95 protein-coding genes, 3 tRNA genes and 2 pseudogenes are annotated in these 112,508 nt (G+C 61.2%); 62 read left to right on the top strand and 38 right to left on the bottom strand.

The features are described from left to right. Both MTX36_RS19385 and MTX36_RS19380 read right to left on the bottom strand, forming a co-directional pair. Nucleotides 1–3,031: isopeptide-forming domain-containing fimbrial protein (locus MTX36_RS19385; protein ID WP_243621309.1), on the bottom strand; the 3,031-nt coding region annotated here is incomplete at its 3' end. Between the two features lie 707 nt (nt 3,032–3,738). After that, complete coding sequence (locus tag MTX36_RS19380; protein ID WP_243621308.1) at nt 3,739–5,076, bottom strand: glycogen debranching protein; 1,338 nt, start codon at nt 5,074–5,076, stop codon at nt 3,739–3,741. 200 nt (nt 5,077–5,276) lie between these two features. On the opposite strand from MTX36_RS19380, the gene MTX36_RS19375 reads away from it, so the two are divergent. The 3 genes from MTX36_RS19375 (at nt 5,277) to MTX36_RS19365 (ending at nt 7,588) form a co-directional block, all read left to right on the top strand. Further along, complete coding sequence (locus MTX36_RS19375) at nt 5,277–5,588, top strand: cation transporter (protein ID WP_243621307.1); 312 nt, start codon at nt 5,277–5,279, stop codon at nt 5,586–5,588. An 82-nt stretch (nt 5,589–5,670) separates the two neighbouring features. After that, nucleotides 5,671–6,105, top strand: coding sequence for a hypothetical protein (locus MTX36_RS19370; RefSeq protein WP_243621306.1), 435 nt, complete (start codon nt 5,671–5,673; stop codon nt 6,103–6,105). Between the two features lie 121 nt (nt 6,106–6,226). Further along, nucleotides 6,227–7,588 (top strand): HNH endonuclease signature motif containing protein, encoded by a 1,362-nt coding sequence (locus MTX36_RS19365; RefSeq protein WP_243621305.1) that lies wholly within the window; start codon nt 6,227–6,229, stop codon nt 7,586–7,588. Between the two features lie 246 nt (nt 7,589–7,834). On the opposite strand, the gene MTX36_RS19360 is transcribed toward MTX36_RS19365, so the two are convergent. Then, on the bottom strand, nt 7,835–8,836 hold the full coding sequence (locus MTX36_RS19360) for a PHP domain-containing protein (RefSeq protein ID WP_243621304.1): 1,002 nt from the start codon (nt 8,834–8,836) through the stop codon (nt 7,835–7,837). 60 nt (nt 8,837–8,896) lie between these two features. Between MTX36_RS19360 and MTX36_RS19355 the strand changes: the two are divergent. The 5 genes and pseudogenes from MTX36_RS19355 to MTX36_RS19335 form a co-directional block, all read left to right on the top strand. Then, a pseudogene (locus MTX36_RS19355) lies at nt 8,897–9,301 on the top strand (TIGR03668 family PPOX class F420-dependent oxidoreductase); the annotation flags it as partial. A gap of 12 nt (nt 9,302–9,313) precedes the next feature. Further along, entirely contained in the window at nt 9,314–10,021 is a 708-nt protein-coding gene (locus MTX36_RS19350; protein ID WP_374230503.1) for a cyclase family protein, read from the top strand. A gap of 26 nt (nt 10,022–10,047) precedes the next feature. Continuing rightward, nucleotides 10,048–10,728, top strand: a complete 681-nt coding sequence (locus MTX36_RS19345) for an SDR family oxidoreductase (RefSeq protein ID WP_243621303.1) — start codon at nt 10,048–10,050, stop codon at nt 10,726–10,728. Beyond that, nucleotides 10,725–11,612, top strand: coding sequence for a TIGR04222 domain-containing membrane protein (locus MTX36_RS19340; RefSeq protein ID WP_243621302.1), 888 nt, complete (start codon nt 10,725–10,727; stop codon nt 11,610–11,612). The genes MTX36_RS19345 and MTX36_RS19340 overlap by 4 nt, the downstream gene beginning before the upstream one ends. Then, on the top strand, nt 11,609–12,433 hold the full coding sequence (locus MTX36_RS19335; protein WP_243621301.1) for a DUF692 domain-containing protein: 825 nt from the start codon (nt 11,609–11,611) through the stop codon (nt 12,431–12,433). Before MTX36_RS19340 ends, MTX36_RS19335 begins: the two co-directional genes overlap by 4 nt. A 164-nt stretch (nt 12,434–12,597) precedes the next feature. On the opposite strand, the gene MTX36_RS19330 is transcribed toward MTX36_RS19335, so the two are convergent. From MTX36_RS19330 to MTX36_RS19310, 5 genes are read right to left on the bottom strand one after another with little or no spacing between them, the layout of a single operon-like run. Then, complete coding sequence (locus MTX36_RS19330; protein ID WP_243621300.1) at nt 12,598–13,392, bottom strand: family 1 encapsulin nanocompartment shell protein; 795 nt, start codon at nt 13,390–13,392, stop codon at nt 12,598–12,600. Continuing rightward, nucleotides 13,392–14,462, bottom strand: coding sequence for a Dyp-type peroxidase (locus tag MTX36_RS19325; RefSeq protein WP_374230502.1), 1,071 nt, complete (start codon nt 14,460–14,462; stop codon nt 13,392–13,394). Before MTX36_RS19325 ends, MTX36_RS19330 begins: the two co-directional genes overlap by 1 nt. A 43-nt stretch (nt 14,463–14,505) precedes the next feature. Further along, nucleotides 14,506–15,462, bottom strand: coding sequence for an SMP-30/gluconolactonase/LRE family protein (locus MTX36_RS19320; RefSeq protein ID WP_243621299.1), 957 nt, complete (start codon nt 15,460–15,462; stop codon nt 14,506–14,508). A gap of 33 nt (nt 15,463–15,495) precedes the next feature. After that, a complete protein-coding gene (locus MTX36_RS19315) occupies nt 15,496–16,452 on the bottom strand; it encodes an alpha/beta fold hydrolase (protein ID WP_243621298.1) in 957 nt (318 codons plus the stop codon). Between the two features lies 1 nt (nt 16,453). Then, complete coding sequence (locus tag MTX36_RS19310; protein ID WP_094270558.1) at nt 16,454–16,828, bottom strand: nuclear transport factor 2 family protein; 375 nt, start codon at nt 16,826–16,828, stop codon at nt 16,454–16,456. A 185-nt stretch (nt 16,829–17,013) separates the two neighbouring features. Here MTX36_RS19310 and MTX36_RS19305 point away from each other — a divergent pair, with 185 nt between their 5' ends. The 3 genes from MTX36_RS19305 to MTX36_RS19295 all read left to right on the top strand — a co-directional run bounded on the left by MTX36_RS19305 (nt 17,014) and on the right by MTX36_RS19295 (nt 19,302). Beyond that, on the top strand, nt 17,014–17,463 hold the full coding sequence (locus tag MTX36_RS19305; RefSeq protein ID WP_243621297.1) for a DUF1579 family protein: 450 nt from the start codon (nt 17,014–17,016) through the stop codon (nt 17,461–17,463). Between the two features lie 162 nt (nt 17,464–17,625). Next, a complete protein-coding gene (locus tag MTX36_RS19300; protein WP_243621296.1) occupies nt 17,626–18,888 on the top strand; it encodes a hypothetical protein in 1,263 nt (420 codons plus the stop codon). A 60-nt stretch (nt 18,889–18,948) separates the two neighbouring features. Next, on the top strand, nt 18,949–19,302 hold the full coding sequence (locus MTX36_RS19295) for a PH domain-containing protein (RefSeq protein WP_243621295.1): 354 nt from the start codon (nt 18,949–18,951) through the stop codon (nt 19,300–19,302). 55 nt (nt 19,303–19,357) lie between these two features. On the opposite strand, the gene leuS is transcribed toward MTX36_RS19295, so the two are convergent. Further along, on the bottom strand, nt 19,358–22,204 hold the full coding sequence (leuS, locus tag MTX36_RS19290) for a leucine--tRNA ligase (RefSeq protein WP_243621294.1): 2,847 nt from the start codon (nt 22,202–22,204) through the stop codon (nt 19,358–19,360). Between the two features lie 102 nt (nt 22,205–22,306). On the opposite strand from leuS, the pseudogene MTX36_RS19285 reads away from it, so the two are divergent. The 3 genes and pseudogenes from MTX36_RS19285 to MTX36_RS19275 form a co-directional block, all read left to right on the top strand. Then, nucleotides 22,307–22,654, top strand: a pseudogene (locus MTX36_RS19285) (SdpI family protein); the annotation flags it as partial. 178 nt (nt 22,655–22,832) lie between these two features. Beyond that, nucleotides 22,833–23,804: a DUF1648 domain-containing protein gene (locus MTX36_RS19280; protein ID WP_243621292.1), complete on the top strand. Its 972-nt coding sequence runs from the start codon at nt 22,833–22,835 to the stop codon at nt 23,802–23,804. Between the two features lie 4 nt (nt 23,805–23,808). Further along, nucleotides 23,809–24,789, top strand: a complete 981-nt coding sequence (locus MTX36_RS19275; RefSeq protein WP_243621291.1) for a bile acid:sodium symporter family protein — start codon at nt 23,809–23,811, stop codon at nt 24,787–24,789. On the opposite strand, the gene MTX36_RS19270 is transcribed toward MTX36_RS19275, so the two are convergent. Continuing rightward, entirely contained in the window at nt 24,790–25,395 is a 606-nt protein-coding gene (locus MTX36_RS19270; protein ID WP_374230501.1) for a YqgE/AlgH family protein, read from the bottom strand. Nucleotides 25,396–25,408: 13 nt separating this feature from the next. Further along, nucleotides 25,409–26,137 (bottom strand): TetR/AcrR family transcriptional regulator, encoded by a 729-nt coding sequence (locus MTX36_RS19265; protein ID WP_243621290.1) that lies wholly within the window; start codon nt 26,135–26,137, stop codon nt 25,409–25,411. Nucleotides 26,138–26,290: 153 nt separating this feature from the next. Here MTX36_RS19265 and MTX36_RS19260 point away from each other — a divergent pair, with 153 nt between their 5' ends. From MTX36_RS19260 to MTX36_RS19250, 3 genes are all read left to right on the top strand, one after another. Then, a complete protein-coding gene (locus MTX36_RS19260) occupies nt 26,291–27,232 on the top strand; it encodes an NAD-dependent epimerase/dehydratase family protein (protein WP_243621289.1) in 942 nt (313 codons plus the stop codon). Between the two features lie 120 nt (nt 27,233–27,352). Next, nucleotides 27,353–27,787, top strand: coding sequence for an SRPBCC family protein (locus MTX36_RS19255; protein WP_243621288.1), 435 nt, complete (start codon nt 27,353–27,355; stop codon nt 27,785–27,787). 26 nt (nt 27,788–27,813) lie between these two features. Next, nucleotides 27,814–29,124, top strand: a complete 1,311-nt coding sequence (locus MTX36_RS19250) for an MFS transporter (RefSeq protein ID WP_243621287.1) — start codon at nt 27,814–27,816, stop codon at nt 29,122–29,124. Here the strand turns inward: MTX36_RS19250 and MTX36_RS19245 are convergent. Then, a complete protein-coding gene (locus MTX36_RS19245) occupies nt 29,086–30,582 on the bottom strand; it encodes a CCA tRNA nucleotidyltransferase (protein WP_243621286.1) in 1,497 nt (498 codons plus the stop codon). The genes MTX36_RS19250 and MTX36_RS19245 overlap by 39 nt on opposite strands. A 192-nt stretch (nt 30,583–30,774) precedes the next feature. On the opposite strand from MTX36_RS19245, the gene MTX36_RS19240 reads away from it, so the two are divergent. From MTX36_RS19240 to MTX36_RS19220, 5 genes are all read left to right on the top strand, one after another. Further along, nucleotides 30,775–31,281: an NUDIX hydrolase gene (locus tag MTX36_RS19240; protein ID WP_243621285.1), complete on the top strand. Its 507-nt coding sequence runs from the start codon at nt 30,775–30,777 to the stop codon at nt 31,279–31,281. Beyond that, on the top strand, nt 31,278–33,662 hold the full coding sequence (locus MTX36_RS19235; protein WP_243621284.1) for a glycoprotein: 2,385 nt from the start codon (nt 31,278–31,280) through the stop codon (nt 33,660–33,662). The genes MTX36_RS19240 and MTX36_RS19235 overlap by 4 nt, the downstream gene beginning before the upstream one ends. After that, nucleotides 33,659–37,558, top strand: coding sequence for a lipid II flippase MurJ (locus tag MTX36_RS19230; protein ID WP_243621283.1), 3,900 nt, complete (start codon nt 33,659–33,661; stop codon nt 37,556–37,558). The genes MTX36_RS19235 and MTX36_RS19230 overlap by 4 nt, the downstream gene beginning before the upstream one ends. A 48-nt stretch (nt 37,559–37,606) precedes the next feature. Next, the gene (gene sigM, locus MTX36_RS19225) at nt 37,607–38,188 is read left to right on the top strand and encodes an RNA polymerase sigma factor SigM (protein WP_243621282.1); all 582 of its coding nucleotides are present in this window, start codon (nt 37,607–37,609) and stop codon (nt 38,186–38,188) included. Between the two features lie 63 nt (nt 38,189–38,251). Beyond that, complete coding sequence (locus MTX36_RS19220) at nt 38,252–39,007, top strand: hypothetical protein (protein WP_243621281.1); 756 nt, start codon at nt 38,252–38,254, stop codon at nt 39,005–39,007. Here MTX36_RS19220 and MTX36_RS19215 read toward each other — a convergent pair. Beyond that, nucleotides 38,997–39,566, bottom strand: a complete 570-nt coding sequence (locus tag MTX36_RS19215) for a helix-turn-helix domain-containing protein (protein WP_243621280.1) — start codon at nt 39,564–39,566, stop codon at nt 38,997–38,999. The genes MTX36_RS19220 and MTX36_RS19215 overlap by 11 nt on opposite strands. A 99-nt stretch (nt 39,567–39,665) precedes the next feature. Between MTX36_RS19215 and nox the strand changes: the two genes are divergently transcribed. The 4 genes from nox (at nt 39,666) to MTX36_RS19195 (ending at nt 43,677) form a co-directional block, all read left to right on the top strand. Then, nucleotides 39,666–40,853 carry an NADH:flavin oxidoreductase gene (nox, locus tag MTX36_RS19210; RefSeq protein WP_243621279.1) on the top strand — a complete coding sequence of 396 codons (1,188 nt, stop codon included), beginning with the start codon at nt 39,666–39,668 and terminating at the stop codon, nt 40,851–40,853. Between the two features lie 158 nt (nt 40,854–41,011). Then, entirely contained in the window at nt 41,012–42,007 is a 996-nt protein-coding gene (trxB, locus tag MTX36_RS19205) for a thioredoxin-disulfide reductase (RefSeq protein WP_243621278.1), read from the top strand. A gap of 40 nt (nt 42,008–42,047) precedes the next feature. After that, complete coding sequence (gene trxA / locus MTX36_RS19200; RefSeq protein WP_243621277.1) at nt 42,048–42,371, top strand: thioredoxin; 324 nt, start codon at nt 42,048–42,050, stop codon at nt 42,369–42,371. Nucleotides 42,372–42,489: 118 nt separating this feature from the next. Continuing rightward, the gene (locus tag MTX36_RS19195; protein WP_243621276.1) at nt 42,490–43,677 is read left to right on the top strand and encodes an N-acetylmuramoyl-L-alanine amidase; all 1,188 of its coding nucleotides are present in this window, start codon (nt 42,490–42,492) and stop codon (nt 43,675–43,677) included. A gap of 29 nt (nt 43,678–43,706) precedes the next feature. Here the strand turns inward: MTX36_RS19195 and MTX36_RS19190 are convergent, their stop codons facing one another. The 10 genes from MTX36_RS19190 to rpmH form a co-directional block, all read right to left on the bottom strand. Next, the gene (locus MTX36_RS19190; protein ID WP_243621275.1) at nt 43,707–44,390 is read right to left on the bottom strand and encodes a GNAT family N-acetyltransferase; all 684 of its coding nucleotides are present in this window, start codon (nt 44,388–44,390) and stop codon (nt 43,707–43,709) included. Between the two features lie 267 nt (nt 44,391–44,657). Further along, nucleotides 44,658–45,701: a ParB/RepB/Spo0J family partition protein gene (locus tag MTX36_RS19185; protein ID WP_243621274.1), complete on the bottom strand. Its 1,044-nt coding sequence runs from the start codon at nt 45,699–45,701 to the stop codon at nt 44,658–44,660. Between the two features lies 1 nt (nt 45,702). Next, nucleotides 45,703–46,701: a ParA family protein gene (locus MTX36_RS19180; protein ID WP_243621273.1), complete on the bottom strand. Its 999-nt coding sequence runs from the start codon at nt 46,699–46,701 to the stop codon at nt 45,703–45,705. A gap of 93 nt (nt 46,702–46,794) precedes the next feature. After that, a complete protein-coding gene (gene rsmG, locus MTX36_RS19175) occupies nt 46,795–47,475 on the bottom strand; it encodes a 16S rRNA (guanine(527)-N(7))-methyltransferase RsmG (protein WP_094270581.1) in 681 nt (226 codons plus the stop codon). Between the two features lie 274 nt (nt 47,476–47,749). After that, nucleotides 47,750–48,991, bottom strand: coding sequence for a serine hydrolase (locus MTX36_RS19170; RefSeq protein WP_243621272.1), 1,242 nt, complete (start codon nt 48,989–48,991; stop codon nt 47,750–47,752). 147 nt (nt 48,992–49,138) lie between these two features. Beyond that, on the bottom strand, nt 49,139–49,708 hold the full coding sequence (locus tag MTX36_RS19165) for a R3H domain-containing nucleic acid-binding protein (protein WP_243621271.1): 570 nt from the start codon (nt 49,706–49,708) through the stop codon (nt 49,139–49,141). A gap of 20 nt (nt 49,709–49,728) precedes the next feature. After that, nucleotides 49,729–50,847: a membrane protein insertase YidC gene (gene yidC, locus MTX36_RS19160; protein ID WP_243621270.1), complete on the bottom strand. Its 1,119-nt coding sequence runs from the start codon at nt 50,845–50,847 to the stop codon at nt 49,729–49,731. A gap of 4 nt (nt 50,848–50,851) precedes the next feature. Then, nucleotides 50,852–51,205 carry a membrane protein insertion efficiency factor YidD gene (gene yidD, locus MTX36_RS19155; protein ID WP_094270585.1) on the bottom strand — a complete coding sequence of 118 codons (354 nt, stop codon included), beginning with the start codon at nt 51,203–51,205 and terminating at the stop codon, nt 50,852–50,854. After that, on the bottom strand, nt 51,202–51,582 hold the full coding sequence (gene rnpA, locus MTX36_RS19150; RefSeq protein WP_243621269.1) for a ribonuclease P protein component: 381 nt from the start codon (nt 51,580–51,582) through the stop codon (nt 51,202–51,204). The genes yidD and rnpA overlap by 4 nt, the downstream gene beginning before the upstream one ends. Nucleotides 51,583–51,608: 26 nt before the next feature. After that, entirely contained in the window at nt 51,609–51,752 is a 144-nt protein-coding gene (gene rpmH, locus MTX36_RS19145) for a 50S ribosomal protein L34 (protein WP_094274674.1), read from the bottom strand. Nucleotides 51,753–52,566: 814 nt separating this feature from the next. Here rpmH and dnaA point away from each other — a divergent pair. From dnaA to MTX36_RS19075, 14 genes are all read left to right on the top strand, one after another. Continuing rightward, nucleotides 52,567–54,123, top strand: a complete 1,557-nt coding sequence (gene dnaA, locus MTX36_RS19140) for a chromosomal replication initiator protein DnaA (protein ID WP_094270587.1) — start codon at nt 52,567–52,569, stop codon at nt 54,121–54,123. Between the two features lie 610 nt (nt 54,124–54,733). Beyond that, the gene (gene dnaN / locus MTX36_RS19135; protein ID WP_094270588.1) at nt 54,734–55,918 is read left to right on the top strand and encodes a DNA polymerase III subunit beta; all 1,185 of its coding nucleotides are present in this window, start codon (nt 54,734–54,736) and stop codon (nt 55,916–55,918) included. A 57-nt stretch (nt 55,919–55,975) separates the two neighbouring features. Continuing rightward, entirely contained in the window at nt 55,976–57,190 is a 1,215-nt protein-coding gene (gene recF, locus MTX36_RS19130) for a DNA replication/repair protein RecF (protein ID WP_243621268.1), read from the top strand. Next, nucleotides 57,183–57,716, top strand: a complete 534-nt coding sequence (locus MTX36_RS19125) for a DUF721 family protein (RefSeq protein WP_243621267.1) — start codon at nt 57,183–57,185, stop codon at nt 57,714–57,716. The genes recF and MTX36_RS19125 overlap by 8 nt, the downstream gene beginning before the upstream one ends. A gap of 85 nt (nt 57,717–57,801) precedes the next feature. Then, nucleotides 57,802–58,695 carry a metal-dependent hydrolase gene (locus tag MTX36_RS19120; RefSeq protein WP_243621266.1) on the top strand — a complete coding sequence of 298 codons (894 nt, stop codon included), beginning with the start codon at nt 57,802–57,804 and terminating at the stop codon, nt 58,693–58,695. Then, a complete protein-coding gene (locus MTX36_RS19115; RefSeq protein WP_243621312.1) occupies nt 58,695–59,819 on the top strand; it encodes a PDR/VanB family oxidoreductase in 1,125 nt (374 codons plus the stop codon). Before MTX36_RS19120 ends, MTX36_RS19115 begins: the two co-directional genes overlap by 1 nt. A 111-nt stretch (nt 59,820–59,930) precedes the next feature. Next, entirely contained in the window at nt 59,931–60,827 is an 897-nt protein-coding gene (locus tag MTX36_RS19110) for an alpha/beta fold hydrolase (RefSeq protein WP_243621311.1), read from the top strand. Nucleotides 60,828–61,025: 198 nt separating this feature from the next. Further along, a complete protein-coding gene (gene gyrB / locus MTX36_RS19105) occupies nt 61,026–63,059 on the top strand; it encodes a DNA topoisomerase (ATP-hydrolyzing) subunit B (RefSeq protein ID WP_094270593.1) in 2,034 nt (677 codons plus the stop codon). A gap of 91 nt (nt 63,060–63,150) precedes the next feature. After that, nucleotides 63,151–65,682: a DNA gyrase subunit A gene (gene gyrA / locus MTX36_RS19100; protein WP_243621265.1), complete on the top strand. Its 2,532-nt coding sequence runs from the start codon at nt 63,151–63,153 to the stop codon at nt 65,680–65,682. Then, nucleotides 65,682–66,965 (top strand): DUF3566 domain-containing protein, encoded by a 1,284-nt coding sequence (locus MTX36_RS19095; RefSeq protein WP_243621264.1) that lies wholly within the window; start codon nt 65,682–65,684, stop codon nt 66,963–66,965. Before gyrA ends, MTX36_RS19095 begins: the two co-directional genes overlap by 1 nt. 74 nt (nt 66,966–67,039) lie before the next feature. Beyond that, a tRNA-Ile gene (locus MTX36_RS19090) sits at nt 67,040–67,113 on the top strand. Nucleotides 67,114–67,288: 175 nt separating this feature from the next. Continuing rightward, a tRNA-Ala gene (locus MTX36_RS19085) sits at nt 67,289–67,361 on the top strand. Nucleotides 67,362–67,563: 202 nt separating this feature from the next. After that, nucleotides 67,564–69,231 carry an alpha/beta-hydrolase family protein gene (locus MTX36_RS19080; RefSeq protein ID WP_243621263.1) on the top strand — a complete coding sequence of 556 codons (1,668 nt, stop codon included), beginning with the start codon at nt 67,564–67,566 and terminating at the stop codon, nt 69,229–69,231. 128 nt (nt 69,232–69,359) lie between these two features. Beyond that, a complete protein-coding gene (locus MTX36_RS19075) occupies nt 69,360–70,637 on the top strand; it encodes a lipase family protein (RefSeq protein ID WP_243621262.1) in 1,278 nt (425 codons plus the stop codon). A gap of 54 nt (nt 70,638–70,691) precedes the next feature. On the opposite strand, the gene MTX36_RS19070 is transcribed toward MTX36_RS19075, so the two are convergent. Next, nucleotides 70,692–71,042, bottom strand: a complete 351-nt coding sequence (locus MTX36_RS19070) for a hypothetical protein (protein WP_243621261.1) — start codon at nt 71,040–71,042, stop codon at nt 70,692–70,694. A 94-nt stretch (nt 71,043–71,136) separates the two neighbouring features. Between MTX36_RS19070 and MTX36_RS19065 the strand changes: the two genes are divergently transcribed. Together MTX36_RS19065 and MTX36_RS19060 are read left to right on the top strand one after the other, a co-directional pair. After that, the gene (locus MTX36_RS19065; protein WP_243621260.1) at nt 71,137–71,664 is read left to right on the top strand and encodes a peptidylprolyl isomerase; all 528 of its coding nucleotides are present in this window, start codon (nt 71,137–71,139) and stop codon (nt 71,662–71,664) included. 17 nt (nt 71,665–71,681) lie between these two features. Then, complete coding sequence (locus MTX36_RS19060; protein ID WP_243621259.1) at nt 71,682–72,629, top strand: rhomboid family intramembrane serine protease; 948 nt, start codon at nt 71,682–71,684, stop codon at nt 72,627–72,629. Nucleotides 72,630–72,648: 19 nt separating this feature from the next. Here MTX36_RS19060 and MTX36_RS19055 read toward each other — a convergent pair whose 3' ends face one another. Then, entirely contained in the window at nt 72,649–73,140 is a 492-nt protein-coding gene (locus MTX36_RS19055) for a PH domain-containing protein (protein ID WP_243621258.1), read from the bottom strand. 107 nt (nt 73,141–73,247) lie between these two features. Continuing rightward, nucleotides 73,248–73,511, bottom strand: a complete 264-nt coding sequence (gene crgA / locus MTX36_RS19050; RefSeq protein ID WP_243621257.1) for a cell division protein CrgA — start codon at nt 73,509–73,511, stop codon at nt 73,248–73,250. A 118-nt stretch (nt 73,512–73,629) separates the two neighbouring features. On the opposite strand from crgA, the gene MTX36_RS19045 reads away from it, so the two are divergent. Together MTX36_RS19045 and MTX36_RS19040 are read left to right on the top strand one after the other, a co-directional pair. Further along, a complete protein-coding gene (locus MTX36_RS19045; RefSeq protein ID WP_243621256.1) occupies nt 73,630–74,328 on the top strand; it encodes a DUF881 domain-containing protein in 699 nt (232 codons plus the stop codon). Nucleotides 74,329–74,350: 22 nt separating this feature from the next. After that, nucleotides 74,351–75,022, top strand: a complete 672-nt coding sequence (locus MTX36_RS19040; RefSeq protein ID WP_243621255.1) for an aminodeoxychorismate/anthranilate synthase component II — start codon at nt 74,351–74,353, stop codon at nt 75,020–75,022. A gap of 71 nt (nt 75,023–75,093) precedes the next feature. Here MTX36_RS19040 and pknB read toward each other — a convergent pair whose 3' ends face one another. From pknB to MTX36_RS19005, 7 genes are all read right to left on the bottom strand, one after another. Then, nucleotides 75,094–77,022 (bottom strand): Stk1 family PASTA domain-containing Ser/Thr kinase, encoded by a 1,929-nt coding sequence (gene pknB, locus MTX36_RS19035; protein ID WP_243621254.1) that lies wholly within the window; start codon nt 77,020–77,022, stop codon nt 75,094–75,096. Beyond that, entirely contained in the window at nt 77,019–78,374 is a 1,356-nt protein-coding gene (locus tag MTX36_RS19030; RefSeq protein WP_243621253.1) for a protein kinase, read from the bottom strand. The genes pknB and MTX36_RS19030 overlap by 4 nt, the downstream gene beginning before the upstream one ends. Nucleotides 78,375–78,377: 3 nt before the next feature. Continuing rightward, nucleotides 78,378–79,844 (bottom strand): penicillin-binding protein 2, encoded by a 1,467-nt coding sequence (locus MTX36_RS19025; RefSeq protein ID WP_243621252.1) that lies wholly within the window; start codon nt 79,842–79,844, stop codon nt 78,378–78,380. Continuing rightward, complete coding sequence (locus MTX36_RS19020; protein WP_279394782.1) at nt 79,841–81,292, bottom strand: FtsW/RodA/SpoVE family cell cycle protein; 1,452 nt, start codon at nt 81,290–81,292, stop codon at nt 79,841–79,843. The genes MTX36_RS19025 and MTX36_RS19020 overlap by 4 nt, the downstream gene beginning before the upstream one ends. Next, nucleotides 81,292–82,710 carry a PP2C family serine/threonine-protein phosphatase gene (locus tag MTX36_RS19015; protein ID WP_243621251.1) on the bottom strand — a complete coding sequence of 473 codons (1,419 nt, stop codon included), beginning with the start codon at nt 82,708–82,710 and terminating at the stop codon, nt 81,292–81,294. The genes MTX36_RS19020 and MTX36_RS19015 overlap by 1 nt, the downstream gene beginning before the upstream one ends. After that, nucleotides 82,707–83,171, bottom strand: coding sequence for an FHA domain-containing protein (locus tag MTX36_RS19010; protein WP_243621250.1), 465 nt, complete (start codon nt 83,169–83,171; stop codon nt 82,707–82,709). Before MTX36_RS19010 ends, MTX36_RS19015 begins: the two co-directional genes overlap by 4 nt. Before the next feature lie 199 nt (nt 83,172–83,370). Continuing rightward, a complete protein-coding gene (locus MTX36_RS19005; RefSeq protein ID WP_243621249.1) occupies nt 83,371–84,822 on the bottom strand; it encodes a DUF3662 and FHA domain-containing protein in 1,452 nt (483 codons plus the stop codon). Nucleotides 84,823–85,076: 254 nt separating this feature from the next. On the opposite strand from MTX36_RS19005, the gene MTX36_RS19000 reads away from it, so the two are divergent. From MTX36_RS19000 to MTX36_RS18980, 5 genes are all read left to right on the top strand, one after another. Next, nucleotides 85,077–85,159, top strand: a tRNA-Leu gene (locus MTX36_RS19000). Nucleotides 85,160–85,216: 57 nt separating this feature from the next. Beyond that, entirely contained in the window at nt 85,217–85,591 is a 375-nt protein-coding gene (locus MTX36_RS18995; RefSeq protein WP_243621248.1) for a hypothetical protein, read from the top strand. After that, a complete protein-coding gene (locus MTX36_RS18990; RefSeq protein WP_243621247.1) occupies nt 85,551–85,829 on the top strand; it encodes a hypothetical protein in 279 nt (92 codons plus the stop codon). Before MTX36_RS18995 ends, MTX36_RS18990 begins: the two co-directional genes overlap by 41 nt. A gap of 50 nt (nt 85,830–85,879) precedes the next feature. After that, entirely contained in the window at nt 85,880–86,176 is a 297-nt protein-coding gene (locus MTX36_RS18985; protein ID WP_243621246.1) for a type II toxin-antitoxin system Phd/YefM family antitoxin, read from the top strand. Next, the gene (locus MTX36_RS18980; protein WP_243621245.1) at nt 86,161–86,553 is read left to right on the top strand and encodes a type II toxin-antitoxin system VapC family toxin; all 393 of its coding nucleotides are present in this window, start codon (nt 86,161–86,163) and stop codon (nt 86,551–86,553) included. The genes MTX36_RS18985 and MTX36_RS18980 overlap by 16 nt, the downstream gene beginning before the upstream one ends. A 23-nt stretch (nt 86,554–86,576) precedes the next feature. Here MTX36_RS18980 and MTX36_RS18975 read toward each other — a convergent pair whose 3' ends face one another. Next, the gene (locus tag MTX36_RS18975; protein ID WP_243621244.1) at nt 86,577–88,016 is read right to left on the bottom strand and encodes an NAD(P)/FAD-dependent oxidoreductase; all 1,440 of its coding nucleotides are present in this window, start codon (nt 88,014–88,016) and stop codon (nt 86,577–86,579) included. Nucleotides 88,017–88,506: 490 nt separating this feature from the next. Between MTX36_RS18975 and gltB the strand changes: the two genes are divergently transcribed. Both gltB and MTX36_RS18965 read left to right on the top strand, forming a co-directional pair. Further along, on the top strand, nt 88,507–93,105 hold the full coding sequence (gene gltB / locus MTX36_RS18970; RefSeq protein WP_243621243.1) for a glutamate synthase large subunit: 4,599 nt from the start codon (nt 88,507–88,509) through the stop codon (nt 93,103–93,105). Further along, on the top strand, nt 93,098–94,549 hold the full coding sequence (locus tag MTX36_RS18965; protein WP_243621242.1) for a glutamate synthase subunit beta: 1,452 nt from the start codon (nt 93,098–93,100) through the stop codon (nt 94,547–94,549). Before gltB ends, MTX36_RS18965 begins: the two co-directional genes overlap by 8 nt. Before the next feature lie 74 nt (nt 94,550–94,623). Here MTX36_RS18965 and MTX36_RS18960 read toward each other — a convergent pair whose 3' ends face one another. After that, a complete protein-coding gene (locus MTX36_RS18960; RefSeq protein ID WP_243621241.1) occupies nt 94,624–95,397 on the bottom strand; it encodes a LuxR C-terminal-related transcriptional regulator in 774 nt (257 codons plus the stop codon). 86 nt (nt 95,398–95,483) lie between these two features. On the opposite strand from MTX36_RS18960, the gene MTX36_RS18955 reads away from it, so the two are divergent. The 3 genes from MTX36_RS18955 (at nt 95,484) to MTX36_RS18945 (ending at nt 98,668) form a co-directional block, all read left to right on the top strand. After that, nucleotides 95,484–96,650, top strand: a complete 1,167-nt coding sequence (locus MTX36_RS18955; protein WP_243621240.1) for an LLM class flavin-dependent oxidoreductase — start codon at nt 95,484–95,486, stop codon at nt 96,648–96,650. Next, nucleotides 96,647–97,699: a 2,3-butanediol dehydrogenase gene (locus MTX36_RS18950; protein ID WP_243621239.1), complete on the top strand. Its 1,053-nt coding sequence runs from the start codon at nt 96,647–96,649 to the stop codon at nt 97,697–97,699. The genes MTX36_RS18955 and MTX36_RS18950 overlap by 4 nt, the downstream gene beginning before the upstream one ends. A gap of 66 nt (nt 97,700–97,765) precedes the next feature. Next, the gene (locus tag MTX36_RS18945; protein ID WP_243621238.1) at nt 97,766–98,668 is read left to right on the top strand and encodes a cutinase family protein; all 903 of its coding nucleotides are present in this window, start codon (nt 97,766–97,768) and stop codon (nt 98,666–98,668) included. Between the two features lie 16 nt (nt 98,669–98,684). Here MTX36_RS18945 and MTX36_RS18940 read toward each other — a convergent pair whose 3' ends face one another. Continuing rightward, entirely contained in the window at nt 98,685–99,245 is a 561-nt protein-coding gene (locus MTX36_RS18940; protein WP_243621237.1) for a DUF732 domain-containing protein, read from the bottom strand. 203 nt (nt 99,246–99,448) lie between these two features. On the opposite strand from MTX36_RS18940, the gene MTX36_RS18935 reads away from it, so the two are divergent. The 3 genes from MTX36_RS18935 (at nt 99,449) to MTX36_RS18925 (ending at nt 102,142) form a co-directional block, all read left to right on the top strand. Beyond that, nucleotides 99,449–100,345: a hypothetical protein gene (locus MTX36_RS18935; protein WP_243621236.1), complete on the top strand. Its 897-nt coding sequence runs from the start codon at nt 99,449–99,451 to the stop codon at nt 100,343–100,345. Between the two features lie 52 nt (nt 100,346–100,397). After that, nucleotides 100,398–101,303 (top strand): hypothetical protein, encoded by a 906-nt coding sequence (locus MTX36_RS18930; RefSeq protein WP_243621235.1) that lies wholly within the window; start codon nt 100,398–100,400, stop codon nt 101,301–101,303. Nucleotides 101,304–101,440: 137 nt separating this feature from the next. Then, the gene (locus MTX36_RS18925; protein WP_243621234.1) at nt 101,441–102,142 is read left to right on the top strand and encodes a hypothetical protein; all 702 of its coding nucleotides are present in this window, start codon (nt 101,441–101,443) and stop codon (nt 102,140–102,142) included. 15 nt (nt 102,143–102,157) lie between these two features. Here MTX36_RS18925 and MTX36_RS18920 read toward each other — a convergent pair whose 3' ends face one another. Then, a complete protein-coding gene (locus MTX36_RS18920) occupies nt 102,158–103,063 on the bottom strand; it encodes an SDR family NAD(P)-dependent oxidoreductase (RefSeq protein ID WP_243621233.1) in 906 nt (301 codons plus the stop codon). A 156-nt stretch (nt 103,064–103,219) separates the two neighbouring features. On the opposite strand from MTX36_RS18920, the gene MTX36_RS18915 reads away from it, so the two are divergent. From MTX36_RS18915 to MTX36_RS18905, 3 genes are all read left to right on the top strand, one after another. Continuing rightward, on the top strand, nt 103,220–104,845 hold the full coding sequence (locus tag MTX36_RS18915; RefSeq protein WP_243621232.1) for an ABC transporter substrate-binding protein: 1,626 nt from the start codon (nt 103,220–103,222) through the stop codon (nt 104,843–104,845). A gap of 215 nt (nt 104,846–105,060) precedes the next feature. After that, complete coding sequence (locus tag MTX36_RS18910) at nt 105,061–106,680, top strand: ABC transporter substrate-binding protein (RefSeq protein WP_243621231.1); 1,620 nt, start codon at nt 105,061–105,063, stop codon at nt 106,678–106,680. Between the two features lie 165 nt (nt 106,681–106,845). After that, on the top strand, nt 106,846–108,468 hold the full coding sequence (locus MTX36_RS18905; protein WP_243621230.1) for an ABC transporter substrate-binding protein: 1,623 nt from the start codon (nt 106,846–106,848) through the stop codon (nt 108,466–108,468). Between the two features lie 81 nt (nt 108,469–108,549). Here MTX36_RS18905 and MTX36_RS18900 read toward each other — a convergent pair whose 3' ends face one another. Next, nucleotides 108,550–108,870 (bottom strand): UBP-type zinc finger domain-containing protein, encoded by a 321-nt coding sequence (locus tag MTX36_RS18900; RefSeq protein ID WP_243621229.1) that lies wholly within the window; start codon nt 108,868–108,870, stop codon nt 108,550–108,552. Nucleotides 108,871–108,916: 46 nt separating this feature from the next. On the opposite strand from MTX36_RS18900, the gene MTX36_RS18895 reads away from it, so the two are divergent. Both MTX36_RS18895 and MTX36_RS18890 read left to right on the top strand, forming a co-directional pair. Next, the gene (locus MTX36_RS18895; protein WP_243621228.1) at nt 108,917–110,512 is read left to right on the top strand and encodes a Na+/H+ antiporter; all 1,596 of its coding nucleotides are present in this window, start codon (nt 108,917–108,919) and stop codon (nt 110,510–110,512) included. Nucleotides 110,513–110,694: 182 nt separating this feature from the next. Next, nucleotides 110,695–112,311 (top strand): ABC transporter substrate-binding protein, encoded by a 1,617-nt coding sequence (locus MTX36_RS18890; protein WP_243621227.1) that lies wholly within the window; start codon nt 110,695–110,697, stop codon nt 112,309–112,311. Nucleotides 112,312–112,508 lie beyond the last annotated feature (197 nt).

Genomic DNA, 112,508 nt, shown 5'->3' with positions numbered 1-112,508 from the left:
CGGTGTTGGAACCGGTGACCGTGTAGGTGATGGTGTCGCCGCCCTTGACCGTCGAACCCGAAACGGGTGCAGCGGTCTTGGTGACTGCGAAACCGGGGGCAGCCGTCACCGGATGCTCGGTCTCCACAGCCGGAGGAGTGATCTCCGGACCCGTCGGAGGCTTCGCGATACCCGTGACATGGTTCTTCAGAACCGTGCCACCGGCAACACCGGCATCGACCTTCACCGCATAGGTGAGAACAACCGACTTACCCGCCGGCAGAACACCCGTCCACGTCAACGTATTGCCGTTGACAACCGGAGCCGTCGCAGGCTGACCGTCGATGGTCGCCGTCGGCGTCCCGATCAGATCGGCGTTGGCCAACACGGCAGTGAGATCATCCGTGATCGTCACCGGATCCAACGTGGTACTACCGGTGTTCGCACCGGTGACCGTGTAGGTGATGGTGTCGTTGCCGTTGACGGAGGTGGTCGTCGGTGGCACAGCAGACTTCGTGATCGTGAAACCAGGAACCGAGTGGTTGGTCTCCACGCCCGGGGGAGTGATCTCCGGACCCGTCGGAGGCTTCGCCGTACCGGTGACCTTGTTGTTCAGAACGGTGCCTGCAGCGACGCCGTCCTTGATCTTCACCTTGTAGGTGAGAACAACCGACTTGCCGGCCTCGAGTACACCCGTCCACGTCAACGTGGTGCCGCTCAGTGCCGGAGCGGCCACAGGTGCACCGTCGATCGTCGCCGTTATCGGGCCGTCGATGGCAGCATTGTTGAGAACGGCAGACAGATCATCAGTGATCATCGCCGGATCGAGCGTCGCCTTACCAGCGTTGGAGCCGGTCACGGTGTAGGTGATCGTCTCGCCAGCCTGAACCGTCGAACCAGAAACCGGATTGGCGGTCTTCGCCAGAGTGAATCCCGGAACCGAGTGGTTGGTCTCGACGGCCGGGGGAGTGATCTCCGGACCCGTCGGAGGCTTCGCGGTGCCGGTTACCTTGTTGTTCAGAACGGTGCCAGCTGCGACGCCGTCATTGATCTTCACCTTGTAGGTGAGCACAACCGACTGGCCAACGGCCAAATTCCCCGACCACGTCAGCGTGGAACCCGAGATGCTCGGTGTGCCAGGCAGTGATGAGGTAGGGGTGCCGACGATAGTCGCGCTGCTGAGAACAGCAGACAGATCGTCAGTGATCGTCGCCGGAGTCAGCGCCGTTTTACCCGTGTTCGTTCCGGTGACTGTGTAGGTGATCGTCTCGCCGGCCTGAACCGTCGAACCTGTCACAGGATCGGCAGTCTTCGTCAGCTCGAAACCCGGAATCGGGTGCGTTGTACAGAGGTTGGTGCTGGAATCACATGTCGTCGGAGGAGTTGTGGTCCCCGGCGCCAGGTAGTTGTTGAGGACCTTGTCCCCGAGAGTCTTGACCGTTGCGGTGTAGGTCACCGTTCCGGTCGTGTTGGCAGCAAGTGTGCCGCCGACCTTGAGTGTCTGCCCATCGAGAGCAGCGGTGAGACCGTTTGTTGCCTGAACCGCGGTGATGTCCGCGTTGTCCATCACGTCAGCCAGGTAATCGGTGTAGTCGATTGCCGCGGCGGCTGTGCCGGGATTCTGGAAATTCAGGGTGTAGGTGATCGTGTCGCCAACTTTGACAGCATCGCCGCTAGGTGGTGAAGACGATTTCTTTACAAGAACCGGAGTGTTGATGATCTTGCAGTATGCGTTGTCACCGGGTGCAAGTGCCACCTGCGCGACCTCACCTACTTGAAGGTTCTGAGAAACACCATTTACCTCACACTGCCAAGTGGTCGCATAGTTCGCGGTCTTGGTTGCCGATGTAGTGGGCTTCTCCCAGAATGTGACCGGAGTCGGTGTTGTATCCGCGAGCAGCATCCGCCAGCCGGTGGACGCCGCTGTGTCCGTAGCGCCGGTATTGGTGCTCTTCAGCTCCATTGCAGCAGCGTCTGCAGCGTTCGCGAACGTACCGGTACTCATACCGATGGTGAAATCGTCACCGGGAGTTACGCGGGTGAGGTCCTTGTCGATCTTGACCTTGGGCAGCAAAATGCCGAAAGCCAGACCCTGTCGAGACGTATCTGACGCCGTGTTTCCGAAGGTGCCCGAAAAAGTATTCGGTGCTGTCGCGGCGAGGACAACCGCGCCCGGGGAGTAATTCTTCGAGACGTCGTCATCCCACCACGAGTCGCATCGAACAGAAGTGGTTCCCAGTCCGGTCAGTCCATCCGCGCCACCCATGGTGCCGTTGCATGCCTGAAGGGGGGGCCACGTTGGAGTGGAATTCACACCCATAGTGCGCTCGATCAGACGAAAGGCCTTGTCCGACTCGAATGACAAGAACTCTTTGTCATCGACAGCAACCGGATCCGTAGATTCGGCATCGGCGACCACAAGTCCGTAGTTGTCGACCGAACCGTTCGGCCCGATCATATCGATATTATCGAGCTGGACCGTACCGCCCGACTGCACCCGGTTTGGCCCTTTCATGTCCGGGACTTCCTGATACAGAGCCGGCTTTACCGACTGCGGGACGCCGGTGTACGCGACGTCTCCAAGCGCGGAGTAGCCACTCAACGCGGGGAGCGGGTTCGCAGCGACACCCGTGTGCGGCTTTGCGGTAGAACCGTCGATCGAGTTCAGCAGCTTAGCGTTGAATTTGATCGTGTACAGGTCCGTCAGCTTGACCGTCATCGGCTGGCCGGCAGGAGTAGTGGCTGCGGCCTGGTTGAACGTCGACATGTCGATCCAGCAGATGTTCTGCGAGAAATTGCCGGTGTTGGGTGCACTGAAAGCACAGCCCGTAGGCGGTTGCTCGTCCGGAAGGACTGCAGCTCGAGCAGGTGCCTTGGCTTGAGCTGGGCCACCCTGAGCGAGGAGCGGCTGAGCTGAGGCAACCACTGCCGTCGCGCCGGAGATGCCCAGGATCATGGCAATGGTGGTCCACACCACAGTCCAGGCTCGCACCCAGGGCGGAAGCCCTGCGGTGAATATGGCCGACCGTGTCGGCGGTAAGTCGTTTGGCATTACTTTCTCTCCAGGATGGTCTGGGTGTGTCGAATGGTGATGTCTGTCGGAGTCCGGTGTGAGCAGGCATTTCCTGAACTGGATCGGGCCGTTGGGTCCGACTGCGGTGCGATGCCTTCACTCCGTGCACTGTTGCCCAATCGGTCTCCTTTTCGAGATCACATGTACGTAGCGGCAGAAGCTGTCCGTTGCGGACCTGCACCCCGAATCCCCGCGAACCGAGAGCAATCTTCTAGTTACTCCGTCAAAGATAGCAGAGAACAAACCCATTGCGGGTTTATATGGGTAAATTGGGCAATTTGTCTGATTTTGAGTGAAAACTTGGACGCGGGGCGGCATTTTTCTCGCCCCTTGCGTTCCAACTGACAAGAAGCCCACTGAAGGAATCATGCGTGGACCACCACCCGAGGATCCATCGCAAGGAGAACTTCACTTCCTGGCATATGCGCAGTTCAAGTTGTACACATGCAGAGTGACGGCCAGGTCGAAGACTTAATGGATCGTCCTCAACCGCCGGACAGACTCCTCGGGAAGCCTCAGTCGGTACTGCCGGTCGCCACCTGGACCGATTCGCCCGACAGTTACTGTCCGCCAGGCAGGACTTCCCGACAAACTACAGACAATGTGACAAACACGACATTTTTCAGCAACAAACAAGCTAAGGAAAGACTTGCTGAGGCGCAAATGCCAACCTCGACGAGGGTCGGCTACCCCAACCAGTCAAGAACCGCAGCGGCTGTCCACGACTGCTGCATGCTGCCCAACGGCTCCCCGGTAAACGGTTCGTAGTACTCGGCAAAACTGCCGTCGCTGGCCTGGCGCAAACCTTCCGAACGAAGAAGGTGCGAACGCTCAGCCCAACCACGACGCGCGAAGGCCCACGAGAACAGCCAGGTGATCACCGGCCACACCGGACCACGCCAATACTCACGCGGACGGAAATCACCCGACACCGGAGACGTCGACGGCGGAACGGCGAACCTCATGTCCGGATGCCCACAAAACTTCGGGCCCTCAAAAGTACGCAAGAGCGCACGCTCGGCATCACGGCTCAGACCGCCACACAACAACGGCGCAAACATCGCGATGGTCTCGGTATGCACCCAACGACCGGTGCGCAGATCAAAATCCTTGGCAGCGCCCGAACGCTCGTCAGTGGTACTGATAACGCCTTGCCGGAAACGGTCCGCCCAACCCCGCAAATCCCGCACATCGGAATTCGGTCGCGAATGCTCCTCGCCGATCGTGGCCAACACGTCACACGCCATCGAAAACACGGCTGAGACAAATACATCCTCGACAGCAAAACTCATTGCCGTCGAAAGCTGTTGGTCGTCGTAGCGCACCGACTTCATTTCCTCGAGCAGCCACAGATAGCGGTCGTACTCATGATTCTTGGGACGCTGCGAAAGATCCGTCACGACGGCAAGATCAGCACGCTGATACGCCGGGACATGCCCCGCAACAACATTCGCGTACGCAGCGTCCCAACGTGGAGAATTGTCCATCCCCGATTCCCACCCGTGGTACAGCGCGATGCGGCCATTGCCCTCGAGATCACGGGCTTCGGCAAGCCAACGATGCCACCGCACCAGGTCATTCCACCGTCGATCCAAGAACTCCTCGGCCACGGCCCGCGTCGTACGTCCGTGGCGACGCGAATGATCGAGGATTCGTTGCACCGCGATCGAGTGAACCGGAGGCTGGGTGATTCCCGACGTAGCAACCCCGACCGGCGCGTGCGCTGCCAAAGCATTGACGTCCCAACGCGTCGGGCCGGGAAAATAACCGTCGACGCCATTCGCGAACACGATGTGGGGAATCATTCCGTTCTTCCACTGCGCCGACAGCAAGGTATCGAGTTCGACGACCGCCCGCTCGACACTCAACGGCGCCAACCCCACCGCCACGAACGCCGCGTCCCAACTCCACATATGTGGATAAAGCTTGGGAGCAGCACTGGTCATGGTGCCCAGATCATTTCCGCGCAACAGGTACGCGGCTCGGGCAGCGAGCTGAGTCGGGGTGAATCCGCGGTCGGCCATAGACGTCCATTTTGCGTCGCGCAGGGCGTCTGCGCGATCCGACAGGCGCCATGATTCACCCTCGTGCCCGTTTTGCTGGTATTTCTACCTACGCGGCATCAAAACAAACAAGGCGGTCATGATTTATCGGCATCAAAGAAGAGGAGCGGGAACGCACAGCCCTGCGGCATTCGATGGTCATCGGGACTGCACTAGCTGTAATGGCGGCCGTCTGGGGTTGGATCTCGCAGTCGCAGGCAATCCTGCTCGACGGTGTGTACGCCCTGATCGCGATGATTCTGACCTGGCTGTCCCTACGCGTCTCACGGATCGCAGAGTCCGGACCTACTGCGCGCTTCCCATTCGGGACGCAAGCCTTGACTCCCGTGGTCATCGCAGTGCAGGGCGTGGCACTTCTGGCAACACTGGTCTATGCAGCGGCCGAGGCAATCCGTGTCATCTGGCCGGGGGAGCCGACGTTGCGGCCGGCTCGCTGGCCGCCTACGGAGCTATCAGTGCCGTCATATCAGTGATTATCTGGCAGTACATCGGCAAGCTCGACCGCACCTCCGCCTGCTGGTCGCTGAGGCCAAGCAGTGGGGTGCATCGGCGGCGTTGAGCGCACTGGTCGCCGCAGGAGCTGGCGTCGCAATGATCCTGGGCCGAACCAGCCTCTCGGGCGCGGATCGGTATGTCGACTCGGCATGGGTGCTTGTCGGTTGCACGATGCTGGTCCCACAGGTCGCGGCTCTACTCCGAACTGCAGTGGTGGAACTTCTCGAAGGCGCACCCAACGCACAAGTCCAAGCACATGTCCACGACGTGATAACGGCAGTTCGTGACGAATTCGGTTTGAACGAAACAGCTCTCATCATGAGCAAGGTCGGCAGGAAGGTGTACGTCGAAGCAATGTTCCTGGTTGGGCCGGACACCTGGGCGATCGCCGACGAAGACTCACTACGACGCTCATTCGCCACGTACCTCGGCGACCTACCCTACGAACCGTGGCTCAACATCGGACTGACCACCGACCCGGTACTGATGCTGTAGAACGCAATCACGCCTCGAAAATCCACTTCTGTTCGCCCATCGAAACTTTCCCTTGACTCGAATGGTTGTTCGAGTACAATTGAGGGCATGGATCGGGGGATCCAACCGGGGGGGGTGTTCAATGAGTAGTGACAGCATCAACGACATGACCGACGACGCAGCCGCCGGCATGCTCGCCGGATCCGCAGCCGGCCTACGCAGTCGAATCTGGCAACTCCGCCCCACAGACATACGCGAAATCGCCATCACCGCATCCGCGGAAATCCTTCGCCTCGAAGCCATTCGGGTAGTTGCCGTCGACGCCCTAGCCCTGAACCCCGACGAACAAGTACTCTGCTACCGCGGAGCCGGACGCTGGCTCGCCGCCAACACCATGCTGCAAATCCCCGCCGGCAACAAAATCGCCGCCCTCGGACTGGCACTACGCGCCTTCCCGACCGTCGCCGCTCAATTCGACGCCGGCAACCTCACCTTCGACCACACCGCCCTCATCGTCGCCTTCTGCGAAACACCACCAAAAGGCATGCCGGAAACAGCATTACCGCACTGCATCAACACTCTCCTCGCCGCAGCCTCCGGGATGGAAGCCACCACCGCGAAACTGCGGTATGCGATCGCGGTGCTCGAGCGGATCTTCGAATCCGACGACACCCCACCCGGCGAAGACGACGACCGCAACGAACTACGCATCTCCCCGACCCTGAACGGGAGAGTCGCGATCAAAGGCGATGTCGACTCACTGACCGGCGAAATGCTTCTCGCCGCACTGTCCGGGTTATCGATGCCGACCCCGGCCGCCGACGGCACCCCGGACCAGCGATCCGCCGCCAAACGCACCGCCGACGCCTTCACCGAACTGATCCGCCGCTACCTCGACAACGCTGCCACCGGAATTGACGGCGGCCAGCGCCCACACGTGAACGTGCACGTCAACGCGAAAGACCTTGCCGAGCACCGAAAATGCGCCAGCACCAGCGGACATACTTCCGGCGATGCCGACGGTAATCCGGTCCTCGATTTCGACAACCTCCACAACCTCGACGATCTCGACGTCGGCCACATGCCGTGGATGGGACCACTGAGCATCACCCGCACCCACATGCTGGCATGCGACTGCATGCTCTCCACCGTCCTGCTCGACGAGAACGGCGCACCCCTCGACGTCAGCCCACTGAAACGGCTGGTCTCAGCCGCGCAACGGACCGCGTTGATCGCCCGCGACAAAGGCTGCGCCTTCCCCGGCTGCGATTGCGTCCCCGCCTGGACAGACGCACACCACATCACACCGTGGTCCCAGAACGGGCCGACAGTGATGGACAACCTCACATTGCTGTGCCGCAGCCATCATCGGTTGGTGCACAACAAGTCCGGATTCGCCGGCCAGTGGGAAATCAAGATGGGCAGCGACCACAAACCGTGGTTCATACCGCCGCCGGCAATCGACCCCGAGCAGAAACCGCGTCGCTCGACCCAGCGGTGTTGATGCTGCAGCACAACAACATACGCGTCAGACTTCACACCGGGTAGAACCGGTGTGGAGTCCGCACGTCGTAATGCGCCTTCGTGTCGAAACGCCGGCCATTGCGAAAGTACAGCAGTAGCCGATTCCGGTACCGATCGAAATGCAGAACTGATACACATTCCAACCTCATGATATCGAAAGTCTTTGCACCCGAAGAGTCTTCGCCGAGATCGGAGCGGACCAACAACATTCGAACTTTCGGCACTCTCAGTTGCCCGCCCAGTCGAGAAGCACGTCGACCGTCCAGGTATTGACCACCCGATTGGCGTCGACGCCGCATTTCTCCGCCCGCTCACAACCGTAACCCTGCCACGCCAACTGACCGGGCGCGTGAGCGTCGGTGTCAATAGAGAAGAGGCAATCCAGTTCGAGCGCCAACTCGATCAGCCGCGATGGCGGGTCACGACGCTCGGGCCTCGAGTTGATCTCGACGGCGGTACCAGATTCACGGCACGCCTCGAAGACCTTTTCTGCGTCGAACTGCGATTCCGGGCGCGTGCCGCGAGCACCTTCAACGAGACGCCCGGTGCAATGGCCGAGAATATCGACGCGCGGATTACGCACTGCAGCAAGCATTCTGCGCGTCATAGCTTCGCGTTCGGATCTGAGTTTGGAATGCACACTCGCAACAACGATATCGAGCTCGTCGAGAAGATCCGGGTCTTGGTCCAACGAGCCGTCCTCGAGGATGTCTACTTCAATTCCGGTGAGAATGCGAAACGGCGCCAGCTCCGCATTGAGCCCGGCAATGACGTCGAGTTGGGCGCGAAGACGATCCGCCGAGAGCCCGTTGGCAACCGTCAAACGCGGCGAGTGGTCCGTGAGAGCGCAGTAATCGTGGCCCAACGCTGCCGCTCGTCGCATCATTTCCTCGATCGGACTGCCCCCGTCCGACCAATCGGAGTGCGTGTGAAGATCACCGCGCAATGCCTGACGCAGCGGGCCGTCACCAATCGGCTGAGCCTCACCTCGCAACTCCGCCAGATATTCGGGTACCCCGTCGTAAGACTGCGCGATGATGGTGGCTGTCTTGGGGCCTATCCCGGTGAGCGCCTTCCAACTGTCGGCTTTGCGACGCGATTCCTTGTCGTCGTCCGACAGCCCCGCAAAAACCTCCGCTGCCCGTCGGTAGGCCTTCACGCGGTGCGTTTCGGCACGCGATCGTTCGAGCCAGTATGCGATTTCACGAAGCGCTTCACCCGGTTCCATGAGTCCACTGTTCCGCCACCAGGCTCGTGCGGCAACCCTTGATGGCTTTACGCTGTGGTTATGGACGATCCGAGAGCACGATTCGCGGCCGCGCGGGCGGCAAGTCTGGCCACTGCCGACGCCACTGGAGTCCCGCACATCGTGCCGCTCGTGTTCGTGGTGGTCGGAGACACCCTCTATTCCTGTGTGGACCACAAACCGAAAACCACCACAGCGCTTCGTCGGCTCCGAAATATCTCACAGAACCCGCGAGTCAGCCTGTTGGTCGATCGTTACGACGACGAGTGGTCTCAGCTCTGGTGGGTACGGGCGGATGGGGAAGCAGAGATACTGGAGGCACCAACGTCCGAGGCAGAAAAAGCGATCGATGCATTGGCCCGGAAATACTCGCAGTACGTCGACACCCGTCCCGACGGCCAGGTGATCGCCGTCCGAAACCTACGATGGTCATCCTGGGAATCTGTGCCCGGCAACATCATCAGCGAGACGCAGAACATCGTTTCTCTATCGCACGTCAACGACCCAGCTACGACGCCGATCTTCCCTGGCGACCCGGAATTTACACTGTACACCGCTGCAACCATCAAAGCCGACGGCTACTACCTGCAGTACCTGAAGCAGGGTGAGCACACCGGAACACATTGGGGCGCACCGGCACACTTCGAAATCGGCGGACTCACCGCGGATCAACTGGATCCGGCAGACCTGTACCTTCCGGCAGTGAAGATTGACGTCCGAGCGCGGGCGGGCAACGAGGCTGACTACGTTCTCACTGTCGCCGATCTGGAAGAGTGGGAATCGGAGCACGGACGCATACCGAACGGGGCGGCTGTAATCGCTTGGACCGGCTGGGAATCACGTTGGGGCACAGATAGTTACGCCAACAATGATGATTCCGGCGTGTGCCATCAGCCAGGCTTCAGCATCGAAGCTGTTCAGTGGCTCCTCACCTCCGGCCGGCTGGGCAGACAGGGCGCCCTGGGTATCGATACCTTCGGTCCGGACCCCGGCAATGACAGCAGCTACGCCGTCTCGAAACTTCTGTACGGTGAGCGTCGAATCAGCCTGGAAAATCTGGCCAACCTGAGCGCGCTACCCACTACCGGAGCCCACATACTGGCGGGCGGCACCGTCAATCGGGGAGGTTCGGGATCGCCGGCGTCGATCTACGCACTGCTTGGCTAGGACGTCTACTTAGCTAGGCTGGGCGAATGCGTCCTACTGCCTTGATCACCGGTTCCAGCCGCGGCCTCGGAGCTGCCATTGCACGCGAACTGGCACCCACGCATAACCTGCTGCTGGGTGCGCGGTCTACAAGCTCTCTCGAGTCGATTGCCGCCGAGCTACCCCGTTCAACGCCGTGGCCCGTCGACCTCACCGATTACGACGCCGTAGCCGCCGCGGCCGACTCGATCGATAATTTGAACGTCCTGGTCCACAACGCCGGTATCGCAGACCTCGGCACCATCGAAGAATCCTCCGTCGAACAGTGGCGACGCACCTTCGAGGCCAATGTCATTGCCGTCGCTGAACTGACGCGGCTTCTGCTGCCCGCATTGCGCGCCTCGAACGGCCACGTCGTGCTGATCAACTCCGGTGCCGGGCTACGCTCCAACGCAGGCTGGGCGTCGTATGCCGCTAGTAAGTTCGCGCTCCGCGCCTTCGGAGACGCCCTGCGGCTCGAAGAGCCTTCGTTGCGCGTGACGTCCATTCATCCCGGACGCATCGATACCGACATGCAACGCGAGATCATTACCGGCGCGGGCGGGGATTACGACCCGACGCTCTTCCTCAAGCCGTCCACAGTCGCGCAGGCAGTTCGGGTGGCCGTCGAAACTCCCGCCGACGCCCACCCGACGGAGATCGTCCTCCGCCCCACAGGATCCCGATGAGGAGTGACACTTGGGGAATCCCGAGTCAGACGTTTCTGCTCTGGTACCTCGTGGGAGCAGCTGTCGCCGTTGCCCTCTCGTTGACCCTTCGGATGCGTGCACGGGAATCACCAGGCAGAGCAACGCGTCCACTGACCCCACCGGAAGTCGGTGCCTTAACCAGTGATTTTCAGGCGATTCTCGCGTCGGTAACCATCCTCCGCAGCGCTGAAATGATCACGATCGGAGGGAAGTTCAAGCGCGCACTGTTCGCGCAAGACATGCAGCACCTCGACTGGTTCACCCGTACAGTCCATGAACAGCTCGGTAAAGGCGCGGTACCGCTGCACCGAGTTCGCTTGGTAAAGAGGCTGAATATTCCACTGGTTCAACTACGTTCAACGCTGATGGACGAGGGCTATCTTCAGCGCCCACAAAGCGGTGTCGATGCCGCAATGCGGATCGCTCCGATCGCGGCCGTGATCGCTGTCGGTTCCATCCGACTGGTCGCGGGTATCGCCAGTGGTCACCCAGTCGGCTTTCTACTCGCGATCCTGGCCGTACTCGTGGCACTGACCATCTACGTGCGCCGCGACACTCGACGAACCAGATTCGGAGATGCAGAACTCGAGCGCCTCAAACAGGAGAACTCATTCCTCTCCCCAAATTTGAACCCCTCGTTCTCCAGCTACGGACCGTCATTTGCCGGCCTGTCGGCGGCCCTGTTCGGCACCGGCGCACTGGTTCTCATCGACCCATCCCTGGCCAGTGCCGTATCGGCTAGCCCCGGAGCCGGCACTGGCGGCGGCGGGAGCTCGAGCGGATCGGACAGCGGTAGCGGTAGCGGTGGCAGCAGTTGTGGAAGCTCCGACAGCGGCGGTGGTTCCAGCGGGTGCGGCGGGTGATACTACAAGGGTTGGGTATCGGTTGGCGCCCTGAAATTGCGGGGATCATCGCGCAGCTCAACGGCTTGGCGTTCTGCGAAGTGATTGCCGAGACTATTCACAAGCACGTGCCTCTGGAACTGGAATCGTTGTGCATTCCAGTTATCCCTCATGGAATCTCACTGTCTCTGGGCGGCGCGGAGACGCTGGACGCTCACCGCGTCGATCATCTGGCCCGTGTGGCTGCGTTGCTCCACGCTCCGATGGTCAGTGAGCACATCGCGTTTGTCCGGGCCGGCGGCATCGAGGCCGGACACCTGCTCCCGGTACCCCGCTCTTACGAGGCTCTGGATGCGCTCACCCGCAACATCACCCGAACCCAGGACTGCTTACCGGTGCCACTGGCGGTGGAGAACATTGCGGCGCTCTTCGACTGGCCCGACAACGAGCTGACGGAAGCAGAATTTCTGTCCGAGCTGATCGAGCGTACCGGCGTGCGTCTCGTTGTGGATATTGCCAACGTCTACGCGAATGCTCTTAATCGGCAACGTGACCCGTGGGCGGAATTGAGCCGGCTGCCGCTCGATCACATTTCCTACTGCCACATCGCCGGCGGCAGTATTCGCAACGGCAAATATCATGACACCCATACCGATCCGGTACCCGAACCGGTATTGGAACTGCTCACCCGTCTCACCGCGGAAGGGCATCACCCGGCAGTGATGCTCGAGCGGGACGGTAACTATCCGCCGGCATTGGAACTGCTCGACGAACTCGATGCCATCGCTGACGCAGCAAAACTGACCCTCATCACCGCCGGAACGCACTGGTCACGCGCATGAGCAGTCTCGAGGCTCGCCAGGCGGCTCTGGTTCGCGCCCTTGTCGACGGCACGCAACCACCTCCGGGATTCGACCGCGACGCATTCGCTGCGGCGTCGGAAATGTTAGCGCGCAAACGCTTACGGAAGACTTCTCCGATTCGTCTCCGGTGGTATCAGCGTCTATTACGTAAGTGAGACAACAGCTTCACTCGTGTACATCAGGAAGGTCATCGACTCCTGGAAGTACAGTTCCACCGAGTTTGCGTCGTGAGATAGGTAGCCGATCGACAGGTCCTGCCCGATATGCAGCTCGTAATCCCCACCGCGAGTAGACATCAGGAATGCACCGTCGATAGCCGGCGCCCAGATTATGTCGCCGTCGAGTACGCGTCGGATGTGCTCGCGAATGGGGTAGCCGTGATCGGAGGTCTCGTTGATCTGGGTGAATGCATCGGCGTTGAGCAGCAACGAGTACGGCCCATTGACGCCGGCCAAACGCAAGGATGTGAGCGCCTGGCTGATGGCCTCCGGATAGTCCTTGGCGTCGGCGGGCAGCGCCAGTTCGGGGTTGGATCCGCTAGCGCGAACACCCGTGATGTTCGCGGCCGGGTATCCCTCGAACACGGCGCGGTCCTCGGCAAACGCAATCTTCTTCGCGGCATCTTTTACCGGCTGCCAATCGGAATCCTTTGCGCCGCGCTCGACGTCGTCGATTGCCTGGCGACTGACAGTGAACGGCACCCGCAGTTCGATGATCGGCTGCGACTGACGAGCGTGGGCAATCACGCCGTCCGAGAGTGAACTGATGGGAACCTGATGACCCAACGCAACGCAGGCTAGATCAACACCCGCCGGACCTTCGACGTCGACGACGCGTCGGCCGGCCACATGACGCTTGAAGGTGCGGCTGGCTTCTTCCTCGATTTCGGCCCACGCCGGCGCCGAAATGGGTGCTAGATCGCGGTGCAAATTTGTCATTACCAGTCACTCCTTTTGAGGCTGCCGATTCCGAGAGAACCGTCAGAGTTCGGCGCTGTGAACTTAGCTGGGGGCACAAGGCGAGTCGGAAGATCCGGGGGATCATCCAGAAAATCTGCCGTCGGAACAAAGAAGTTGATTCCGGTGACAGCAGTAGAGAATTCGAGAATTCGGTCAGTGTTTCCGGGCGGGTTTCCGATGAACATGTTGGTCAGCATCTGCTCGGTCACGGTCGGCGACGCTGAATATCCGATGAAGTACGTGCCCATCTCAGCCGATCCGACGTGGCCGAACGGCATGTTGTCACGCAGGATCTGAATCTGCTGCCCGGACTCGTCCTCGATGACCGTGAGCGCGGTGTGCGCGTTGGACGGCTTGATCTCGTCGTCCATCTCGAGGTCTTCGAGTTTTGAACGCCCGATGACGTTTTCCTGTTCCGAGATGGGCAAAGCATTCCACCCGGACATGTCGTGAAGGTACTTCTGCACGATGACATAACTACTGCCCGCAAACTCGGGGTCTTCGTCACCGACTGTGACGGCAACGAATGCTGCTTGACCGGCTGGATTTTCGGTCCCGTCGACGAAGCCCATCAGATCGCGTTGCTCAAAGTATTTGAACCCGTGGACCTCGTCGATCACCGTCGCCGCCCCGGTCAATCGGTTCGTGACAACGGTCGCGTACTCGAAACACAGGTCCATCTGCCGGGCACGGATGTGAAACAACAGATCACCCGAAGTCCGGGGCGCGTGGTGCTTGTCGCCGGTCAATTCGACAAACGGATGTAAGTCCGCTGGTCTCGGCCCCTCGAACAGCCGATCCCAGGCGTCCGAGCCGATTCCGACGACGGTAGCCAACCCGCCCGCCGGAACCCGGAATCCGATGGATCGCTGCAGGCCGGAGAGGTCTGCCAGGATGTCATGAACTGCCTGATCACCGCCCTCGTCGATGGTGAAGACGAGGAAGATCGCGGCTTCGGTGAGAGGCGTCAGCAGGGGTTGCGGTATCGCGGGTGTTGAAGGTGCAGGCAAGCTCATTTCAGCCTCATCGATTGCACTCGTTTCCGCCATGCACCTCAGTATGGATGATTCGGACACTAGATGCAGCGGACGATCAAGGCATCGCAGCTTGCGCCGCCGGATCGAAGCCGGCGGGAATCTCGTAGATCCGCCCGTCGAACCCGGCGCGGTAGAGGTGCCCGGCCGCAAAGCCTGAGGTGCCGCGGCCGTACGTCAGCACACTCGATGCTTGCAGGCCACTGGTGAGCGCGCAGTACTGGCCGGGCCCGTCGATGCGCCACACCTCGCCACTGATATCCGTCGGGACAATCGGACGATCGTAAGAATCGAGCGTCAAACCGTCAGGTGCAGCTAAGGTTTCAAGTCCGCCGAGATCGACCAACGATTCGGAGTATCCCGGATTGTCGACAGAAATACGGCTTACTCCGGGGTTGGCAAACGTACGCGAGACGTACAGCCAGCGATTGTCCGAACTCAGCGCCGCACCGTTTGCACTCGGAAAAGTAGCCCACGCCGGGTCGACGGCACCATTCGGACTCACTTTGCCGATCAGCGAACCGAAATCGTTGGTAGCGAAGATTGTTCCGTCATGTGCCACGGCCAAGCCGTTTGCGGCGCTCAAACCGCCTGCAAACGGCGTAACCGCGCCGGTATTGACATCGACGCGGGCTACGGACGCCTGACGCGTCAGATCGCCGATCAGAACCCCCGCATTGGTTCCGGTTCCCACCAGCAGTGAACCGTCGGGACTCCACGCGAGCGCGCCGGCGCCACCGGGCACCGTCGCTATCGGAACTGCCGCCTGGCCCGGGGCGTCGACGCGGAAGATTTGTCGGCTCACCAGGTCCGTCGTATACAGGCGGCCCTGGCCGTCGACGGTGACTCCTTCGAGGGCGGCACCGGGAATCTGTGCGCTGAGAATTGCCGGCGACGACCCCGGGCATAGCTGCGCCGCACTGGCACCGGAAACACCCAGCGCGAGAAACGAACCGGCAACAAGTACTCCGGTGATACCAACACGAATACCGCGATCGACGATTCTGGTTCGCATCTGCGCAACCGTAGACCTTTTGCGATGATTCGACTAGAGACTGCGCACAAACTCCACCAGAAGTTCACTGACCTCGTCGGCACGTTCCTGCTGAACGAAGTGCCCCGCACCTTCGAGGAGATGGACACCGCGCAGGTCCGGCACGGTTCCCTTCATGCGCACCAATGCCTTCGGGCCGCTCATTGCAATCACCGGGTCTTCAGCACCCGCAACGAAGAGTGTCGGAACCGTAATGTGGGCGCCGTTCAAGTCCTCACTGCGTTCCCAGTTCGCGTCGTACGCGCGGTACCAGTTCAGACCACCGGTGAAACCTGTTGCAGTAAAGGTCTTTACATAGACATCGAAATCTTCTTCGGTAAGCCACGACCACGGCAGCGGCGGAGCCTCCGGAAGTACGTCCAGGTAACCGTTGCCTTCGGACGAGTTCTTCCAGACGTCGAGATACCGATATCCACCGGAAAGCGCGAAGAACAGTCGGTGCAAGAACTCGCGAGGGTGAGCGTCAAGTTCTCGCTCGGCCACACCCGGTTCCTGAAAATAGTGAATGTGCAGAAAGTGTTTGGCCGCCATCGACGCGTAGATCACGGAAGGTCGGGCCGGAAATCGATCCGGCGCATACGGCACCGCCAAGGAGACCAGTCCCGCAACGCGTTCCGGGTATCGCAGCGCCGTTGTCCAGGCAGCCGGAGCCCCGAAATCGTGGCCGACAAACACAGCCTTGTCGATCTCCAAGGCGTCGAGAAGCGCAATCATGCGCTCTGCCACAGCATCATTGGTGTAGTCGACGATGTCACTCGGCCGCGTCGTTCCACCGTAACCTGGCATGTCCAGGGCAATCGCCCGGAACCCGGCATTCGCAAGTGCCGCGGACTGATGCCGGTAGCTGTACCCGAGACCGGGGAAGCCGTGGCACATCACCACAGCTTGCCCCGAACCCGAATCGTCCAGCTGCCAACGAAATCCGTCGACGTCAATCACCTTCAGGGTCATATCAGCTCTGGATCATGTCTTCCTGGCCCCAGAAGGCGCGCATCGACGTGATCTTCGCGTCGTCGTCGAAAGTCATGACATCGATGGGTGTGATGGTCAGACGCTTGTCACCCATTTTTGTGATGAGCGAGAAGTGGAATGCCGCTTCATTTCCCGCAATGCGCAGAGCCTCGAGGTGAGCTTCCTGATCAAAATTCTCGATTACGGAATAGAACTCGTGGATCGACTCGCGGGTTGTGCGCACATCGGTGCCCACCGGGTCTTCGACCGTGGCACCCTCGGCATACAGGGCGACAACCTCGTCGGCAGTGCCAGTGGCAACCGCGTTCATGTATGCCTCGACGGTCTTACGAATTGCTTCTGCGGACGGTGCCATGAAATACCCCTCGTAGTTAGAACAGGTTCTATTCGTGAGGATAGCGCAGGGGCCACGCCCCTGTGCGCCGTTCAGGGATGCTGATGTGCACGCCTGGCAGGACCGATTACTTCGCGGGCCCGGGCCGGTCTATATATGCAAGGCGCTCCGCGCTGGCCTACAACAAAATCAACGAGAGGATCTCTATGACAGCCGCACCGGACACCATGCGACCATTCGACTCCATCATCGGGCGGTGGAGGACATCGGGCACGGTATTGGACGAACACGGACAGCCAGTCGCAGAAATAGACGGCACCGACGAGTACGAGTGGATGCCAGGCGGAATGTGGGTCATCCACAGGGTCGACGTCACGATTGGCGACGATCATGTTCATGCGCTGGAACTCATCGGCGAGCACAACCCGGAGACCAACACATATGTCATGCGGGCCTTCGACGGATCGGGCTCATTCGGGGCGATGACCGCGCACCCGAATACGGATGGATCATGGACCTTCCTCGGCGATCGCATGCGTAGCACCTTGTGGCCGTCCGAAGACAGGTCATCCATGACGGCACGGTGGGAGCGGCAGATCGACTCGGGTACCTGGCTCCACTGGATGGACATGGGTTTCGCAGCGATTGCCCACTGATTGTCTACGGACTACCTATTGACGTACGGACTGCGACGGTGAAAACTGACCACAAACGTTGTCACTCCAGCATCCTGACGAGATCGACTGACCGATAACAATTTTGGACAAATTGCCCCTGGTCAGGCGATTGCTGCTGCACTGGAAACCTAGGGAGATCCAGTGCTCACTACGTTCAACAGGTTCAAGTTCAACAGCTTTCGCATTCTCTCAGCCGTTCTGGCTGCCGCCTTCCTGACGACGACAGCCATTACGCAGGCTCAGGCCGTGCCGACGGTGTCCCAATACCTCGACCTTCCCGAGATCAATCAGGAGGGAACCGCCGCTGGAGGATTGAATCCCGCACTGCCGCTTGATTGTTCCGAGCTCGAGTCCGCACTGTCGTCAGCCCGCAATTCCGGGGTCGACCCCAGCCGTTATGCAACCCTGCTGCGCCAATACTGGCTTGCCGTCGGGGCAGAGAATGCGAATATCGAACTGGCGAACTGGGATCCCCAGCGAGGACTGGCAGCCAACCGCACCACAATCGACGACGTCTATGTCAACTATCTGCGGATGACCAACGCCCACCCCGAACTGTATTGGTCCGGAATGGCCGGCCTGGCCGGTGTGTCATTCGCTTCCGGTTTCTACGATCTGGGCGATGCGTCCACCATCCTGAGCGTCAACGGCATCCGCCAACTTGCCGACGCGGCCGCCGGGGTAGTCGCAGTCTTCCCTCCGGGAACAACCAGCCCGCTACCATCCGACCTCCAACTCCTGATCACACAAGGACCACACGCCGATTCCGGAGATGTCGATTGGTACGTCAAACGACTCCTCACCATGCAGAAACACATCTTCATGGATCTGGTTCCTATGCATGAGGCATATATTGCACTGGGCAGCAAAGGAATCGAGGAGTTCGAACGAGCCGGACTATTCGACGACAACATTTCCCAAGCCTGGCAGAGCATCTCCGAGGGCACTCCGGACAGTCTCGCCGACGCTCTGGTCCGAATGGCCTCACGCGAGCAAAATCAGGTGATCGCAGATCAGTGGGATACCACGACACAGGGGCGTGGCAGCATGGGACGAGTTCTCACCTACGTCACGACCATCGCCGGAAAGCCTGCCGTGCCAGGAACTCCCGCACCCGGAACTTACGCGCCGATTGAGGTGACCGTCCATGCGGCGGGAGTGAAGACAGCGGTGACGGCGCCGCTTCCTGCCTTCAACTGGGCGGATCGGGAAGCGCGATGGTCATTCATTGCCGACGAGTTGGCACCCAGCTATATCACTGCAGTACAACAACATTCACGAGAGACACAGACGATACTCGCGAATCCGTTCACAGAAATGTCGGCGCGGGGGCGGCTCATTCCCCGATTGCCGGATCTCCTGCATGACCTCACGAGTGGGTGGACGTTGCAGCCGACCGGATAAGCACGGCGTGCCAACCCCGCCGCCGCGTGAAAGGATCCAGGCAAAACGGGGGGACAAGATATGACCAAGATCGACAAGTTATGGGAACTCGCCCGTCCGCATCTCGCGTCCGGTGAAACTGCGGTAGCAATAGTGCAGGGAACTACCGGTGGCAAGATGATCGGCGAGAAGAGAGTCCGGAACGGACTTTTCATCGCCACCGCTCAGCGCGTCATCTTCTACGTCAAGAAGATGGGGAACTTCAGCTTCGAATCATTCAGCTACGACAATATCGAGGCGTGCGAGAAGGCCAAGGACAGGATCGGCGACATCGTCCGCATTACCGCGTCGGGAAACGACGTACTACTCAAGTGGATCACCGATGAGCGAGCCTTCGAGGAATTCGTCTCCGCTGTCCGGGCAAGGATGAAATAGCTGTGCGCCGTTTTGGTAGTGGGCACTACCAAAACGGCGCACGTGCGCGAAGCGCCTAAAGGACGATATTCACCATCTTGCCGGGAACAACGATCACCTTGCGGGGAGCGTTCCCCTCGAGCAGAGCAACGATCTTCTCGTCTGCCAGAGCGATTTCCTCGACAGCCTTGCGATCGGCATCAGCCGGGACGCTGATGCGGCTACGCACCTTGCCGTTGACCTGGATCGGGTACTCGACCGTGTCCTCGACAAGCCACTTCTCTTCGACAGCCGGGAAGGGGCCGTGCGCAAGGGATTCCGCATGTCCGAGGCGCGACCACAGCTCTTCCGCGAGGTGCGGAGCCAGGGGAGCGAGCATCAGGACCAGCGGCTCCACAGCAGCGCGGGGAGCGCCACCCGGGAAGACCTTGGTGAGGTGGTTGTTGTACTCGATCAACTTGGCAGCAGCCGTGTTGTCGCGCAGCGCCGTGTAATCCTCACTGACACCGGCGATTGCCTTGTTGAGTGCACGCAACGTTGCCTCGTCGGGCGCTTCGTCGGTGACGCGGGCTTTACCGGTCTCCTCGTCGATGACGACGCGCCACACACGCTGCAGGAAGCGCGCAGCGCCGACGACGTCCTTGGTCGCCCACGGACGCGAGGTGTCCAGCGGACCCATCGACATCTCGTAGACGCGCAGGGTATCGGCACCGTATTCGGCGCAAATCTCGTCCGGCGCAACGGCGTTCTTGAGGCTCTTGCCCATCTTGCCGTACTCGCGATTGACCTCGGCGCCCTCGTAGAAGTACTTGCCGTCCTTCTCTACGACCTCTTCGGCGGGCACGTAGACGCCGCGGGCATCGGTGTACGCGTAGGCCTGGATGTAGCCCTGGTTGTACAGGCGGCGGTACGGCTCGCTCGAGCTGACGTAACCCAGATCGAAGAGCACCTTGTGCCAGAAACGCGAGTACAGCAGGTGCAGCACGGCATGCTCGACGCCGCCGACGTAAAGATCGACTCCGCCGGGGTCATTGGGACCGTGCAGTTCCGGACGCGGACCGGTCCAGTACGCCTCGTTCTGCGGATCGCAGAAGGTGTCCTGGTTGGTGGGGTCGATGTAACGCAGCTGGTACCACGAGCTACCCGCCCACTGCGGCATGACGTTGGTGTCGCGGTGGTAGGTCTGCAGGCCGTCGCCGAGATCGAGCTCGACGTTGACCCACTCAGTGGCCTTGTTCAGCGGGGGAGAGGGCTCGGAGTTGGCGTCATCCGCATCGAAGGACACGGGTGCGTAGTCCTCGACCTCCGGAAGCACCACGGGCAGAGCCGAATCCGGCAAGGCGTGCGCGTTTCCGGCTGCGTCGTAGACGATCGGGAAAGGCTCGCCCCAGTAACGCTGCCGCGCGAAGAGCCAGTCGCGCAGTTTGTACTGGATGGTGCCCTTGCCGTGTCCGGCTTCTTCGAGCTTGCTGATGATGGTTGCCTTGGCCTCGGCAACATCCAGTCCGTCGAGGTAGTCGGAGTTCACCAGAGCGCCGTCACCTGTGTACGCAGCCTCCGAAACATCGCCACCGGCAATAACTTCGAGAATATCGAGGCCGAATGCCGTCGCAAATTCCCAGTCACGGTGATCGTGTCCGGGAACAGCCATGATGGCGCCGGTTCCGTAGCCGGTCAACACGTAATCGGCGATGAAGACGGGCACCTTGTGGCCGTTGACGGGGTTGACCGCGTACGCACCCAGGAAGACGCCGGTCTTCTCCTTGTTTTCCTGACGCTCCAGGTCGGTCTTGGCAGCGATGGACTTGCGGTATGCCGCAACCGCTTCCACCGGAGTTGCTGCGCCGTTGGTCCAGCGGGCGTCGACGCCTTCGGGCCACTCCGCAGTAACCAACTGATCGACCAACTCGTGCTCGGGAGCCAACGTCACGTAGCTGGCACCGAACAGCGTGTCGGGACGCGTCGTGAACACGTCAATGCCGAATTCGCCGGCAGCGAAGGTGACTTCAGCACCGTAGGAGCGGCCGATCCAGTTGCGCTGCATGGCCTTGACCTTGTCCGGCCAATCCAGGTACTCGAGGTCGTCGACCAGGCGGTCGGAGTAGGCGGTGATCCGCATCATCCACTGCTGGAGGTGCTTGCGGAAGACGGGGAAGTTGCCACGCTCACTGCGGCCGTCACCCGTCACCTCTTCGTTGGCCAGCACCGTACCCAGACCGGGGCACCAGTTCACCATCGAATCAGACTGGTAGACAAGGCGGTACGAGTCCAGAACCTTGCCGCGTTCCGCAGCGGTCAACGCTGCCCAATCGCCACCGTCTTCCAAATCCCGTTCACCCGAAGAGAATTCAGCTTCCAGCTCCGAGATGCGACGCGCCTTACCAGCAGCCTTGTCGTACCAAGCGCCATGGATCTGCAGGAAGATCCACTGCGTCCAATGGTAGAAATCGATATCCGTCGTCGCGAGGCTACGACGCTCGTCGTGGCCCAGGCCCAGGCGTCGCAGCTGGCGCTGCATGTTTGCGATGTTCGCTTCGGTCGTCGTACGCGGGTGGGTGCCCGTCTGCACGGCGTACTGCTCGGCCGGCAACCCGAAGGCGTCGTAGCCGAGGGTGTGGAGCACGTTGTGGCCCTGCATACGGTGGTAGCGCGCGAAGACGTCCGTCGCGATATATCCGAGCGGGTGGCCGACGTGCAGACCCGAACCCGAGGGGTACGGGAACATGTCCTGGACGAAGAGCTTGTCGGCGGGCACGCCCTCGGGGGAGGACAGCGGACCGACCGGATTGGGCGCGTTGAACGTGCCCTCCTCGCTCCAGCGGTCCTGCCAGCGCTGCTCGATCTGGCCGGCAAGCTCCGCGGAGTAGCGGTGCTGCGGGGTGGCGTCGACTGGTGAATCGGGGGACTGCGAAGACTCGGTCACTGTGGTCGCTATCTACTTGGCTGACGTTAAATACCGTTAACCAGGGTAGAGCCTTCACCACCCGGGCATACGGGCAACTCCACACGCACCTATCCTGTATGGGTGGTCATTGTTGCTGTAGTGCTGTTCGTGCTCGCTCTTGCCGTCGGCGGAGTCGCTGTCGCCGGCCTGATCGGCAAGCTCCCGCGTAACCGCTGGGCCGGTGTCCGCACCCCGGACACCCTGCGAAGCGAAGAATCGTTTGCCCTGGCCAACAAGGTCGCCGGCCCCACGATGGCTGCCGCCGCCGGACTGCTCGTCATCGGCGGCATCGCTGCTCTCACTATGAGCGTGGCCATGGGGCTCGGTATCGCCCTCGTCGCAGTTGTCGCAGCATTGTTCACTGCCGGTACCGGTGGAGCCATCGGCGCCCGCGCCGCCGCTGCGATCCCCGAGCCGAGCGGCTGTGGCAACGACTGCAACTGCGGACATACGGAAAGCGCCGGACACACTGACACCGCCGCTGACCAAACGCCGGTAGCCAAGGCGGAAGCGTCTGCCAAGGAAGCTGCGTCGGAGTGCGGAGAGTCCTCCTGCGGAGCCTGCTCACTCAAGGGCGCCTGCCTCCCGGCAAAGTGAATTGATTCACGTGAAACATCGTGTGGTCGACCCCGCCGGAGCAATCTTCGGCATCCTGATTCCCGCGTTGTGCGCGTTCGGTGGCGTCGTACTCACGAAAATGTGGGAACACCGCCTACCGGAGAAAATCGCCACGCACTGGACCACCACGTCGGCCGACGGCTTTGCGACGCCCACCGCCAACGCGTGGACAGTCGCGCTTCTGACACTGCTCTTCGGCGGCGGACTCAGCGCAGTTGCGGCTCTGGCGCCGGCAATGCTGATGATGCGGCGCTTCATGCTGGTGACCGGACTCGGCGTCGTCGGATTGATCACCACCGTAAATTTTGCGCTTCTGTACAACCAACTCGACGTCGTTGATCCGTCCACGACCTCACTGCCGTATTGGTCCATCGGTGTGGGTGCATTGCTCGGCGGCGCGCTCGGCTACCTGGGCGCCCTCACGCTGCGCGACTACCGCGTCCCCGAGCACGCTTCCGGAAATCCCTCACCCGAACTCCCACGCAGCGATGCTGCACTACCGATCTCCGACGACGTGGGCTTCTCCGCCAAGGGTTCAGCCATCCTTGCGCTGAGCACCCTCGCACTCGGAGTCTTGACAAGCCTGTTGATGGATTCGTACTGGTCCCTGTTCATATTCGCAGCGCTCGCCCTGCTACTTGTCAGCCTCGTGCGCTTTCGCGTCACGGTGGACGAGAGGGGCATCTCCGTCGTCAACATGGGCATGCGCGCGATGGGGTACGACGCCGACGAGGTTGTGAGCGCCAAGGTCGCCGAGATCACACCGTTCGCAGATTTCGGCGGTTGGGGCCTCAAGACCAAGGGCCGACGCAACTACGGCATCGTCACCCGCACCGGGCCCGCTGTGGTCATCAGCTTCGCGAGTGGCGATCGACTCACCATCACCACACCGAAAGCCGAGGAGATGGCCGGGACGCTGAACCGCCTGGCCGACTCCCGCACTGCACCTCGTTATCCTTAGCCCGGTGAAGTTTCTCAGCAGGTTCTACATCGACGGGTTCATCCTCGGAATCATCGCGGCCGCAGTCCTCGGCAGTGTGTTCCCGGCATCCGGCTCTGCTGAGACAGTGCTCGACTGGGCCACCAAAATCGCCATCGGCTTCCTGTTCCTGCTCTACGGCGCCCGCCTCTCCCCACAAGAAGCGTGGAAGGGCGTCAAGCATTGGCGACTGCACAGCGTTGTTCTGGCGTCGACGTTCCTCTTGTTCCCTCTGATCGGCCTCGCGCTGCGGATCCTCACGCCGACGTTGATCAGCGACGAGTTGTACACCGGAATCCTCTACCTGTGTCTGGTTCCGTCGACGGTCCAATCGTCGATCGCCTTCACCTCCATCGCCAAGGGCAACGTGGCGGGCGCGATCGTGAGTGCGTCGTTCTCCAACCTGATCGGCGTCTTCATCACGCCTCTGTTGGTGGTTCTACTGATGAACACCACCGGGCAGGCGACGGTCGATTTCTCTTCGATTCTCGATATCGTCGCGCAGTTGCTGGTCCCGTTCATCGTCGGCCAATTGATTCGGCCATTGGTGATCGGATGGCTCCAGAAGTACGCGGAGCCGACCAAGTTCGTCGACCGCGGATCCATCCTTCTGGTTGTCTTCGCCGCATTCAGCGAAAGCATGAAAGACGGGATCTGGGGCACCATCACGATCTGGCAGATCCTGACCCTGATCGTGGTGTGCTGCGTGATCCTGGCGGTGGTGTTGGGGGCAACCACCCTTGCCGGCAAGAAACTCGGCTTCGATCAGGCCGATCGGATAGTCATCATCTTCTGCGGATCCAAGAAATCCTTGGCGACGGGTTTGCCGATGGCGGCAGTGCTCTTTGCCGGACAGCCGGTGGGCCTGATCGTGTTGCCGCTGATGATCTTCCATCAGATCCAGCTGATCGTGTGCGCCGCGCTGGCGCAACGCTTCGCGAAACGAGATCCGGTCAGCGTCGCCTAGTCAGTTCCGCTCGAGCTCGATGGGGTGACTCGCCAACATCGCGAACGGAAGCGGTTGGCGTCGTAGTACCCGGGCCCACACGTCGACGCGCGGGACAGTCAGCACGTCCGAGGGCAATGAACTGGTGACCATCCAGTCGTTGCGCTCGAGCTCCGAATCAAGCTGTCCCAGAGTCCAACCCGAATATCCGGCAAAGATTCGAATCCCCTCGACCAGAGGAGCGATAACGTCGGGATCGGAATCCAGATCCACCATGACAACTTTGCCGTCCACGCGGCGCAACCCTTCGATGCCGTCAATCATGGCACCGTTGCGAGCGGTTCCGAGACACAGCGCGGAATCCTGCTTGACCGGCCCGCCCACATACAGCGAAGAAGGGTTTGCGGTGAGCGGTGCCCACTGCGGGAGGACGTTCTGTACGGCTGTCTCAGTCGGCCGATTGATCACGACGCCAAGGCTTCCGGCGTCGTTGTGTTCGATCATGTAGATGACGGTGCGACGAAACGCAGGTTCGGTGAGATCGGTGGACGACACCAGCAAACTACCCGGACGAACCTCCGGTTCTATCCAGGCCATTCGATCATCGGGTCCTTCTGCGTGCGGCACAGAAGACATCATCTCACTTCAACCCGGCGATCTCCGCGAGCAACGTCAGGTGCCGCTCGAAAAGCTCGCCAGGCTCGGCAAACGTGTCGGATCCGTACTGACCGAACACCTCGAAGTTGACGGAACCGAACAGCGCCACCCACACAAGAGTTCCGCGGGCAACCGCATCCAGTGATAGTTCGACGTCCATTTCGATGCGGACGCGTTCGAGATCCAACGTCAAGGGTTCTCCGAGTTCGGCGTCCTGCTGCTGCGCCAGCGCCCCCGACCGATACGCCCCGTCGATGATCGCGATCAAACGAGTGACGACACGGGTACCCGGCCCGGTGGTCTCTTCGCCGGGCGCGTTGTAGCCGGGGACCGGACTGCCGAACAGCAATCCGTACCGTGCGGGCTCGCGCACCGCCCAGGCTCGCAGCGCTCGACCCAAGGCGAAGAATTGGCCCCGATAATCCTCCGCTGCAACGGCATTCACCGCTGCGTCTACTTCGCTACCAAGCTCGTTGTATCCGTCCACCACCAGCAACGTCAGCAGTTCGTCACGACTGGCGACATACCGGTAGACCGCGGAAGACACGACGCCCAGATCGCGCGCCACAGCCCGCAGCGACAGGGCGGCAGCACCGACCGACGCCAGATGTTCGCGCCCGATCCGAGTGATGTCCTGCAATGTCTGCTCGCGCGCTCGCATCCGTGGAGTAGTGGTCTGCTCGCGCGCTCGCATCCGTGGGGTTCCAACCATGAGGACATCATGCCTCAATTCCGAGAGCAGAATCAACAAAAGCGAGCAGCGTTATCTAAAGAGAGCAGTGCTCTTGACATGACTAAAAAGTGGGTGCATCCTAGAAATCGAGAGCAGTGCTCTCGCATTCGAAACCCTACTGAGGAGCACGCCATGACCAGCCTCGAAATCGTCACCGGAGCAGGCCCCGTCGGGTCGACCGTCGCACTACAACTCGCTGTTCAGGGCATCAATGTCCGCCTGCTGACCAGGTCTGGAAGCGGACCCGAACACCCCCTGATCGAGCGTCGGCGCGTCGACGTCTCAGATCCCGAAGCCCTGCGCACCGCCACCGAAGGCGCCACCGCGATCTACCACTGCATCCACGCCGCCTACAACGCCGCAGACTGGGAACGCGAACTCCCGGCAGCCGAAAAGATCGTTCTCGACGTGGCTGCATCACTCGACGCTGTGGTCGTGTTCCCGGAAAGCCTCTACTCCTGCAACTCGGACACCGTGATGACGGAAGCTGATCCACGTAGCGCAACCGGCGGCAAGCGCGGAGTCCGCACAGCATTGCTACGCGCCCGAGCAGCATCGTCGACCCCAACCGTGAGTGTGGTCGCCTCCGACTTCTTCGGCCCCTTCGTACGCACAGCCCACGCGGGTGAACGAATGGTTCCGAAAGTCATGGCCGGTAAGAAGATTCGCGTCGTAGCGTCTGCCGATCAGCCACATTCTTTCACTTACGTTCCCGATCTTGCGGCCGCGATGATTGCCGCGGCCCACAATCCGAAGCTCTGGAACTCCGTCCTGCACGCACCCACCGGCCGCGCCCTCACTCAGCGCACAATTGCCGAGGCCTTTGCACACGCTGCCGGAGCCCCTCCCGCCAAGGTTGGGGTCCTGCCGGCCTGGGTCCTCGATGCCGTCGGCAAGGTCCATACCGACACCCGCGAACTCGCCGAGATGAACTACCAGTTCACAAAGCCGTTTGTCATGGATTCGAGTGCCAGCGAGGCACTCCTGGGTCTGGGGCCGACACCAATCGAACAAGCGGCGGGGGAGACCGTTGACTGGTGGCACGCCGAGCAGGCCCGCACTGCGGCAGCCTGAGGGCACGAACTGATCATTCAATGTTCCGATAGATGGGACTTTCGTTCCCCCACGCTGCACAAATCCCTAGTGTCCACGTCACACCAAACAAATCTGACACAAGCGCACTGAGGGGTACCGATGGCCACGCTTCTACGAACAATCACCCTGCCTACCGATCCGGACCAGATCTGGTCTGCGATAAAAGGATTCGACAAACTCGCCTCCTGGCACCCACGCATTCCACCCTCCGAAATGGAGGGAAATACAGACCCGAACACCCCCGGTTCCGTACGTCGATTCATCGTCGACGGCAACGTCGTGGCACGTGAAAAGTTGATCGAGCATGATGATCAGGGTCGAACCTACAGCTACGAGGTACTCGACAAACCAATTCCGGTCGACAATTACATTGCACGCATCGAAGTAGTGCCTACCCCTGACGGCTGTGAAGTTCGATGGACCGCTACCTACGACGGAGCCGACGAGATCATCCCCGTCGTGGAAAACGCCTTCGGTGACGGCGTGTACTCGGTTGGCCTCGATGCCCTGCGAGACCGGTTCGACCGCCGATAACTCGGTTCCTACTAGAGTTTCCCTCCATGACCCCAGCCTCGAACCGCCGCGAGGCTTGGCGTCGGACGCTCCACACCCTGCGTGAATCCCCGGGTCTCGGACGGCTGGCTCTCGTCCGCTTCTCGAGCCAGTTCGGCGACGGCTTGTTCCAGGCCGCGTTGGGTGGTGCGATCTTGTTCAACCCGGAACGGGAAACAGATCCGGTGGCCATCGCTGCGGGCTTTGCCGTACTGCTGCTGCCGTATTCGATCATCGGCCCGTTTGCCGGCGCACTCCTGGACCGTTGGGATCGACGCCTCGTCCTCCTGTGGGCGAGTGTTCTGCGTGGACTGCTGATTCTGACCGCCGCCGTACTCCTTGCAACCAGTGGCGGCGAATCTGCACTGTTGTTGTGCGCGTTGGCAGCCATCGGAGTCAGCAGATTTGTCGGCGCCGGTGTCTCGGCAGCCTTACCCAAGGTTGTCCGGCAATCCTGGCTGGTGGCCACCAATTCCGTTCTGACAACAGCGGGTTCAGTGGTGTCGGCTCTGGGAGCGGCGACGGCTGTCACCATAATCGGGGTAGTCGGTGCCGGTGATCGGGCCTCGGCAATCGCCGTCGCCTGCGCGGCGGTGGGATCAATCATTGCGGCTTTGGCAGCAGCAAGATTCAGCGCCAGATCACTCGGCCCCACACCATCTGAAACAACAGACTCGGAAACCTCGAACAGCAACGCCGCCCTCTCCGTCCTGGCCGGCTTGAAAACCGGAGCCACCGCAGTGTGGCAAGCTCCCGGCGTCACCACCACGATGATCGGGATCGGTGCGCACAGAATCTGTTTCGGCCTCAACACCCTCATCATGGTGCTGGTATTGCGAGACACCGCGAACGGCTCCGGATTGCCCGGCGGGATGGCAGGATTCGGCGTTGCCGTCGCCGCTACCGCCATCGGAATGTTGATTGCCGCACTGATCACGCCGTTCCTGATACCGCGCATCGGACGCTCACGCACCGTCACCTACGCGCTGGCGGTCGCTGCCTCGACCCAACTGGTATTCGTGACAACCCTGACACAGGGGTCGCTGCTGATCGCGGCATTCCTACTCGGCATCGCCGGCCAGTCCGTCAAACTCAGCGGTGACGCCGCCATGCAAATCGACATCGACGACGACCGTCGTGGTCAGGTATTCGCCTTGCAGGACACCGTCTTCAACATCGCGTTCATCGGCGCTATCGCCGCCGGGTCGACGGTGATAGCGCCCGACGGCAAGAGCGTCGGATTAGCTCTGGCCGGTGCCGGAATCTACGCCGCAGGGCTGTCAGCCGTCCTGATCAACCGGCGCGTCCGCGGGGGCTGATTCAACAGGCTCCGCCTGCTCTTCCCACCACTTCAACAACTCGGCCTCAGCCACGTCGCGCTCGAGCGGACCTCGGTCCAGACGCAGTTCCTTGAGGAAGCTCCACGCCTTGCCCACCTGCGGGCCGGCCGGGATGTTCAGCAGTTCCATGATGGCGTTGCCGTCCAGGTCCGGGCGCACGCGCGCCAGGTCTTCCTGCTCGGCGATACGGGCGATGCGCTCTTCGATGTCGTCGTAGGTGGCCTGCAACTGGGCAGCCCGACGCTTGTTGCGGGTAGTGCAGTCGGCGCGCACAAGTTTGTGCAACTGCTGAATCTGTTCACCGGCATCGGTGACGTAACGCCGCACAGCCGAATCCGTCCACTGCCCCTTGCCGTAACCGTGAAAACGCAAGTGCAGGAACACAAGATGCGAGATGTCGTCGACCATCTGCTTGGAGAACTTTAGCGCACGCAAACGCTTGCGGACCAGCTTGGCGCCGACAACCTCGTGGTGATGGAAGCTGACGCCGCCGGCGGGCTCGTTACGCTTGGTGTCGGGCTTGCCGATGTCGTGAAGTAGTGCAGCCCAACGCAATACGAGGTCCGGATCACCCTCTTCGAGATCGATCGCCTGCTGCAACACCGTCAGCGAGTGCTGGTAGACGTCCTTGTGCTGGTGGTGCTCGTCGATCTCGAGCTTCATCTGCGGAACCTCGGGCAACACAAACGCAGCCAATCCGGAATCGACCATCACGTTGATTCCGTCCACCGGGTACATACCCAGCATCAGCTTGTTCAGCTCGGCCTGCACCCGCTCGACGGTGATCCGCTCGATCTGCGACGCCATTTCCTTGATGGCTTCGAGAACACGATTGTTTAACGTGAAACCAAGCTGCGAGACGAACCGCGCCGCGCGCAGCATCCGCAGCGGATCGTCGTTGAACGAGTTCTCGGGAGCCGACGGCGTGTCGAGCTCGCCGGCCAGCAGCGCGTCCATGCCGTTCAGCGGATCGACGAACGTGAAGGAACCGTCCGCGCCGATCTGCATTGCCATCGCGTTGACCGTGAAATCGCGGCGCACGAGATCGTCGGCGAGCGTGCTGCCGTATTGGACGATCGGATTACGCGAGACGCGATCGTAGGCATCCGCCCGGAAGGTCGTGATTTCGATCTCCTGGCCATCCTTGATGGCGCTGATCGTCCCGAAGTCGATTCCGGTGTCCCACTGCTTGTCGACCCACCCCTTGAGCAGAGCCTGCACCTTCTCCGGGCGCGCATCCGTCGTGAAATCGAGATCACCGCTGAAGCGGCCCAGAATCGTGTCGCGAACGCTGCCGCCCACCAGATACAGCTCGTGACCGGCGGCGGCGAAGCGCTCGCCCAGCGGATTCAACACATCGGAGAGCGTGCGCAATGTATCGGAAGCGTCGGCAAGCAGTCGCAGTCGGCGATCGGCATCGGAGGTAGGGGCAGTCACGTCCATGGAGCTTACTTAAGGTGCGCAAATAGCAGAACGCGCATATGACCGCGAGTGGCCGCTTTGCGCGGGTTACCGGTCAACGCATCGATGCCAACTAGTATCGATGAGGTGTCCGGTGCCGAACGAACGAACAGGAGCCGTCGCAACTCGCGACGTCGCCCTGCCGTCGGCAACCCCGAAAGATCTGCGATGCGTACGGTCCGCGAAACTTCGGCCGGCGGATTGGTCGTCGACGGCTGGGGTGGCCCGCCCGAACGCCTGTGCGCTGCACTGATCGGCCGGACCGACCGCCGCGGACGTCTTCTGTGGTCACTCCCCAAGGGTCACATCGAGCAGGGTGAGACGGCCGAGCAGACGGCGATGCGCGAAGTCGAGGAAGAAACGGGCATTCAGGGAACCGTCCTGGCGCCGTTGGGCAGCATCGACTACTGGTTTGTCACCGAAGGCCGACGGGTCCACAAAACCGTGCACCACTACCTCCTACGTTTTCTCGGCGGAGAACTTTCCGACGAGGATATCGAGGTCACCGAGGTCGCGTGGGTTCCGCTGTCCGAACTGCATTCCCGTCTCGCCTATGCGGATGAACGGAAACTGGCCGAACTCGCCTCGCAGATGATCGCAGAAATGCCGCGGACCAAAGACACTCCCCGCACCACCGCGATACCAACGCTCCCGAAGGAACCGGACGCCGGATGAGAATGGCTCTACGGAGAGCGGGTGTTGCCGCTCTGGTGATGGCCGCTGTTGGATTGACAGGCAGTGCTGGTGTGGGCCCCGCAACCCCCGCCCCGGCCGGTGCGCTCCCAGCAGATACCGACTCTCAGACCCGCGCTCCTCGTACCAGCAACGACGGTAAATTCCTGGAACTCTCCATCCAATCCACCTCGCCCAGCACTATCACCACGACCAGTGATCCCACCGTGGTCGTGCGAGGCACCGTCAAGAATGTCGGCGACCGGCCCGTCGAAGATGTCGGCGTCCGGTTGCAACGAGCGCCGGCCATCGACAATGCAGTCGACGTGCGCGGCGCACTCGAATTCGATCAAGCCATCTTCGATACCGTCGGCGAATTCGATACCGTCGCCACCAGCCTCGACAAGGGTGAATCCCGGCCCTTCACGCTTTCACTCCCGCTGCGCTCCGCCACTGAACTTTCCCTCGACATCACCGAACCCGGCGTCTACCCGATGCTCGTCAACGTCAACGGCACCCCCGAATACGGCGGCGCAGCCAGGCTCGACGACGCGCGATTCCTCCTCCCGGTTCTCGGAGTACCCGCTGCGTCGGACGCAAAGACGACATCCACATCGACCAGCGCTTCCACCGCAGTTGTCCCTCCCGACACCTCGGCCCCGGTCGGCGTGACGATGATATGGCCTCTCGCCGACGCCCCGAAACTCGTCGGCGGAATCCCCGGATCGATCAACGACCCCATCCGCCTGATCGACGACGAACTTGCCACCGAACTTTCCGACGGCGGACGCCTCGACGCGCTTGTCGACGCCGTCGAATCTGCGACCAAAACCGAAAATGATGCCGACGGCCGGGTCTCGGATTCACTCTGCCTCGCGATCGATCCCGACCTGTTGATCACCGTCGAGAACATGACGCGCGGATACCTCGTCGTCGACAATGCCGGAATCCCCGCCGGCGCTACCCATGAAGGCCGCGGACGCGATGCGGCCGGCAACTGGCTGCAAAGAGTCAAGACTTTAGCTGCGTCGATGTGCACGACGTCCGTTCCTTTTGCGCAGGCCGATCTCGCTGCGGTCGGTACCGTCGCACATCCTGAATTGACGGCGACGGCCATCGAGCGCCCCGCCGACATCCTCGACAACATCCTCGGTGTGACCTCGGTGCGGAACTTCGTGTGGCCGGATTCCGGAGTCCTCGATTCGGTCACTGTCGACACTCTCGATGCCCACCCCACCACCGCCCTGGTGGCAGCCTCGTCTGTGGACACACGGGCCGGGGATTCGAGCCGCGCGCAACTGTCCTCACGCATCACCGACACTGTCAGCGCACTCGCTTTCGACACCGGAGCGGCCGCAGCCCTCGCCGCAACCGGATCCAACCCGTCGACCCCGTCGTACATCGACAAGGACACGGCGCCGCAGCTCGTATCCGAATCCCGTGTTGCCCGACGTCAGGATGCGCTGGGCGCACTGGCCTGGTCCGCGTTGACCCCCACAGCCCTGCCGCGCAATCAGATCCTGGCCCCACCGCAACTGTGGAGCGCCGACGCCGACGACGCCACCGCGGTGCTGTCGATGCTGTCGACACTCATCCGATCAGGCCTGGCCACACCACAGTCCCTTCCGGCGCTGCTCGGACGGCAACCCGGCGCCACCGACACCGCGACGCTCGAGTACCCGGAACGGGCAACCGAGGACGGTCCGCAGACATCGGTCATCGACACTGCGCGGACGCAACTGCCCCGGATCGACGCTCTCGAATCGACCCTTGTGGACGATCCCGGACTTCCGCTGACGCCGAAGCGGTTCACGGCGCCGCTCCGTGAGGATCTGCTGCGCGCGATGAGTTCGGCCAATCGACGCGACGCCAGTGCCACCGCCGTCCGAAACGCCGAACGAAGTGCGAGCATCCGCGCAGCCAATGTGACGGGCACCGTCGACAACCTCTACCGAGCAGTCACCGTCGTATCTCCGGGAGGCGTCTACACACTGGCGTCCGGTCAAGCTCCCTTGCTGCTCGTGGCCCGCAACGAACTGCCCATCGCGATCAACGTCAACCTCCGGGTCGATGCTCCTCCGGAGATGAAAATCAGTGATATCGGTCCCAAACAGTTGCCGCCACGCGGTAGCCGACAATTGACTGTGCCTGCGGAAATGAACGATTCCCGCAAGTTGGTCGTCAACTTCTCCCTCACAACAACCGACGGCCTCCAATTGGGAGTGCCGACCAGCGTGACCGTACGGTCGAATGCGTACGGTCGTCCGCTGGCCGCTCTGACCGCTACCGCGGGAGGTTTGCTGTTGTTCTTGGCGGGTAGGCGGCTGTGGCATCGATTCAGGGGTCAGCCGGACCCAGCAGATGAAGGGTACGAACAGCGATGACCGGGAATCCGCCGCAAGGCCCTCGGTCCGGGATCACGCGCAAGAGCGCCGCGACCGGATCGCATCCACGCATGCCACCGTGGGAACGCGGCTACCCGATTCAGCCGGTCAACCCGGACGCGCGTTTCGACGACGCGCCCACCATGACCATTCCGGTGATTCGCGACTATCCGCGCTATCGCGAAGCCGAAATGGAATTGGCGAACCGGCCCGTCTCGGAATCCGGCGAGTTCGATCCCGATTCGCATGCCATGGCCGGCGAGCGCAAGGAATCCAACTCCCGACTCCTCGCCGCAACCGGTTCGATTGCCATCGCAACACTGACGAGCCGTATCACCGGCTTCGCGAAACAGCTCATGGTTCTGATGGTCCTGGGGCCGGCGATCGCCAGCTCCTTCACCATCGCCAGCCAGATTCCGAACATGATCGCGGAACTGGTTCTCGGTGCCGTCCTGACCGCGATCGTCGTACCGGTGTTGGTCCGCGCCGAACGTGAAGACCCTGACAACGGCGAAGAATTCGTTCGTCGACTCTTCACCGCGGCGCTGGTGCTGCTCGGCGTTGCCGCGCTCCTCGCCACCCTCGCAGCACCGATACTCACGAGATACGTCTTCCTGTCTCCGGACGGCAAGGTCAATACCGATCTGACGACAGCTCTGTCGTACCTCTTGTTGCCGGCGATTCTGTTCTACGGACTGTCCGCGCTGTTCACAGCGTTCCTGAACACCCGTCAGATCTTCAAACCCGGCGCCTGGGCACCGGTGATCAACAATGTGATCGTCCTCGTTGTGTTCGTGGTCTTCTATCTGACGCCCGGCGAGATCTCGCTGAACCCGGTCTCGATGAGCGACCCCAAACTGCTGACCCTGGGCCTCGGCATCACCGCCGGTGTCATCGCGCAGGCCGCGAGCCTGATCCCCGCGCTACGACGCGAGAAGATCTCCCTCAAGCCGCTCTGGGGACTCGACGATCGCCTCCGCCAGTTCGGCGGCATGGCCGTCGCCATCATCTTGTACGTGCTGATCAGCCAGATGGGCATGATCTTCGCGACCCGCATCTCCTCACACGTCGACGAGGCCGGCCCGGCCATCTACAGCCAGGCGTGGTTGCTGCTCCAGCTCCCGTACGGCGTCCTCGGTGTGACCGTGCTGACGGCGATCATGCCGCGACTAAGCCGCAACGCCGCCGCCGACGACACCCCCGCTGTGGTCGACGACCTCTCCGTCGCGACGCGACTGACCATGATCACGCTGGTCCCGATCATCATGTTCCTGACGTTCATGGGACCGCAGGTCGGTGAAGCCCTCTACGGCTACGGCCGCTTCGGACCCGAGCAGGCCGAGCGTCTCGGCACCGCCGTGAGCTGGTCGGCCTTCACCCTCATTCCTTACGCACTGGTTTTGATCCAGCTTCGCGTCTTCTACGCCCGGGAACAGGCGTGGACACCGACGTGGATCGTTCTCGGCATCACCGCCGTCAAGGTCGCGCTCTCCGCACTGGTCCCGCTGGTCGCATCCAACACCGACCAGGTCGTGATCCTGCTCGGCGCCGCCAACGGAATCGGATACATCACCGGAGCTGCCATCGGTGGCTACCTACTGCACCGCAGCCTCGGCAACCTGCAGATGGCCAACGTCGGCAAAACCGTGTGGTCCGTCGTACTCGCGTCGTTGGCCGGCTCCCTGACAATGTTGGCCGTCGACCGGGTACTCGGATTCGACCAGCTCACCGAACGATTCGGCGGACCCGGATCGTTTGTTCGCGTCGCTGTCGGCGGCATCCTCATGCTCGCCATCACCTTCACGATTCTGTACTTCAAAAAGATCCCGGAAGTTCTTTCCGTAACGGTTGCCGTCTCCCGGAAGATTCGTTCTTTGTTGGGTCGCCCCGAGCCGACACAGAAATCGCATGCAATTCCGGACGAAGACAACTCGGACAAAAATATCGACGACGCCGCAACCGTTCTGATTCCCGCAATCAGAATGGGATCAAACGCGTACGAACAGCCAGGTGCGCTGCCGTACCCTGGTGCTGGAACCACCCCTCGACCTGGAACGACCGCTGGTTCTGGAACGAGGGGATGGTCAACCGAAAGTGAAGGAGCGAGGGTGAGCAACGACAAGGTCTCCGACGACAAGAACGCCGGAACTTCTGCCGTGAAGGCGTCCAAGCCGGCCTCGGCTGTAGAACCCAAGGCCGCTCCACCTGAGACAGCTGCGCCGAAGGCTGTGGCACCTCAAGCTGTGGCACCGAAGACTGTGGCACCTCGAGCTGCGCCATCCAAGGCTGTGCCACCAAACGCTGTGCCGGCTTCGGCACCCCCGGCTTCCCGACCCCCGGCCAACGCGCCGACTGCCTCGGCGCCGACTGCCTCGGTGCCCCGGTCGATGCCGCGTGGGCCCAAACTCATTCCCGGCGCCTCGGTCGCCGGCGGACGTTACCGACTACTGGCACCTCACGGCGGAACCCGCGGACTGCAGTTCTGGGAAGCCCTCGACGTCAAACTCGATCGCGAAGTAGCCCTGACGTTCGTCGACGCGGAACAGCGCGGCGACGACAACCCGCAGTCCGGTCCGCAGGCCGTGCTTTCGCGCACATTACGCCTGGGCCGCATCAATTCTCCCGGACTCGCGCGAGTCCTCGACGTCGTCCGTGGAAGCTCGGGCGGCATCGTCGTCGCTGAATGGACGCCGGGCCGATCACTGCGCGAAATGGCCGAAACGACGCCGTCGCCGATCGGTGCCGCACGCGCTGTTCGTAGCCTCGCATCTGCCGCCGAGGCAGCTCACCGTACCGGTGGTGCACTGTCCATCGATCACCCCGATCGGGTGCGTATCAGCATCAACGGCGATGCCGTACTCGCTTTCCCCGCAACGCTTGCCGAGGCGGATTCCACCAGCGACGTTCGCGGTCTCGGCGCCATGCTCTACGCCCTGATCACGGCCCGTTGGCCCCTCGCGGAACCCTCGGCCGGCCCTGTCGGCGGATTGCTGCCGGCTGGTCGCGATGCTGCCGGACGCCCGATCGAGGTACGCGTCATCCGCCCCGAGGTACCGTTCGATATCTCAGCGGTCGCCACACGGGCACTGCAGTCGGAGAGTGGAATCCGTACTGCCGCAACGGTGCAACACATTCTCGATCAGGCATCTGTTGTCAACGACAAGACGGAAATGATTCCGGCTCTGCGTCTGGGCCATCGCGATCCGGGTATGTCCGGACACGCCTTGACAGACCCCGAGGCAATTGAAGCCGAGAAGAAGAAGTCGACGCGGATGCTTGCCGCATTGACCGCACTCGGCGTCTTCACAGTCATCGTGCTGATCCTGCTCGGCGTGTGGGTTGCCAGTTTCCTCTCGGGCAGCAGTAGCGACACTCCACTGAGTGAACAGAACTTCGGTTTGACCACGGAAGTTTCTGCGCCCGAGACGAATTCGTCACCGGCTCCCGCTGTCGCCACCATGCCGGTGAACGCCTCTCGCGTGACCGTGTTCTCACCTCAAGGCACCCCGGATCAACCGGCTACCGCCAAGAACGTCATCGACGGAAACCCTGCCACCGAGTGGTCAACAGACTCGTACTTCCAGCCCTTCCCGTCACTCAAGAACGGCGTCGGCCTGATGCTGACGCTCGCTGATCCCGCGGCGCTGAAGAACGTTTCGATTACATCCGATTCGCCCGGTACCGTCGTCGAAATCCGTTCTGCCCCTTCTGCTGACACAACACTTGATCAGACGAAGGAAATCGGATCCGGAGTCTTGAAAAGCGGCGTCACCGAAATTCCGGTCACCAGCGACAGTGCCGGACAGTTCGTGCTGGTCTGGATCACCAAGCTCAGTACGCAATCCGGACAGAACCAAACATCCATCTCAGACATAACGTTCACTGCTGCCCGCTAACCCGTCTCCGACCCCTCGAAAGCCCCTCCACTGGGCTAACATCCGCCCGTGCACACTTATCGGGGGGGCACCGGGGGCGGGGCTACGGATTTCGAATTACTGACAGCACATGTGGCGGGCGATCCACATGCTTTCCGTGAACTGCTGACCCGGCATCAGGATCATCTATGGCACGTCGCCCGGCGTACCAGCTATTCGGACGAGGATGCGGCGGACGCACTCCAGGAGGGGTTGCTCTCCGCGCATCGCAACGCTTCCAAGTTTCGCCGGGACGCGGCCGTGCGGAGTTGGCTGCATGCAATTGTCGTCAATGCGTGTCTGGACCGGATACGGCGAAACAAGTCTCGCCAAGCGCTGTCGTTGTCGGCCGACAACGTGGAGGAGCCACGGGATCCTCGCGACGCCGTCGAAGCGGTGGACATGAGCATGACCGTCGAAGCAGCGTTGGCCGCATTGCCTCCTGAGCAGCGCGCTGCCGTCGTCGCTGTGGACATGGAGGGCTATCCCGTGGCCGAGGCCGCACTGCGTCTAGGGATTCCGGTCGGGACCGTGAAGAGTCGCTGCGCTCGTGCTCGGAAGCGTCTTGCGGGCGAATTGGCCCAGTTCGGCGGTACCGGGAACCGATCATGACTCTGCCGCGTCCTATCTTGTGAGCGCAATAGTGTGCGCTGCCGCCGAGGAAGGGGAAGGTTCATGACAGATTCATCTGTACCTGGTCCGTCTGTTCTTGCCCCACCATTTTCCGAGGACCTTCTGGCTGATCTTCACGCCGGTGTTCTCGCTCCGAAAACCAGCGAAACTTTGTGGCCTCTGGTCGAAGCAGACCCGGATGCGCTGTCGTTCGTCCGAAAACTCGACAACGTGACTCAGGTGCTGCGTACCCAGGGCGACATCGACAACCACACTTCTACCGACACCGATCACATTCCGCCAGAACTGGCCACTCGCATCCACGAAGCATTGGATAACGAATGGGCACAACAGAATTCCGATTCCCCGAATTTCACGTCCAATGTGGTGCCGTTACGACGGTCACGACGCGGGTGGGTGATCGGCGGAGCTGCAGCGGCAACTATTGCCGTCGTAGCCGTCTTGATTGCGGTACGCCCCAACCAGCCCGAGCCTGATCTCACCGCACAGCCGATATCCACCGTGGCATCAACACCGAGCGTGAGCAAAGACCCGACTCCCGATAGTTTCTTGTCCTTGATCGGTTCCAAAAATCTTGGACCACTGGAAGATCCGACAAAACTATCTGGATGCCTGCTCGCCAACGGATTTACGGCAGATCAACCACTTCTAGGTTCCGGTGAGGTCACCGTCCAAGGAACCCCAGCCGTTGTTCTTCTGTTGCGCGGCAAAGATTCTCGCCAGATCACGGCTCTTGCCGTCGGATTGGACTGCAGCACCGACAATCCGAACATGGTGTCGCTCAAAACTATCGGCTGATTTCTGCCGCCGGCAGCAACAGTTCCAGCATTCTGGTCCGAAGTTCATCCGTATTATCCTCCACGGCGATGAGGCTCGAGAACATGGCGGCTCCGGCTGCCATCACCAACACTGCCTTTGCATCCAGTAGAGCAGCGTCCGGATCATTCGAGTTCTGAATAAACAACGCGGTGCTCGGTCCACTGAAGCCACGCCAGAGCTCGTTGCGGAGGTCATCGTGATCGCGTAGCGCGGCCAGCAGTCCGGGCGCAGCCGCGCGCACCTCGGGCCGCGAGAACAACAATGCGCTGCCGTCGACCACCCAGCGAATCCACCCCACGCGGTCCGTCCCCTCGAAGGGCGTCAGATCAGGCGTCGCTCCGAGAATAGATCCCAGAACCAGGTGTGCCTTGGACGGCCATCTCCGGGACATGGATGCCCGACTGACACTCGCTCGGGCGGCAATGGCGCGCAGACTTAGTTGCTCCCAACCGACGTCGAGAAGCATCGAGCGGGTGACCTCGAGAACTGCGTCGTCGATGCGTGGGTCTCGTGGGCGACCGGATCCTGTGGTGTTCATCGTGACGAATTGTCGGACAGATTCGGTGTCGGCGCTATATCGTGCCATATACGAGTCCACTGGCAACGTAATAATTCAGGCGCCGACCGGAAGAAGAACATGACCACACCGCCTCGACCCGCGATTTTCGAACCTGCCCGCCTCGGGCCGCTGACCTTGAAGAACCGCATTATCAAAGCCGCCACATTCGAGGGCGTCATGCCCCGTGGAGCGGTTTCGGACGATCTGATCAACTTCCACGCCGAAGTCGCTCGTGGCGGTGCCGCCATGACCACCGTCGCGTATTGCGCCGTCTCACCCGGTGGACGCGTGCACCGCGACACCCTCGTCATGAACGAGCAAGCACTACCGGGACTGCGTCGTCTCACCGACGCAGTCCACGCCGAAGGCTCGCTCGCAGCCGCCCAGATCGGTCATGCCGGACTCGTCGCCAACACCCTCTCCAACAAGACCAAGACCCTCGCCCCGTCGACGCGTCTGAGTCCGCCGGCCATGGGCATCGTGAAGGGCGCGACCCTCGCGGAACTCGACGGTGTCGTCGCCGACTACGAGCGCACCGCACGAATCGCGGTCGATGCCGGATTCGATGCCATCGAGGTCCATCTCGGTCACAACTACCTGCTCAGTTCATTCATGAGCCCCAACCTGAACAAGCGCCACGATCAGTACGGCGGCAGCGTCGCCAAGCGCGCCGAGTACCCGCGTCGGGTCATCGAAGCCGTCCGCCTCGCAGCCGGATCATCGGTGGCGGTCACCGCGAAGTTCAATATGTCCGACGGCGTCCCCAAAGGCCTGTGGCTCGACCAGAGCCTGCCCATCGCCAAGATTCTCGAGGCCGACGGCCACCTCGACGCGATGCAATTAACCGGCGGCAGTTCACTTCTCAACGGAATGTACTTCTTCCGCGGCGAAGTTCCGATGGCAGAGTTCGTTGCTTCCCAACCCAAACTCGTGGGATACGGCCTCAAGTTCTACGGCCCGAAAATCTTCCCGACGTACCCGTTCGAGGAGGGATTCTTCCTTCCCTTCGCCCGCCAGTTCCGTGAGACCCTGAAGTTGCCGCTCATCCTGCTCGGTGGCATCAATCGCGTCGACACCATCGACAATGCCCTGAGTGAAGGCTTCGAATTTGTCGCGATGGCCCGCGCACTTCTGCGAGACCCTCAGCTGGTCAACAAATTTCAGGCCGAAAGCGTCGCCGAGGGGCTGTGCATCCACTGCAACAAGTGCATGCCCACCATCTACAGCGGAACTCGCTGCGTCGTGCGGGAGGCCCTGCGCACCTAACTGCCGAGTGCGAACCTTCCAGCAGACGCCAACTCGAGGGACAACTGAGGGTCAAACCACTTTTCGGGCCAGGCCGGGAACAACACCCCTTATCCTGGTGTTGATCGGTACGGCTCTCGAAGAACGAAGAGTCGGCTCTTTACTACTGGAAGGCTCGCATGACCACTCCGTCCACGGTCCATGACGTCATCATTGTCGGTTCCGGCCCCGCCGGATACACCGCAGGTGTCTACACCGCGCGCGCCGAGCTCCAGCCCCTCCTCTTCGAGGGAACCCAGTTCGGCGGCGCCCTCATGACCACCACCGAAGTCGAAAACTTCCCCGGATTCCGCGAAGGAATCATGGGCCCCGACCTCATGGAACAGATGCGCGAACAAGCCCTGCGCTTCGACACCGACATCCGCACCGAAGACGTCGACGAAATCGACCTGCGCCAGCCGATCAAAACCGTCGTCGCCAACGGCGAAACCTACGCCGCCCACGCCATCATCCTGGCCATGGGCGCCGCCGCCCGTTACCTCGGCATCGACGGCGAAGAACGCCTGCTCGGCCGCGGCGTCAGCGCCTGCGCCACCTGCGACGGGTTCTTCTTCCGCGACCAGGACATCGTCGTCGTCGGCGGCGGCGACTCCGCCATGGAAGAAGCGACCTTCCTTACCCGCTTCGCCCGCTCCGTGACCCTGGTGCACCGCCGCGAAGAGTTCCGGGCCTCGCGCATCATGCTCGAACGCGCCAAGGCGAACGAGAAAATCCGGTTCCTCGTCAACACCGAACCCCTCGAAGTGTTGGGCGAGAACAGTGTCACCGGCTTGAAGGTCCGCGACACCGTCACCGGTGAAACGTCGATTCTCGAGATCACGGGCATGTTCGTCGCCATCGGCCACGATCCGCGCAGTGAACTCGTCAAGGGCCAGGTCGATCTCGACGACGCCGGCTACGTCCGCGTCGCCCCCGGTTCCACCGCCACCTCCGTCGACGGTGTTTTCGCGGCCGGTGACCTGGTCGATCACACGTACCGTCAGGCCATCACCGCTGCCGGCACCGGATGTTCCGCCGCCATCGACGCCGAACGTTGGCTGGCCGATCGTGGCGATATCACCGCCAACACCCTCGACGCCGCCGGTCACGCCGTCGACGTCGTCGGCGCCCCCTGATTTCTGACCGCAGCTCGTTCACCACTTTCGAGGAGTAATCGTGTCGAATACCGTCACCATCACCGACGATTCGTTCAAGCAGGACGTTCTGGCCAGTGACAAGCCCGTTCTGGTCGACTTCTGGGCAACCTGGTGCGGCCCGTGCAAGATGGTCGCTCCGGTTCTCGAGGAAATTGCCGGTGAGAACAGCGACAAGCTGACCATCGCCAAGCTCGACATCGACGCCAACCCGGCGTCGGCTCGCGACTTCCAGGTGATGTCGATTCCGACGTTGATCCTGTTCAAGGGCGGTAAGCCTATCAAGACGATCGTCGGAGCCAAGGGCAAAGCGGCGCTGCTCAAGGAACTCGCGGACGTCTTGTGAGTTGGGGGGATTCTCGCAATCCCCAGATTTTCTGAGATAATCGATCGATGTGCCTGTCCAGGTCCACTGCCAGGCACATCGATCGAATTCTTTTACCCGATCCGAGAGGTTTTCACGCATGCATCGACTCCGACACGGTGATCACGGCCCGGCCGTCGCCGAGATTCGGGGCACGTTGACGAAGCTGGGATACCTGCATCACATCCCCTCCAGCATTCGACGTGAAAGCGGCGACGGTGCCCACTGGGTTACGCCGGACGTCATCTTCGATCAGCACCTCGACAGCGCCGTTCGTGCCTTCCAGCAGCAACGTGGGCTGCTTGTCGACGGAATTGTGGGCCCTGCAACGTATCGGTCCATTCGTGAGGCCTCGTACCGTCTGGGCGCCCGAACTCTGATCTATCAGTTGTCCGCGCCGCTGTACGGCGACGACGTGGCAGCGCTGCAGACCAGACTTCAGGATCTCGGGTTCTACACGGGTCGCGTCGACGGTTTCTTCGGCCCGAAAACTCACGAATCCCTTTCTTCCTTCCAGCGTGAAATCGGTATCGCGGCCGACGGTATCTGCGGTCCGCAGACGCTTCGCTCGCTCGAGCTTCTCGGCACCCGTGTCACCGGTGGTTCGCCGCACGCGATCAGCGAGCAGGAACTGGTGCACCGTAAGGGCCCGCAGCTCGGCGGAAAGCGCATCGTCATCGATCCGGGTTTGGGTGGGCCGTCCACCGGCGCCATCGTGAACGGGATTTCCGAAGCCGACATCTTGTGGGATCTCGCTATGCGCCTCGAGGGGCGAATGGCAGCCACGGGAATGGAAACCTTCCTCTCGCGCCCGCACAATGCGGATCCGACCGAAGCCGAACGTGCGTTGACCTCCAACGCATTCGACGCCGATCTCTTGATCTCGTTGCGCTGCGACAGCAATTCCAGCCCGTCGGCCAGCGGCATCGCCAGCTTCCATTTCGGTAACTCGCACGGCTCCGTGTCGAGGATCGGCCAGCTGCTCACGGGCTTTGTCCAGCGTGAAATTGTTGCGCGAACTCCGTTGCGGGACTGCAGAACTCACGGCCGTACGTGGGAGTTGTTGCGCCTGACCAACATGCCGACAATTCAAATCGATCTCGGATACCTCTCCAACGCGAATGATGTTGAGGTACTTACCAATCCGCGGATGCGCGACACCATCGCCGAAGCAATTCTAATTTCGGTCAAGCGTCTCTACCTGCTCGGCCAGGACGATCAGCCGACCGGCACGTTCACCTTCGCGGAGCTTCTCGCAGAAGAACTTTCGGTAGCCGAACGCAACTGACGCGCGCCGACGGGTGGCAATCCCGTCAACTACACGCGCGTCAGTTCGCCGGCCTGAATCATCTCGAGCGCTGCGCTCTGCAGGAGGCGGTCGAGTGCTTCCTCGACATCAACCTTCCACTCGTGGTCACGATTGAGCTCGAGGCGTAGCCGCGGGTACCGATGGTGGGGGGCAACAACCTCGAAACCGCAGTCCTCGAGGAAGTCAGCACTGATCATGCATTCTTCCGGCGAACATTCCAGGGCTGCCGTCGCCGACGCAACTCCCTCGAACTGCCGCTGCGGTTCTCCGCGGATTCCGAATGCTTCCAAGGCGCGTACACCGCGTCGCACAAGATCGTTCACCACAGCCGCAATGAGAGCCGGCCCGAGGCTTTCCTCTTCGCCTGAAGGTTCCAGTCTGAGGCTGGTCAGAAGTACGGCGTCGGAGCCGACCGGGCTGGTGGGAAACATCTGTGCCCGCGGAATGCTGCGGGGAGGAGCGTAGAGGGCACTGCCCAGTGGCTTACCGTCCTTGACTGCGACTTGTCCGCAGGATCCCCATTCGAGCAAGACCATCGACAGCCAGGCTTCTTTCTCGAACTCCTGATCACAAAACCCGCGAGCCGCGTGAAGCGCCGCCGGATCCATCTCCCAGAACACGCACCGGCGAGCGTGCGAAGAAAGTTGATCGAGACCGTCGAGGCGCAGTGACGTGATTGTGTGAGTCGACACTGACTAACTCACTCTCCGTAGTTCTCTGTTGCAAAGTTCGCTGGTGCACATTTTCAGATCTCTGTTGAAGATTTTCGGCCCAACCGACGTATTTTCCTTCTCCAGACTAAGCCACCACGACGCCGTCGGCAGCGCCATGATGTTCGTCTTCCCTAACCTGTTGCAGACCAACATATTTCATTCCAAATACCGATTCGGAAACTCCCGTTTCCGACAGTATTGTCACAGTGACGAAAGTCGGTAGGGTATCGGGATGTCAGAGTTTCGTCACTTCTTCGACTTCTGCGATTCCATCATCCCGACGATGCGCTGGAGGTCATCGACGGAGCCGAATTCGACCACAATCTTGCCCTTGCGCTTGCCCAGACTGACCGTCACACGAGTGTCGAACGAGTCCGACAATCGCTCCGCCACATCCTGAAGACCTGGCATCACAATCGGCTTCCGCTTCTGAGGCGGAGCGATCTCGTTGTCTGCCCGGTTGGCCAAAGTGACAGCTTCCTCGGTCGCTCGGACGGACATTCCTTCCGCCACAACACGCGCCGCCATCACTTCCTGAGCGTCGGCACCCGCCTCGAGGGAGAGCAATGCACGAGCATGCCCGGCCGAGAGAACACCGGCAGCGACACGTCGCTGAACTGCCACGGGCAACTTCAACAAGCGAATCATGTTGGTCACTACCGGCCGTGAACGACCGATCCGGTGAGCCAATTCTTCATGCGTCACCTCGAACTCTTCGAGCAACTGCTGATACGCGGCAGCCTCCTCGAGGGGATTCAACTGGACGCGATGAATATTCTCGAGGAGCGCATCACGCAACATCGAGTCGTCGTCAGTCTCGCGAATGATCGCCGGAATCTTCTCGAGACCGGCTTCCTGACTCGCCCGCCAACGACGCTCACCCATGACAAGTTGGTACTTGTCGCCGTTACGACGAACCACGATCGGCTGCATCAATCCGAATTCGCGGATGGAATGCACCAACTCCGCAAGCGCTTCCTCGTCGAAAACGGTGCGCGGTTGCTTCGGGTTTGTCTCGATCAGACTCGGTTCGATCTCGAGGTACACCGCACCGGTCGGCTCGAGTTCTGCGTTCGATGAGGCGCCGGCTGCGGCCTTCTTGGTAGCTCGCGGCGTCTTCGATGCCGCCACCTTCAGTGGGGGAGGGGAGGGGTTGCGCTTGCTTCCACTGCTGTCTCCACCGATAACGACATCGGCAGCCGCCGAACCGAGGCCGGGTGCCGTAGCCGGGCCGGTGGGAATGAGAGCGGCCAACCCGCGGCCCAATCCGCCTTTACGTGCCTGGGTCATCTCACTGCTCCTGCGTCGTCGTAGCGGTGACAGAGCGGGCGGCGAGTTCGCGGCCCGCATCGAGGTAGCTCATCGCCCCCCGTGAACCTGGGTCGTAGTCGAGCACAGTCATGCCGTAGCCGGGGGCTTCGGAAACCTTGACGCTTCGAGGGATCACGGCGCGGAGAACAGTGTCACCGAAGTGCTTACGAACTTCCTCGGCAACCTGGTCTGCAAGCTTGGTCCGGCCGTCGTACATCGTCAGCAGGACGGTGGAGACGTGCAGATCCGGGTTGAGGTGTGCTTGCACCAATTCGATGTTGCGGAGCAACTGGCCTACGCCCTCGAGGGCGTAGTACTCGCACTGGATCGGGATCAGAACTTCCTTGGCCGCCACCATCGCGTTGACGGTCAGCAGACCCAGAGAAGGCGGGCAATCGATCAGGACGAAGTCCACGTCGAGTTCGGTGAGGACCTTGTCGTTGAGTGCACCCTTGAGTCGATTCTCGCGAGCCACCATCGAGACCAGCTCGATTTCCGCACCGGCCAGATCGATCGTTGCAGGGATGCAGAGAAGTCGCTCACTGTGCGGGCTGGTCTGCACCGCATCAGCGGCCTTCACTTCGCCGATGAGGAGCTCATAGCTCGACGGGGTGCCCGAGGTATGTACGACGCCAAGCGCGGTGCTGGCGTTGCCCTGAGGGTCCAAATCGACGACGAGGACCCTCAGCCCTTGAAGGGCGAGCGCCGATGCGAGGTTGACCGTCGTTGTTGTCTTTCCGACGCCACCCTTCTGGTTGGCGATCGTGATCACTCGACGGAATGCCGGCCGGGGCAGGGACACCGAATGCGGGTGCAGCACCTGACTCGCGCGATGCGCAGCGGCACCGATCGGGGTCTCCGCCGACGACAGCCCCGCATAGGGGGCAGTGAAGTTCTCGTCGTCATTGATCACCGGATCCGCGCTGACAACCGGAGTCGTTGTTTCACGTGAAACAGCAGATTCAGATCGAGCCGGCATTGACTGCTCCTTGGATTGCGAATCGATCACGGGGTGCTCTCATCATCTGTACTTTCTTGTCCATCGTCATCCGAGAATTGTTGGCGGACATCGTCAGCGCTGACGTCGTTTGGGGAGGCGTTCTGCCTTGACCACAACCGTCGGAGTCCGGAGAAACTCGGATCCACATTCGAGTATTTCGAACTTGCCGGCACCAAGTTTTGTCAACGCGGTTCGGTCTCGTTCGATCTCTTCGGCGGCACTCGACCCCTTCAAGGCGAGCATCCGTCCGTGCTCATGAATGAGGGGGAGTGACCACCGTGCCAACTTTTCCAGAGGAGCGACGGCACGCGAAGTGACGACATCGGCGCCGCCCGCCTCCTTCACCACACCCGATTCTTCGGCGCGCCCACGAACGACAAGCACATCCAACCCGTTGGCTTCGATGAACTCGGCAAGGTAAACCGATCGACGCAAAAGCGGTTCGACGAGAGTGATCTTGAGATCCGGTCGTGCGATTGCGAGCGGAATTCCGGGAAGCCCAGCGCCACTTCCCACGTCGACGACGGACTCACCTTCGGCAATCAGTTCACCGATTACGGCGCAATTGAGTAGGTGACGTTCCCATAACCGGGGCACCTCGCGGGGGCCGATGAGGCCGCGCTCGACGCCATCTGTAGCAAGGGATTGGTAGTACCGTTCCGCGATGTCGTATCTGTCACCGAACACAGCGCGCGCAGTCGCTTGTTCATCCCAGTCAACCGACGGCGCACCATTTTGTTCCACGTGAAACATCCTCCCGCGAATACCGCGAAATCAACAATCAAGACTCAAGTCATTATCCGTGTTGTCACCGACAAGTGTTCACTTCTACGCGTCGACTCGCTGTGAGTCTGCCAACTAGTTCAATTCGGCGCCAGGTTTCACGTGAAACATTGGTACAAAAATCTGAATAGCAGAATTAATATCATCACAGTGACGAAACTAGCCTTAGTACTTACATAGGGATTAATTCCCATGAAATGTTCTTGAAATCGGTTTCACGTGAAACATGTCCGTCAGGCCACGGCTAGCGGAAATCGGCGATTGCCCGCATCGCATCGAAGGTTTCCTGCTCGTCCTGTTCGGCACCATGATCACTGAGTTTGACGATGACAGTGCCGGTTCCCGGGTCGACATAGATGAATTGACCATAGACGCCGATCGCCGAGAGGTCCCGCCCGTCACCGCCGGCCGGGTGCCACCACTGGGCCGAGTAACCCCACGAGGAAACCTGATGCGGCGAAGGGGAGGTGATACGAGCAATCCACGCCGGCGGAACAACCTGGGTTCCGTGTGCGACTCCGCCGTCGAGAACCAACTGTCCGATCTTGGCAAAATCACGAGCGGTGGCGTTGATACAGCAGAAGGCCTTCTCCTGGCCACCGTCTCGATCGAGATTCCACGTCGCGGCATCCTGAGCGCCCACCGGCGCCCAGATATCGCGTTGGAGAAGTTCGGTCAATGATGTTCCCTCAACCTCGGCAAGAACCTGGCCCAACAATTGGGTGTCGACGCTTCGATACTCTCCCTCGATACCGGGCGGGAACCGAAGTCCGCGGTGGTCACGGACAAACTCACCGAGGTCCTGGCTGAGATACATCCGCGCGGTGCCCGTCAGGGGAAAGTAAGGATTGTAATTCTCCGACACATCGATACCCGAAGTCATGTCCAGCAGGTTCCGAACCGTGACAGCGTCGTACTCGCCACCCGTCGCAAGTTCGGGGAGAATGTCGACGAGCCTATCGTCCTCACTGAGCTTTCCGGCCTCGATCGCGCGCCCAATCATAAGGGACACAACGGATTTCGCCATCGACCACGACGCCATCTGTGTAGTCGGCTCGATGCCGTCGCGATACCACTCGTGCGTCAACACGCCGTCACGGAGAACCAGGAAGGCATTTGTATTGGTGGTCTCGAGAAAATCGGTAACCGAGATCTGCGTGCCCTTCCACGGCACGGTATCCGGTAGAGGAGCAGCCACGACCGGGAACGGCCGCGGATCGGGTGAAGCCGCCACGGGCCGGGCCGGGTAGAGCAGCCCTTGCCCCGACGGTGCATCGGTCAGCAGCCTCGCCAGCGTCGGCGGAGACGGAATGTCGAGCACTGCAGTAGCGGCAAACAGGCCTGCTACTAGCACTACAACCGTCACGGGAACCCCGATCGCAATCCCGCTCAGGATTCGCCGGCCGCGAGGCTTCTGAGGCTTCTCAGCACTGCCCCCGTCGGAGCGATGGGAATTCTCGGACGGGACAGCGTCGGGCTCGGTCATTCTCGATGATCCTGTCAGTCATGATGTGCTGCCCTCGGAGGAAGGCACGGACAGATCGTTTCACGTGAAACACATCACTTCGCACACCGACAAGAATGCGGGCCCCGGAAGAATCCGGGGCCCGCATTTTCTTGCTTCAGGGGAGTGTCAGTCCTTGAGGACAACCACTCGACGTGAAGGCTCAGCGCCCTCACTTTCGCTCGAAACACCGTCGACCTTAGCGACGGCGTCGTGCACGATCTTGCGCTCAAACGGCGTCATCGGTGCCAACTCTTCGCGCTCACCGGTCTCGAGAACCCGCGCAGCAGCTTCCGCACCAAGGGTACTGAGTGCTTCGCGGCGACCCGCACGCCAGCCTGCGATGTCCAGCATCAGGCGGCTTCGCTCACCGGTCGATTGCTGAACAGCCAACCGGGTCAGTTCCTGGAGAGCATCCAGAACCTCACCCTTCTGACCGACCAGCTTGGTCAAATCGTCTCCACCGTCGATGCTCACGATCGCGCGATCGCCCTCGACGTCCAAGTCGATGTCGCCGTCGAAGTCGAGCACGTCGAGCAACTGCTCGAGGTAATCGCCGGCGATTTCGCCTTCTTCGATCAAATCGTCATCGGAGTCGTCGAGGTCGGAATCGATATCGACCTCGGTAACCGGCGCAGCAGTTTCGGTGCTCACGTCTGAGTTTTCTCCATCCACAGCGATATCAGCTTCACTGGACATTGGTCGTTCTCTTTCCTCGATCAGCGCCGCTTATTGCGCTTGGGGGAGTTACCGCGATTGGTCTGTGACCGGTTCTGCTTCGGTTTCGACGTGGAACCGCCGCCGCTTGCACCGGTTGATTTCGGCGCAGGCTTCTCCGGCTTCTGGAGCGAAACTTCAGGCTGGTCTGCTTCTTCGTCGGACGAATCCGCAGTCTTCAACGCAGCCGGGGAACCCTTTTTCTTCGTGGGATCCGGCCGGGCGCCGGGCTTCGGAGCATTGTCGTTGCGACGCGTGATCGCTTCCTGTTTCTTCTCTTCTTCCTCGGCATCGATCTTGCGGAAGACGAGATGCTGCTGGCCGTAGGTCCACATGTTGTTGGACACCCAGTACAGCAGGATGGCGATCGGCAGGAACGGTCCACCGACAAGAACACCCAGCGGGAAAACATAGAGCGCGAGCTTGTTCATGATCGCGGACTGCGGGTTGGCTGCGGCAGCCTCGGACTGACGAGCAACGGAAGCGCGTGAGTTGAAGTGCGTCGCGATGCTGGCGATGATCATCAGCGGAACGGCAACCAAGATGATGTTCAGTCGCGATGGCAGTTCCGGAACGTTCTCGGTGACGTAAGCCTGGAGCTGAGCAACCGGTGTCGTGATAGCTGCCGAAATCGGTGCACCGAACAGTCGAGCATCCAGGAAGGACTGAACGTCTGCCGGACTGAACACGTAGTTGGCAGTAGAAGCGTTTTCCGCCGGCGTCATTGACAGCTGGCCCATGCCCGTACCGGTGCGGTTGAACGAGCGCAGAACGTGGAACAGACCGATGAACACCGGCGCCTGAGCCAAGACCGGGAGGCAACCCATGATCGGGTTGAATCCGTGCTCCTTCTGGAGCTTCTGCATCTCGACAGCCTGACGCTGACGGTCACCCGCGTACTTCTTCTGCAGAGCCTTGATCTGGGGCTGCAATTCCTGCATCTGACGGGTGGTGCGGACCTGCTTCACGAACGGCTTGTACAGAACAGCACGCAACGTGAACACCAGGAACACCACGGACAGTGCCCAGGCGATACCGCTGTCTGCGCCCAACACAAAGCCGAAGACCTTGTGCCAGACCCACAGAATCGCGGAAACCGGATAGTAAATGAAATTGAGCACGGCTCTAAGTACTCCTCTGTTCGTCCATAGGACCAGGGTGGCGGCAACCCGCATCACGGTCACGACGGGCAGGGACGGGGTCCCACCCTCCAGAATGCCAGGGGGCACACTTCGCCAACCGCACCACAGTCAAGAAAAGGCCTTTGATCGCCCCATGCGTGCGCAGTGCTTCGACTGCGTACTCACTACAAGTGGGGGTAAACCGGCAGGTCGGCATCCGCAAGGGCGACACATATGTCCGGTACAGCTCGATACAGAAGATCAGAACAGTGGCGGGAGCACGACGCACGACCTTCAACACCGTCAAGAAACGGGAGGCCGAGGGAGATTCGATCTGCTCAGAGAGCGGAGTACTCATGGCTCTTCACTTACCGACACCAATAGGTTCATTTTTTTCAGACCTGCGCGCAGTTGCACGGCCAGTTCCGCAGAACTGGCGGTGGCACTACCCGGGAGAGCACGGATAACCACATCCGTCTCGGGTGAAACCTGCTGTGCGAGGTCTGCACAGATATGACGAAGCCGGCGCGCGACTCGATGTCGAATCACCGCCGGCCCGACAGCCTTGCTCACGATCAGCCCGAAACGGGGACCGTGATTTGTTACTACCAGCGCCTCTACTTGCTCGCGATCGAACGCGTGCACGACAAGGTCGCGTCTTCCCATACGACGACCGCGTCGCACCGCCACGGAAAAATCCGAGTGGCGACGCAACCGGTACGGCTCAGGCAACACCCCGAGCTCCTGAACTCAAAATCAGATCAGGCTGTAATGGATTCGCGGCCCTTACGGCGACGCGCCGAAACGATTGCACGACCCGCACGGGTACGCATACGAAGACGGAAGCCGTGAACACGCGCGCGGCGGCGATTATTCGGCTGGAACGTCCGCTTGCCCTTGGCCACGGTCAACACTCCTCGAAGTTCATTGGCGCCTCCCGGCGCCCTCAATTTAAATCGGCACCACTTGAGCGCCTTGGATCTAGCCGGATCTAGCTAGCTAGGACTAACTACGTACTCCACCTGACAAGCGGCTTGGATAATCCTTCCGACCCGACATGTGTAGTCAGCACGAAATGATCACCGCCAACGGGTGACTGTTAGAGGTTACTTACCACCGTTGCCAAGGTCAAACCAGCACTTTCGACGGACCTCTCACGCCGAGCAATGCGACACGCCAAAAGTCCGAAGATCCCACATGATTGCCTGAACCTGTGCATAGGGCCGTGACCTCGAGCGAGGCAGCAGGTGTGACCTTGGCAACATTTTTGCAACCCGAACCGGGGCAGACAAATCCCGGTGTACGCAATTCCGGCGTGGAACCACTCGACAAGGTCTCATCTGCACATTCGGTTCGAGGCGCAGGTTTCGACGTGGAAACCCGAGTTTCCACATTCATCCACAGGGCTGTGAGTATTAACGCATCGCTACCACCGAGTGTCCGACGCCTCGAGTCCCCACAAACCTGCAGGTAGATGGGTTTCTCGTCAGGATTTCAAGAAAACGGCCACAAAAAAACCTACTCTGTGCACGTTTGTCCACATCTGTGGATAATTGTGTGGAAACACAGTTCAGGTGGCATATTCGTAGCCTTACGAGGTTCTCACCTCAGGTGGGGCGATACACCGAAAGGTGCCACACCACCGAACATCCACGCCGCAGCAATGCGCTCGGCAGCGCCAGCACACTCACCTGTCGCCGAAACATGGGAAGGAACCACGTGAACGACGATCCCAACGCGCTCGCACGTGCCTGGGTCGACGTGGTTGCAGAACTCACGAGTGATGACCCCGGGAACGATCTTCCGATACTGAGCAGTAAGCAGAAGGCGTTCGTTCGTCTGGTGAAGCCGCTCACACTCGCACAAGGATTTGCACTCCTCTCGGTTCCGTCGTCCTTCGCTCAAGAGACAATCGAACGCGATCTGCGCGAACCGATTCTGCAAGCACTCGGACGACACCTCGGCGGACAGGTAGAAGGACTCGGCGTCCGTATCGCTCCGCCGGACTCCGATCCGTCGGCCGAACCCGAAGAACGCACCGGAAGCCGACAGTTCGAATCGGTCAACAGTTCCGGTGCCTACCGTCGGCGCCGATTCACCGAAGGTGACGGAGAACCCTCGGACTCCGAAACAGCCGAGAGCGAAGAAGTCGACGACGACCGGGAAGCGCTCGCAAGCGTTCACGAATCGTGGCCGTCGTACTTCACGAAACCGCCGTCCACACCGTCGTCGTCCAACTCCGGTGCAAACAGCCTGAACGCGAAGTACACCTTCGACACCTTTGTCATCGGGTCTTCCAACCGTTTTGCGCACGCTGCTGCCGTCGCGATCGCCGAAGCCCCCGCCCGGGCGTACAACCCCCTCTTCATCTGGGGAGCGTCGGGACTGGGCAAGACGCATCTGCTGCACGCCGCCGGCCACTACGCACAACGCCTTTTCCCGGGCATGCGCGTGAAATACGTCTCTACCGAAGAGTTCACGAACGACTTCATCAACAGTCTTCGTGACGACCGCAAGGTTGCGTTCAAGCGTCGCTACCGCGAAACAGATGTGCTGCTGGTCGACGACATCCAGTTCATCGAGGGCAAGGAAGGTATCCAGGAAGAGTTCTTCCACACCTTCAACACCCTGCACAACGCGAACAAGCAGATCGTCGTCTCCTCCGACCGGCCGCCCAAGCAGTTGGCAACCCTCGAGGAGCGACTGCGGACCCGATTCGAATGGGGCCTGATCACCGACGTTCAGCCGCCGGAACTCGAGACGCGTATCGCGATCTTGAGTAAGAAGGCGAGGATGGATCGCCTCGAGGTGCCGCACGACGTCCTCGAGCTGATCGCCAGCCGGATCGAGCGCAACATCCGCGAACTCGAGGGCGCGTTGATTCGTGTCACCGCGTTCGCCTCGCTCAATCGTCAGCCGTTGGATCTGACGTTGGCCGAAGTTGTCCTTCGCGATCTGATGCCGGATTCGTCGAGCCTCGAGATCAACGCAGCGACGATCATGGCCGTCACGGCCGAATACTTCAATATGTCGATCGACGACCTGTGTGGGCCCGGTAAGGCCCGTCCGCTCGCACAGGCACGCCAGATCTCCATGTATTTGTGCCGTGAGCTGACGGATTTGTCATTGCCGAAGATCGGTCAGACATTCGGACGTGACCACACCACCGTCATGTATGCCGACAAGAAGATTCGTAAGGAAATGACCGAGCGTCGCAAGGTTTACGACCAGGTCCAGGAGCTGACGGCTCGGATCAAACAGCGCTCTAAGCGCTGACCTGCAGTTTTTCGAGCCGATGCCGCTCGAGGGGAGTTGTCCCTTGAGCGGCATCGGTGTTTTTCGGCGCCCCCGATATTGGGCCCCTCAAGGGCGAACGGTCCTTCGAAACTCGCGACACGCCCGTGTTAGACACGCCGGTTTGACCGAACTCGGAAGTTCCTTTGAAAAGTATTCACATCTGGGGATAACTGTGTGGATAACTCCCGAAGTCTGTGGAGATCTCGAGGAGGAATCCGAAAACTTTTCAACTGTGCACAGAAGGGGCCAATCGCTCCTCGAGTCTGTCCTCGAGAAGTCCACAGGCCCTCGAGGGGGCAGACCTGCATCAACAACCGTTACTCCACAGATTGCACAGGACTTATTACTACTACTGAGAAATTTCTAGGAAAAGCTCTTTGAAAACAGAATTGGGGACAACTCCTGTTAGGAACCCCTCGAGGCGGACCGCCCGTCCCGGCTTCGGCTTTCCTCATCGCCCCTCGAGGGCATACGGTTGGCGTCGTTGCCGTCTGGGTCAGACTCGTCGTTACCGTCTGTGTCAGACTTGTGACGAGCTGATGCGGATTCGCACCACCAGAACATGACTACCGAGAGGAATCACCCGGCGATGGAGCTTGGAAGCCTGAAGTTTCGCGTTTCCCGGGAAGAATTCGCTGACTCAGTCGCGTGGGTTGCCCGCAGCCTGCCCTCGAGGCCGCCTGTTCCCGTCCTCGGCGGAGTTCTTCTCGATGCAACCGAACAGGGACTCACCGTCTCCGGATTCGATTACGAGGTCTCAGCTCAGGTCCGCGTCTCCGCAGATGTGACCACCGTGGGTCAGGTACTCGTCTCGGGTCGCCTCTTGGCTGACATCACCAAGTCCCTGCCTAACAAGCCTGTCGATGTGTCCCTCGAGGGCACTCGCGTTCTCATCTCGTGCGGAAGCGCAAAGTTCTCCCTGCCCACAATGCCGGTCGAGGACTACCCGCAGCTTCCGACGCTTCCGCAGCAGTCAGGTTCCATCCCGGTTGATTTGTTCTCCGAAGCAATCAGCCAGGTCGCCATCGCTGCCGGCAAAGATGACACCCTGCCGATGCTGACGGGTATTCGCGTCGAGATCAAGCAGAATTCCATCGTCCTTGCCGCAACAGACCGTTTCCGTCTCGCTGTTCGTGAACTCGAGTGGACTCCGGCCAATCCGGATGTAGAAGCAGCAGTTCTCATCCCGGCCAAGACTTTGTCGGAATCCGCGAAAACTCTTGCCGGCAATGCAAATTCGCCGGTCGAGCTCGCTCTCGGTTCCGGCTCGAGCATCGGTAACGACGGACTCCTCGGCATTGTGAATGACGGTCGTCGTACAACGACGCGTCTCCTCGATGCAGAATTCCCCAAGTTCCGTCAGTTGCTGCCCGCGACTCACACAGCCATGGCAACCGTCGAGGTAGCTCCGCTGATCGAAGCCATCAAGCGTGTCGCTCTCGTGGCTGAGCGTGGCGCTCAGGTGCGTATGCAGTTCTCCACTGAAGGTCTCCTGCTCTCCGCTGGTGGCGACGACGCTGGTCGCGCCGAAGAAACCCTCAATGCGACGTTCCAGGGTGAACCGCTGACAATCGCGTTCAACCCCGGATACCTGAACGACGGATTAACCTCGCTGCACAGCGAAAACGTCCTGTTCGGCTTCACGACTCCCAGCCGTCCGGCTGTCCTGCGTCCGGCTACCGAAGAAGATCCGACACCGGACGAATCCGGTAACTTCGCTGCGCCCTCGAGCGAGTACACCTACCTGCTGATGCCGGTTCGTCTTCCCGGCTGATAGTTGACGTCGGAGAGTCCTGGTGGCTCTCCGACATTCGGATCCGGGGAAACCACAGTGTTCGTTCGTAGATTCTCTTTGCGGGACTTCCGTTCCTGGGATTCCCTGACACTCGACCTTCTTCCGGGTACAACCGTGTTCCTCGGTTCCAACGGACACGGTAAAACCAACATCCTCGAGTCACTCGGTTACTTGTCGACGCTGTCGTCTCATCGGGTCTCCGCCGATGCCCCGATGATTCGCAGCGGTACTGCTAGCGCATTTGCCGGTGCCACAGTGGTCAATGCCGGACGTGAGCTTACGATCGACGTCGAGTTGATCGAAGGAAAGTCCAACCGCGCCAGGATAAATCAGTCGCCGACGCGACGTCCCCGTGAAGTTCTGGGAATTCTGCAGTCGGTGATGTTCGCTCCCGAAGACTTGTCTTTGGTGCGTGGTGATCCCAGCGACCGTCGACGCTATCTCGACGAACTGTTGACGTCGCGGATTCCCCGAATGGCTGCTGTACGTGCCGATTACGACAAAGTTCTGCGTCAACGCTCGGCGCTTCTGAAGACAGCCGGCGCGGCTCTGCGACGTGGCTCCGGTGAGAATGTGCTCTCCACCCTCGAGGTGTGGGACGGGCATCTTGCTGCTCACGGGGCACAACTGTTGGCCGGACGCCTCGAGTTGGTTCACGATCTTGCACCGCATCTCGTAGAGTCGTATCGATCGATAGCACCAGAATCTCGACCTGCCTCCATTCGTTATCGAAGCAGCCTCGGAACCTCGTTGGATCCCGAATTCACTGATCCCACAAGGGTTCCCGGAATCGATGACGTCGCGTACCTCGAGGAGCGTTTTCACCACGAACTGTCGGTGATGCGAACCAAGGAGATCGACCGAGGTGTGTGTCTGGTCGGTCCGCATCGTGATGACCTCGAGCTGGTTCTCGGCGATACTCCCGCGAAAGGCTTTGCCAGCCATGGGGAATCGTGGTCTTATGCGCTCTCACTGAGACTGGCCGGGTTTTCGCTGTTGCGAACCGACGGCAGTGATCCTGTGCTTCTTCTCGACGATGTTTTTGCCGAGTTGGATCGGCGTCGTCGACAGGCCTTGGCCGCAGTTGCCGCCACCGCTGAACAGGTCCTCATCACCGCGGCAGTTCCCGAGGATGTTCCGGAAGAACTCGAGGCAGCCAAGTTCGGTGTCGAAGCGTCGGAAACCCCCGAAGGTCGGATTTCGCGGATAGTCTCGAAGGATCTATCCGAGGAGGTCGAATCCGATGAGTGACGAGAAAGAACCGGAACTACGGGGAATCGACCTGGCCCGCCGCGCCCTCGAGGAGGCCCGCGCTGCTGCCAAGGCCAACGGTAAATCCGTCGGGCAGGGACGCTCGTCGCCGAAGTTCGGCAGTGGTCGACCGCGTCGTCGAGGCGGTTGGTCCGGTCCTGGTCCGGATGCCCGCGATCCACAACCGTTCGGCTCTTTGACCAGCGCGATATCGAAATCCCGCGGATGGTCCCCCAAGGTGTCGGAGGGCACCGTTCTGGGCCGCTGGCCACAGGTGGTCGGTGAAGACATTTCTGCGCACGCCGAACCGATGTCTCTGCGTGACGGCGTTTTGAGTATCTCGGCAGAGTCCACGGCGTGGGCTACTCAGCTGCGGATGATGCAGTCCCAGATCCTTGCGAAAATCGCTGCTGCGGTGGGTGACGGCGTCGTGAAGACACTTCGAATCACCGGACCGAGTGCGCCGAGCTGGCGGAAGGGTGAACGGCACGTCAAAGGCCGTGGACCTCGCGATACTTACGGCTGAGCGAGCCTAGTTATACCTATTACTTCATGTTACAGTTAACCTTCGTCATAGGTGAACTGTGTCACAGGCATGAGGAGTAATCGAAATGTCGAGCAAGATTTACGCGGAGCCCGACCACATTCTGTTGCAGGCTCGCAACGTCGAATTCGACTGGTCCGACCTGCCCATGCACTGGATTCCCGGTGATCCGTTCAGTACTCACGTACTCAACGTGCTGCACCTGTTGCTGCCGGCGGGTGAAGCGTGGTTCGTCGAAACGTTCAAGGAAGCACTCCCTCTCATCGAGGACGAGAAGCTTCGCGAGGACGTCGTCGGATTCATCGGCCAGGAAGCCATGCACGCCGGTGCGCACACCGGCGTACTTGTCCATCTGAAGGAAAACGGACTGGATCCGACGCCGTATACCCAGCAGATGGAATGGACGTTCTCGAAACTGCTCGGGCCTCGCCCGATGACGGGTTTGCGGGCCGAGAATCACCTGGTCGAACGGTTGGCGATCATTGCAGCCATCGAACATATCACGGCATTTCTCGGTGACTGGGTTCTCAACGCCAAGGGTCTCGATCGCGCGGGAATGCACCCGACCATGCTCGATCTGCTCCGCTGGCACGGTGCCGAAGAAGTGGAACACCGCTCGGTGGCGTACGACGTCATGCGCTACTTCGACAAGCGTGAAAGCCGCAGAGTTCGTACTCAGATCCTGGTGACGCCCGTAATTGTGTGGCTGTGGATCCGCGGAACCCGATTCCTGATGCGAAACGATCCCGAACTCGCTGCGCAGGCTCCGAGCAGACGTCGCCCTCACCTCTCCGATTTTGTCGCCGCCGGCAAGCGGGGCACCGTGCCGACAAGCTACGAGTTGGTGAAGCGGATGTCGACGTACTTCTCGAAGTCGTACCATCCCAGCAACGAGGGCTCGACGGCCCAGGCGGTGAAGTATTTGGCGTCCTCGCCGGCAGCTCAGGCGGCAGCAAAGTGATTCCCTCCATCTCCAGGATCAAGGACGTTCTGACCGGGCACGGCGGTTTGCCGCGGTACCAGGCTCCACCGGATCTTGCCGGTCGCGGACGACCCGACCGAGCCATGCAACTTACAGAGTTGTTGGCGGACAAGTACCTTCGGGTTTTGACGGCCTACGACTACAACCCGAAGATCGCCGGCTACAACCCTGATACCGCCTTGAAAATGGTGGTTGCCTCGAGGGAAGTGGTCGCGACGGATGAAAATGTGGTTCGGCTGCGCTTTGAATCAACCGATGACGTAGCACTTCCGCCGTGGCATCCCGGTTCGCACCTGGACTTTCATCTTCCTTCAGGTATACGCCGGCAGTATTCGTTGTGCGGAGACCCGGCTGATGCCACGGGATACAGCGTCGCGGTGCGCCGGATCCCTGATGGTGGTGGTGGATCGGTCGAAATGCATGCCCTCCAACCCGGTGATCACGTCACAGTTCGAGGACCACGCAACGGCTTTCCATTTGTCGCCGGTGGACGCGCACTTTTTGTTGCTGGCGGGATCGGCATCACGCCGATCATTGCAATGGTCAGGGCTGCAAGAGAATTGGAGATGGACTGGTACTTCGTCTACTCAGGTCGATCTCGTGAATCCATGCCGTTTCTCGAAGAGATCGCCGGGTGGGATCCGGAGCGGGTGTTCGTGCGGCCCGACGATGAATACGGGTTACCCACTGCTGCAGATCTTCTGGGAAAAGCTCCGGTAGGGGGAGCAGTGTATTGCTGTGGTCCGACGCCGATGCTCGACGCCGTACGCACCGGGTTCCGTGAAACACCTTCCACAGCTTTGCATTTCGAAAGGTTTGGTGCGCCGCCGGTAACAGACGGCGTCCCGTTCGAAGTGCAACTGGTCAACTCGGGGCGTGTGTTGGCCGTTCCGGCGGACCAATCTGCATTGGACGTCATCAAGAAAACCTTGCCGGGAGTCGGCTACTCCTGCCAGCAGGGATTCTGCGGTACCTGTCGCGTGAAGGTACTCGCGGGCACTCCGGATCACCGCGAAAACCGTTTGACCGACACCGAGCAGGAAAACGAGATGCTCATCTGCGTCTCGCGTTCCGACGGTGGACGACTTGTACTCGATCTCTAGATTCTCGTACCGAAAGGTTCACAGATGACCAAGCACTCTCCTCTCCATGCTGTGACTACCCACCCCGTGACTACCCACCCCGTGACTACCCACCCCGTGACTACCCACCCCGTGACCGCTCGCCGCGTCACCAACGGTGCCGTCAGCCTTGCCGTGTTCGAGCAAGGACCAGCGGACGGCGAAACCATCGTCCTGGTCCACGGTTGGCCTGATACCCACGAACTGTGGAGTCGCGTCGCACCGTTGTTGGCCGACGATTTCCGGGTGGTGAGTTACGACAGTCGCGGAGCCGGCGAGAGCACCGTTCCGTCGCGAGTGCAGGACTATCAACTCAGCGCACTGGCCGCTGATCTGTTTGCCGTCATCGACGCAGTCAGCCCCGACAAGCCAGTTCACGTCCTCGCTCACGACTGGGGATCCGTCGAAGCCTGGGAAGCGGTGTGCGAACCCGGCGCGGAAGAGAAGATCGCGTCGTTCAGTTCTATCTCGGGCCCCAATCTCGACCATCTCGGAAAATGGATCCGGTCCAGTGCGTCCAAGCGGCGTTTTCTCGGCCCGGCAGCGCAGGGAGTGGCGTCGGCGTACACCGTTCTTTTTCAGATTCCGGGCCTCTGCACGGTGCCGTTGAGGTTGTGGTTTTCGAAGCATTGGCCGGCGTTCCTCAGATTTTTCGACGGTCTCGACCCGAAATTGGTGAACACGGCACCGACGATCGCAGATGACATGGTCAACGGACTCAAGCTCTACCGGGCAAATATCAGGGCGTCTCTCGGCAAGCCTCGGGACAGGTATACGGACGTGCCCGTTCAGTTGATACTGAACAAGTACGACAAGGCGGTCCGGCCGGTGGGTTACGAGGATACCGAAAAATGGGTCTCTGACCTGCGGCGAAGCGAGATTCCTGCTGGTCATTGGTCGCCGATTTCGCACGCCGGTGACGTTGCCGAACATGCGCGGGCATTTATTACGACCCTGGGCGAGCGTCGCTCAGTCAAGCAATCTTCCTAGCGTTTCACCTTCCTGGGGCCAAAATAATTCGCCTGCGAAGCAACCAGGGGTGTCATTGAGCGGTTCCTGTCGGTGCTTACCAGTAAGATGAATTTCGGTAACTAGCGGCAACATTCTCGAACCCGCTCCGACGACACCCCGCAAGGGTTTGCTGACGGTTGCGCTCGAGTATTGACGGAGAAGGAGAGCTACCCACCCGTGGCTGCCCAGAAGTCAGATACAAGCACGTCCAGCAAGGACTACAACGCATCGTCCATCACGGTCCTCGAAGGACTGGAAGCGGTACGTAAGCGCCCAGGCATGTACATCGGTTCCACCGGTGAACGCGGCCTGCACCACCTGATTTGGGAGGTCGTCGACAACTCTGTCGATGAGGCGATGGCCGGACATGCCACAAAGGTCGAGGTCACACTCCTCGAGGACGGTGGCATCCGCGTCGTCGACGACGGCCGCGGCATCCCGGTCGGAATGCACTCCTCCGGGGTTCCCACCGTTGAGGTCGTGCTGACCCAGCTGCACGCCGGCGGCAAGTTCGACTCCGATTCGTATGCGGTCTCCGGTGGTCTACACGGTGTCGGCATCTCGGTGGTCAACGCGCTCTCCACCAGGCTCGACGTCGACATCAAGGTCGACGGTTACGAGTGGCATCAGACGTACACGGACTCCAAGCCGGGTGAGCTGATTCAAGGCCCAGCCACCAAGGAGACCGGAACCACGGTCACCTTCTGGGCCGACCCGGAAATCTTCGAGACCACTCGCTACAACTTCGAGACCGTCGCGCGTCGACTGCAGGAGATGGCCTTCCTCAACAAGGGCCTCACCATCACGCTCGCCGACGAGCGGGCCGAGGTCATCGACGTCGACGAAGATGCGCTCGATGTCGCCGAAGCGCCCAAGTCGGCTGAAGCGCAGGAAGCTGTCGCGGCAGCACCTCGCAAGGCCAAGACCCGCGTCTACCATTACCCGGGTGGCCTCGAGGACTACGTTCGCCACATCAACAAGTCCAAGACCCCCATCCACAACTCGGTTGTCGGCTTCACAGCCAAGGGCACGGGCCACGAGCTCGAGGTCGCGATGCAGTGGAACTCCGGTTACTCGGAGTCCGTGCACACCTTCGCCAACACCATCAATACACATGAGGGTGGAACGCACGAAGAAGGTTTCCGCGCCGCACTGACCACGGTCGTCAACAAGTACGCACGTGACAAGAAGCTGCTCAAGGAAAAAGAGCAGAACCTCAACGGCGACGACATCCGTGAGGGCCTCGCAGCTATCGTCTCCGTCAAGGTCGGCGAGCCGCAGTTCGAGGGTCAGACCAAGACGAAGCTCGGCAACACTGAGGTCAAATCGTTTGTGCAGAAGGCGTGCAACGAGCACCTTCAGCATTGGCTCGAGGCGAATCCCGCCGACGCCAAGACGATCGTGAACAAGGCCGTCTCTTCGGCTCAGGCACGTATCGCTGCTCGTAAGGCCCGTGAGTTGGTGCGTCGTAAGAGCGCCACCGATCTCGGTGGCCTGCCCGGCAAGCTCGCAGACTGCCGCTCCAACGATCCGGCAAAGTCCGAGATCTACATCGTGGAGGGCGACTCCGCAGGTGGCTCGGCAAAGTCCGGTCGCGACTCGATGTACCAGGCGATCCTGCCGCTGCGCGGAAAAATCCTCAACGTCGAGAAGGCCCGTCTCGATCGTGCGTTGAAGAACACCGAAATCCAGTCGATGATCACCGCTTTCGGTACCGGTATCCACGACGAATTCGATATCGCAAAGTTGCGCTATCACAAGATCGTGCTCATGGCCGACGCCGACGTGGACGGTCAGCACATCGCGACCCTGCTGCTCACCCTGTTGTTCCGCTTCATGCGGCCGCTGGTCGAGTCCGGCAAGGTCTATCTCGCACAGCCGCCGCTGTACAAGCTCAAATGGCAGCGCAGTGAGCCCGACTTCGCTTATTCGGACCGTGAACGCGACGTCCTGGTAAAGGCTGGCCTCGCGGCCGGCAAGAAGATCAACAAGGACGACGGCATCCAGCGCTACAAAGGCCTCGGCGAGATGAATGCCAAGGAACTGTGGGAAACCACGATGGACCCGTCGGTGCGAGTTCTGCGTCTCGTCACGCTCGACGACGCGGCCGCTGCCGACGAGCTGTTCAGCGTGCTGATGGGCGAGGACGTCGAGGCCAGGCGCAGCTTCATCATCCGCAATGCCCGGGATGTTCGTTTCCTCGACGTGTAGGGCCTCTGGCCCTGTGCGCCTTTTCGGTAGTTCGACCTACCAAGAAGGCGCACGAGGGGCTTGCCCCCATTCTTCTTAAGAAAGTGAGCTCATGACCGACACCACGTTGCCACCGGACGGTCCGCAACACGACCGGATCGAACCGGTCGACATCCAGCAGGAAATGCAGAACAGCTACATCGACTACGCCATGAGCGTCATCGTCGGTCGCGCTCTGCCGGATGTGCGCGATGGTCTGAAGCCCGTGCACCGCCGCGTGCTGTACGCGATGTACGACACCGGAAATCGTCCCGACCGCGGATACGTGAAGTCTGCCCGACCGGTCGCCGAGACCATGGGTAACTACCACCCCCACGGCGACTCCTCGATCTACGACACCCTGGTTCGTATGGCCCAGCCGTGGTCGCTGCGGTACCCCCTCGTTGACGGCCAGGGAAACTTCGGTTCCCGAGGCAACGACGGCGCTGCCGCCATGCGTTACACCGAGTGCCGGCTTACGCCGCTCGCGATGGAAATGCTGCGTGAAATCGACCACGAGACAGTCGATTTCACACCGAACTACGACGGTAAGACCCAGGAACCTACGGTTCTTCCCAGCCGTATCCCGAACCTGCTGATCAATGGTTCCAACGGTATTGCCGTCGGTATGGCCACCAACATCCCGCCGCACAACCTGCGTGAAGTTGCCGACGCCATCTACTGGGCGCTCGAGAACTACGAAGCCGACGAGGAATCCACCCTCGCGGCCGTCATGGAACGAGTCAAGGGTCCCGACTTCCCGACCCACGGCTTGATCGTCGGCGGCCAGGGAATCCAGGATGCCTACACCACCGGCCGCGGATCCGTCCGCATGCGCGGTGTGGTCGAGGTCGAAGAAGATACCAAGGGCCGCACCACAATTGTCATCACCGAGCTGCCCTACCAGGTCAACCCGGACAACCTGATCACCTCGATCGCGGATCAGGTTCGTGATGCCAAGATCGGTGGCATCTCCGATATTCACGACGAGTCCTCGGACCGCGTCGGCATGCGCATCGTCGTCACCGTCAAGCGTGACGCCGTCGCCAAGGTCGTGCTGAACAACCTTTACAAGCACACCCAGTTGCAGACCAGCTTCGGCTGCAACATGCTCTCCATCGTCGACGGAGTGCCGCGCACGCTGCGCCTCGACCAGATGATCCGTCTGTACACGACGCATCAGCTCGAGGTCATCGTTCGTCGTACCAAGTACCTGCTCCGCAAGGCTGAAGAGCGCGCTCACATCCTGCGTGGTCTGGTCAAGGCTCTCGACGCGTTGGACGAGGTCATCGCCCTGATCCGTGCGTCGCAGACCGTTGACGTCGCCCGCGCCGGACTGATGAACCTCCTCGAGGTCGACGAAATTCAGTCGGACGCCATCCTCGCGATGCAGTTGCGTCGTCTGGCCGCTCTCGAGCGTCAGAAGATCGTCGACGAATTGGCCGAGATCGAGATCGAGATCGCGGACCTCGAAGACATTCTGGCAAAGCCGGAGCGTCAGCGTGCGATCGTCCGTGACGAGCTCAAGGAAATCGTCGACAAGTACGGCGACGACCGTCGTACCCGCATCATCGCCGCTGACGGAGACGTCAACGACGAAGATCTGATCGCCCGCGAAGACGTCGTCGTCACCATCACGGAGACCGGCTACGCCAAGCGCACCAAGACTGACCTCTACCGCTCGCAGAAGCGCGGCGGCAAGGGCGTTCAGGGTGCCGGCCTCAAGCAGGACGACATCGTCTCGCACTTCTTCGTCACCTCGACGCACGACTGGCTCCTCTTCTTCACCACGAAGGGCCGCGTCTACCGCGCCAAGGCATACGAACTGCCCGAAGCCAGCCGTACTGCTCGTGGACAGCACGTCGCGAACCTGCTGGCCTTCCAGCCGGACGAGCGCATCCAGTCCGTCATCCAGATCAAGACGTACGAAGACGCGCCTTACCTCGTGCTCGCTACCCGCAACGGTCTGGTCAAGAAGTCCAAGCTCACCGACTTCGACTCCAACCGCAGTGGCGGCATCGTCGCGATCAACCTGCGCGACGAAGACGAACTGGTCGGCGCTGTTCTCTGCTCCGCTGACGACGATCTGCTTCTCGTCTCGGCACAGGGACAGTCGATCCGCTTCTCCGCGACCGACGAAGCGTTGCGTCCGATGGGCCGCGCCACTTCCGGCGTCCAGGGCATGCGCTTCAACGGCGAGGACGAGCTGCTCTCGCTTAACGTTGTCAGTGAGGGTAAGTACCTCCTGGTCGCGACGTCGGGCGGTTACTCCAAGCGAACTGGTATGGAGGACTACCCGGTCCAGGGCCGCGGCGGCAAGGGCGTACTCACGATTCAGTACGACAAGAAACGTGGCACTCTGGTCGGTGCGCTCATCGTCGACGACGACGACGAGCTGTACGCGATCACCTCGGGCGGCGGCGTTATTCGTACCGCAGCCAAGCAGGTTCGTAAGGCCGGACGCCAGACCAAGGGTGTCCGTCTGATGAACCTCGGCGACGGCGACACCCTGCTCGCAATTGCGCGCAACGCCGACGAGCCCGAAGAGATTGCTGCCGAGAACACCGACAGCGCAGACAATGCCGATGGAGCTAAGGAGTCTTAGTGAGCACTCCCAACCAGCCGGGCAGTGACCAGAAGAGCGAGAGCACTTCCGGTTCGACGCCACCGAAGCCGGAGCAGGTAACTGCTCCGGCGGGTGCCGGGGGCTCTAAGCCCTCGGCCGACGCCAAGCCTGACGGGCCTATGGCCGGCGCCAAGGCACCGGCCGAGAAGCAGGCAGCGCCTGTGGTGGACAAGCCTGTGGCGCCGGTGGCAGATAAGTCAGCTGCGCCGCTGGCTGGGAAGCCGGCAGTGGCGGGTGCAGAGAAGAGTTCATCACCCGCACCCGCACCCGCGGCCGCCGCGCCGAAGGCTCCCGAGGCGCCGACAGTTCAGGCTCGGGGCAATCAGGCTCCTCCGTGGCAGCGTGGTCAGCAGCCGCCCAAGCAACCGGGTCCCCAGCAGCAACCGGGTCCGGCGCAGCAGCGGGAACCTCAGACCAACATCACGCGTCCTGTCTCACCCGGACCTGACGTCAGGAAAGGCCAGCCTGCTCAGGCAGGGAAGCCGCAGACCGGTCCAGCGAATCAGCGACCGGCCGACCGTCCTTCCGGTGCGCCGCAGGGTGCGCCGCAGGCAGCCCGTACTGCAGGTCCGGCGCCGGCAGGTCGTCCGTCCGGACCACCGCCGGTCCGTCCGGCAGGCCAGCCCGCACGGCCGGTGATCACCGGGATCGCCGCACCCAAGGGGCAGAATCTGCCGGCGGGGAATCCTGGTGTGGGAACACCTGCTGCTGGAAACTCTCCTGTTGGAAATTCCAAGGCCCCGAGCCCCAAAGCGAAGGCCGCGGCGATCGACGGTCCGACTCGACACATCAGTCGTAAGGATCTGCCGAAGGACATGCCGGACCTCTCCGAGGCGAAGCATCCACTGCCACAGGCAGCGGTGAGTGACAAATCTCACGTAGCTGCTGGACAGGCATCGGAGGGGGCGCCACTGCGGGCGACTGTGCAGATTCGTCGTATCGATCCGTGGTCCACGCTCAAGATCACATCCGTGATTTCGGTGTCGCTGTTCTTCGTGTGGATGGTGGCTGTGGGCCTCCTCTACGTCGTGCTGGACGGCATGGGCGTCTGGGACCGCCTGAATAACGCGTTCACGGACATCGTGTCGGATTCGAGTTCGGGTGGACTGGTGACGGCCGGGCAGGTTTTCGGTTACTCCGCAGTGATCGGTGTGGCCAACATGGTGTTGTTCACGGCGCTCGTCACGATCGGTTCGTTCATTTACAACCTCTGCAGTGATCTCGTCGGTGGCGTTGAGGTAACTCTCGCCGACCGCGACTGACCTGCGGAAACGTTGCTCCGCCGGACCCGTTTTGGTGTTGCGGGACCGGTGGGGTAATCTTTGGACCGGTTCAAGGGCCTATAGCTCAGGTGGTTAGAGCGCTTTACTGATAATGAAGAGGTCGGAGGTTCAAGTCCTCCTAGGCCCACTCCTTGTGCCGAAGAAGGGTTGCTGGAATGAAGGTTTTCCTGCTTGTTGGGGCCGTCGTTCTGGTGTCTCTCGTAGTCACCAATCTGATCAAAAGTCGGCGCGGAGGCAAGGTTTGGCACGATTTGGAAACAGGATAGAACATAGGTAGTCTGACTCCGGTCGGAAAACCGAACGGGGCCTTAGCTCAGTTGGTAGAGCGCTGCCTTTGCAAGGCAGATGTCAGGAGTTCGAATCTCCTAGGCTCCACAGTGAAATAGATTGACAGAAAACACCCTCCCGGGAAACCGGGAGGGTGTTTTTGTATGCCGGGCCTATGTGCCTGTCCCGTCATCGAGCGAACGCCACGTACATCGCCTTAGATGCGCCGAACGGTACGTTCGCTCTGCCGCGGTGGCGAGCGCAGGCGAAGGAATAGCCCATTTCCCAGGGCGAAGCATACGATTCCCGCATGAAACCTGTGTGGGACCGCCTGCGCCGATATTTTGGGACGTTGCATCCCGTCGGCCTCGCCTTTGCCCTGGTCTTTTTTGTGTGGTCCATGACGCCCTCACTGCTTCCGCGTGCCTGGTATTTGCAGGGCGTCGCGACGGGCATCTCCTTGGCGATGGGTTACGCACTCGGAACGCTGATCGCGTGGATGGTTCGCAAGTGTGGTGTGGAACCGAAGTGGTCGGAGCGGACGAAGAAGATCGCGTGGTGGGTCATGGCGGCCGCGGCGGTGATTCTGGTTCCGCTGTTCCTGGTTCTCGGGTCATGGTGGCAGCAGATCGTCCGGGGTCTGGTGGAGATGCCGCCTACCAATCAGGCGAACTACCTCTTGGTTCTGATCATTTCGTTGTTCATCTGGTTCATTCTGCTCGAGGCGGCTCGGGGCCTCCGCTTCACGACCAATCGTTTGACGCAGGTTGCTCTGCGATTCGTGCCCAAGGAGGCGGCGAAGGTTGCCAGCCTCGTCGTTGTGTTCGCGTTCGGTTTCTTTGTCATCAACGGTGCGCTGTACAACGGGTTGATCGCCTTCGCGAACTGGAGTTTCTCGGGTGCGGATACCGAGACACCTGACGGCGTCGAGCAGCCGCTGATTGCCGAGCGCAGTGGTTCGCCCATGTCACCGGAAGCCTGGGACACCCTGGGGCAGGAGGGCCGCACCTTCATGGGTAGCGGGCCTACTGCGGAAGAGATTTCGCAGTTGACCGGCCGTGAGGCGAAACAACCGATCCGGGTGTACGCGGGACGTGAGTCCTCGGATTCGATTCGTGGTGTTGCAGACCATGTGGTGGCGGAATTGAAGCGCACCGGTGGATTCGATCGTGGAACGTTGGCTGTGGTGACGACGACCGGTCGCGGTTGGGTCAACGAGGATGTGGCGTCGTCGTTCGAGTACGTCGAGGACGGCAACACGGCTATCGCGTCGATGCAGTATTCGTTCCTGCCCAGTCCGTTGGCTTTCATCGCGGACCGGGAGACACCGCAGGTTGCCGGCCGCGCATTGTTCAACGCGGTCTTTGCCGAGTGGATCGACATGCCGGTCGAGACGCGTCCCAAGCTTGTCGTGTTCGGTGAGAGCCTCGGCTCCTACGGTGGGCAGGCAGCTTTTGCCGGTGCTCAGGACATGATGACTCGCGTCGACGGCGCACTGTGGGTAGGTACGCCGAACTTTACGACTCAGTGGCAGGAAATTACCAACGACCGTGATTCGGGTTCGCGTGAGATTCTTCCGGTGATCGACGGTGGCCAGACGATCCGGTTTGCGGCGGACCCTGAAGACCTCGAATTGAAGGCCGATTGGGAAGACGATCGAATCGTCTACTGGCAGCACGCAAGTGATCCGATTACCTGGTGGTCATTCGACCTTCTGTTCCACAAGCCGGACTGGCTGCGGGAGAAGCCGGAGGGTCGTGACGTCGATCCGGGTATGACGTGGATTCCGTTGGTGACGTTCTGGCAGGTCACTCTGGACATGGTGTTCTCGGCGGATGTTCCGTCCGGTCACGGACACAATTACGGCGAAGATGCGGCGGATATGTGGGCGAATATCCTGCATCCCGCGACGTGGACACCCGAGAACACGAACCAGTTGCGTGCGATCCTGACAACAAATGTGGAGCCGACCAAGTAGTTGAAAGTGGTTGCAGTACAGCAATTTAAGTGTGGAACCTTATCGGGTTGACCGAAATGAAGTATGTGTTACCCTGCGTTCACTGTGTGTCAGACCACAGTGCACATCGACGTGGGGAGAACGTGAACGTGAAAACCCGAATGTGGTGGGTCGCCGGCATGTCCGTTGCAGCACTGATCGTCAGTGCTGCAACGGCGCCGTTTGCGGTGGCAGAACCAACGGATTTCTACACTCCGCCGACGGACTTGCCGCCCGGAAGCAACGGCGATCTCATCAAAGCCGAGGCGACGCCCTTGATGTTGAGCGTGCCCGGAAGCAATGGTCCGTGGCCCGCGACCGCCACCAAGATCATGTACCGCAGCGAGGACGCCAAGGGCGCTCCCGCCGCAGTCACCGGCACCTACCTCGAGCCGACTAACCCGTGGACCGGACAGGGGGCGCGTCCACTGGTTGCTGCAGCAGTGGGTACGCACGGGCAAGGCGACCAGTGTGCGCCATCGAAGCTGTTCAATACGGGCCTCGAATATCAATTCCCCACAGATGTGATGGTCGGCTACGAGTCGATCTGGGTAAACATTTTGCTGCTCAACGGGATTGCCGTAGTGGTGACGGACTACGACGGCCTGGGAACTCCGGGCGATCACACCTACGTGAACCGTGCGGCCGAGGCCCATGCGGTTCTGGATTCGGTGCGCGCCGCGCAACAATTGCCCAATGCCAGTATCTCCGGCAACGGTCCCGTCGGACTGTGGGGTTACTCGCAGGGCGGCGGAGCTGCCGCGGCCGCAACGGAATTGAAGCCGTCGTACGCACCGGAACTTGATCTGAAGGGCACGTATGCGGGCGCTCCGCCGGCCGATCTGGCGGCAACGCTGGCACAAGTCGACGGCACTTTCCTCACGGGCGTTATCGGATACGCACTCAACGGAATTCTGGCGCAGTACCCGGAGGTCGAACCGCTGCTCGACGCAGAGATCAACGATCGCGGTCGACAGATGCTGGCCGCTACCAAGAATCAGTGTGTCGGGGAGACGGGATTGGAATTCGGATTCCAAGACTCGTCCAGTTTCACCAAGTCGGGTGAATCCTTGTCGGCCGTCCTCGCGCGTCTGCCGCTTGCTCAGGAAATCCTGGACGAGCAGAAGATCGGCAATCTGACTCCGACGTCACCGGTCCTGATCCAGCACGGTCGATCCGACGACATCGTTCCGTTCGGCCAAGGGCAGGAACTTGCCCGCGACTGGTGCAACAACGGTGCGACAGTACAGTTTTCGGTGAACGAATTGCCGCCGATCATTCCGGGAATGGCAATAAATCATGCCGCTCCCTATCTGGCGGGAACTCCCGAATCCATCGGCTACATGATTGATCGCTTCAATAACGTTCCGGCACCGTCCAACTGCTGACGGCGTACTGAAAAGCCCCGGAACACTGGGTGTTCCGGGGCTTCTGGCAACAGGTTAGGCGGTTTTCTCGTCAACCCGCGGGGGTGCCGACGCCACCGGCGGATGCTCGCGTCGACGGCTCTTGTAGAACACCGCGCCGCCGATCACCGCAACGCCGGCGATCACGAAGACGGCGAGACGCTTACGTCCGCGAGGCTTTTCCACCCGTTCGCTCCGGGCTGCCGACTTGGACGGAATTGCCTTGGCACATTCGACGCCCTTCTTGGCTGCCGCAGCGCCCTGGCGGCCCAGGAACAGTCCGACCTGGCCGGCGCCCCGTGCTACCGACTTCGCGACAACGGCGGCGCAACGCCGAGCGTCGGTGGTGGGCAGCTGCGTGCTGATGGACTCGGTCACTCGTGTCATGACTTCACTGTGCCACAGGCGTCGGAGCATCAGTTTGCGAACGGATTCTGCGGGGCGGCATCCATGAAAACCCAGACAATGGCACGATGGTGGGGTGACTTCAACTCATCAGACCGCAACCGCAACGCTGCACACGAACCGCGGCGACATCAAGATCGCTCTGTTCGGCAACCATGCGCCGAAGACCGTCGAGAACTTCGTCGGCCTCGCCGACGGCTCGAAAGAGTACAAGACCGAGAACGCATCCGGCGCCAAGACCGGACCGTTCTACGACGGCGCAGTCTTCCACCGTGTCATCGACGGCTTCATGATCCAGGGTGGCGACCCCACCGGAACCGGCCGCGGCGGCCCGGGTTACCAGTTCGGCGACGAGTTCCACCCGGAACTGCAGTTCGACCGCTCCTACCTGCTTGCCATGGCTAACTCCGGCCCGGGCACCAACGGCTCGCAGTTCTTCATCACCACCGGCCCGACGCCGCATCTCAACCGCAAGCACTCCATCTTCGGTGAGGTTGTCGACGAAGAGTCTCGCAAGGTTGTCGACGCCATCTCCACCACCGCTGTCGATCGCTCCGATCGTCCGGTCGAGCCCGTCGTCATCAACAGCATCACCATCTCCTGAACAGGTAATTAACGAAGATGACTAACCCCGGTTGGGGCGGCGGTGCGAGTGAGGGCATCCCGCCCCAACCGCGGTGCGTCCGCCATCAAGATCGACCCACGTCGCTTTCCTGCAATCGTTGTGGCCGCCCGGCGTGCCCGGATTGCCTCCGTGAAGCTGCGGTGGGTTACCAATGTGTTGACTGTGTAGCTGCCGGTCAACGCGATATTCGTCCTGTGCGCGGTGTTGCCGGCAATATGGTCAGCCAGACGCAGCCGGTGCCGGTTGTGACGTACACGCTGATGGGCTTGAACGTCCTGGCCTTCCTGGCGACGCTCGTGCAGTCGCGCAGCATCATGAACAATCAGGTCGGCTCGTCGATTTTTGCGGACTGGGCCCTCAATCCCGGGCTGGTCGCCAGCGGCGAGTGGTTCCGGTTGATCGGTTCGGGCTTCTTGCACTTCGGGATCCTGCATCTGGCCGTCAACATGTATGCGCTGTACATCCTGGGCCGCGATACCGAGATCGTGATGGGCCGTTCCCGGTACATCAGCGTCTATCTGGTGTCGTTGCTCGGCGGCAGCGCGTCGGTGATGGCATTTCAGCCCGTGTTCTCCGGTGGCGCGGCCAGTTGGACGGCCGGCGCGTCCGGTGCCATTTTCGGGATCATGGGTGCGCAGGCAGTGATTCTGTTGCGACTGCGTCGTAGCCCGGTTCCGATCATCTCGGTGATCGCGATCAACGTGGTCATCAGCATTTCGCTGCCGGGTATCTCGTTCTGGGGTCACGCGGGCGGGCTTCTCGCGGGCGCTGCGGCCACCGCAGCGTTCCTGTACGCCCCGCAGTGGCTCGGCGCCGGTCAGGATCGGGAAAAGTCCGTACGGATCGGCTGGATCGGTTTGGGGGCCGTCACCGTGGTCATGTTCGGAATCGTCGTGATGCGCGTCGTGCAGCTGCGGGAGCAGTACCCCTTCCTCGCGGTTTAGATAACTGCCGCCTAGGGAGCTACTTCTCCGGCGGCACCAATCCGTGAACGGTCAGCACGTCGAGGACGTCTTCGGGGTTGGTGCCCAGATCCCAGCGTCCGAAGATCAGGAGTTTCTCCGTATCGGTCGGGCGGTCGACGATGTCGATTTCGAGCATCGGAACGCGTCGACCCAGACGCGGGTAGCGCACCAACCGTGCACGGTCGATCTGCTCACGGGTGAAGACGTGGCGGGCGAGCAACCTTTGCACGGCAATTGCCGGACTGCCGTTGTCGTCGATAACGGCGAGTCGTGGTCTCTGCTTCAATGCGAGTCCGCCCATGACGAACAGCCCGATCACCGCGAGGGCGAGCAGGAACCGTCCGGCGGTCTCGGTGGGCACCACGATTGTCGCGATCGCGAGTGCGATTCCGCCGCCGAACATTGCGTAGACAGCACTCATCGGAGTGGCCCACGAGACGACGTCCGAGCCGTTGCCGGGAGGCTGTGGATGAAATTCATCCTCGAGCATGTGGATAACTTCCTTAGTTGTCCACAGGAGTTATCCACACTGGGGATGAATGACACCCATGTAATTGATTGGCGGGTCTAAGTCGGTGCGAATTCAGTATTCGCTGGTCAACGCCATTTCATGGTCATGATGAGTCCCACGACCATGAATCCGAAGCCGACCAGGAAGTTGTACGCTCCCAAATCGTTCATCCAGGTGATGGAATCTGCAGCCAAGTAGTACACAATCAGCCAGGCCAGCCCGACAAGCATGAAACCGAGCATCACCGAGACGTACAACGTGCTCGACGGACCCATCTTCACCTTGACCGGAGTTCGGTTGGCCGGATTGATCGTGTAGTCGTTTTTCTTACGTACCTTCGACTTGGGCATAACGTCCTCGCTCTAACGGTGTGACCTGATTGTGTATATACACGCTAACGTAGCTGGGTCCGGCCGGTCACGGGCCGATCGGTGAAAGTTCGGGGAGGAAGTAGTGCCGCAGCGTGGGGTGACACAGAATCTCTGGCGCGTCGGAGTGCTCGTCGTCTGCCTGGTGGCCGGTCTCATGGTGGCCACAGCCCAGCGATCAGCCGAAGAGAATCAACTCCAGGTCACCGACAGCACCCGCCTTTCCGATCTGGTTCGCAGCGCACAGGCCAATGCCTCCGACGTCTCCGCCACTCGGGACCAGCTCTCGGCGCAACTGAACGCACTCCAAGTCGAGGCCGCGCGATCCAACGCCGGAGTTGCCGACACACTGGCTGAGATCGACGCGATTTCCGTCGACGCCGGCCTGACGTCGATGACCGGTCCCGGTGTTGTCGTCACCATGACGGATGCGCCGCGTAACGCCGACGGCAAATATCCCGTCGACGCCACCCCGGACGACCTGGTTGTCCATCAGCAGGACGTTCAGAGCGTTCTGAATGCTCTGTGGGCCGGCGGTGCCGAGGCAGTCGGTATGCAGGATCAGCGGATTGTGAATACGTCGGCTCCGCGGTGTATCGGAAACACGCTGCTACTGCACGGGCGTACCTACAGTCCGCCGTACGTGATGCGAGCGATTGGTAACACCGAACGCCTCGAGGCGGCACTTGCCGGCGAACCCGGAATCCGGGTCTTCAAGCAGTACGCCATGCGCTTCGGGCTGGGGTACACGCAGGCGAGTCCGGAACAGATCACGGTGCCCGCCTATACCGGCGGATAACTCGGACGTTTACCCTGCTCTTATGAGGATTCTTGTCGTCGACAACTACGACAGCTTTGTGTTCAATCTGGTTCAGTACCTGGGTCAGCTCGGGACCGAAGCGGTGGTTTGGCGTAACGACGATCCACAACTGACCGGACCCGGTGCCCTCGAGGCGGCAGCGGCCCAGTTCGACGGCATTCTCTTGAGCCCCGGCCCCGGTACCCCGCAGCGCGCGGGCGTGACGATGGACCTGGTGAAAGTGTGTGCCGACTCCAAGACTTCACTGCTCGGCGTCTGCCTCGGACATCAGGCGATCGGTGCGGCTTTCGGCGCGACGGTCGATCGGGCGCCGGAACTTCTTCACGGAAAGACGAGCCGGGTCAACCACACGGGCGTCGGTGTTCTGGCCGGTCTGCCCGATCCGTTCACCGCGACGCGCTACCACTCGCTAACGGTCCTCGAAGACACCATTCCGGACGAACTCGAGGTCACTGCGCACACCGAAAGCGGTGTCGTCATGGCGATGCGTCACCGCGAACTACCGATCCACGGTGTCCAGTTCCACCCCGAATCCGTCCTTACTCAGGGTGGGCATCGGATGCTCGCGAACTGGTTGACAGTGTGCGGCGAGGCTCCGCCGGAAGCTCTTGTGAAGGCCCTCGAGGCAGAGGTTGCGTCAGCGCTCGGTGGCATAGTCCCCGTTCTTCGCTGATCCTGAAAACGCCGGTCACAAAAGAGGTCCTCCCGAACTTTTTCGGGAGGACCTCTTTTACATCCGATGCACTATCGGCCGGGAATCCCCAGTGCGCCGACGCTGACCGTGATGACGGAGTCCTTGGAAATTTCGGATCCCGCGGGCTGAGTCTGCGAGACGATCTTGCCCACCATCTCGGGAACGAGTGTGGTGGTCTGGGTCTGCACCAGCTGTGCTCCCGTTCCCGCCCAACCCGATGTGCGCAGTGTCGCCAATGCCTCGGACACGGTCTTGTTGGTGAGGTCGGGCATCGCGATCTTGTTGCCGTTTGACACCCGCAGCGTCACGGTCGTGCCCTTGGTTGCCGACGTTCCACCCGCTGGATCGGTAGAGACCACCTGGCCCTTGGGGAGCCCGGAATCGATTTCGGTTGTCTGGACGACAAAGCCGGCGCCTTCGATGTTGGGCTTCGCAACTTCCTGACGCTGGCCTGTGACGTCGGGGACGCGGACCTGCTCAGGACCGGTGCCGACGGTGATCGAGACTGCCGAATCGAGCGTGACGGAAACACCTGAGGCCGGATCTTGATTGACGACCTTGTCCACTTCGGCGACCGTCGACGCGACCTGTCCGATCGTCGGATCCAGTCGCAGACCGACGGCGTTGAGCTTTCTTTCGGCGTCGTCCTGGCTCAGCCCGGTCAGGCGCGGAATGGCAACCTGCTCGGGGCCGGTGGACACGTCGAGGGTGACGGTGCTGCCCTTCTCGATCCGAACTCCGGCCACCGGACGGGTAGTGATGACGTTGCCCGCCGCAACCACCTTGTCGGTTTTCTGCTGACGTTCCACCTTGAATCCGGCGTTCAGCAGTGTCGCTTCGGCGGAGTCGGCCGGTTGGTTGGTCAGATCTGCGGGAACGGTCACCATCTCGATCTTGGAGGTGTTCACGTTCAGCAGGAACGCCGTGATCAAGCCGATGACCACAACAGCCGCGAATCCCATCAGGGCGTATCGCAGGCCCTTCTTTTTGGCCGGCGGTTCCGGCGCTCTCCGCTTCGCGGCAGGGTTCACCGGATCCACAGGATCCGGGGCTGTGCGGAAGTTACCGGTGTCGCTGCCGACGGAACCGAGGATGCTGGTGCGGTCCTCGTCGTTCATCACCATCGGCGCACTCGGGCGCTGGCCACCCAGCACCCGAACCAGGTCACTGCGCATGTCGCCGGCGCTCTGGTAACGGTTGGCGGGGTTCTTGCTCATCGCCTTGAGGATGATCGAATCCAGCTCACGCGGAATGTCGCGGTTGACCTCCGACGGCGTGGGCGGGTCTTCACGGACATGCTGATACGCCACTGCGACCGGAGAGTCTCCGGAGAAGGGCGGCTCACCGGTGAGGACCTCGAACAGCACACAACCGAGCGAGTAGACGTCCGAACGTGCGTCGACCTGCTCACCGCGGGCTTGCTCAGGTGAGAGGTACTGGGCGGTGCCGATCACGGCAGCCGTCTGCGTCATCGGACTGGACGCGTCGGAGATGGCTCGGGCGATGCCGAAGTCCATCACCTTCACGGCGCCGGCGCGGTTGATCATGATGTTGGCGGGCTTGACGTCGCGGTGGACGATGCCGTTGCGATGGCTGAAGTCCAGCGCGGCACACACGTCCGCGATCACTTCCATTGCATGACGGGGCGCCATCGGGCCGTTGCTGCGCACGATGTCACGCAGGGTGTCGCCGTCGACGTACTCCATCACGATGTACGGCAGAGGCCCAGCTTCGGTCTCGGCTTCACCCGTGTCGTAGACAGCCACGATCGCCGGATGGTTCAGGGCGGCGGCATTGTGCGCTTCACGACGGAACCGCAAGTAGAACGTGGGGTCACGCGCGAGGTCGGCTCGCAGAACCTTGATAGCCACGTCGCGGCTGAGTCGGAGGTCGCGCGCCAGATGAACTTCGGACATTCCACCGAAGCCGAGAATCTCCCCCAGTTCGTATCGGGAGGAGAGATTACGGGGTGTCGTCATTCTTCATTTCCTAGCGGTTCTTCTGCAGCGTTCGACTCGGTCGTCGTGGTGGTGGTCGTCATGGTTGTCGTGGTGGTTGTCGGAACCGTGGTGGTGGTTGTCGGAACCGTTGTTGTGGTGGTCGTCGTCGGAACCGTCGTCGTCGTCGTTGTCGTCGGAACCGTTGTTGTGGTGGTCGGTTCGGTTGTCGTCGTCGTGGGCCGAGTCGTTGTCGTGGTGGGTTTGGTCGTCGTGGTCGTCGGTTTGGTCGTCGTCGTCGACGACGACACCACAGCCGGGGAGGAGTTGTCCGGGCTGTCCGTGGCAATCCAGACGCCGCCGATGATCAGTGCCAGGGCGATCAAACCGCCGCCGGCCCAGGCCATCGCCTTCTGGCCACTCGTCAGCCCGCCGGTATCGGCGGCATCCGCCGCAGCGGTGTACCCCGTCGCGGCATACCCCGCGGTGGGCGCCAATATCTGTGTTGCGCCGGTCGGGGTCGCGGATCCGCCGTGCGCCAAGCCTGGTGGCGGCGGACGCCTTCCGGCCCGTACAGCGGCGACGGCATCGGCGAACTCGCCGCCGTTGGCGTAACGACCGGAGGGATCCTTGGTCAGCGTGATGTCGATGAGTTCGCGAATATTCGGGGGCAGGTCGGCCGGCATGGGGGCCGGAATTTCCTGGACGTGCTTCATCGCGACGGTCAATGCACCGTCGCCGGTGAAGGGTCGTCGTCCGGAAAGTGCTTCGTAACCAACGATTCCCAGTGAATACACGTCACTGGCTGCGGTGGCATCCTGGCCCAGGGCCTGCTCGGGAGCGATGTACTGGGCGGTGCCCATCACCATTCCCGTACGCGTGACGGGAGAGTTCTCGACGGCCTTCGCGATGCCGAAGTCGGTGATCTTGACCTGGCCGGTGGGGGTGATCAGGATGTTGCCGGGCTTCACGTCACGGTGCACGACACCGGCGTCGTGGGCGATCTGCAGTGCGCGTCCGGTCTGCTCGAGCATGTCGAGGGCATGCGGAACCGCAAGGCGGCCGACGCGTGAGAGAACGGCATTGAGAGGTTCACCGTTGACCAGTTCCATCACCAGGTAGGCAGTGGATTCACCTGAGCTGTCCCGAGTCTCGCCGTAATCGTAGATTCCCGCGATACCGGGGTGGTTGAGCTGAGCTGTCGTTCGAGCTTCGAATCGGAATCGCTCCAGGAACTCCGGGTCCGACGAGAACTCCGACTTGAGTACCTTGACGGCGACGCGTCGATTGAGTCGTGAGTCTGTTGCTTCCCAGACCTGGCCCATTCCGCCGGTAGCGATGAGCCGGTTCAGTCGGTAACGATCGGCGATCAAAGCGCCATTGTTCAACGCCATGGTTCAGCCCCCTTGTATTCCGGCTGCGATTACTGCGCGACCGATCGGTGCAGCCACAGAGCCACCGGTAGCGGCAAGTCCGCGGTCGCCACCGTTCTCGACGATGACGGCGACTGCGACCGTCGGATTCTGAGCGGGTGCAAAAGCGATGTACCAGGCGTGAGGCGGTGTTTCCCGCGGATTCACGCCATGTTCGGCCGTGCCGGTCTTGGACGCGATCTGGACGCCCGGGATCTTGCCTTCGCCGCCGGTGAAGTTTTCCGAACCGATCATCAATTCAGTCAATGTTGCAGCCACGGCCGGTGAGACGGCTTGGCCCATCGACACCGGAGCCGGTGAACTGAGATCGGTCAGGTCCGGCGCCTGTAGTTGGGAAATCAGATTCGGTTGCATCCGTACGCCGCCGTTGGCGACGGTCGCGGCGATCACCGCATTCTCCAGAGGCGTCACGGCGACGTCGCGCTGACCGATGCTGGTCTGGCCGAGCGCCGCGTCGTCGGGAATGTCGCCCACAGTGCTGTCGGCGACGGGCAATGGGATTGCCGGTGTGTTGGGGCCGATACCGAAAGCCTTGGCTTCGTCCTTGACGGCTTCCGCACCGTCCTTGATGCCCAATTCGACAAACGCGGTGTTGCAAGAACGCGCGAACGCGTCACGTAGCGACGCCGTCGGATTGGGTCCGCAGGTGCTTCCGTTGTAGTTCTCGAGGGTGGTGCTGGTTCCGGGCAGCGTGATCTGCGGCGCCGCGGTCAGTTGATCGTCCGGGGTTGCGCCGCCCGTCAGAGCGGCCGCCGTGGTGATCACCTTGAATGTGGAACCGGGCGGGTAGGTCTGCGAGATGGCACGGTTCACGAGGGGGTCGGCCGGGTCGGCGTTGAGTGCGTCCCAGGCCCGCGTGGTTTCGGCGCCGTCGTGGCTCGCGAGAGTGTTGGGGTCGTAGCTCGGCGTGCTCACCATGGTCAGGATTCGACCGGTGCTCGGTTCGATGGCGACGACGGAACCGGTGTAACCCTTGCTGGTCAACTGGTCGTAGGCGACCTGCTGCATTGCCGGATTGAGCGTCGTCACGACGTTGCCGCCCCGCGGATCGCGTCCGGAGACGATGTCGAAGAAACGCTGACCGAACAACCGGTTGTCGGAGCCGTTGAGGATGGGATCCTCGGTACGTTCGAGGCCCGCGCTGCCGTATTGCATCGAGTAGAAGCCGGTGACCGGGGCGTACGGGTACGGATTGGGGTACTGGCGCAGGTATTTGTACCGATCGTCGGTGGACTGGGAAGCAGCCAGTACCTGTCCGGCAGCCGAGATCTGACCTCGTTGGCGTGAGTACTCGTCGAGCAGCACCCGGGAGTTGCGGGGGTCGGCTCGCAGGTCATCGGCTTTGATGACCTGGACGTACGTGGCGTTGGCGAGTAGCGCGACAACCATCAACATGACGGCCATCGCGACGCGGCGCAGGGGAGTGTTCATATGCGCGGCATCATCTCGGTATGGGCGTCGGCGATCGGGGGTGGACCCTTCTTCTTGGCAACTACCGGTGCGCGGGCGGCATCGGAGATTCGAATGAGAATTCCCAGTAGGAGGTAGTTCGCGAGCAGCGACGAACCGCCGTACGACATGAACGGTGTGGTCAGACCGGTCAACGGAATCAGCTTGGTGACGCCACCGACCACAACAAAAATCTGGATCGCAATGGTGAACGACAAGCCGGCGGCGAGCAGTTTGCCGAAGCTGTCACGCACCGCCAGCGCTGTACGGAGGCCACGAACGATGAGAAGCAGGAACAACATCAGAACCGCTGCCAGGCCGATGAGTCCCAGTTCTTCGCCGATGGTCGCGATGATGAAGTCGGTTTTGGCGAACGGCACCTGATTGGGTCGCCCACTGCCCAGGCCGGTACCGGCGATTCCGCCCGTGGCCAGGCCGAACAGCGACTGGGAAATCTGATATCCGGTGTTGGCGTAGTCGCCGAGCGGATCGAGCCAGGTGTCGACGCGCACGCGGACGTGCGCAAACATCTTGTAGGCGAAGAAGAATCCGATGGCCAGCAGACCGCCACCGATCACGAGCCAGCCCACACGTTCGGTGGCGATGTACAGCATGACCAGTACCGTGCTGAAGAGCAGCAGTGACGTACCGAGGTCGGTTTCGAACACGAGCACGCCGACCGACACGATCCATGCGAGCAGGATCGGGCCGAGGTCGCGGGCACGCGGAAAGTCCATGCCCAGGAAGTGTTTACCGGCGCTGGTGAACAGATCACGTTTGGCCACCAGGACCGACGCGAAGAAAATGATCAGCAAAATTTTGGCGAACTCACCGGGCTGAATGCTGAATCCAGGCAAGCGAATCCAGATCTTTGCACCGTTCACGCTCGAGAACCGGGCCGGCAGAATCGCGGGGATGGCCAAGAACACCAGGCCGGCGAGGCCAAGTGTGTAGCTGAACCGCGCCATCAGGCGGTAGTCCTTCAAGAACACAAGTAGCAGAACAAAACCCGCGATAGCGAGTGCTGTCCACAGCACCTGCTGGTTCGCGTCGGGGGAAGGTGCTTCGACGCCGTTGTACAGAGCTGTCTGCTCGTCAGCCAAGTCCAGGCGGTGAATCAGCACCAAACCGAGGCCGTTGAGCAGCGCCACGATCGGGAGCAGCAACGGGTCCGCGTACGGTGCGTACCGCCGGATTGCCAAGTGCGCGATCAGAAACAGGCCCGTGTACGTCAAGGCGTACTTGGCCAGATCGAGGGTGATCTTCTGTTCCTGGCTAGCTTCGACCAACAACAACGACACCGTCGTGATGACGACGGCAAATCCGAGCAGCAACAGTTCCATGTTGCGCCGAGTCGACTGGACCGGCGCCGGGGCAAAACCTCCGGGCGGGCTCGGAAAAGCCATCCCGGCGGCGGCGTTGGACGACATCAGTTGACCGTCCTGCAAGTCTGACCGGGGATTCCGGTCGGAGTCGGCGCAGGAGTGGGCGTCGTTGTTGCCGGTTCATTGGGAGCGGGCGGTGCTGCCGGCGGTGCGGCAGTCGGGGCCGGTGTGGGTTGCGGCGTCGCAGTTGCCGGAACCGGTTCGCAACGAGGCAGGAGATCGCCGCCGATGAGTCGGATCATCTGACTTTGTGCGTCCTGATGATTGCCCGACGGGAGCCCGGCCCGGACCTGTTCCTGCGCCGATGGTGCCAGATCGGTCACCTCGAGGATGTTGCAGTCACTCGGGATGGTGCTGGGCGCGACCAGCGTCAGGACGTCGTCGTCACCGACACAACCGATCAGATCGGCTTCCTGCAGTGAGTAACCGAGGACAGAACCGGGGATTCCGCGCAGCACCGTGACACGGCCCTCGTCCGCCCCGACGTAGTAGGTGTTGCGGATGACCGTGCGGCCGATGACGGCACCAACAGCGATCACAGCAAGCAGCACTACGGCGAGAACTACCCACCACAACCGGTTTCGCTTTTTCTTGGGCTCGGGTTCGGGCACAGAAACAACACGCTTGGGTGTTGCGCGTGGCGGTCGCATAGCTGCGGCTCGGCCCGCGGCAGTGTTGGGGGGAGGAGCGAACTCTTCTTCCTCCGTGGATGCAGCACCAGCGACGATGGGGCGAGACTGCCCGTAATCGAGGTCGATGACGTCGGCCACCACAACTGTGACGTTGTCAGGACCGCCACTGCGGAGTGCCAATTCGATGAGGCGATCAGCGCACTGCTCCTGCGAGCCTTCGCTCATCGTGTTCTCGATGGTTTCGTCGCTGACCACGTCGGACAGGCCGTCGGAGCAGAGCAGGTAACGGTCACCGGCGCGGGCTTCGCGCATGGTGAGCGTCGGCTCGATCTCGTTGCCGGTCAATGCCCGCATGATCAGGGATCGCTGCGGATGCGTGTGCGCTTGTTCGGCCGTGATCCGACCCTCGTCGACCAGCGACTGAACAAACGTGTCGTCGCGGGTGATCTGCGTCAGATGACCGTCGCGCAGCAGATACGCGCGCGAGTCACCGATATGGACGAGCCCGAGTTTGCTGCCGGAAAACAGGATCGCGGTGAGCGTGGTCCCCATGCCGTCGAGTTCAGGCTCTTCCTCGACGTGATCGGCGATGGAATCGTTGCCCTCACGAGTCGCTGCCTCGAGCTTGCCCAGCAGGTCCTCGCCCGGTTCGTCGTCGTCGAGGTGCGCCAATGCGGCAATCATCAACTGGGATGCGACTTCGCCGGCCGCGTGGCCACCCATACCGTCGGCCAAAGCCAACAGACGAGCGCCCGCGTACACGGAATCTTCGTTGTTGGAGCGCACGAGACCGCGGTCGCTGCGCGCCGCGTAGCGGAGAACAAGGGTCACGGGCGCAACTCGATTACGGTCTTTCCGACACGAACCGGTGTTCCCAAGGGAACTCGTACAGCCGTGGTGACCTTTGCCCGGTCGAGATACGTGCCGTTGGTGGAACCGAGATCTTCGACGTACCAGTCGGCACCGCGCTGCGAGAGCCGCGCATGACGCGTCGACGCGTAGTCATCGGTCAGGACAAGAGTTGAATCGTCGGCGCGCCCGATCATGACGGGTTGTGTACCCAACGTAATGCGAGTGCCGGCAAGGGCGCCCTGTGTGACCACCAGATATCGAGGAACCTTCGTTTTGCCGAGTGACGGTAGGACTTTTCCGGCGCGGGCGTACCGCGCGGGAACCCGAACTCCGGAGCCGGCATAGATATCCGACCGCAGCGTGCGTAACACCGCCCAGACGAACAGCCACAAGAGGAGCAGGAAGCCTGCCCGTGTGAGTTGCAGAATCAGGCCCTGCACGGCTGTCCACCTCCTTCTATGGCTTGATCCCCAGCAGCGGGGTTCAAGCATTGTCGACTGGCAGCATCATAGGGGGCACGGAGCCCCAAAAGAGCACGATACTGACACGGGAGGGGCGGCGCCGCGCCGACGGACCGCCCTATGTTCGATTGTTATGTAGAAAATTCCGAGCAAACGTTTTCCGGTCCAGGAGTGGCGCTCAGAGGATGCGCACCAAGATCTCGGAGTGACCAGCACGGACGATGTCGCCGTCCGCGAGCTGCCAGTCCTGAACCGGCGCGCCGTTGACCGTGGTGCCGTTGGTCGAACCGAGATCGGACAGCATCGCAGTCCGGCCGTCCCAACGGATATCGATGTGGCGACGTGAAACGCCGGTGTCGGGAAGGCGGAACTGAGCTTCCTGTCCACGACCGATGATGTTGCTGCCGTCGCGAAGCTGGAAGTGGCGTCCGCTGCCGTCTTCGAGTTGCAGCGTTGCTGTCAAAGCCTGCTGTGCAGCAGGCGCGTATCCGCCCGGGTTGTAGCTCTGCTGCGCGTACGACTGGGTTTGGTCGTAGTTGGCGCTCTGGTCGTAATTGCCTTGGTCATAGCTGCCCTGGTCGTAGGACTGGGCGTCGTACGGCTGCTGGTTGTAGGCCTGATCGTTGTAAGGCTGCTGATAGCCCTGCTGATCGTTGTACGGCTGCTGCGGGTTGGCGTTCTGGTCGTAACCCTGCTGCTCGTAGCCGCCCTGGTAGGCCTGCTGGTTGTAGGCCTGATCGTTGTAAGGCTGCTGGTAGCCCTGCTGATCGTTGTACGGCTGCTGGGTGTAGCCCTGCTGGTCGTAGCTGCCCTGGTACGCCTGCTGATCGTTGTAGGGCTGCTGGTAACCCTGCTGGTCGTAGCCCTGCTGCTGGTTGGGCGCCGGGTTGGGGTTCTGGGTGGGGTACGCCTGCTGGTCGTCGCCCGTGCGGTAACCGTCGCCGCGGTCGTAGCCGTTCTGCGGCGGAGCGCCCTGACCCTGCGGCGCGTGGTATCCGCCGCCTTGCGCAGCGGCAGATCCGCTGTCGTCATGTGAGTATCCATTACGAGCCGGCTGCTGATCGGGCTGGCGACCAGCCGGTTCGCGGCTGGATTCGTAGCCTGAGTTCTGCGTCATGGTGCCGGCTCCTGGTTGTGACGGGACTGGATTCGAAACAGGGGGAACGATCGGTGTGGGTCTTTGCTGTTCTGGCCTTTGCGGGGGTCGCGACGACACCTGCGGCACATTGGTCCGAGCGGGTGCCTGCTTGGCTTCCTCATCCGGGTCCACAGTGCCGCGGGTACGGAACTGGCCGGTGTGGAGCGTAGGCGAAGGCTCGAAGGTTACCGAAATATCGCCATATGTCTGCCAGCCCTGATCGCGGATGAAATCCTGCAGATGCCGGCTGAAAGCCTTGATGGTGAGGTCGCGGTCGGCCGCCAACTCTTCGTGATCCGAATTGTTGATGGTGATGACGTAGTGGTTGGGAGCAAGAAGGATGCCGCCGCCGAGGTGTTCGACGCGGTCCCGCGCTTCCTGTTGAAGCGCGGCCTCTACTTCTTGTGGCACGACGCCGCCGCCGAAGACACGTGCGAATGCGTCACCGACAGCTCCTTGAAGCTTCCGTTCAAATCGCTGAACGATGCCCATCGGGGTCTCCTCTCGCTTCGCATCGACGAGTTGGAAATGCTCGGCAACTAGCACCGGCACCGCCAAGTCGCGTGTCGTCCAAACTGCTGTTCAGGTTCCACGGTACTGTCAAACGTCGGCTCAGCAGTACCTGGTTGTGGTTCCTGCATGATATCGGTTCCACCCTTTGCAATGCGCTGTGTTCTTCGTTTCAGGTACTGACCTGCACGAATAGTGGTTTCAAATCTCATCGTGATAATGTTTCGACGTTGCCCGGGCGGGTGGCGGAATGGCAGACGCGCTGGCTTCAGGTGCCAGTGTCCTTCGGGACGTGGGGGTTCAAGTCCCCCTCCGCCCACAAAACAAAGGCCGCGAATCCTCACAGGATTCGCGGCCTTTGTGTTTGTCTGGGGAAATGACCGACAACGCCCGCTTCGGCCGACCGCCCAGGTTCCCTGGCGTGCCGTTCAACGAGATCCCAGTCCTTGTGCCGCTGCACAGCACTCTCATTCAGACGGATGAGATTGCGTTGTGGATTACCGGCGTTCACGTCTACACCACGTGCATCACCTTCTCGGTGCAGACAAACCTTCGTACCGCGGACCGGTTTCCTGACATGTACGGGTTCGGTCGACCGGCCAGTGGATGTACGCCGCCGATGCTGTTCGGGGTGCAGGACTCCGAGGGCCGCATTTCGACCAACCTGCCCAAGGTCCACACCGGCTTGCAAGCTAATGGTGGGGGCGGAGATGACCGTCGGCATCATCGACGAAACTCAGGTCACCATTGATGGGACGGACATTGCTTCCGCAGTTTCGGACGTGACGGTCCTGTGGGAGGAGGTGGAACCTCGAATGATCGATATCGACGATCGAACTATCCCGGCAATCGAGATTCCGCCTGGAGGTTGGTTCGAGGCCGCGGCAGAGTCGCAGAAGCGTGTTCCAGTCGTGGACCTGAGTGGAGCACGACGGATGAATTTTGCGTTCGTAGGCAAAGAACCGCCGGTGGGTGAACAGCCTGAATAGAAGTGACTCGGTGGTTTGTCTGAAATGCCGTCCCCATCGGGACGTTTCGAATGGAAGCTTCCCTCGAATTGGGGGTAGCACTAGTGCTACTATTGGCTATGGAGAGTTTGGGGCTGAAGGAACTTCGGCAGCACGCCAGCGACTACGTCAAACGCGCCGAGGCTGGCGAGACGATGCTGATTACCGTCGCGGGCCGGCCGAGTGCTGTTCTCGGTCCGGCGGGGAAAAGGGCGTGGTGCTCATTTGAAGAAATTGCCGAAATCTTCGAAACGAAAACCGACCCGGAGTGGGCGAAAGATCGCACCTTGATGCACGATCCGATCGTTGATCCGTGGGCTCAGCAGTGAAGTCCGTGTTGGATACCAGCATTCTCATCGCGAACGACGTACCGCCTCTGGATGGCGAGTTGGCGATCAGTGCAGTGAGTTTGGCTGAGTTGCACTTCGGACTTCTGGTCGCGGCGAGCGCCGAGCAACGCGCTCTGCGATTGCAACGTCTGATTGCGGTGGAGCGGAAGTTTGAGCCACTTCCCGTAGATGCGTTGGTGGCACGAAGCTACGGGCAACTTGCCGCGGCAGTAAAAGAACATGGGCGCAAGCCCCAGCCGCGGGCACTTGATCTGATGATCGCTGCGACCGCCCATGCGCACAACGCACGACTTGTCACCCGCAATGCGGAAGATCTACGAGGAATCGAACATCTACTTCGTATCGATACCGTGTGAATCCGCTTCCCCGCGGGGACGTTTCAGTTCCGCGACTTCAGTGCTGCCCGCGCTGCGTTGTAGCCGCCCATCCCGTGGACGCCGCCGCCCGGGGGAGTTGCCGACGAGCAGAGGAAGACGCCCGGAACTCCGGTCGCATAGGGATTGAGCCCGAATCTGGGGCGGGCGATGATCTGCCGCGCAGTGTTCGCCCCCGCCGAGATGTCACCACCGACATAGTTGGGGTTGTAAGCCTGCATTTGCGGGACGTTGCGAACGTGCGTACCGACGATCCGGTCCCGAAATCCCGGTGCGAAGCGCTCTATCTGCCGGGTGATCGCATCGGTGACATCGCCCGAATAACCATGCGGCACATGTGCATACGACCAGACTGGATGAATATCGCCGACTGAACGCGATGGATCGGCGAGGAACTGCTGACCCAACAGGATGAAGGGTCTCCCAGGCATGGAACCTTGCACGGTCTGACGCTCCACGGCAGCCGTTTCCGATATCGTTCCGGAGAGATGCAGGGTGCCGGCTTTCCGGGCGTGGGGATTGGTCCACGGTACGACGCTTCCATCGGAGTCACCGCGCACGGCAAAGTCGACTTTGTATGCGGCGGTGCCGAAACGAAATTTGCGGTAGGCCCGAGCTATTCGGTTGGGCTGCAGGCCGTCGAGCAATCGTGCGGCAGCGTCGGGTGCGAGATCGAGCATGACGATGTCGTAGCCGGCGAGTTGGGAGTAGTTGGTGACCCAGTTTCCGGTTTCGATCGTGCCACCGAGGCTGCGCAGGATCGATGCGAGCGCCGCCGCGATCGATCCCGAGCCCCCTTGTGCCACAGGCCAACCGTGTGCGTGGGCAGCTGCGGTCAGCATCGACGCAACAGCGCTGGACAGGGGAAGGTTCAACGGCCCGAACATGTGCGCCGCGACGCCGCCGAATAGCGCCCGAGCTTGTGGGGTCTTGAACAGCCGAGCGAAACCCGTCGCGGGAATCAGGGCGCCCGTTCCGAAACGCGCGAGCATCAGCGGGTGCTTCGGAAGGTGCACGATCGGCTGGAAGACGTCCTGCACCAATTCGTCGAAGTTCTCGGAGAGGTATCCGAAGACGCTGAGCCACTTCTTGCCGTCGACACCCAGTCCGTCTGCGGTTCGATTGATATCGCGCCACAGAACCCCGGCGGTGCCGTCGTCAAGCGGGTGAACGAGGTCGATTTCGGGCCACAGCCACGTCAGTCCGTGATCGGCGAGACTGAAGTCCCGGTCGAGTTCCTTGAAAAACGGTGAGGCCAGAGCGGTGGGATGAAAAGCAGCGCAATCGTCGTGGATGAGTCCTTCGACGATGTACTCACTGCTGCGGGTACCGCCGCCGATCTTGTCGGCGCCTTCGATGACATGTACCTCGACCCCCGCGCGAGCGAGTTCGATTGCTGCCGCAAGACCGTTGGGGCCGCTGCCCACCACCACTGCCGTTGTCATTGCACCTCGTTCCCTTGCCGTGAGCGTACGCAAATCACATCAATGGCATTAGTCGCACAGAAAAGTGAGGACAACCCCTTGGTTGATCGCTCAACTTTTGTTAGAGTTCCAAGCACACTGGCCGCAGCTGATCTTTATCGCTGCGGCCAGTTGTTGCATATATCGCCCTTTTGTCTCCCGCATAGCCTGCTTGCCTGGGGATTCGGTATCCTGTGAAGCGGAACTTTCTGCACGAAACGCAGCCCTGAATCTCTTCGAGGCGCTCTCGGGCGTCAGCATCGTCGCAGCTCAGAGCAAACAAAGGGCTACCTTAGTTGCGCACATGCCGGGGTTCTGAATTATCGTTTTTGTTACACGGTTGTCTCTCAGACGTTTCAACCCGGTACTGACACATCGTCGTGTCAGTGCTCTCTACTGACTTGCATTGCAAGTTGATGGCCATCAGCGTTGCTGGTCGTCGGTGCATCTTTATGGCATACGAAGGCTAGGTATGAAGCAACTTCCAGGCCCCCAGGGCCTCTATCACCCGTCCAACGAGCACGACTCCTGTGGTGTCGCGTTTGTTGTCGACATGCATGGTCGCCGCAGTCGAGACATCGTCGAAAAGGCGATTACGGCTCTGGTGAACCTCGAGCACCGCGGCGCTGCCGGCTCCGAACCCAACACGGGTGACGGCGCAGGCATCCTGCTGCAGGTTCCCGACAAGTTCTTCCGAGCTGTCGTGGACTTCCCGCTGCCCGCCGAAGGCGCGTACGCAACGGGTATGGCATTCCTGCCGCAGGCCGACACGGATGCTCACGAGGCCGCTGCTGCGGTCGAGAAGATCGTCGTCGAAGAGGGCCTGACGGTTCTCGGCTGGCGTGACGTCGGAACCGACGATTCATCGCTGGGCGCACTGGCGCGCGACGCGATGCCGACGTTCCGTCAGATCTTCATCGGTTCCGAAGGCGACAAGTTCACGGGCATGGACCTCGAGCGTCGTGCTTACGTCGTGCGTAAGCGCACCGAGCACGAACTCGGCTCCGAAGGCGCCGGCAAGGGCGGCCCCGGTAGCGAGACTGTGTACTTCCCCAGTCTCTCCGGCCAGACGTTTGTCTACAAGGGCATGCTGACGACGCCGCAGCTCAAGGGTTTCTACCTGGACCTGCAGGACGACCGTGTCGAGAGCGCCTTGGGCTTGGTCCACTCGCGCTTCTCCACCAACACGTTCCCGTCGTGGCCGCTGGCACACCCGTTCCGACGGGTTGCGCACAACGGTGAGATCAACACCGTCACCGGCAACGAGAACTGGATGCGCGCTCGCGAGTCCCTCATCGACAGCGACGTCTTCGGTGGCCGCGAGAACCTGGACAAGATCTTCCCGATCTGCACCGAGGGCGCCAGCGACACCGCTCGTTTCGACGAGGTGCTCGAGATGCTGCACCTCGCCGGCCGAAGCTTGCCGCACGCAATCTTGATGATGATCCCGGAAGCCTGGGAGAAGCACGAGAGCATGGACCCCGCTCGTCGGGCGTTCTACGAATACCACTCTGCACTCATGGAGCCGTGGGACGGACCGGCGTCGGTGTGCTTCACCGACGGCACCGTCATCGGCGCTGTGCTGGACCGCAACGGTCTGCGTCCGTCGCGTCTGTGGATCACCGAAGACGGCCTTGTCGTCATGGCGTCGGAGGTCGGCGTTCTGCCGATCGACCCGTCCACCGTGGTCCAGAAGATCCGCCTCCAGCCCGGTCGCATGTTCCTCGTGGACACCGCGCAGGGCCGGATCATCAGCGACGACGAACTGAAGTCCGAACTCGCTGCCGAGCAGCCGTACCAGCAGTGGATCGACGAAGGTCTGATCCACATGGACGACCTGCCCGATCACCCGTACACGTACATGTCGCACGAGCGTGCGGTTCTGCGTCAGCAGCTGTTCGGTTTCACCAACGAAGAGGTCAACCTCCTCGTCAAGCCGATGGCTCTCTCGGGTGCCGAGGCTTTGGGTTCGATGGGTACCGACACTCCGATTGCCGTGCTCTCCGCACGTCCGCGGATGCTGTTCGACTACTTCTCACAGCTGTTCGCTCAGGTCACCAACCCGCCGCTCGACGCTATTCGTGAAGAGGTTGTCACCAGCCTCGGCGCCACGATCGGCCCCGAAGGCGACCTGCTGCATCCGAATGCGGACTCCTGCAAGCAGATTGCGCTCCCGCAGCCGATCCTGCACAACGACGATCTGTCGAAGCTCGTTCACGTCAACGACAACGGACTGTTCCCGGGATTCCGCAGTGTCGTGGTCCGTGGCCTGTACCCCGCCAAGGAAGGCGGCGACGGTATCCGTCGTGCGCTCGAGGGCATCAAATACCAGGTCTCGCAGGCAATCGAGGGTGGCGCACGCATCATCGTGCTCTCGGACCGCGAGTCCACCGAGGATTACGCGCCGATCCCGTCGCTGCTCCTTACCTCCGCCGTGCATCACCACCTGGTTCTCGAGAAGTCGCGTACCAAGGTCGGTCTCATCGTCGAGGCCGGCGACGCCCGCGAGGTGCATCACATGGCGCTCCTCATCGGCTTCGGTGCCGCAGCGGTCAACCCGTACATGGCTTTCGAAACCGTCGACGAGTTGCTGCAGAACGGTGACCTCGAGGGTCTGACCCTCGAGAAGGGCATCGCGAACTACATCAAGGCAGCCGGCAAGGGCGTCCTCAAGGTGATGTCCAAGATGGGCATCTCGACGCTCGCGTCGTACACCGGTGCTCAGCTGTTCCAGGTCATCGGCCTCTCGCAGGAGCTGACGGACGAGTACTTCACCGGCCTGCAGTCGCAGCTCGGCGGTATCGGCCTCGATCAGATTGCCGACGACGTCGCAGCACGTCACCGCATTGCGTACCTCGATCGTCCCGAAGAGCGCGCTCACCGCGAGCTCGAGGTAGGCGGCGAGTACCAGTGGCGTCGTGAAGGCGAGTACCACCTGTTCAACCCGGACACGGTATTCAAGCTTCAGCATGCCACTCGCACAGGGCAATACGAGGTGTTCAAGGAATACACGACCCTGGTCAACGACCAGTCGGAGCGCCTTGCAGCACTGCGTGGACTCTTCGAGTTCAACATCGGCAAGCGGCCGTCGATCTCCATCGACGAGGTCGAGCCGGCCAGCGAGATCGTCAAGCGTTTCTCGACGGGTGCGATGAGCTACGGCTCTATCTCCGCCGAGGCTCACGAGACCCTCGCCATCGCGATGAACCGTCTGGGCGCACGTTCCAATTCCGGTGAGGGCGGCGAACATCCGTCACGTTTCATCCCGGATGCAAACGGCGACTCGCGTCGCAGTGCCATCAAGCAGGTTGCGTCGGGACGCTTCGGCGTCACGTCGCACTACTTGACCAACTGCACCGATATCCAGATCAAGATGGCGCAGGGAGCCAAGCCCGGTGAGGGCGGCCAGCTTCCGGCTCACAAGGTGTACCCGTGGGTGGCCGAGGTTCGGCACTCCACGCCGGGCGTCGGACTGATCTCGCCGCCGCCGCACCATGACATCTACTCGATCGAGGATCTCGCTCAGCTGATCCACGACCTGAAAAATGCCAACCCGCAGGCCCGCGTTCACGTGAAGCTGGTCTCCGAGGTCGGCGTCGGAACCGTCGCGGCCGGTGTCTCCAAGGCACATGCCGACGTCGTTCTGATCTCCGGTCACGACGGTGGCACTGGCGCTACTCCGCTGACCTCCGTCAAGCATGCCGGCGCACCGTGGGAGCTCGGCCTTGCCGAGACCCAGCAGACGTTGCTGCTCAACGGTCTTCGTGACCGCATCGTCGTGCAGGTCGACGGTCAGCTCAAGACGGGCCGCGACGTTGTTGTTGCTGCCCTGCTCGGCGGCGAAGAATTCGGTTTCGCCACCGCACCGCTGGTGGTCTCGGGCTGCATCATGATGCGCGTCTGCCACCTCGACACCTGCCCCGTGGGTGTCGCGACGCAGAACCCCGTGCTGCGACAGCGTTTCAGCGGCAAGCCGGAATTCGTCGAGAACTTCTTCATGTTCATCGCCGAAGAGGTTCGCGAGATTCTCGCGGAACTCGGTTTCCGCACGCTGCTCGAAGCAGTCGGCCAGGTTGACATGCTGGACACCACGCGCGCTCTCGAGCACTGGAAGGGAAGCAAGGCAGGCAATCTCGATCTGTCGCCGATTCTCACCCAGGTCGAGTCCGCATTCATGGACCAGGACCTCCACTGCACCGGTACGCAGGATCACGGTCTCGACAAGGCGCTCGATCAGCAGTTGATCGTCTCCGCTCGGAACGCACTCGACAAGGGTGAGCCGGTCAAGTTCGAGTCCGCGATCACCAACGTGAACCGCACGGTCGGCACCATGCTCGGCCACGAGGTCACCAAGGCGTTCGGTGGAGAGGGCTTGCCCGACAACACCATCGACATTACGTTCACCGGCAGTGCCGGTAACAGCTTCGGCGCCTTCGTGCCCCGCGGTATGACCCTTCGCCTCAATGGCGACGCCAACGACTTCGTCGGCAAGGGTCTCTCGGGTGGACGCATCGTCGTGCGCCCGCCGCTCAATGCAGCGAAAGGCTTTGTCGCCGAAGACAACATCATCGGCGGCAACGTGATCCTGTTCGGCGCCACCAGCGGTGAGGCTCTACTGCGTGGCATCGTCGGCGAACGTTTCGCAGTCCGTAACTCCGGCGCCACTGCTGTCGTCGAGGGCGTGGGCGATCACGGTTGCGAGTACATGACCGGCGGCAAGGTGGTCATTCTCGGAAAGACCGGCCGTAACTTCGGTGCCGGCATGTCCGGCGGCGTTGCGTTCGTCTACAACCCCGACCGCGATTTCGAAGCCAACCTCAACACCGAACTGGTGGACCTCGAGGATCTCGAGGGCGACGAGTACGTCTGGCTCAAGAGCGCCATCGAAAGGCACCGCGACGAAACGGGTTCCGAGGTCGCTGCGCGCATCCTCGCGGACTGGTCTCAGCAGGTGACCCACTTCGCGAAGGTGATGCCGCGTGACTACAAGAAGGTACTGATGGCAATCAAGGACGCCGAAATTCGCGGCGCAAACGTCGACGAGGCAATCATGGAGGCAGCTCGTGGGTGATCCAAGCGGTTTCCTGAAGCACGGTTCGCGCGAATTGCCGGTCCGTCGTCCCGTTCCACTACGCCTGCTCGACTGGAAAGAGGTGTACGAGGAGTTCCCGAAAGAATCCCTCAAGAACCAAGCCAGTCGTTGCATGGACTGCGGAATTCCTTTCTGCCACAACGGTTGCCCCCTCGGGAATCTGATTCCCGAGTGGAACGACCTGGTGTACAAGGACCATTGGCAGGACGCGATCGAGCGCCTGCACGCGACCAACAACTTCCCGGAGTTCACCGGTCGCCTGTGCCCCGCACCGTGCGAGGCGTCCTGCGTCCTGGGTATCAACCAGGATCCGGTCACCATCAAGCAGGTCGAGGTCGAAATCATCGACAAGGCCTTCGACGAGGGCTGGGTCAAGCCGGTTCGCGCTGCACGTTCCACCAACAAGCGCATTGCAGTTGTCGGTAGTGGTCCCGCTGGTCTGGCTGCAGCGCAGCAGCTGACCCGCGCCGGTCACACGGTGACGGTCTTCGAGCGGGCAGACCGCATCGGTGGCCTGCTTCGCTACGGCATCCCCGAGTTCAAGATGGAGAAGCGCCACATCGACCGCCGTCTCGAGCAGATGGAAGCCGAAGGCACCGTCTTCAAGACCAACGTCAATGTGGGCGTAGACATCACGGCTGACGAGCTGCGTGAGCAGTTCGACGCCGTGGTTCTCGCCGGCGGGGCCACCGAAGCTCGCGACCTGCCGATCCCGGGCCGCGAACTCGACGGCATTCATCAGGCGATGGAGTTCCTGCCGATCGCCAACCGCGTTCAGCTCGGCGATCTTGATGCTCCGACCATCGATGCCAAGGGCAAGAAGGTTGTCATCATCGGCGGCGGCGACACCGGCGCAGACTGCCTCGGCACCTCGCACCGTCAGGGCGCAGCCAGCGTCCACCAGTTCGAGATCATGCCGCGTCCGCCGGAGACTCGCGCCGAGCAGACTCCGTGGCCGACATACCCGTTGATGTACCGCGTGGCTTCGGCTCACGAGGAGGGCGGCGAGCGCGTGTTCTCCGTCAACACGGAGAAGTTCGTCGGCACCGACGGCAAGGTCACCGGCCTCAAGGCTCACGAGGTCGAGATGAAGTCGGGTCGCTTCGAGAAGGTCGAGGGCTCGGACTTCGAGCTCGAAGCCGACCTCGTCTTCCTGTCCATGGGCTTTGTCGGACCCGAAAAGCCAGGCCTGCTCACCGATCTCGGTGTCGACCTGAACGAGCGCGGCAACGTCGCCCGCACGTCCAAGTGGAACACCAACATCGACGGCGTCTTCGTTGCCGGCGATATGGGTCGCGGTCAGTCGCTGATCGTCTGGGCTATCGCCGAGGGACGTTCCGCAGCAGCAGCTGTGGACGCCTACCTCGAGGGCGCTACCGCCCTGCCGTCACCGATTCACCCGACGGCGGCTCCGCAGCGCTAGTGGCGAAGATGCAGCGTTAAAGGTCTTCAGACAAAACCGCACCCCACCATGAACGGTGGGGTGCGGTTTTTTGTCTAGGCCGAGATGGGCTGGAAAGTCTGACGTCGTGCGTCGATCGCGAGTTGGGTGCGGGAGCTACATCCCGTTGCGGCCAGGATCCGACTGACGTACTTCTTGACAGTGTCCGGGGTGAGCATCAACTGCCGGGCGATCGCGGCGTTGCTCAGGCCGTCCGAGACCAATGTGGCGACTTCTCGCTGACGCGTCGTAAGCGTCGCGAACAGGTCATATCCGGGGAGGACTTCGAGGCTGCGGGTCAAGATGGCGAGCTGTTTGGCCAACAGGCGAAGAGCCAGAATATCTTTCGGCCCCAGGGCATCCGCGTCGGGATCGAACAGCCCGATCAATGCGTGCCCGCCCTCGGCGAGATCGAGGTGCATCGCATTGACCGAGTGCATGTGATGCGGGTGCAGGTATTCGTGGACGTAGACCACTGAGGGCTTGGGTAGTCCGCCCAATTCGGAAAGGGATGCGACCCTTGTCGATTGGAGTTGGCGCCGCGCCTGCGGGAGGCTGAATACGTCGTATCGAGCCCAATGTTCCTGGTAGTTTTCGCGGATGGACTCCCAGCGGTGATCGGCGGCGTTGGTGGCCGTGGCGTTCTTGTCGGTGAACTGGCTCTCGAAGGTGTCGCCCACGAAGCAGGACGCATACCGGACCGGGAAGACCGCGGGTATCGCCTCGACTATGACGTTCCGGAATTCCGTCACGGTTCGCACCGAGTTGCAGCTCTCGAGGACCGCGAAGACTCGCTCGTATTCCGCGGTGGTCAACGCGATGTCACTCACTGATGTCCCCCAAAGTGCACTGTTTCTGGAATAGAACTAATTCTATCGTCGAGTGGACTGGTTCGAACGATTTCGAGGAGTATTCCATGGGCAGGCTTCGGTTCGGCGCTTTCATAGCACCTCACCACGCAGTCGGGCAGAACCCGACCGTCGCATTGCAACGTGACCTGGAGTTGGTGGAGCACCTCGATCGTCTCGATTTCGACGAGGTGTGGATCGGCGAGCACCACAGCGCGGGCAGTGAGATCATCGGCAGCCCCGAGATCTTCATCGCCGCGGCAGCCGAACGCACCAAGCGGATCAAGCTCGGTACCGGTGTGACGTCGCTGAGTTATCACAATCCGCTCTGGGTCGCGGACCGTCTCGTGCTTCTCGATCACCTCACTCGCGGACGCGTCATGCTCGGTGTCGGTCCCGGTTCACTGCCGACCGACTCGGCGATGATCGGACTCAACCCCACCGAGTGTCGTGAGCTGCTCGAGGACAACCTCGACATCGTCGTACGCCTGTTGAATGGTGAGCGCGTAACCGCAAAGACCAAGACGCACAACCTGGTTGACGCACAACTGCAGCTTCGTCCGTACTCGCACCCGATGTTCGACATCGTCGTTGCCGGCGTGTCTTCGCCGACCGGCCCGCGATTGGCCGGTAAGCACGGATTGGGGTTGCTCTCGATCGGCGCGACTCTCACCCCCGAAGGCTTCGATGCACTGGGACATCACTTCGGAATCATGGAGGAGCGGGCCACCGAGTTCGGTACCGCCGTCGACCGTGACCAGTGGCGTCTGGTGTGCCCCATGCACATTGCGGAGACGGAAGAGCAGGCACAGGAAGACGTGCGGTTCGGGCTCGGGGAATGGATCGACTACTTCGGCAAGGTCGCCGCGTTCCCGCACTTCGGCTCCGGCGGCGCCGGCATGGAACAGATGATCGCGCATATGAACCACTCCGGCATGGGCGTCATCGGAACCCCCGCTCAGGCAAGGGAATTGATCGGCAAGCTCGTCGACCAGTCCGGTGGGTTCGGTTCGATGCTGATCATGGGAACCGATTGGGCGAACCCGGGGGCTACTCGACGCTCGTTCGAGTTGATCGCGCAGCAGGTGGCACCGCACTTCCAGGGACAGTCGCAACCCACCTTCGACGCCGCAACGAGAGCCGGCAAGGTCCGTGAAAGTCACAACGAGGCCCAGCATGCCGCAATCGCGCACATGACCAAGAAGTACGAAGACGAATTGGCGGCCAAGGCATGAGGGCGGCTGTTCTGCATGGCGTCGACGATCTCCGCGTCGAGGATGTTCCCGAACCGGAACTACGCGACGGCTACGTCGTTGTCGAGGTGGCGTTCAACGGTATCTGCGGCAGCGACCTCGGCTTGATCCACGCCTATGGCATTTCTGATCAGCCGCATCCCTTGACGGGTGCGTGTGGACCGCAGATCCTCGGTCACGAATTCTCCGGAATCGTGCGGGAGGTCGGTTCCGGCGCCCAGGGCGTGGCCGTCGGAGATCGGGTAGTGGTGCAGCCCAACTATTGCTGCGGCGAATGCGCGCGATGCCGAAGCGGTCTCGAGCACCTGTGCGCGATGATGGCCTTCCACGGGATCAACGCACACGGCGGCGGATTGTCCGAGCGCACGGCAGTCCCGGCGAGTGCCGTGCACGTCCTCCCGGACTCGGTGACTCTCGAGCAGGGAGCAGTGATCGAGCCGTTGTCGGTTGCACTGCACGCAGTCGAACTCTCCGGCGTGGCGGCGGGTCAGTCCGCACTCGTCCTGGGGGCGGGGCCCATCGGAATCGCGACTGCCCTCAACCTTCGGGCCGGCGGAGTGGACCGGATTCTGCTGAGCGAGCCGTCGCCGGTACGCCGAGCCGTGGCCACGAAGATGGGGTTCGACGTGATCGATCCCGGTGCCGATGATCTTGCGGCCGCCGTCGTCGAGCGAACGGACGGGAACGGCGCCGACGCGGTATTCGAATGCTCCGGTGTCGCGGCACTGGTGGAGACTGCGCTTGCATCGGTGCGAGCGCGCGGCGCAGTAGTTCTGGTCGCGACGTACAAGGAAGCACTGCAGCTCAATCCGTACGCGCTGATGTTGACCGAGGCTCGGGTGATGTCGTCGTTGTCGTGCTCGCGTAAGGAATTCGAGATCGTCATCGAACGGATGGCGGCAGGTGCCTATCCTCTCGACCACTGGGTGGAGTGCGTGCCGCTCGCAGACATCGTGGTCGAAGGAGTGGAAGCGGCATCCGCCGGTCGGCGTATGAAGGTACTCGTGGAGGTCGCGAAAAACGCGCTCTGACCAGTATGCTGCTCGAAGCATCATCCGTGGTGCACAAAGTCCGCTCACCGGGTTCGGGGGAATTGCATGCGTGCACGACGTTGGGTCGCGATCTTGTCGGCAGCTGCTGCAGCAGTAGTGGTACCGGCAGTCGGTGCTCCCATAGCGTCTGCCGCTCCCTGCCCGGGACTCTATGTCGTGGCAATCCCCGGCACCTGGGAAGCGTCGGTGCAGGGTGGCAGTCCCAGTGCGGGCATGCTCACGCCGGTCACCGACGGGCTTCCGTCCTCGGTACGTACCGACTACGTCTCGTACTCGGCCACTGCGTTCCCCTGGGAATCCAACGTCTACGCAAAGTCGAAGAAGCAAGCCGTCGACAATGCCCGCGGAATGATCGGGGCGATGGCGGCCTCGTGCGGTGATACTCGTTTTGCAATCGTCGGATACAGCCAGGGCGCCGACGCGGCCGGCGATCTCGCCGCCGAAATCGGGACGGGCGTCGGCGTCGTACCGCCGAGTCGTGTTGCGGGCGTTGGTTTGCTGTCGGATCCGCGTCGCGCCGAGTCCGACGCACTGATCGGGCCGGGCGTCGGTGGAGCCGGTGCCAGCGGTGCGCGCGTCGGCGGATTCGGTTGGCTCTCAGCCGATACCGTCACGATCTGTGCTGCTGGTGACCTGTACTGCTCGACACCGGAAGACGATTTTGTGATGCGTCTGGCCGGCTTCATGGCGCAGGTTTCGGATCCGACGCCGGCAACCACTGTCACGTTGCGTGACGAGGCGGGAGTCATCGTGCGCGATTTGATCAGTGCGGGTGGGCTTCCCGCATTGATGGCTCAGCTTGATCCCGGTGCTAACAGCCGCCGCGTTGATCAGTTGACCGATTTCTACGGTTCGCAGGTACACACCGACTACACCCGCTATGTGGTCGACGGATCCGGAACTACGGCCACCCGGTGGCTGCACAACTGGCTGGCCGGCAAGGCTTGATCAATACCAAACCGGTTCAGCAGTACGTCTTCTCGGCTGTCTCCACATAGATTTCGGCGATTCTCTGTGACGGCATCGGTGTGATCTGTGCGTAAACATCACCGACCGATTTGAACTCTGCGAGTACAGCGGACCTCGGCATGCCTTCGGCAATTGCTGTGCAGGTGCCGTCGGCATACAGGATTTCTGCGGAATCCATGCCGCTCGGCGGGATGCCCGCCAGGCGTAAGGCCGCGAGATAACGCTGGCCGCGTTCGCCGGCGCCGGCCACGATTTCATCGGGTGACCGTGCATCGATCGGCGAGTTTGCCTCGGCAACCGCGGGCGGCGCGGACGGTAGAGCCGGAGGTGTCTCGGGAGTGTGAGATGGCGCAGCCTCGGGTACCGGCGGCGAGGTCGGCAGCGCCATCGCAGACGTGGTTTCCAACTCGGATGCCGCCACGGCCGATGTTGCAGCGACCGCAGTAGTTGACGCCGACGGTGTCGAACTTGCTGTCTCACTTGTTGATTCGTTGCCGCAGGCACTCAGGAGCAACCCGGTCACTGCAAGGCATAAAATCAGACGTTTGGTGTTCATTGCCCATGAGTGTGACACACAGTAGCGGATAGATCGAGTATTTAAGGAATATTCCTTTCAGGCTATTTCTGACAGGAACGACTGTGATATACATCTGCCCAGGCTGTTACTTGTGAGTACGAGCACTCCGCTACGCCTGATTTCAGTAGTCGACAACACAAGGCAGCTGCTGTTCGTCCCCCACCATCAAAGGACAACATCACGTGCAGAACTCTCGCAAAAACACCCGCGCGCGCAGCCTCGGCGTCCGCGCAGCAGTGATCGCCGGTACGGCCGGCGTAGTACTGGCCATGGCGGCGCCGATGGCATCGGCTCAGGATGCAGAAGCCACAGGCGTCCCCGGTGCAGCGGTGTGTGAAGTAGGCATGGAGGGCTGCGTATCGGTTGTCGTCAACAGCGGAACCTTCAACAACAACGGGTTCAATCTGCCCATCGGTGACGGTGACATGATCATCGCCGGCGAGATCCTCGATGCGGCCGATGGGCAAAGCACCGTTCTGATCCCTCGCGCCGACGGCCACAACGGTTTGTATGCCAAGGCCTTGACTGTGCCGGGCGGTGTTCTCGGAATCGACCTGCCGTTCAACAACCTCTTCGGACTGGCGGCGGTCACTGCGCAGGTGCAAGCGGTGGACACTCCGACCTTTAACGGACTCTTCACCGACTTCGACTTCAATCTGCCTGTTCGGATGAAAATCAACAATGCATTTCTCGGCGATAACTGCTTCCTGGGGTCGGAGGCTGCACCGGTGAACTTCCATCTAGCACCGGCGAATGTCGAATTCCCCAGCTACGAGGTGTTGCCTGACGGTGGGATCAAGGTCAGCCCTATCCACAACAAGGCCACAGATTTTGCGATTCCGGCCGCAAGTGGCTGCGGTCCGTTCGGTGTGCTGAATCCGATCGTCAACTGGCGAGCAAAGGTGCCGGCAACCTCCGGAACTTCGCTCAGCACCGTGTCCACCGGATACATGATCTCGGGCGGTACGGCCGGCTCGGATCCACTCGATGATCTCGGTGGCGGAACGGGTTCCAGCGGCAGCTCGGGATCCAGTGGAAGTGCGGGATCCCTCGGTTCGAGCGGTAGCTCGGGCTCCTAGTTAGCTATTCGTCAACTTTTTTCCGAACTTCGTCAACTACAAAAGGAATATTGTGGAAAGTACAGTAAAGAACTCCCGCGCAAGGCGATTCGGAGTTCGTGCAGTAGTAGTCGCCGGTACGGCCGGCGCAGTGCTCGCAATGGCGGCACCGATGGCGTCGGCGCAGGATGCCCCGATGCAGATTCCCGGTGCGACGATCTGCGACGAATACCGCAGCAGCACAGGTGATCCCGCGCAAGCGTGCCTGGCGGTGGACGTCCAGAGCGGCACCTTCGATAACAATGGCTTCAACCTCCCCATCAAGGCCGGGGACATGGTTATCGCTTCCGTGCTGACCGAGGACGGCGATGGCAATCCGGTACTCCTGCCCCGCGATGACGGGCACAACGGCGTTTACGCCAAGCCGATGACGGTGCCCGGTGGCGTGCTCGGAATCGACTTGCCGTTCAACAACTTGTTCGGCCTGGCTGCTGTCACTGCCGAGGTACAGGCTGTCGAAGCTCCGTCGTTCAACGGCATCGTCACCGAATTCGACATCAGCCTCCCGGTGCGTATGAAGATCAACAACGCATTCCTGGGTGACAACTGCTACCTGGGTTCGGAAACTGCTCCCGTGGAGTTCCGTCTGCTGAAGACCAACACGGATGAGGACGCACCGACGTACGAGCCGACCTCCGACGGCATGGGTGTCAAGGTCGGCGGAGTCAAGAGTGCCGCAACAGGCTTCGCGATCCCGGCTGCCAGTGGCTGTGGCCCGTTCGGTGTGCTGAACCCGATCGTCAACTGGCGTGCGAAGGTGCCGGCCACGTCCGGAACTTCGTTGACGACGGTATCCAACGGGTACCTGTACTTCCCGGGCCAAGAGGGTAACGACCCCCTCGACGGTCTTGACGGCGGCGGAACCGGTTCGCTCGGATCACTCGGTTCGCTCAGTTCGTCCGGAAGTTCCGGTTCGTAAGTTATTCTTAGCGGATTAGCGGTGGTGACAAACAGTCGCCACCGCTTTTTCGCGTTGCCCCGTATTGGCTTGTGGCTCAGTATTACCAGCAGCAGCGTTGCTTGGTAGCTGCGTGTCACTATGGGGGAGAGTTTTCGATGAATCATGTTCGAGTTCTAGCTTTGGCGGCCGCAGGGGCTTTGGGAGCCGCCATTCTCGCCGGTCCAATCGCAAGTGCGGAACCATTGCGTTCGACACCGTCGGTTGTGGTCAATTCCATCGAGGTGGCCCGCACACTGCCGATCGGCACTGCGGTCACGGTGGTGGGAACCGCTACCACCGCTTCGGGGATTTTCGAATCCAGCTTCTACGACAAGGGTTTTGGGCTGCAAAGCGGCAATTCGGGCATTTATGTGAGCGACCCCGAGAACTCAGGAATTGCGGTGGGTGACCAGGTTCAGGTCGTCGGCATCCTGGCGGATCAGGAGGGGCTGCTTGTCGTCCGTCCCACCGCAGTTGTGCGGATCGGGGCCGGCGCTCAGATTCGGCCCAGTAGGTTGCCGCTCAACGCAATCGGCGAGGGTAGTGAGGGTAGACTCGTGACGGTGTCCGGCATTGTCAGCGGTCCGGTCGTTGACGATCTGCCGTACGGTTACAAAATTCCGGTCTCCGGGGCCAACGGAAACACTGTCATTTTCGTGAACACTCAGACGGGAATCGACGTTGCCTCCATTGCTGTCGGCCGATCGATTACGGTTACCGGGTTCAGTGGTCAGTATGCCGACACCTATGAAGTATTGCCGCGCTCGGAAGCGGATGTGCAACAAGGATTCACGGTAAGTCTGGCATTCGGCAGCTGATCCGGCGAGAGTAGCTCAGAGCGCGTTGAAGCGCGCTCCGATTCGCATGGATCCGGGGGAGTAGCGACTGAGGCCGTAGCCAAGTTTCGCTTCGACGGTGACGGGGACGACCGCTTTGTTGGTGCGGACGGCGTTGACTATGGCACTGGCAACTCGGTCAGGCGTGAAGTTTCGGCGCCGGTAGAAATTGTCGGCTTTGGTTTGATTCTTCAGTTGTTCCCGGGCCGTTGTTCCGGCGAATTCCGTCGTCTTGACGATGTTGGTGTTGACGAGTCCGGGGCAGATGGTACTGACACCGATACCGTGGGGAAGTAGTTCTGCGCGTAGGCAATCGGACAGCATGAAGACGGCAGCTTTGCTGGTCGAGTATGCGGTCAGTGCCTTCTGCGGCGTGTAGGCGGCAGCGGAGGACAGATTGACGATGTGCCCGCCGGTGCCCCGTTCGATCATCATCGGTGAAAAGGCGCGGCAGCCGTAGACAACTCCCCAGAAGTTGATGTCCATGACGCGTGTGAACTGTTCCTGGGTGGTGTCGGCGAAGGTTCCGGAGAAGCCGATGCCGGCGTTGTTGACCACGATGTCCGGAATGCCGTGTTGGGCGGCAACGGTTTCGGCGAATCGGGTCATCGCTTGTTCGTCGGCGACGTCCACTTGGTAGGCGTGAGCACCGCCACCGAAAACGGCCTCGGCGCCGCCGGCGTGCGAGGGTGAATTGATGAGTGTGGCTGTGTCCTGCGCACTTTCGAGGTTGATGTCGCAGACGACGAGGATTGCGCCCTGCGCAGCGAAGGCGAGTGCGGTTTCGCGGCCGATGCCACTGCCGGCTCCGGTAACGACCACCAGGGTTCCGGTGAGGTCACGGAGGCGTCGTTGTAGCTTCTTTCCTCGTCGCCAGCTGCCGATGTCTTTCATCAGTCCCATGTCGTGCCCTCCTCGCGTGAGCGCACCGTAAGCGCCACTGCGAAAGGTATCCGATGGAGCGGGCGAGGCTATTTTGCGAAACACTGTGTCTCGAGTCACAAACTGTGAGAGCTTCGCTTCACAAGGCACTGGCATGACCGATCCGGAGGTTTGTAAATGACTCGTAGTTCCCGACTAGGCAGTCGCCGTATTGCCGCTGTCACGCTTGCTGTCACTGCCGGGATGCTCCTTGCGTCGTGTTCGGACAGTGGTGACAAGGATGGCGGCGGAGCCACCGAAACACCGGACTCCGGGTCGGCCCTGAAGATCGGCATGGTCAACGAGCAGTCGGATCCGGGAACGCCCACCAAGGGCGGCACACTGACCTTCAGTGGTTTCTCCCCCGTGACCACACTTGACCCGGCCAAGGCGCAGGTCGCCGGCCCCACGGGCGGTAGTGAACTCGGCGCGATCTACGACGTCCTGATGCGGTACGACCCCATCGCAATGGAATTCAAGCCGCAGATGGCTGCGTCGCTGGAGCCGAGTTCGGACAGCAAGACGTGGACGTTGAAGCTGCGTGACGGGGTCACATTCAGTGACGGAACTCCGATGGACTCGGCAGCCGTCAAGTCCAGCATTACTCGTTACATCACCAACCGGGGACCGCAGTCGGCCTTGTGGATGGAGAAGGTCAGCTCGATCGATACGCCCGATCCCACGACGGTTGTTTTCAACCTCAACTCCCCGTGGACGGGCATTCAGACGATGCTCGCCACCGGTCCCGGCATGATCGTCGCACCGACGGCTCAACAGGGCGCTCAGTTCACCCCGATCGGCGCGGGCGCTTTCACACTCGAGAACTTCTCGCCCAACGTGGAACTGGTTTTGGCTGCACGCCCCGATTACTACGACGGTGCGCCCAACGTCGACAAGCTGAAGCTGATCAGCATCCTTGGCGGCCAGGCCACTGCCGAGGCGCTCAAGACCGGCGGCATCGACGCGGCCTATCTGCGTACCCTCGCGCCGATTCTCGACCTCGTCGGCGCGGGCCTTCCGGGCTTCATCGATATTCCGTCGCTCGGTTACATCGCCAACGTGAATCAGGCACCGGGTCGACCGGGAAATGATCTGCGAGTTCGTCAGGCGATGACGTACGCCATTGATCCGGAAGCCTTGAATACTCGTGTCAACGAAGGCAAGGGCATGCCCGGTCAGGTGATTTTCCAGGACACCTCGCGTTGGCACAATGACGTGGCTCCGGTGGGAGTCGATCCCGCGAAGGCCAAGACATTGCTCGATCAGGCGAAGGCCGATGGTTACAACGGCCAGATCACTTTCCTGGCTATGCAGGAACCGTCCGCTCAGGCCACTGCGTTGGCGGTCCAGGCAATGCTCAACGCCGTCGGCTTCGACACGCAGATCGAGTACGTCAACAATGTCGGCGATCTGGTCAAGCGGATGTATGTCGACCACGACTACGACATGACTACTGCAGCAACCAGCATTTCCGAAGCGGATCCGTACGAGCGTCTTTACTCGTCACTCAAGACGGGTGGACCCAACAACGCGCTGGCCTACTCGGATGCTCAGATGGACGGATTGCTCGATCAGTTGGGTGCTGCCGTTACCGACAGCGACAAGAAGGCGGTTCTCGCCAAGATTCAGACGCGGTCCAACGAGACTCTGCCTTGGCAGATCTGGGGCAACGTTCCGCAGATCGATGTGTGGAACAAGAACGTTCACGGCATCGAGCCGAGCCTGGACGGAATCGTGTTGTTCGACGAGGCGTGGAAGAACTGACACTGCAGTAGCTTTGCCTGGTCGAAGCCGGAGATGCATTCAGCGTCTCCGGCTTCGCTGTGTGTGCAGGTCGGTGTCGTGAGCCGGATGGTTGCGGAGTGCAACCTTGGCCCATTCCGGTGAGTGGGACTGGACATTAATACTTGTGCCTTACGTCACAAACTGTGACGGATTTGGTACGCATCACAGTTGCACTTCCCATCTGGAGGTTTTGAATGAGTCGCAGTTCTCGACGCGGCAGTCGTAAGGTTGCTGCAGTCGCACTTGCAGTTTCCGCCGGTTTGTTCCTGGCATCGTGTGCCGACAATGGCAAGGCCGAGGGTAGTGGCGATGCTCCTGTATCGGCGTCTGTCATGAGTATCGGCCTTGTCAACGCGCCGGCGAACGAAGGCGATTCCGTGAAGGGCGGCACGCTGACCTTCGGCGGATACGCCGGGGTCACGACCCTGGACCCGGCCAAGACGCAGATCGCCGGTTCGGTATCGGGCTCCGAGTTGGGCGCAATTTACGACACTCTGATGAGCTATGACCCCCTCGGGCAGAAGTTCGAACCGAGAATGGCGTCGTCGATGAAGCCCAGTACAGACTTCAAGACGTGGACGATGACGCTTCGTGACGGTGTCACGTTCAGCGACGGCACGCCTTTCGATGCTGCAGCTGTCGCGGCGAGTATCAACCGGTACGTCACGAACAAGGGGCCGCAGTCGAGTCTGTGGGCAGCTAAGGTCGCCTCGATCGACACCCCGGACGCCAAGACGGTGGTGTTCAACCTCGTTGATCCGTGGACCGGAATTCAGTCGATGCTCGCGACCGGACCGGGCATGATCGTTGCCCCGACCGCGCAGCAGGGTGAGACTTTCACTCCGATCGGTGCGGGCGCGTTCACGCTCGAGAAGTTTGCTCCCAACGAAGAATTGTTACTGGACGCTCGCGAGGACTATTTCGGCGGCGCCCCTAACATCGACAAGCTTCGTGCGATCAGCATTGTCGGCGCGCAGGCGACGGCGGATTCGCTCAAGAGTGGTGGCGTAGACGTCGCGTACCTGCGTTCGGTGTCGACGGTTCTGGATCTCATAGATTCCGGATACCCGGGCTACCTGGACATTCCGTCGTTGTCGTACCTGGCGAACGTGAACCAGGCACCGGGTCGTCCGGGCGCCGATGTGCGAGTGCGTCAGGCGCTGGCCATGGCGGTTGATCCCAAGGCTATCGATCAGCGAGTCAACGAAGGTAAGGGCCTTCCCGGTCAGGAGATCTTCCAGGACACCTCGCGTTGGGACTCCGGTGTCGCTCCGATCGGTGTCGACACGGTTAAGGCGAAGGCACTGCTAGACGAGGCCAAGGCTGACGGCTTCGACGGCAAGATTACCTTCCTGACTGTGCAGGATCCGACCGCGCAGGCTCAGGCACTGGCAATCCAGTCGATGGCTAATGCTGTGGGATTCGATTTCCAGATCGAGTACGTCAACTCGGTATCCGATGTGACCAAGCGGGTTTACGTGGACCGTGACTTCGATATGTCTACGGGTGCAAACAACCTTCCGGAAGCTGATCCGTTCGAGCGTTTGTACACTTCGCTCAAGACTGGCGGCCGGAACAACGCGATTGGTTACTCCGACCCCGAAACTGACACGCTGTTGGATCAGTTGGGTGCGACTACCAACGATGTTGACAAGAAGGCAGTTCTCGCCAAGATTCAGGAACGCGCCAACGTCACGGTCCCGTGGCAGGTCTACGGCAATACGCCGTGGCTCGGCGTGTGGACCAAGAACGTCCACGGTGTGCAGCAGAGTATTGACGGCATCATGTTCTTCAACGATGCCTGGAAGAACTGACTGAACCGAATTACCTGAATCCGGGGCCGGGGTGCGCAGCGCATCCCGGCCCCGGATTTCTCATTTCCGGTGAGTGGGACTGGACATTAATACCTGTGCCTTAAGTCACAGACTGTGACGGCTTTGCTTCACATCACAGTTGCACTTCCCATCTGGAGGTTTTGAATGAGTCGCAGTTCTCGACGCGGCAGTCGTAAGGTCGCAGCCGTCGCCCTGGCTGTTTCCGCCGGTTTGTTCCTGGCATCGTGTGCCGACAATGGGAAGGACAGCGGCAGCGGCGACAGCGCTGAATCAGGCTCAGCCCTGGCCATCGGTCCCGTCAACGAGCAGTCCAACGAGGGAAATCCGGTCAAGGGTGGAACGCTGACCTTCAGTGGCTACTCCGCCGTCACGACTCTCGACCCCGCGAAGACGCAGATCGCGGGCTCCGTTGCCGGTTCGGAGTTGGGAGCGATTTACGACACCCTGCTTCGCTACGACTCGACTTCGCAGACGTTTGTTCCGAAGCTCGCGAACTCGATGTCGCCGAGCGCCGATTTCAAGACGTGGACTCTCGAGTTGCGTGATGGAGTGACGTTCAGTGATGGCACACCAGTCGATTCTGCGGCCGTTTCCTCGAGCCTGAGTCGCTACGTCACGAACAAGGGACCGCAGTCCAGCTTGTACTCGTCGAAGGTTGCTTCGGTCGACACTCCGGACGCGAAGACGGTTGTTTTCAATCTGAATGATCCGTGGACGGGGATCGAGTCGATGCTCTCGGCAGGACCCGGCATGATCGTCGCCCCGACGGCTCAGAAGGGTGACCAGTTCACTCCGATCGGCGCTGGCGCGTTCACGCTCGAGAAGTTCGCTCCCAACGAGGAGATGATTCTCGATGCGCGTGAAGATTACTTCGGTGGTGCCCCGAACCTCGACAAGTTGCGTCTCATCAGCATTATCGGTTCGCAGGCTACAACTGAGTCGCTCAAGAGCGGTGGCGCTGATGCTACGTACTTCCGAGGACTTCCGAACATTCTCGATCTCATCGACTCCGGATACCCGGGCTACCTCGATATTCCGTCGCTGTCCTACCTGTCCATGATCAACGCAGCTCCGGGTCGCCCGGGTGCCGATGTTCGTGTCCGCCAGGCACTGGCTTTGGCAACCGATCCGGTAGCGCTCGACAACCGCCTCAACGAAGGTAATGGCCTTCCCGGACAGGTGATCTTCCAGGACAGCTCACGTTGGCACAACGACGCTGCTCCCATTGGCGTCGATACGGCCAAGGCGAAGGAACTGCTCGATCAGGCAAAGGCTGACGGCTTCGACGGCAAGGTCACGTACTTGACCATGCAGGAGAACTCGGCTCAGGCGATGGCATTGGCCCTGCAGTCCATGGCGAATGCAGTCGGCTTCGACTTCCAGATCGAGTACGTCAACTCGGTTTCCGACATCGTCAAGCGTGTGTACGTCGACCGCGACTTCGACATGGCGACCGGCGCGGCAAGCCTGCCGGAGGCTGACCCGTTCGAGCGGCTGTACTCCAACCTCAAGACCGGTGGACGCAACAACTCTACGAGCTTCTCCGATGCTCAGATGGACGTGCTGCTCGACGAGTTGGGGGTTGCGACGTCCAACGATGCGAAGACGGCAGTGCTCACCAAGATTCAGGAGCGCGCAACCCAGGTTGTGCCGTGGCAGATCCTCGGCAACAGCCCGTGGCTCGGTGTGTGGGGCGAGAACGTCCACGGCATCCAGCAGAGTCTCGACGGAATCATGTTCTTCGACCAGGCCTGGAAGACGAACTGAGCTGCTTGACAGAACTGACAACTGAATAGTTCGACGCACTGAAGCCGGGGACGCGCAAAGCGTCTCCGGTTTCAGTGTTTTCTAGTCCATCAAGTCGTGGATATAGCACCAACGCCAGGACTCGCCCGGTTCGTGCGACCGCATGACGGGATGCCCGGTTTCCCGAAAATGGTTGGTTGCATGCTGGTGGGGGCTGGAATCACAGCACCCGACGTGCCCGCAGGTGAGGCACATTCGCAGGTGCGACCAGTTTTCCTCGCCGAGTTCGGCGCATCCCTGACAGGCGCCCGGAGTCAACGCCACGGGGTCCGTTTCGGGCGTATTGGCAAGTTCCTCGCAACCGCTCGCGGCGGGTTCAGGTGCCGACGCGCGAGAGGTTGCTCGTTTCAGGATTTTTTTCATTGTCATCCATACTGCACGCCGACGTTCGATCCTGCATGCTGCCTGTGTGAACGGGATTTTGCTGGGGGTTGTAGTCGGGGCATTGCTGGTGGCGACGCTTGCCCGCCGATTCGGATTGTCGTCGCCACTGATACTCGTCGTCGTCGGTCTGATCGCCTGTCAGATACCGGGAGTCCCGGACATCGAACTCGATCCGGACCTCGTTCTGTTCGTCGTCCTGCCGCCTCTGCTGTACTCGGCGGCCTTGGACAGTTCCTATCTGGCATTGCGTTCGAATCTGCGGCCCATCGGATTTCTGGCGGTGGGGTTGCCACTGGCGACGACAGCTGCGGTCGGATTGGTGGCGTATCTGATCGTCCCCGAATTCTCGGTGGCCGCAGCGTTGGTTCTCGGCGCGATCGTTGCCCCGCCGGATGCGGTCTCGGCGAGTGCAATCGGCCGAAGGCTGGGACTGCCGCGTCGGATCATGACCTTGCTCGGTGGAGAGTCTCTGCTCAACGACGCGACCGCCCTCACGGCATACAAGGTCGCATTGGCTGCTGCGGTGGGAACGGGCGCGACGCTGATCGGTGGTTTCGAGACCTTTGTGATTGCGGCCGTCGGTGGAACCGCTATCGGCCTCGTCGTCGGATTTGTTGTCTCCAAAGTTCGCGGCAAGCTGCGAGATCCGGTGATGGAGAGCGGAATCGGCTTGGTAGTGCCGTTCTTCACGTACCTCGCTGCGGAAGAAGTCCATACGTCCGGCGTCATCGCAGTTGTCGTGGCCGGACTGTTCCTCGGTCAACGTTCCACGCGAGCCGGCTATGCGACGCGTTTGCAGGACACCGCGGTGTGGAAGGCCGTCGACCTGATTTTGGAGTCGTTCGTGTTCTTGTTGATCGGACTCCAATTGCCCAGTGTTGTCAGTGGATTGCAGGGATACAGCACGACGATGGTGGTGTGGGCGTCCATTGCGGTGCTCGCGACGGTTGTGGTTGTTCGGATCGCATGGGTGTTTCCGTTCACGTATCTTCCGCGATGGCTGTCTCCGAAGATCCGGGCGCGAGAACCGGAGGTGTCGGCCGGTGCGGTATTCGTTGTCTCGTGGGCCGGGATGCGCGGTGTGGTGTCGTTGGCAGCGGCCTTTGCAATTCCTTTGACCGTGAACAGTGGTGAGGAGTTTCCCGGTCGTTCCCTGATCTTGTTCCTGACTTTCGTCGTTGTGGTCGGAACATTGTTGTTGCATGGTCTTTCGCTGCCCTGGGTCATTCGGAAGCTCGGTGTTTCGGGGCATGAGGCGCAGTCCGATGCTCGAGCCGAGGCGGCGGCGCAGGACAAAGCAGCGCGGGCGGCGGCCGCGAGGTTGGACGAGTTGGTGGGGGCGCCGGACGGTGAGGTGCCGGCAGTGCGTGATCGGGCTGCGGACATCTTGCGAACGTGGAATACCCATCGGGCCAATTCGGCGTGGGAACGTCTCGGCCGAAGTGACGAGGATCTGGGGGAGAGTCCGTCGGCGGCGTTCCGGACTTTGCGGCTCGAGATGATCGGGGCGGAGCGCACAGTTTTTATCGCGGAAAGGGACGCCGGGCGCATAGACGACGAAGTGCTCCGGAAGGTACTACGTGAACTGGACCTGGAGGAAGCAACGCTCGATCGAGATTAGACCAAAAGGTCTCTTATGGGTGGCAGGTAATCGCAGGCCAGGATGATTTGACGGACAGTTGAGGGCCGCAACTTTACCAATTCCACTGAGCGGGACTGGCTGAAACAATCTGTGCGTCTCGTCACAGACTGTCATTGTTCAACATCAAGTCACTGTCTTAGCTTGCCTTGGAGGCATTCGTAATGAGTCGTAGTTCCCGCCGTGGAAGTCGCAGATTAGCTGCGGTCACCCTGGCGATCACCGCAAGCATGTTCCTGGCGTCGTGCGCCGACAACGGGTCGAGCGGCGGCGGTGAAACTGTCGAATCGGGTTCCGCACTCAAGATCGGCATGGTCAACGAACAGGCCGATCCCGGCACCCCCACCAAGGGCGGCACGCTGACCTTCAGCGGCTACTCCTCCGTGACGACGCTGGATCCCGCCAAGGGCCAGATTGCCGGCGCTACCGGTGGCAGCGAACTCGGCGCGATCTACGACTCGCTGGTGCGCTACGACCCCATCGCGAAGAAGTTCGTCCCGCAGCTGGCGGAGTCGCTCGAGCCGAGCGTCGACAGCAAGACCTGGACGTTGAAGCTGCGTCCGGGAACCACCTTCAGTGATGGAACGGCTTTCGATTCCAAGGCTGTCTCCGACAGCATCACCCGCTACGTCACCAACAAGGGACCGCAGTCCAGCCTCTGGGCCGCCAAGGTCGCTTCGATGGACACACCGGACGCGACGACGGTTGTCTTCAACCTCGTTGATCCGTGGACGGGCGTCGAGTCGATGCTCGCTACCGGACCGGGCATGATCGTCGCCCCCACCGCCCAGAAGGGTGACCAGTTCACCCCCATCGGCGCCGGCGCGTTCACCCTCGAGAAGTTTGCTCCCAACGAGGAACTCGTCCTGGCGGCTCGCCCCGACTACATCGGCGGCGCACCCAACGTCGACAAGCTCAAGCTGATCAGCATCGTCGGCGCTCAGCCGACAGCTGAAGCCCTCAAGACCGGCGGCATCGACGTCGCCTACATGCGTACGCTCACCCCGATCCTCGATCTGATCGAGAACGGTAACCCGGGCTTCATCGACATCCCGTCGCTCGGTTACATCGCGAACGTGAACATGGCTGAGGGTCGCCCCGGCGCTGACCTGCGCGTTCGTCAGGCAATGGCACTGGCCATCGACCCGGACACCCTCAACACCCGCGTCAACAACGGCAAGGGCCTGCCCGGCCAGGAAATTTTCCAGGACACCTCGCGCTGGCACAACGACGTCGCACCGACCGGTGTCGACCCGGCCAAGGCGAAGGAACTGCTCGATCAGGCCAAGGCCGACGGCTTCGACGGCAAGGTCACGTTCCTCTCCATCCAGGAGCCGTCCGCACAGGCAACCGCGCTCGGCGTGCAGGCCATGCTGAACTCGGTCGGTTTCGACACGCAGATCGAATACGTCACCGGTGCAGGCGATCTGGTCAAGCGCATGTACGTCGACCACGATTACGACATGAGCACCGCAGCCGGTTCGCTGTCCGAGGCCGATCCGTTCGAGCGCCTTTACACGGGCATCAAGGGCGGTGGCCGTAACAACGTCACCAACTACGCCGACGCTCAGATGGACGTTCTGCTCGATCAGCTCGGTGTCGCCACCAACGACGAGGACAAGAAGGCCGTCCTCGCCAAGATCCAGGAACGCGCTACCGAGACCGTGCCGTGGCTGATCTGGGGCAACGTCCCGACGCTCGACGTCTGGAACAAGAACGTGCACGGACTGAAGCAGAGCCTCGACGGCATCATGCTGTTCGACGAGGTCTGGAAGTCCTAGTCTCCTAGTGAGTATGCGCATCCGGCTCCGTGGGAGTCTTCCTGCGGAGCCGGATGCGTGTGAAGAACCGATGAAATACGAGGAACTGCTGTGTATTGCGAGCTAGCTGTCCGAAGGAGACGAAATCGATGAACATCGGCGCAATCGGTAAGAAATTGGGCCAGCTCGTCATTGTGCTCTTGCTCGTCAGCTTCGGA

Source organism: Rhodococcus sp. ARC_M6 (assembly GCF_022810305.1).
Taxonomy (GTDB): domain Bacteria; phylum Actinomycetota; class Actinomycetes; order Mycobacteriales; family Mycobacteriaceae; genus Rhodococcus_F.
This window is presented reverse-complemented; position numbering and strand designations above follow the sequence as displayed.

Bases quoted from the DNA above. Each gene is read 5' to 3' on its own strand.
- MTX36_RS18920 (WP_243621233.1), bottom strand. From the start codon at position 103,063: ATGGGACTGATGAAAGACATCGGCAGCTGGCGACGAGGAAAGAAGCTA.
- gyrA (WP_243621265.1), top strand. From the start codon at position 63,151: ATGACCGACACCACGTTGCCACCGGACGGTCCGCAACACGACCGGATC.
- MTX36_RS19220 (WP_243621281.1), top strand. From the start codon at position 38,252: ATGACAGATTCATCTGTACCTGGTCCGTCTGTTCTTGCCCCACCATTT.
- yidD (WP_094270585.1), bottom strand. From the start codon at position 51,205: ATGAGTACTCCGCTCTCTGAGCAGATCGAATCTCCCTCGGCCTCCCGT.
- MTX36_RS19055 (WP_243621258.1), bottom strand. From the start codon at position 73,140: ATGCTCGAGGATGAATTTCATCCACAGCCTCCCGGCAACGGCTCGGAC.
- MTX36_RS18910 (WP_243621231.1), top strand. From the start codon at position 105,061: ATGAGTCGCAGTTCTCGACGCGGCAGTCGTAAGGTTGCTGCAGTCGCA.
- MTX36_RS18890 (WP_243621227.1), top strand. From the start codon at position 110,695: ATGAGTCGTAGTTCCCGCCGTGGAAGTCGCAGATTAGCTGCGGTCACC.
- nox (WP_243621279.1), top strand. From the start codon at position 39,666: ATGACCACACCGCCTCGACCCGCGATTTTCGAACCTGCCCGCCTCGGG.
- MTX36_RS19380 (WP_243621308.1), bottom strand. From the start codon at position 5,076: ATGGCCGACCGCGGATTCACCCCGACTCAGCTCGCTGCCCGAGCCGCG.
- MTX36_RS19315 (WP_243621298.1), bottom strand. From the start codon at position 16,452: ATGACCCTGAAGGTGATTGACGTCGACGGATTTCGTTGGCAGCTGGAC.
- MTX36_RS18955 (WP_243621240.1), top strand. From the start codon at position 95,484: ATGGGCAGGCTTCGGTTCGGCGCTTTCATAGCACCTCACCACGCAGTC.
- MTX36_RS19185 (WP_243621274.1), bottom strand. From the start codon at position 45,701: ATGACCCAGGCACGTAAAGGCGGATTGGGCCGCGGGTTGGCCGCTCTC.
- trxB (WP_243621278.1), top strand. From the start codon at position 41,012: ATGACCACTCCGTCCACGGTCCATGACGTCATCATTGTCGGTTCCGGC.
- rsmG (WP_094270581.1), bottom strand. From the start codon at position 47,475: ATGTTTCACGTGGAACAAAATGGTGCGCCGTCGGTTGACTGGGATGAA.
- MTX36_RS19240 (WP_243621285.1), top strand. From the start codon at position 30,775: ATGCGTACGGTCCGCGAAACTTCGGCCGGCGGATTGGTCGTCGACGGC.
- MTX36_RS18940 (WP_243621237.1), bottom strand. From the start codon at position 99,245: ATGAACACCAAACGTCTGATTTTATGCCTTGCAGTGACCGGGTTGCTC.
- MTX36_RS19250 (WP_243621287.1), top strand. From the start codon at position 27,814: ATGACCCCAGCCTCGAACCGCCGCGAGGCTTGGCGTCGGACGCTCCAC.
- MTX36_RS19040 (WP_243621255.1), top strand. From the start codon at position 74,351: ATGAGGATTCTTGTCGTCGACAACTACGACAGCTTTGTGTTCAATCTG.
- MTX36_RS19080 (WP_243621263.1), top strand. From the start codon at position 67,564: ATGAAACCTGTGTGGGACCGCCTGCGCCGATATTTTGGGACGTTGCAT.
- MTX36_RS19255 (WP_243621288.1), top strand. From the start codon at position 27,353: ATGGCCACGCTTCTACGAACAATCACCCTGCCTACCGATCCGGACCAG.
- MTX36_RS19060 (WP_243621259.1), top strand. From the start codon at position 71,682: ATGACTAACCCCGGTTGGGGCGGCGGTGCGAGTGAGGGCATCCCGCCC.
- MTX36_RS19365 (WP_243621305.1), top strand. From the start codon at position 6,227: ATGAGTAGTGACAGCATCAACGACATGACCGACGACGCAGCCGCCGGC.
- MTX36_RS19295 (WP_243621295.1), top strand. From the start codon at position 18,949: ATGACCAAGATCGACAAGTTATGGGAACTCGCCCGTCCGCATCTCGCG.
- MTX36_RS19310 (WP_094270558.1), bottom strand. From the start codon at position 16,828: ATGGCACCGTCCGCAGAAGCAATTCGTAAGACCGTCGAGGCATACATG.
- dnaN (WP_094270588.1), top strand. From the start codon at position 54,734: ATGGAGCTTGGAAGCCTGAAGTTTCGCGTTTCCCGGGAAGAATTCGCT.
- MTX36_RS18995 (WP_243621248.1), top strand. From the start codon at position 85,217: ATGACCGACAACGCCCGCTTCGGCCGACCGCCCAGGTTCCCTGGCGTG.
- MTX36_RS19375 (WP_243621307.1), top strand. From the start codon at position 5,277: ATGGCGGCCGTCTGGGGTTGGATCTCGCAGTCGCAGGCAATCCTGCTC.
- pknB (WP_243621254.1), bottom strand. From the start codon at position 77,022: ATGACGACACCCCGTAATCTCTCCTCCCGATACGAACTGGGGGAGATT.
- gltB (WP_243621243.1), top strand. From the start codon at position 88,507: ATGAAGCAACTTCCAGGCCCCCAGGGCCTCTATCACCCGTCCAACGAG.
- MTX36_RS18950 (WP_243621239.1), top strand. From the start codon at position 96,647: ATGAGGGCGGCTGTTCTGCATGGCGTCGACGATCTCCGCGTCGAGGAT.
- MTX36_RS19330 (WP_243621300.1), bottom strand. From the start codon at position 13,392: ATGACAAATTTGCACCGCGATCTAGCACCCATTTCGGCGCCGGCGTGG.
- MTX36_RS19345 (WP_243621303.1), top strand. From the start codon at position 10,048: ATGCGTCCTACTGCCTTGATCACCGGTTCCAGCCGCGGCCTCGGAGCT.
- MTX36_RS19070 (WP_243621261.1), bottom strand. From the start codon at position 71,042: ATGACACGAGTGACCGAGTCCATCAGCACGCAGCTGCCCACCACCGAC.
- MTX36_RS18900 (WP_243621229.1), bottom strand. From the start codon at position 108,870: ATGAAAAAAATCCTGAAACGAGCAACCTCTCGCGCGTCGGCACCTGAA.
- crgA (WP_243621257.1), bottom strand. From the start codon at position 73,511: ATGCCCAAGTCGAAGGTACGTAAGAAAAACGACTACACGATCAATCCG.
- MTX36_RS18925 (WP_243621234.1), top strand. From the start codon at position 101,441: ATGAATCATGTTCGAGTTCTAGCTTTGGCGGCCGCAGGGGCTTTGGGA.
- MTX36_RS18990 (WP_243621247.1), top strand. From the start codon at position 85,551: ATGACCGTCGGCATCATCGACGAAACTCAGGTCACCATTGATGGGACG.
- MTX36_RS19025 (WP_243621252.1), bottom strand. From the start codon at position 79,844: ATGAACACTCCCCTGCGCCGCGTCGCGATGGCCGTCATGTTGATGGTT.
- MTX36_RS19125 (WP_243621267.1), top strand. From the start codon at position 57,183: ATGAGTGACGAGAAAGAACCGGAACTACGGGGAATCGACCTGGCCCGC.
- MTX36_RS19265 (WP_243621290.1), bottom strand. From the start codon at position 26,137: ATGGTTGGAACCCCACGGATGCGAGCGCGCGAGCAGACCACTACTCCA.
- MTX36_RS19170 (WP_243621272.1), bottom strand. From the start codon at position 48,991: ATGACCGAGCCCGACGCTGTCCCGTCCGAGAATTCCCATCGCTCCGAC.
- MTX36_RS18905 (WP_243621230.1), top strand. From the start codon at position 106,846: ATGAGTCGCAGTTCTCGACGCGGCAGTCGTAAGGTCGCAGCCGTCGCC.
- MTX36_RS18915 (WP_243621232.1), top strand. From the start codon at position 103,220: ATGACTCGTAGTTCCCGACTAGGCAGTCGCCGTATTGCCGCTGTCACG.
- MTX36_RS19230 (WP_243621283.1), top strand. From the start codon at position 33,659: ATGACCGGGAATCCGCCGCAAGGCCCTCGGTCCGGGATCACGCGCAAG.
- MTX36_RS19305 (WP_243621297.1), top strand. From the start codon at position 17,014: ATGACAGCCGCACCGGACACCATGCGACCATTCGACTCCATCATCGGG.
- MTX36_RS19340 (WP_243621302.1), top strand. From the start codon at position 10,725: ATGAGGAGTGACACTTGGGGAATCCCGAGTCAGACGTTTCTGCTCTGG.
- MTX36_RS19235 (WP_243621284.1), top strand. From the start codon at position 31,278: ATGAGAATGGCTCTACGGAGAGCGGGTGTTGCCGCTCTGGTGATGGCC.
- MTX36_RS18985 (WP_243621246.1), top strand. From the start codon at position 85,880: ATGGAAGCTTCCCTCGAATTGGGGGTAGCACTAGTGCTACTATTGGCT.
- MTX36_RS19020 (WP_279394782.1), bottom strand. From the start codon at position 81,292: ATGTCGTCCAACGCCGCCGCCGGGATGGCTTTTCCGAGCCCGCCCGGA.
- MTX36_RS19120 (WP_243621266.1), top strand. From the start codon at position 57,802: ATGTCGAGCAAGATTTACGCGGAGCCCGACCACATTCTGTTGCAGGCT.
- MTX36_RS19360 (WP_243621304.1), bottom strand. From the start codon at position 8,836: ATGGAACCGGGTGAAGCGCTTCGTGAAATCGCATACTGGCTCGAACGA.
- MTX36_RS19180 (WP_243621273.1), bottom strand. From the start codon at position 46,701: ATGCCGGCTCGATCTGAATCTGCTGTTTCACGTGAAACAACGACTCCG.
- MTX36_RS19030 (WP_243621253.1), bottom strand. From the start codon at position 78,374: ATGGCGTTGAACAATGGCGCTTTGATCGCCGATCGTTACCGACTGAAC.
- MTX36_RS19325 (WP_374230502.1), bottom strand. From the start codon at position 14,462: ATGGCGGAAACGAGTGCAATCGATGAGGCTGAAATGAGCTTGCCTGCA.
- MTX36_RS19195 (WP_243621276.1), top strand. From the start codon at position 42,490: ATGCATCGACTCCGACACGGTGATCACGGCCCGGCCGTCGCCGAGATT.
- MTX36_RS19260 (WP_243621289.1), top strand. From the start codon at position 26,291: ATGACCAGCCTCGAAATCGTCACCGGAGCAGGCCCCGTCGGGTCGACC.
- MTX36_RS19320 (WP_243621299.1), bottom strand. From the start codon at position 15,462: ATGCGAACCAGAATCGTCGATCGCGGTATTCGTGTTGGTATCACCGGA.
- MTX36_RS19005 (WP_243621249.1), bottom strand. From the start codon at position 84,822: ATGGGCATCGTTCAGCGATTTGAACGGAAGCTTCAAGGAGCTGTCGGT.
- MTX36_RS19215 (WP_243621280.1), bottom strand. From the start codon at position 39,566: ATGAACACCACAGGATCCGGTCGCCCACGAGACCCACGCATCGACGAC.
- MTX36_RS18945 (WP_243621238.1), top strand. From the start codon at position 97,766: ATGCGTGCACGACGTTGGGTCGCGATCTTGTCGGCAGCTGCTGCAGCA.
- MTX36_RS19165 (WP_243621271.1), bottom strand. From the start codon at position 49,708: ATGTCCAGTGAAGCTGATATCGCTGTGGATGGAGAAAACTCAGACGTG.
- MTX36_RS18975 (WP_243621244.1), bottom strand. From the start codon at position 88,016: ATGACAACGGCAGTGGTGGTGGGCAGCGGCCCCAACGGTCTTGCGGCA.